Annotated in this window: 104 protein-coding genes and 4 pseudogenes (1 of these 108 running past the window's edge); 50 read left to right on the forward strand and 58 right to left on the reverse strand. The window is 70.5% G+C overall.

Annotation, left to right across the window (positions count from 1 at the left end):
• The first annotated feature begins 175 nt into the window (after nt 1-175).
• Nucleotides 176-727 carry a VanZ family protein gene (locus tag AC3ETA_RS06695; protein ID WP_432191860.1) on the forward strand — a complete coding sequence of 184 codons (552 nt, stop codon included), beginning with the start codon at nt 176-178 and terminating at the stop codon, nt 725-727.
• 109 nt (nt 728-836) lie between these two features.
• Nucleotides 837-1037 (forward strand): PspC domain-containing protein, encoded by a 201-nt coding sequence (locus AC3ETA_RS06700; RefSeq protein ID WP_432191861.1) that lies wholly within the window; start codon nt 837-839, stop codon nt 1035-1037.
• Nucleotides 1038-1165: 128 nt separating this feature from the next.
• Here AC3ETA_RS06700 and AC3ETA_RS06705 read toward each other — a convergent pair whose 3' ends face one another.
• Together AC3ETA_RS06705 and AC3ETA_RS06710 are read right to left on the reverse strand one after the other, a co-directional pair.
• A complete protein-coding gene (locus tag AC3ETA_RS06705) occupies nt 1166-1588 on the reverse strand; it encodes an ATP-binding protein (RefSeq protein ID WP_432191862.1) in 423 nt (140 codons plus the stop codon).
• 138 nt (nt 1589-1726) lie between these two features.
• Nucleotides 1727-2890 (reverse strand): adenosine deaminase, encoded by a 1164-nt coding sequence (locus tag AC3ETA_RS06710; RefSeq protein WP_432191863.1) that lies wholly within the window; start codon nt 2888-2890, stop codon nt 1727-1729.
• Between the two features lie 134 nt (nt 2891-3024).
• On the opposite strand from AC3ETA_RS06710, the gene AC3ETA_RS06715 reads away from it, so the two are divergent.
• Nucleotides 3025-3786, forward strand: coding sequence for an alpha/beta hydrolase (locus AC3ETA_RS06715; RefSeq protein ID WP_432191864.1), 762 nt, complete (start codon nt 3025-3027; stop codon nt 3784-3786).
• 26 nt (nt 3787-3812) lie between these two features.
• Here the strand turns inward: AC3ETA_RS06715 and AC3ETA_RS06720 are convergent, their stop codons facing one another.
• Nucleotides 3813-4766, reverse strand: coding sequence for a LysR family transcriptional regulator (locus tag AC3ETA_RS06720; RefSeq protein ID WP_432191865.1), 954 nt, complete (start codon nt 4764-4766; stop codon nt 3813-3815).
• A 63-nt stretch (nt 4767-4829) separates the two neighbouring features.
• Here AC3ETA_RS06720 and AC3ETA_RS06725 point away from each other — a divergent pair, with 63 nt between their 5' ends.
• Both AC3ETA_RS06725 and AC3ETA_RS06730 read left to right on the forward strand, forming a co-directional pair.
• Nucleotides 4830-6086 (forward strand): MFS transporter, encoded by a 1257-nt coding sequence (locus AC3ETA_RS06725; protein WP_432191866.1) that lies wholly within the window; start codon nt 4830-4832, stop codon nt 6084-6086.
• A gap of 201 nt (nt 6087-6287) precedes the next feature.
• A complete protein-coding gene (locus AC3ETA_RS06730) occupies nt 6288-7307 on the forward strand; it encodes a sigma-70 family RNA polymerase sigma factor (RefSeq protein ID WP_432191867.1) in 1020 nt (339 codons plus the stop codon).
• Here the strand turns inward: AC3ETA_RS06730 and AC3ETA_RS06735 are convergent.
• Nucleotides 7191-7577 carry an STAS domain-containing protein gene (locus AC3ETA_RS06735; RefSeq protein ID WP_432191868.1) on the reverse strand — a complete coding sequence of 129 codons (387 nt, stop codon included), beginning with the start codon at nt 7575-7577 and terminating at the stop codon, nt 7191-7193. The genes AC3ETA_RS06730 and AC3ETA_RS06735 overlap by 117 nt on opposite strands.
• Nucleotides 7578-7762: 185 nt before the next feature.
• On the opposite strand from AC3ETA_RS06735, the gene AC3ETA_RS06740 reads away from it, so the two are divergent.
• The gene (locus AC3ETA_RS06740) at nt 7763-8683 is read left to right on the forward strand and encodes an AEC family transporter (RefSeq protein WP_432191869.1); all 921 of its coding nucleotides are present in this window, start codon (nt 7763-7765) and stop codon (nt 8681-8683) included.
• Nucleotides 8684-8686: 3 nt separating this feature from the next.
• Here AC3ETA_RS06740 and AC3ETA_RS06745 read toward each other — a convergent pair whose 3' ends face one another.
• The 9 genes from AC3ETA_RS06745 to AC3ETA_RS06785 all read right to left on the reverse strand — a co-directional run bounded on the left by AC3ETA_RS06745 (nt 8687) and on the right by AC3ETA_RS06785 (nt 19322).
• Nucleotides 8687-9271, reverse strand: a complete 585-nt coding sequence (locus AC3ETA_RS06745; protein ID WP_432191870.1) for a Uma2 family endonuclease — start codon at nt 9269-9271, stop codon at nt 8687-8689.
• 96 nt (nt 9272-9367) lie between these two features.
• Nucleotides 9368-10645 (reverse strand): thymidine phosphorylase, encoded by a 1278-nt coding sequence (locus tag AC3ETA_RS06750; protein WP_432192078.1) that lies wholly within the window; start codon nt 10643-10645, stop codon nt 9368-9370.
• Nucleotides 10646-10736: 91 nt separating this feature from the next.
• On the reverse strand, nt 10737-11144 hold the full coding sequence (locus AC3ETA_RS06755) for a cytidine deaminase (protein WP_432191871.1): 408 nt from the start codon (nt 11142-11144) through the stop codon (nt 10737-10739).
• Nucleotides 11141-12418, reverse strand: coding sequence for an ABC transporter permease (locus tag AC3ETA_RS06760; RefSeq protein WP_432191872.1), 1278 nt, complete (start codon nt 12416-12418; stop codon nt 11141-11143). The genes AC3ETA_RS06755 and AC3ETA_RS06760 overlap by 4 nt, the downstream gene beginning before the upstream one ends.
• Nucleotides 12415-13536: an ABC transporter permease gene (locus AC3ETA_RS06765; protein ID WP_432191873.1), complete on the reverse strand. Its 1122-nt coding sequence runs from the start codon at nt 13534-13536 to the stop codon at nt 12415-12417. Before AC3ETA_RS06765 ends, AC3ETA_RS06760 begins: the two co-directional genes overlap by 4 nt.
• The gene (locus AC3ETA_RS06770) at nt 13536-15113 is read right to left on the reverse strand and encodes an ABC transporter ATP-binding protein (protein ID WP_432191874.1); all 1578 of its coding nucleotides are present in this window, start codon (nt 15111-15113) and stop codon (nt 13536-13538) included. The genes AC3ETA_RS06765 and AC3ETA_RS06770 overlap by 1 nt, the downstream gene beginning before the upstream one ends.
• Nucleotides 15114-15333: 220 nt before the next feature.
• Nucleotides 15334-16386, reverse strand: coding sequence for a BMP family lipoprotein (locus AC3ETA_RS06775; protein ID WP_432191875.1), 1053 nt, complete (start codon nt 16384-16386; stop codon nt 15334-15336).
• 323 nt (nt 16387-16709) lie between these two features.
• On the reverse strand, nt 16710-17762 hold the full coding sequence (locus AC3ETA_RS06780; RefSeq protein WP_432191876.1) for a BMP family lipoprotein: 1053 nt from the start codon (nt 17760-17762) through the stop codon (nt 16710-16712).
• A 339-nt stretch (nt 17763-18101) separates the two neighbouring features.
• Nucleotides 18102-19322: a M20 family metallopeptidase gene (locus AC3ETA_RS06785; protein ID WP_432191877.1), complete on the reverse strand. Its 1221-nt coding sequence runs from the start codon at nt 19320-19322 to the stop codon at nt 18102-18104.
• Between the two features lie 422 nt (nt 19323-19744).
• Here AC3ETA_RS06785 and AC3ETA_RS06790 point away from each other — a divergent pair, with 422 nt between their 5' ends.
• Nucleotides 19745-20452, forward strand: a complete 708-nt coding sequence (locus AC3ETA_RS06790; RefSeq protein ID WP_432191878.1) for a class I SAM-dependent DNA methyltransferase — start codon at nt 19745-19747, stop codon at nt 20450-20452.
• Between the two features lies 1 nt (nt 20453).
• Here the strand turns inward: AC3ETA_RS06790 and AC3ETA_RS06795 are convergent, their stop codons facing one another.
• Nucleotides 20454-20873, reverse strand: a complete 420-nt coding sequence (locus tag AC3ETA_RS06795) for an ATP-binding protein (RefSeq protein WP_432191879.1) — start codon at nt 20871-20873, stop codon at nt 20454-20456.
• Between the two features lie 225 nt (nt 20874-21098).
• Here AC3ETA_RS06795 and AC3ETA_RS06800 point away from each other — a divergent pair, with 225 nt between their 5' ends.
• Complete coding sequence (locus tag AC3ETA_RS06800; RefSeq protein WP_432191880.1) at nt 21099-21950, forward strand: helix-turn-helix domain-containing protein; 852 nt, start codon at nt 21099-21101, stop codon at nt 21948-21950.
• Nucleotides 21951-21959: 9 nt separating this feature from the next.
• Nucleotides 21960-22154, forward strand: a complete 195-nt coding sequence (locus AC3ETA_RS06805) for a DUF397 domain-containing protein (RefSeq protein WP_432191881.1) — start codon at nt 21960-21962, stop codon at nt 22152-22154.
• Here AC3ETA_RS06805 and AC3ETA_RS06810 read toward each other — a convergent pair whose 3' ends face one another.
• From AC3ETA_RS06810 to AC3ETA_RS06825, 4 genes are all read right to left on the reverse strand, one after another.
• A complete protein-coding gene (locus AC3ETA_RS06810) occupies nt 22155-23225 on the reverse strand; it encodes a hypothetical protein (RefSeq protein ID WP_432192079.1) in 1071 nt (356 codons plus the stop codon).
• A 140-nt stretch (nt 23226-23365) separates the two neighbouring features.
• Nucleotides 23366-24304 (reverse strand): N-acetylneuraminate synthase family protein, encoded by a 939-nt coding sequence (locus tag AC3ETA_RS06815; protein ID WP_432191882.1) that lies wholly within the window; start codon nt 24302-24304, stop codon nt 23366-23368.
• 14 nt (nt 24305-24318) lie between these two features.
• Nucleotides 24319-25572 (reverse strand): cytidylyltransferase domain-containing protein, encoded by a 1254-nt coding sequence (locus AC3ETA_RS06820; protein ID WP_432191883.1) that lies wholly within the window; start codon nt 25570-25572, stop codon nt 24319-24321.
• Nucleotides 25573-25637: 65 nt separating this feature from the next.
• Entirely contained in the window at nt 25638-26984 is a 1347-nt protein-coding gene (locus tag AC3ETA_RS06825; RefSeq protein ID WP_432191884.1) for a DUF6716 putative glycosyltransferase, read from the reverse strand.
• A gap of 198 nt (nt 26985-27182) precedes the next feature.
• Between AC3ETA_RS06825 and AC3ETA_RS06830 the strand changes: the two genes are divergently transcribed.
• The 3 genes from AC3ETA_RS06830 (at nt 27183) to AC3ETA_RS06840 (ending at nt 30622) form a co-directional block, all read left to right on the forward strand.
• Nucleotides 27183-28169 carry a glycosyltransferase family 2 protein gene (locus AC3ETA_RS06830; RefSeq protein ID WP_432191885.1) on the forward strand — a complete coding sequence of 329 codons (987 nt, stop codon included), beginning with the start codon at nt 27183-27185 and terminating at the stop codon, nt 28167-28169.
• Nucleotides 28169-29500: a polysialyltransferase family glycosyltransferase gene (locus AC3ETA_RS06835; protein ID WP_432191886.1), complete on the forward strand. Its 1332-nt coding sequence runs from the start codon at nt 28169-28171 to the stop codon at nt 29498-29500. The genes AC3ETA_RS06830 and AC3ETA_RS06835 overlap by 1 nt, the downstream gene beginning before the upstream one ends.
• Nucleotides 29501-29638: 138 nt before the next feature.
• A complete protein-coding gene (locus AC3ETA_RS06840; RefSeq protein WP_432191887.1) occupies nt 29639-30622 on the forward strand; it encodes a hypothetical protein in 984 nt (327 codons plus the stop codon).
• Nucleotides 30623-30680: 58 nt separating this feature from the next.
• On the opposite strand, the gene AC3ETA_RS06845 is transcribed toward AC3ETA_RS06840, so the two are convergent.
• The 3 genes from AC3ETA_RS06845 to AC3ETA_RS06855 form a co-directional block, all read right to left on the reverse strand.
• Nucleotides 30681-31763, reverse strand: coding sequence for a S1 family peptidase (locus tag AC3ETA_RS06845; protein WP_432191888.1), 1083 nt, complete (start codon nt 31761-31763; stop codon nt 30681-30683).
• Between the two features lie 241 nt (nt 31764-32004).
• Nucleotides 32005-34335 (reverse strand): glycosyltransferase, encoded by a 2331-nt coding sequence (locus tag AC3ETA_RS06850; protein ID WP_432191889.1) that lies wholly within the window; start codon nt 34333-34335, stop codon nt 32005-32007.
• The gene (locus AC3ETA_RS06855) at nt 34332-35792 is read right to left on the reverse strand and encodes a glycosyltransferase family 29 protein (protein WP_432191890.1); all 1461 of its coding nucleotides are present in this window, start codon (nt 35790-35792) and stop codon (nt 34332-34334) included. Before AC3ETA_RS06855 ends, AC3ETA_RS06850 begins: the two co-directional genes overlap by 4 nt.
• A gap of 273 nt (nt 35793-36065) precedes the next feature.
• On the opposite strand from AC3ETA_RS06855, the gene AC3ETA_RS06860 reads away from it, so the two are divergent.
• The 3 genes from AC3ETA_RS06860 to AC3ETA_RS06870 all read left to right on the forward strand — a co-directional run bounded on the left by AC3ETA_RS06860 (nt 36066) and on the right by AC3ETA_RS06870 (nt 39392).
• The gene (locus AC3ETA_RS06860; protein WP_432192080.1) at nt 36066-37178 is read left to right on the forward strand and encodes an acyltransferase family protein; all 1113 of its coding nucleotides are present in this window, start codon (nt 36066-36068) and stop codon (nt 37176-37178) included.
• A 140-nt stretch (nt 37179-37318) separates the two neighbouring features.
• On the forward strand, nt 37319-38290 hold the full coding sequence (locus AC3ETA_RS06865; protein WP_432191891.1) for a class I SAM-dependent methyltransferase: 972 nt from the start codon (nt 37319-37321) through the stop codon (nt 38288-38290).
• Between the two features lie 289 nt (nt 38291-38579).
• Nucleotides 38580-39392, forward strand: coding sequence for a sulfotransferase family protein (locus tag AC3ETA_RS06870; RefSeq protein WP_432191892.1), 813 nt, complete (start codon nt 38580-38582; stop codon nt 39390-39392).
• 195 nt (nt 39393-39587) lie between these two features.
• Here the strand turns inward: AC3ETA_RS06870 and AC3ETA_RS06875 are convergent.
• Together AC3ETA_RS06875 and AC3ETA_RS06880 are read right to left on the reverse strand one after the other, a co-directional pair.
• Nucleotides 39588-39689 (reverse strand): annotated as a pseudogene (locus AC3ETA_RS06875) (AraC family transcriptional regulator); the annotation flags it as partial.
• Nucleotides 39690-39782: 93 nt separating this feature from the next.
• On the reverse strand, nt 39783-41363 hold the full coding sequence (locus tag AC3ETA_RS06880) for an acyl-CoA mutase large subunit family protein (protein ID WP_432191893.1): 1581 nt from the start codon (nt 41361-41363) through the stop codon (nt 39783-39785).
• A gap of 205 nt (nt 41364-41568) precedes the next feature.
• Between AC3ETA_RS06880 and AC3ETA_RS06885 the strand changes: the two genes are divergently transcribed.
• The gene (locus AC3ETA_RS06885; protein ID WP_432191894.1) at nt 41569-42423 is read left to right on the forward strand and encodes a L,D-transpeptidase family protein; all 855 of its coding nucleotides are present in this window, start codon (nt 41569-41571) and stop codon (nt 42421-42423) included.
• Nucleotides 42424-42628: 205 nt separating this feature from the next.
• Here the strand turns inward: AC3ETA_RS06885 and AC3ETA_RS06890 are convergent, their stop codons facing one another.
• Together AC3ETA_RS06890 and AC3ETA_RS06895 are read right to left on the reverse strand one after the other, a co-directional pair.
• Nucleotides 42629-43705 carry a hypothetical protein gene (locus AC3ETA_RS06890; protein WP_432191895.1) on the reverse strand — a complete coding sequence of 359 codons (1077 nt, stop codon included), beginning with the start codon at nt 43703-43705 and terminating at the stop codon, nt 42629-42631.
• Nucleotides 43705-44367, reverse strand: coding sequence for an RNA polymerase sigma factor (locus tag AC3ETA_RS06895; protein ID WP_432191896.1), 663 nt, complete (start codon nt 44365-44367; stop codon nt 43705-43707). Before AC3ETA_RS06895 ends, AC3ETA_RS06890 begins: the two co-directional genes overlap by 1 nt.
• 587 nt (nt 44368-44954) lie before the next feature.
• Here AC3ETA_RS06895 and AC3ETA_RS06900 point away from each other — a divergent pair.
• A complete protein-coding gene (locus tag AC3ETA_RS06900; protein ID WP_432191897.1) occupies nt 44955-45362 on the forward strand; it encodes a GNAT family N-acetyltransferase in 408 nt (135 codons plus the stop codon).
• 53 nt (nt 45363-45415) lie between these two features.
• On the opposite strand, the gene AC3ETA_RS06905 is transcribed toward AC3ETA_RS06900, so the two are convergent.
• From AC3ETA_RS06905 to AC3ETA_RS06915, 3 genes are read right to left on the reverse strand one after another with little or no spacing between them, the layout of a single operon-like run.
• A complete protein-coding gene (locus AC3ETA_RS06905; RefSeq protein ID WP_432191898.1) occupies nt 45416-45946 on the reverse strand; it encodes a cupin domain-containing protein in 531 nt (176 codons plus the stop codon).
• A 35-nt stretch (nt 45947-45981) separates the two neighbouring features.
• The gene (locus AC3ETA_RS06910) at nt 45982-47028 is read right to left on the reverse strand and encodes a phosphotransferase family protein (RefSeq protein WP_432191899.1); all 1047 of its coding nucleotides are present in this window, start codon (nt 47026-47028) and stop codon (nt 45982-45984) included.
• Nucleotides 47025-48029: a C-terminal binding protein gene (locus tag AC3ETA_RS06915; protein WP_432191900.1), complete on the reverse strand. Its 1005-nt coding sequence runs from the start codon at nt 48027-48029 to the stop codon at nt 47025-47027. The genes AC3ETA_RS06910 and AC3ETA_RS06915 overlap by 4 nt, the downstream gene beginning before the upstream one ends.
• An 833-nt stretch (nt 48030-48862) precedes the next feature.
• Between AC3ETA_RS06915 and AC3ETA_RS06920 the strand changes: the two genes are divergently transcribed.
• Nucleotides 48863-50047 (forward strand): MFS transporter, encoded by a 1185-nt coding sequence (locus tag AC3ETA_RS06920; RefSeq protein WP_432191901.1) that lies wholly within the window; start codon nt 48863-48865, stop codon nt 50045-50047.
• A gap of 335 nt (nt 50048-50382) precedes the next feature.
• Here AC3ETA_RS06920 and AC3ETA_RS06925 read toward each other — a convergent pair whose 3' ends face one another.
• Complete coding sequence (locus AC3ETA_RS06925; RefSeq protein ID WP_435218202.1) at nt 50383-51162, reverse strand: fumarylacetoacetate hydrolase family protein; 780 nt, start codon at nt 51160-51162, stop codon at nt 50383-50385.
• Nucleotides 51163-51348: 186 nt separating this feature from the next.
• Between AC3ETA_RS06925 and AC3ETA_RS06930 the strand changes: the two genes are divergently transcribed.
• The gene (locus AC3ETA_RS06930; protein ID WP_432191903.1) at nt 51349-52380 is read left to right on the forward strand and encodes a LacI family DNA-binding transcriptional regulator; all 1032 of its coding nucleotides are present in this window, start codon (nt 51349-51351) and stop codon (nt 52378-52380) included.
• Between the two features lie 62 nt (nt 52381-52442).
• Here AC3ETA_RS06930 and AC3ETA_RS06935 read toward each other — a convergent pair whose 3' ends face one another.
• Nucleotides 52443-53036 carry an NADPH-dependent FMN reductase gene (locus AC3ETA_RS06935; protein WP_432191904.1) on the reverse strand — a complete coding sequence of 198 codons (594 nt, stop codon included), beginning with the start codon at nt 53034-53036 and terminating at the stop codon, nt 52443-52445.
• A gap of 368 nt (nt 53037-53404) precedes the next feature.
• Here AC3ETA_RS06935 and eno point away from each other — a divergent pair, with 368 nt between their 5' ends.
• The 6 genes from eno to AC3ETA_RS06965 all read left to right on the forward strand — a co-directional run bounded on the left by eno (nt 53405) and on the right by AC3ETA_RS06965 (nt 59610).
• A complete protein-coding gene (gene eno / locus AC3ETA_RS06940; RefSeq protein ID WP_432191905.1) occupies nt 53405-54715 on the forward strand; it encodes a phosphopyruvate hydratase in 1311 nt (436 codons plus the stop codon).
• A 76-nt stretch (nt 54716-54791) separates the two neighbouring features.
• Nucleotides 54792-55796, forward strand: a complete 1005-nt coding sequence (locus tag AC3ETA_RS06945) for a VOC family protein (RefSeq protein ID WP_432191906.1) — start codon at nt 54792-54794, stop codon at nt 55794-55796.
• A 33-nt stretch (nt 55797-55829) separates the two neighbouring features.
• Complete coding sequence (locus AC3ETA_RS06950) at nt 55830-56381, forward strand: carboxymuconolactone decarboxylase family protein (RefSeq protein ID WP_432191907.1); 552 nt, start codon at nt 55830-55832, stop codon at nt 56379-56381.
• Nucleotides 56382-56430: 49 nt separating this feature from the next.
• The gene (locus AC3ETA_RS06955; RefSeq protein WP_432191908.1) at nt 56431-57531 is read left to right on the forward strand and encodes an alcohol dehydrogenase catalytic domain-containing protein; all 1101 of its coding nucleotides are present in this window, start codon (nt 56431-56433) and stop codon (nt 57529-57531) included.
• An 85-nt stretch (nt 57532-57616) separates the two neighbouring features.
• Nucleotides 57617-58522, forward strand: a complete 906-nt coding sequence (locus AC3ETA_RS06960) for a LysR substrate-binding domain-containing protein (protein ID WP_432191909.1) — start codon at nt 57617-57619, stop codon at nt 58520-58522.
• 221 nt (nt 58523-58743) lie between these two features.
• The gene (locus AC3ETA_RS06965; RefSeq protein WP_432191910.1) at nt 58744-59610 is read left to right on the forward strand and encodes a 3-hydroxybutyryl-CoA dehydrogenase; all 867 of its coding nucleotides are present in this window, start codon (nt 58744-58746) and stop codon (nt 59608-59610) included.
• A gap of 61 nt (nt 59611-59671) precedes the next feature.
• Here the strand turns inward: AC3ETA_RS06965 and AC3ETA_RS06970 are convergent, their stop codons facing one another.
• Nucleotides 59672-60622 (reverse strand): AraC-like ligand-binding domain-containing protein, encoded by a 951-nt coding sequence (locus AC3ETA_RS06970; protein ID WP_432191911.1) that lies wholly within the window; start codon nt 60620-60622, stop codon nt 59672-59674.
• Between the two features lie 309 nt (nt 60623-60931).
• Here AC3ETA_RS06970 and AC3ETA_RS06975 point away from each other — a divergent pair, with 309 nt between their 5' ends.
• Both AC3ETA_RS06975 and AC3ETA_RS06980 read left to right on the forward strand, forming a co-directional pair.
• A complete protein-coding gene (locus AC3ETA_RS06975; RefSeq protein WP_432191912.1) occupies nt 60932-62113 on the forward strand; it encodes an acyl-CoA dehydrogenase family protein in 1182 nt (393 codons plus the stop codon).
• On the forward strand, nt 62110-62604 hold the full coding sequence (locus tag AC3ETA_RS06980; RefSeq protein ID WP_432191913.1) for a flavin reductase family protein: 495 nt from the start codon (nt 62110-62112) through the stop codon (nt 62602-62604). Before AC3ETA_RS06975 ends, AC3ETA_RS06980 begins: the two co-directional genes overlap by 4 nt.
• A gap of 129 nt (nt 62605-62733) precedes the next feature.
• Here the strand turns inward: AC3ETA_RS06980 and AC3ETA_RS06985 are convergent, their stop codons facing one another.
• The 6 genes from AC3ETA_RS06985 to AC3ETA_RS07010 form a co-directional block, all read right to left on the reverse strand.
• On the reverse strand, nt 62734-63342 hold the full coding sequence (locus AC3ETA_RS06985; protein ID WP_432191914.1) for a hypothetical protein: 609 nt from the start codon (nt 63340-63342) through the stop codon (nt 62734-62736).
• 132 nt (nt 63343-63474) lie between these two features.
• Nucleotides 63475-64437: an electron transfer flavoprotein subunit alpha/FixB family protein gene (locus tag AC3ETA_RS06990; protein ID WP_432191915.1), complete on the reverse strand. Its 963-nt coding sequence runs from the start codon at nt 64435-64437 to the stop codon at nt 63475-63477.
• A 27-nt stretch (nt 64438-64464) separates the two neighbouring features.
• Entirely contained in the window at nt 64465-65256 is a 792-nt protein-coding gene (locus AC3ETA_RS06995; protein ID WP_432191916.1) for an electron transfer flavoprotein subunit beta/FixA family protein, read from the reverse strand.
• Between the two features lie 26 nt (nt 65257-65282).
• A complete protein-coding gene (locus AC3ETA_RS07000) occupies nt 65283-66458 on the reverse strand; it encodes an acyl-CoA dehydrogenase family protein (protein WP_432191917.1) in 1176 nt (391 codons plus the stop codon).
• A gap of 31 nt (nt 66459-66489) precedes the next feature.
• Complete coding sequence (locus AC3ETA_RS07005; RefSeq protein ID WP_432191918.1) at nt 66490-67671, reverse strand: CaiB/BaiF CoA transferase family protein; 1182 nt, start codon at nt 67669-67671, stop codon at nt 66490-66492.
• Nucleotides 67672-67706: 35 nt separating this feature from the next.
• Nucleotides 67707-68054, reverse strand: coding sequence for a Zn-ribbon domain-containing OB-fold protein (locus tag AC3ETA_RS07010; protein ID WP_432191919.1), 348 nt, complete (start codon nt 68052-68054; stop codon nt 67707-67709).
• 334 nt (nt 68055-68388) lie between these two features.
• Between AC3ETA_RS07010 and AC3ETA_RS07015 the strand changes: the two genes are divergently transcribed.
• Nucleotides 68389-70554: an ATP-binding SpoIIE family protein phosphatase gene (locus AC3ETA_RS07015; RefSeq protein ID WP_432191920.1), complete on the forward strand. Its 2166-nt coding sequence runs from the start codon at nt 68389-68391 to the stop codon at nt 70552-70554.
• A gap of 140 nt (nt 70555-70694) precedes the next feature.
• Here the strand turns inward: AC3ETA_RS07015 and AC3ETA_RS07020 are convergent, their stop codons facing one another.
• From AC3ETA_RS07020 to AC3ETA_RS07030, 3 genes are all read right to left on the reverse strand, one after another.
• Nucleotides 70695-72200 (reverse strand): AAA family ATPase, encoded by a 1506-nt coding sequence (locus AC3ETA_RS07020; RefSeq protein ID WP_432191921.1) that lies wholly within the window; start codon nt 72198-72200, stop codon nt 70695-70697.
• Nucleotides 72201-72655: 455 nt separating this feature from the next.
• Complete coding sequence (locus tag AC3ETA_RS07025; protein ID WP_432191922.1) at nt 72656-73558, reverse strand: hypothetical protein; 903 nt, start codon at nt 73556-73558, stop codon at nt 72656-72658.
• A gap of 268 nt (nt 73559-73826) precedes the next feature.
• Nucleotides 73827-74444 (reverse strand): RNA polymerase sigma factor, encoded by a 618-nt coding sequence (locus tag AC3ETA_RS07030; RefSeq protein ID WP_432191923.1) that lies wholly within the window; start codon nt 74442-74444, stop codon nt 73827-73829.
• A gap of 264 nt (nt 74445-74708) precedes the next feature.
• Here AC3ETA_RS07030 and AC3ETA_RS07035 point away from each other — a divergent pair, with 264 nt between their 5' ends.
• Complete coding sequence (locus AC3ETA_RS07035) at nt 74709-75599, forward strand: septum formation family protein (RefSeq protein WP_432191924.1); 891 nt, start codon at nt 74709-74711, stop codon at nt 75597-75599.
• A gap of 261 nt (nt 75600-75860) precedes the next feature.
• On the opposite strand, the gene AC3ETA_RS07040 is transcribed toward AC3ETA_RS07035, so the two are convergent.
• Both AC3ETA_RS07040 and AC3ETA_RS07045 read right to left on the reverse strand, forming a co-directional pair.
• Nucleotides 75861-76955, reverse strand: coding sequence for a DUF4190 domain-containing protein (locus AC3ETA_RS07040; RefSeq protein WP_432191925.1), 1095 nt, complete (start codon nt 76953-76955; stop codon nt 75861-75863).
• 7 nt (nt 76956-76962) lie between these two features.
• Nucleotides 76963-77103 (reverse strand): hypothetical protein, encoded by a 141-nt coding sequence (locus tag AC3ETA_RS07045; protein WP_432191926.1) that lies wholly within the window; start codon nt 77101-77103, stop codon nt 76963-76965.
• A gap of 435 nt (nt 77104-77538) precedes the next feature.
• On the opposite strand from AC3ETA_RS07045, the gene AC3ETA_RS07050 reads away from it, so the two are divergent.
• Nucleotides 77539-80172, forward strand: a complete 2634-nt coding sequence (locus tag AC3ETA_RS07050) for an FG-GAP-like repeat-containing protein (protein ID WP_432191927.1) — start codon at nt 77539-77541, stop codon at nt 80170-80172.
• A gap of 77 nt (nt 80173-80249) precedes the next feature.
• Here AC3ETA_RS07050 and AC3ETA_RS07055 read toward each other — a convergent pair whose 3' ends face one another.
• The gene (locus AC3ETA_RS07055) at nt 80250-80633 is read right to left on the reverse strand and encodes a hypothetical protein (RefSeq protein ID WP_432191928.1); all 384 of its coding nucleotides are present in this window, start codon (nt 80631-80633) and stop codon (nt 80250-80252) included.
• A 167-nt stretch (nt 80634-80800) separates the two neighbouring features.
• Here AC3ETA_RS07055 and AC3ETA_RS07060 point away from each other — a divergent pair, with 167 nt between their 5' ends.
• Nucleotides 80801-81295: a DUF1877 family protein gene (locus AC3ETA_RS07060; protein ID WP_432191929.1), complete on the forward strand. Its 495-nt coding sequence runs from the start codon at nt 80801-80803 to the stop codon at nt 81293-81295.
• A gap of 10 nt (nt 81296-81305) precedes the next feature.
• Here AC3ETA_RS07060 and AC3ETA_RS07065 read toward each other — a convergent pair whose 3' ends face one another.
• The 3 genes from AC3ETA_RS07065 to AC3ETA_RS07075 form a co-directional block, all read right to left on the reverse strand.
• Complete coding sequence (locus AC3ETA_RS07065) at nt 81306-81908, reverse strand: hypothetical protein (protein WP_432191930.1); 603 nt, start codon at nt 81906-81908, stop codon at nt 81306-81308.
• Nucleotides 81909-82025: 117 nt separating this feature from the next.
• Nucleotides 82026-82529, reverse strand: a complete 504-nt coding sequence (locus tag AC3ETA_RS07070) for a hypothetical protein (RefSeq protein ID WP_432191931.1) — start codon at nt 82527-82529, stop codon at nt 82026-82028.
• An 85-nt stretch (nt 82530-82614) separates the two neighbouring features.
• The gene (locus AC3ETA_RS07075) at nt 82615-84279 is read right to left on the reverse strand and encodes a beta-N-acetylhexosaminidase (protein WP_432191932.1); all 1665 of its coding nucleotides are present in this window, start codon (nt 84277-84279) and stop codon (nt 82615-82617) included.
• 155 nt (nt 84280-84434) lie between these two features.
• Here AC3ETA_RS07075 and AC3ETA_RS07080 point away from each other — a divergent pair, with 155 nt between their 5' ends.
• The 5 genes from AC3ETA_RS07080 (at nt 84435) to AC3ETA_RS07100 (ending at nt 88621) form a co-directional block, all read left to right on the forward strand.
• Nucleotides 84435-85031 carry a 2-oxo-4-hydroxy-4-carboxy-5-ureidoimidazoline decarboxylase gene (locus tag AC3ETA_RS07080; RefSeq protein WP_432191933.1) on the forward strand — a complete coding sequence of 199 codons (597 nt, stop codon included), beginning with the start codon at nt 84435-84437 and terminating at the stop codon, nt 85029-85031.
• 167 nt (nt 85032-85198) lie between these two features.
• On the forward strand, nt 85199-85579 hold the full coding sequence (gene sdhC, locus AC3ETA_RS07085; RefSeq protein WP_078504082.1) for a succinate dehydrogenase, cytochrome b556 subunit: 381 nt from the start codon (nt 85199-85201) through the stop codon (nt 85577-85579).
• 9 nt (nt 85580-85588) lie between these two features.
• On the forward strand, nt 85589-86083 hold the full coding sequence (locus AC3ETA_RS07090) for a succinate dehydrogenase hydrophobic membrane anchor subunit (RefSeq protein ID WP_432191934.1): 495 nt from the start codon (nt 85589-85591) through the stop codon (nt 86081-86083).
• 22 nt (nt 86084-86105) lie between these two features.
• Nucleotides 86106-87860, forward strand: coding sequence for a succinate dehydrogenase flavoprotein subunit (gene sdhA, locus AC3ETA_RS07095; protein ID WP_030951273.1), 1755 nt, complete (start codon nt 86106-86108; stop codon nt 87858-87860).
• Nucleotides 87860-88621 (forward strand): succinate dehydrogenase iron-sulfur subunit, encoded by a 762-nt coding sequence (locus tag AC3ETA_RS07100; RefSeq protein WP_030951271.1) that lies wholly within the window; start codon nt 87860-87862, stop codon nt 88619-88621. Before sdhA ends, AC3ETA_RS07100 begins: the two co-directional genes overlap by 1 nt.
• Nucleotides 88622-88801: 180 nt before the next feature.
• On the opposite strand, the gene AC3ETA_RS07105 is transcribed toward AC3ETA_RS07100, so the two are convergent.
• The gene (locus tag AC3ETA_RS07105) at nt 88802-88972 is read right to left on the reverse strand and encodes a hypothetical protein (RefSeq protein ID WP_432191935.1); all 171 of its coding nucleotides are present in this window, start codon (nt 88970-88972) and stop codon (nt 88802-88804) included.
• A 68-nt stretch (nt 88973-89040) separates the two neighbouring features.
• On the opposite strand from AC3ETA_RS07105, the gene AC3ETA_RS07110 reads away from it, so the two are divergent.
• From AC3ETA_RS07110 to AC3ETA_RS07130, 5 genes are all read left to right on the forward strand, one after another.
• Complete coding sequence (locus tag AC3ETA_RS07110; RefSeq protein WP_432191936.1) at nt 89041-89451, forward strand: VOC family protein; 411 nt, start codon at nt 89041-89043, stop codon at nt 89449-89451.
• 118 nt (nt 89452-89569) lie between these two features.
• Nucleotides 89570-89977, forward strand: coding sequence for a hypothetical protein (locus AC3ETA_RS07115; RefSeq protein ID WP_432191937.1), 408 nt, complete (start codon nt 89570-89572; stop codon nt 89975-89977).
• Nucleotides 89978-89989: 12 nt separating this feature from the next.
• Complete coding sequence (locus tag AC3ETA_RS07120) at nt 89990-90511, forward strand: thiol-disulfide oxidoreductase DCC family protein (protein WP_432191938.1); 522 nt, start codon at nt 89990-89992, stop codon at nt 90509-90511.
• Nucleotides 90512-90709: 198 nt separating this feature from the next.
• Nucleotides 90710-91762 carry a trypsin-like serine peptidase gene (locus AC3ETA_RS07125; protein WP_432192081.1) on the forward strand — a complete coding sequence of 351 codons (1053 nt, stop codon included), beginning with the start codon at nt 90710-90712 and terminating at the stop codon, nt 91760-91762.
• 37 nt (nt 91763-91799) lie between these two features.
• On the forward strand, nt 91800-92603 hold the full coding sequence (locus AC3ETA_RS07130) for a TetR/AcrR family transcriptional regulator (RefSeq protein WP_432191939.1): 804 nt from the start codon (nt 91800-91802) through the stop codon (nt 92601-92603).
• Between the two features lie 18 nt (nt 92604-92621).
• On the opposite strand, the gene AC3ETA_RS07135 is transcribed toward AC3ETA_RS07130, so the two are convergent.
• The gene (locus AC3ETA_RS07135) at nt 92622-95033 is read right to left on the reverse strand and encodes an MMPL family transporter (RefSeq protein ID WP_432192082.1); all 2412 of its coding nucleotides are present in this window, start codon (nt 95031-95033) and stop codon (nt 92622-92624) included.
• Nucleotides 95034-95197: 164 nt separating this feature from the next.
• Between AC3ETA_RS07135 and AC3ETA_RS07140 the strand changes: the two are divergent.
• Both AC3ETA_RS07140 and AC3ETA_RS07145 read left to right on the forward strand, forming a co-directional pair.
• Nucleotides 95198-95953: pseudogene (locus AC3ETA_RS07140) on the forward strand (response regulator transcription factor).
• Nucleotides 95950-97422 carry a sensor histidine kinase gene (locus tag AC3ETA_RS07145; protein ID WP_432191940.1) on the forward strand — a complete coding sequence of 491 codons (1473 nt, stop codon included), beginning with the start codon at nt 95950-95952 and terminating at the stop codon, nt 97420-97422. The pseudogene AC3ETA_RS07140 and the gene AC3ETA_RS07145 overlap by 4 nt, the downstream one beginning before the upstream one ends.
• Nucleotides 97423-97437: 15 nt before the next feature.
• Here the strand turns inward: AC3ETA_RS07145 and AC3ETA_RS07150 are convergent, their stop codons facing one another.
• The 4 genes from AC3ETA_RS07150 to AC3ETA_RS07165 form a co-directional block, all read right to left on the reverse strand.
• Nucleotides 97438-97875 (reverse strand): ATP-binding protein, encoded by a 438-nt coding sequence (locus AC3ETA_RS07150; protein WP_432191941.1) that lies wholly within the window; start codon nt 97873-97875, stop codon nt 97438-97440.
• Between the two features lie 96 nt (nt 97876-97971).
• A complete protein-coding gene (locus tag AC3ETA_RS07155) occupies nt 97972-99528 on the reverse strand; it encodes an ABC transporter substrate-binding protein (protein WP_432191942.1) in 1557 nt (518 codons plus the stop codon).
• A 193-nt stretch (nt 99529-99721) separates the two neighbouring features.
• A complete protein-coding gene (locus tag AC3ETA_RS07160; RefSeq protein WP_432191943.1) occupies nt 99722-101014 on the reverse strand; it encodes a metallophosphoesterase in 1293 nt (430 codons plus the stop codon).
• A 57-nt stretch (nt 101015-101071) separates the two neighbouring features.
• Nucleotides 101072-101311, reverse strand: a complete 240-nt coding sequence (locus AC3ETA_RS07165; RefSeq protein WP_030954132.1) for an SCO4848 family membrane protein — start codon at nt 101309-101311, stop codon at nt 101072-101074.
• Nucleotides 101312-101402: 91 nt separating this feature from the next.
• On the opposite strand from AC3ETA_RS07165, the gene AC3ETA_RS07170 reads away from it, so the two are divergent.
• On the forward strand, nt 101403-102686 hold the full coding sequence (locus AC3ETA_RS07170; protein ID WP_432191944.1) for a D-alanyl-D-alanine carboxypeptidase family protein: 1284 nt from the start codon (nt 101403-101405) through the stop codon (nt 102684-102686).
• On the opposite strand, the gene AC3ETA_RS07175 is transcribed toward AC3ETA_RS07170, so the two are convergent.
• The 3 genes and pseudogenes from AC3ETA_RS07175 to AC3ETA_RS07185 form a co-directional block, all read right to left on the reverse strand.
• Nucleotides 102634-103731, reverse strand: coding sequence for a YihY/virulence factor BrkB family protein (locus tag AC3ETA_RS07175; RefSeq protein ID WP_432191945.1), 1098 nt, complete (start codon nt 103729-103731; stop codon nt 102634-102636). The genes AC3ETA_RS07170 and AC3ETA_RS07175 overlap by 53 nt on opposite strands.
• Nucleotides 103719-103974: pseudogene (locus AC3ETA_RS07180) on the reverse strand (GtrA family protein); the annotation flags it as partial. The gene AC3ETA_RS07175 and the pseudogene AC3ETA_RS07180, both read right to left, overlap by 13 nt.
• 7 nt (nt 103975-103981) lie before the next feature.
• Nucleotides 103982-104236, reverse strand: a pseudogene (locus tag AC3ETA_RS07185) (UbiA family prenyltransferase); the annotation flags it as partial.
• A gap of 378 nt (nt 104237-104614) precedes the next feature.
• Here AC3ETA_RS07185 and dprE1 point away from each other — a divergent pair.
• Both dprE1 and dprE2 read left to right on the forward strand, forming a co-directional pair.
• Nucleotides 104615-105970, forward strand: coding sequence for a decaprenylphosphoryl-beta-D-ribose oxidase (gene dprE1, locus AC3ETA_RS07190; RefSeq protein WP_432191946.1), 1356 nt, complete (start codon nt 104615-104617; stop codon nt 105968-105970).
• A 177-nt stretch (nt 105971-106147) separates the two neighbouring features.
• A complete protein-coding gene (gene dprE2 / locus AC3ETA_RS07195; protein ID WP_432191947.1) occupies nt 106148-106903 on the forward strand; it encodes a decaprenylphospho-beta-D-erythro-pentofuranosid-2-ulose 2-reductase in 756 nt (251 codons plus the stop codon).
• A 229-nt stretch (nt 106904-107132) separates the two neighbouring features.
• Here the strand turns inward: dprE2 and AC3ETA_RS07200 are convergent, their stop codons facing one another.
• Nucleotides 107133-107714: a 2'-5' RNA ligase family protein gene (locus tag AC3ETA_RS07200; RefSeq protein WP_432191948.1), complete on the reverse strand. Its 582-nt coding sequence runs from the start codon at nt 107712-107714 to the stop codon at nt 107133-107135.
• A gap of 219 nt (nt 107715-107933) precedes the next feature.
• Entirely contained in the window at nt 107934-108947 is a 1014-nt protein-coding gene (gene trpS, locus AC3ETA_RS07205) for a tryptophan--tRNA ligase (protein WP_432191949.1), read from the reverse strand.
• Nucleotides 108948-109036: 89 nt separating this feature from the next.
• Here trpS and AC3ETA_RS07210 point away from each other — a divergent pair, with 89 nt between their 5' ends.
• The 4 genes from AC3ETA_RS07210 (at nt 109037) to AC3ETA_RS07225 (ending at nt 112848) form a co-directional block, all read left to right on the forward strand.
• A complete protein-coding gene (locus tag AC3ETA_RS07210) occupies nt 109037-109639 on the forward strand; it encodes an RNA polymerase sigma factor (RefSeq protein WP_432191950.1) in 603 nt (200 codons plus the stop codon).
• Between the two features lie 385 nt (nt 109640-110024).
• Nucleotides 110025-110849 (forward strand): hypothetical protein, encoded by an 825-nt coding sequence (locus AC3ETA_RS07215; protein WP_432192083.1) that lies wholly within the window; start codon nt 110025-110027, stop codon nt 110847-110849.
• A gap of 560 nt (nt 110850-111409) precedes the next feature.
• On the forward strand, nt 111410-112126 hold the full coding sequence (locus AC3ETA_RS07220) for a hypothetical protein (protein WP_432191951.1): 717 nt from the start codon (nt 111410-111412) through the stop codon (nt 112124-112126).
• The gene (locus tag AC3ETA_RS07225; protein ID WP_432191952.1) at nt 112123-112848 is read left to right on the forward strand and encodes a hypothetical protein; all 726 of its coding nucleotides are present in this window, start codon (nt 112123-112125) and stop codon (nt 112846-112848) included. Before AC3ETA_RS07220 ends, AC3ETA_RS07225 begins: the two co-directional genes overlap by 4 nt.
• A gap of 20 nt (nt 112849-112868) precedes the next feature.
• Here AC3ETA_RS07225 and AC3ETA_RS07230 read toward each other — a convergent pair whose 3' ends face one another.
• On the reverse strand, nt 112869-112913 hold the 3' end of the coding sequence (locus AC3ETA_RS07230) for a glycine hydroxymethyltransferase (RefSeq protein WP_432191953.1). Its footprint extends 1404 nt past the window's final position; only the last 45 of its 1449 coding nucleotides appear in the window; its start codon lies beyond the right edge, outside the window; it ends in the stop codon at nt 112869-112871.

Consider the following 112913-nt stretch of genomic DNA (forward strand, 5'->3'; position numbering starts at 1 on the left):
CGACCGAGGACGGACACCCCCCGGCACGGCCCCGACCCACCCACCGAACCGCAGGCGCTACCCGCACCCCCACCACCCCGCACAGGCCGCCGCAGGCATCACGGTGTGGCAGACACCTCACCCCACAAACCCACACCCCGGAACCGATCCCGCCGGAGGGCGCGTCTACGGGGGCGTGCAGCGTCAAGGCTCCATCGGCGGCAGCGCCGCGATCCGCATCCGTGTGACGGGAGGCATCCTCCTGCTCGCACACCTCGCGTTCGTCGCCTGGCTCACCCTGCGCCCCCTGGACGTCCCCTGGGTCACCCCCGCCAACCTGCAACCCTTCGCAGGCATCAGAGCCGACCTCGCCCTCGGCTGGCAGGAAGCCGCCCGCCGCATCATCGAGGGCCTCGCCCTCCTCGCCCCCCTCGGCGTCCTCATCCCGACCGCACACGGCAGCCTCACCGCCTCCCCCGTCGGCTCCCTGGTCCGCACGGTGGCCGCGGGCGCCCTCATCTCCCTCGGCATAGAGCTCCTGCAGACCGGCGTCCCCGGCCAGGTCGTGGACGTCGACTCGCTGCTCCTCAACACCCTCGGCGTGGCCCTCGCCCACGCGGCGATCGTCCCGGCCGCCCGCATCCACCTCCGCCGCAGGTCCGAGCGAACCGACCGTCCCGCAACCCCCCAGGATGAGCCCTCTCAGGGTCGGACCCCGACGATTCCCAGGGTCGGCATAGCTCCGTAGAGTGACGCTTTGCCCGGTTCGCCTGCGTAGCGTGGATGTCAGATGAGGCACCCACTCGAAGGCTCCACAAAGGAGGGCCCTCGACCGACGCTCGCGAAGGAGCCGCACCATGACCGCGCTCGCCCGACCCACCAACGGCCGCATGATCGGCGGAGTGTGCGCCGCGCTGGCACGACGCTTCGGCACCTCCGCGACGACCATGCGCGTCATCTTCCTGCTCTCCTGCCTGCTCCCGGGACCGCAGTTCCTGCTGTACATGGCGCTGTGGATCCTGCTCCCGTCCGAGGACAAGACCCGCACGGCCTGGTAACTCAGCCCCCTCCTCCCCCTCCCCTCCTCTCCCCTCCACAAGCACAAAGCCGCCGGGACGCACCCCATGTCCAAAGGGTGCGCCCCAGCGGTGTGTCCCGACCGGGCGAGCACCCGGCCGACCAGAACTCAGCCGAGCGGAAGCCCGTTCACCGGCAGCCCCTGAGTGGGCAGCCCCTGAACCGGCAGACCCTGCACCGGCAGCCCCTCGGTCGCCGCCCCCTGCACCGGCAGCCCGCCGAGCAGCCCGGCGACCACGCCGGTCGGCCCACCGGCCACGGCCTGCTCGGCAGCCGGCTGCGCGGCGGACAGTCCGGCGGCGAGCGCCTCCTGCCCCTGAGCCAGCCCGGCACCCCCCCGAGCCAGCCCCGCACCGGCGCCGGGCGCCGCCTGGGCGAGGTTCTCGGCGGGGAGCGTCCGGGTGACGCTGTCCAGCGCCGAACCGGCGGCGTCGGGCGAGACCGGCGCGGCGTTCGCGGCACCCGCGCCCGCGGCGGCGAAGGCGGCACCGAGAGCGGCGACACCGAGGGTCTTGGCAGCAGACTGCTTCATGAAATGCGTCCTCGAAAATTGGTTGCGGGGATGTAAGCGGTCCTCGACCGTAAACACGCCCCGCACCCGGCCGCAAACAATGAAATGCGGACGGATTGTGAATGCCGCCCGCATTACATGTGCACGAAGGATCCCAGGTCAGCCCTGCTCTTCGACAGAGTCGCTGGTAGACGAGGTCTGCCGGAACAGCCACTCGGACTTGAGTTCGGCATATCCGGGCTTGATGACGTCATTGATCATCGCGAGCCGTTCATCGAAAGGAATGAACGATGATTTCATCGCATTGACGGAGAACCACTGCATGTCATCGAGCGTGTAGCCGAATGCCTCGACAAGATGCTCGAATTCCTGGCTCATGCTGGTGTGGGACATGAGCCGGTTGTCGGTGTTCACCGTCGCGCGGAAGTGCAGCCGGCGCAGCAGCCCGATGGGGTGGTCGGCGTACGAATCGGCAGCCCCCGTCTGGAGGTTGGAGCTCGGGCACAGCTCCAGCGGGATGCGCTTGTCGCGTACGTACGACGCGAGCCGGCCGAGCGTCACGGAGCCGTCGGCATGCACCTGGATGTCGTCGATGATGCGCACCCCGTGCCCCAGCCGGTCGGCGCCGCACCACTGGAGGGCCTGCCAGATGGACGGCAGCCCGAAGGCCTCGCCGGCGTGGATGGTGAAGTGGTTGTTCTCGCGCTTGAGGTACTCGAAGGCGTCGAGGTGCCGGGTCGGCGGATGCCCGGCCTCGGCGCCCGCGATGTCGAATCCGACGACGCCCAGGTCCCGGTAGCGGTTGGCGAGTTCGGCGATCTCCAGCGCGCGGGCGGCGTGCCGCATGGCGGTGAGCAGGGCGCCCACGCGGATGCGGTGGCCGTTCTGCCGCGCGATCCGCTCGCCCTCGCGGAAGCCCTCGTTGACGGCCTCGACGACCTCTTCGAGGCTGAGCCCGCCTTCGAGGTGCTGCTCGGGTGCGTAGCGCACCTCGGCGTAGACGACACCGTCCTCGGCGAGGTCCTCGGCGCACTCGCGCGCGACCCGCACGAGGGCGTCGCGGGTCTGCATCACGCCGACGGTGTGGGAGAAGGTCTCCAGATACCGCTCCAGGGATCCGGAGTCGGCGGCGTCCCGGAACCAGACGCCGAGCTTGTCGGGGTCGGTCTCGGGGAGGTGGGTGTAGCCGGTGTTGCGGGCCAGCTCGACGATCGTGCCGGGGCGGAGCCCGCCGTCGAGGTGATCGTGCAGCAGAACCTTCGGCGCCCGGCGGATCTGGTCCGAGCTCGGGGTGTTCGCCTTCTGGGCAGTCTCGCTCGTCATTTCCGCACCATAACGCCTACGCGCGTAGATCACCCGCTGAACACCCCATTCTCCTGCTTGTACGAATCCGTCGATACGTAACGGTGACCCCGAGGACGGGTCGCGTACACCCATGCTTCTGACACTGTTCTGTCATGGCACAGCAAGCGACGCCGGTGCGCAGGGTCCGGCTGGGCAAGGCGATCGGGCCGGAACCGACGGCGGTGAGCGGGGTCGTACTCCTGCTTCCCGGGGGTGACGAGGTATCACATCGCAAGCCGGCGCCGTTGCTGGCGACCTCCTATGTGCGGACGCTGGGACGCCGGCTGACGCGGGCGGGGCGCGACGACGGCCTGGCCACGCACGTCGTGCGCTACCGCTACCGCGGCTGGAACGGCAGCGCCGCGAACCTCGCGAGCGACGCGCTGTGGGCGGCCGACGAGGCCGTACGGCGCTACGGGGACGTCCCCGTGTGCCTGGTCGGGGTCGACATGGGCGCACGGGCCGCACTGCACGCGGGCGGCCACGAGGCCGTCAACTCCGTGCTCGCGATCGCCCCTTGGCTGCCGGAGGAGGACATGGCGGCGGCACCCGAACCGGTGAAACAGCTCGCGGGACGGCGGGTGCTGTTCGTGCACGGCACGAACGACGAGCGGACCGACCCCGAACTGTCGTTCAGGCTGGCGGAGCGGGCGAAGAAGGCGAACCGGGACGTGTGCCGGTTCGAAGTGCACTCCGACCGGCACACGTTGCATCAGCACCGGGACGAAGTCCTGGCGCTGGCACAGGACTTCGTGATGGGTGTGCTGTTCGGCAGGGCGTTCTCAAGGCCGGTGGCCGACGCGTTCGCGGCTCCACCGCCGCTGGGGCTGCGGATGCCGTTGGCTTCCGGGTTCGGGAAGTCATTGCGGCGGTAGCGGTGTTGGCGTGAGGGCAGTGGACCTCACGTGGGCAGCAAGTTGCCCCTCCTGGACAGCAGGAACCTCTTGAACGCCGCCACCGGCGGTGTGTCCGAGCGGTCGGCCAGCCAGGCGACGCCGATCTCACGGGCCGCCCTCGGGGCCGTGACCGTCAGTTCCACCACTCCCGGGCGGGGTACGGCCGGCGGGGGCAGGAGCGCGACCCCCAGGCCCGCCGCGACCAGGCCCCGCAGGGTCTCCGCCTCCTCCCCCTCGAAGGCGATGCGCGGCTTGAAGCCCGCCTCCTGGCACAGGTCGTCGGTGATCCGGCGCATGCCGTAGCCGGGTTCCAGCGTCACGAACGTCTCGTCGGCGGCCTCCGCGAGCCGGACGCGCTTGCGCGAGGCCAGGCGGTGGTCGGCGGGCACGACCAGATGCAGTTTCTGTTCGTCCAGGCGGCGGGCCACCAGGTCGGGGGCGTCCGGCACCGGCGACGTCAGGCACAGGTCGAGCTCGCCCGACCGCAGCCGCTCGATCATCGCCTCGCCGTAGTTCTGCACGAGGCTGAAGCGGATGCGGGGGTGGTCGGCGCGGAAGGCGTGGATCAGACCGGGCACCGTCTCGGCGCCCATGGTGTGCAGGAAGCCGAAGGCGACCTTGCCGGTGGCGGGGTCGGCGTCGGCGCGGACCTCCTCGGCGGCGCGCCCGATCTCGGCGAGGGCGCGTTCGACGGAGGCGAGGAAGGTGCGGCCGGCCGGGGTCAGCGAGACCGTGCGGCCGTGGCGGGCGAACAGGTCGACGCCGAGGTCCTGTTCGAGGCGGACCATGGCACGCGAGAGCGTGGACTGCGGGACCCGCATCTCCTGCGCGGCGCGGGTGACGTGCTCGGTGCGGGCGACGCCGGCGAAGTGGGCCAGGCGTGGCGCCAGCAACATCGTCATGTCTTCTGTGTCACTGGACGGTGACAGACGAGCTCGTGACCTCTGCTGATGCTCCATGGGAACGATTATGGCGAATCCATGCATTGGACGGATGAACGCGGCCGTACGTAACTTCGAGGCATGTCTCCCGCCAGTACCGGGGCGTCCATCACCGTGGACGCCACACCCGCAGTCCCTGTCGTCGACTCCCGAATGGCCCCGGGCGGCCCCGGCTACCGCCGGATGAGCTTCGCCCTCTTCCTCGCCGGCGTCGCGACCTTCGCTCTGCTGTACTCCACCCAGGCCCTGCTCCCGCTGATCTCGAGCGAGTTCGGGGTGGCGGCGAGCGAGGCGAGCTGGACGGTGGCGGCCGCGACCGGCGGTCTGGCTCTCTTCGTCCTTCCCATGAGCGCGCTGTCGGAGCGGTTCGGACGCCGTACGGTCATGACGGCGTCGCTGGCGGTCGCGGTGACGGTCGGGCTGGTGGTGCCCTTCGCGCCGGACCTGACGGCCCTGGTCGTGCTGCGGGCGGTGCAGGGGGCCGCGCTGGCGGGTCTGCCGGCGTCGGCGACGGCGTATCTGGCCGAGGAGGTCCGGCCGCGGGCGCTGATCACGGCGATCGGCCTGTTCGTCGCCGGCAACAGCGTCGGCGGGATGAGCGGCCGCGTGATCACGGGCTGGGTGGCCCAGGAATGGGGCTGGCGGGTCGCCGTCGGCGTCATCGGCGCCATCGCGGTGGCCTGCGCGATCGCGTTCCGCCTCCTGCTCCCCGCGCCGCGCCACTTCAAGGCGGGCTCGCTGCGCCCGCGCGTCCTGGCCCGCACGGTCCGCGACCACCTCGCGAACCCGCTGCTGTGCCGCCTGTACGCGATCGGCGCGCTGTTCATGACGGTCTTCGGCGGCGTGTACACGGTGATCGGCTACCGCCTGACGGAGGCGCCGTTCTCACTGCCCCAGGGCATCGTCGGCTCGATCTTCCTGGTGTACCTGGTCGGCACGGTGTCGGCGTCGACGGCGGGTCGGCTGGTGGGCCGCCTGGGCCGCCGGGGCGCCCTTTACGCGGCGGGCGGCACGACGGCGGCAGGCCTGCTGCTGTCCCTCGCCGGCTCCCTCCCCCTGGTCCTCCTCGGCCTGGTCCTGATCACCGCCGGCTTCTTCGCGGGCCACGCGGTGGCGTCCTCGGCGGTCAGCAGGACAGCCACGGCGGGCCGCGCCCAGGCCGCCGCGCTGTACCAGTCGGCCTACTACGTCGGCTCCAGCGCGGGCAGCACCATCGGCGCGATCGCCTTCCACGCCGGCGGCTGGGCGGGCACGGTCGGGGTCGGCCTGCTGGCGGTGCTCGGCGTCGTGACGATCACCGTCCTCGGAACGCGTGCGGCCAGGGCCGGCCGGCCCTAGGGCCCAGCAGCGGCTCGCGACGGCCTGAGCCGCACGTCCCCTTTCCCCCCGACCGGGGTCGGCCGGTCGGGGGGAACGGCTTTTGTACGCCTCTCACCTGGGCGTTCGTCCGCTCCGGGGGCCGTTGTCAGTGGGCTGCGGTAGCTTCCAAGTACTGGGCGCAAAGGCGCGACACAGCACGGCCACAGGGGTGGGTGGACGATGAGCGACGGCACGGCGACACAGACGACGGACCTCGATGTCAGGCTGGAGAAACACCGCGTCGAACTGACCGGGTACTGCTACCGCATGCTCGGCTCGTCCTTCGAGGCCGAGGACGCGGTGCAGGACACGATGGTCCGCGCCTGGCGGAGCTACGACAAGTTCGAGGGGCGTTCCAGTCTCCGCTCGTGGCTGTACCGCATCGCGACGAACGTCTGCCTGGACATGCTGACGGCCGGCAACAAGCGGGCCCGCCCGATGGACCTGTCGGAGTCGACGCCGCTGGCCCAGGCGGCGCTCTCGCCCCGTCCGGACAACACCTGGCTGGAGCCGATGCCGGACAGCCGTGTGCTGCCGACGACCGAGGACCCCGCGGAGGCCGCGGTCGCCAAGGAGTCGGTGCGGCTCGCCTTCATGGCCGCCCTCCAGCAGCTGCCGCCCAAGCAGCGGGCCGTGCTCATCCTGCGCGAGGTGCTGGCCTGGCGGGCCAACGAGGTCGCCGAACTGCTCGGCACCACGGTCGCGTCGGTCAACAGCGCCCTCCAGCGGGCCCGCGCAACCCTCGCCGAGCAGCAGCAGCCGGGCGCCGCGGCCACCGTCTCCGACCCGCTGGACGACGAGCAGCAAAAGCTCCTGGACCGCTATGTGGCGGCCTTCGAGGGCTATGACATGACGGCGCTGACGGCCCTGCTGCACGAGGACGCCATCATGACGATGCCGCCGTTCGACCTGTGGCTGACGGGCCACGACGACATCACCGGCTTCATGACGACGCTGGGCTCCGCCTGCGAGGGCTCACGACTGGTGCCGGTCCAGGTGAACGGTCTGCCGGGCTTCGCCCAGTACAAGCCGGACCCCGAGGCGGGCGGCCACACACCGTGGGCGGTGCAGGTCCTGGAGATCTCAGACGGCCGGCTCACCGGGTTCCACTTCTTCCTCGACACCAAGCGCTGGTTCCCGCTCTTCGGTCTGCCCCTCCACCTCGAAGCGGAGACCGACCAGGTCGAGGAGGGCGTGTAGGGCGGGATCGGGGTCGCGGAGCCTGATCCGCCCCCCGGCCCGCCGCGCGGTGAGCTGCAGCCGTGCCAGCAGATCCACGACGCCCAGGCCCGGCGGCCCCAGCCCGCCCACGTCGCACACCACGACTCTCGCCCCACCGGCCTCCAGCCGGGCCCGTACGTCGTCGCACAGCCCCGCCACCTCGTCCCGGGTGACGGGGCCGGCCAGCACGAGTACCGCGGGTGTCATGGCGTCCACGTGCGGTAGACCGGGCGGGAAGCGATAACTCATCGGGCCTGAGTGCCCCCGCTCCCCGCGTCCGATGCCCGCTGCTCTGATTCGGCGCCCCGTGAGGGTGTCCGCCGACCGAGATCACATTGACCCGGTCCCCTCCTTCCCAGGAGGGTTTGCTGTATGCCCCACCTATCACCTCGTCCCCGAACACCGTGCGGCCTGCGGCCCGCCAAGGAGGTTCCGTGCAGGGGGTGTTGACGGGCTTCGCGGTGATCGCGGTCGTGATCGCGGTGGGCTATGTGATCGGACGGCGCGGTTACCTCGGCGACCAGGGCCGGGAGGTCCTCACCAAGCTGGCCTTCCATGTGGCGTCCCCGGCCCTGCTGTTCACCACGCTCGCGCAGACCGACCTCTCGGTGATCTTCTCCAGCCGCCTCCTGGTGACGGCACTGAGCACGGCCGCGGCGGCCGGGGTGTTCGTCGCGGTCGGTGTCGTACGGCGCTGGGGAGTCGGCCGTACGACGATCGGCGCGCTGTGCTCCAGCTACGTCAACTCCGGCAACCTCGGCATCCCGATCGCCGTGTACGTCCTCGGCGACGCCTCGCTCGTGGCGCCGGTCCTGCTGTTCCAGCTCGTCGGTGTCACGCCCGTCGCCCTGACGATCCTGGACCTGTCCGGCAAGGGCGAGAAGGGCCCGCTGTGGAGCCGTCTGCTGACGCCGCTGCGCAACCCGATCGCGGTGGGCTCACTGGCCGGCGTCGCGGTGTCGGCGACGGGACTGCGGATCCCGGCGCCCGTCCTGGACCCCCTGACCCTGATCGGCGGCATGTCGGTTCCGGCGGTCCTGCTGGCGTTCGGCATCTCCCTGTGCGGCAGCACGATGCCCGGCCGGGGCCCCGACCGCCTTCCGGTGTTCCTCTCGGTCGCCCTCAAGTCGTTCGGCCAGCCCGCGGCGGCCTGGGCGCTGGCGGCAGGCGTCTTCGGCCTGCGCGGCGCACCCCTGCTGGACGTGGTGGTCACCTCGGCCCTCCCCGCGGCCCAGAACCTCTACACCTACGCCGCCGGCTACCGCGTCGCCGAACGCCTGGCCCGCGACTCGATCCTGCTGTCGACGGTGATCTCGGTGCCGGTGCTGGTGGTGGTCGCCGCTCTGCTGGGCTGACGGTCAGTCGACCGGGAACTCACCGGTGTCGATCGTCACGCCGAACGGGTCCGGCAGCTTGATGGGGTCACCGAACTTCACGGCGCTCAGGACCCGGTACACATCGCCCTTGGGCTCCCCGAAGAGCGTGGCGGTGGGTCCTCCGGGGGCCCAGCGGTCGATCAGCAGGTAGAGCGGAATCCCGGCGGTGGCATAAGCAGCGGGCTTGCTGACTCGGTCGTGGTGGGCGTTGGACTTGGAGGTCACTTCGACGACGAGTTCCGCCAAGGCCGCCGGGATGTGGGATTCCGTCTCCGCGCATTCCTGTACAGGTGCCACGAGCAGATCCGGGATGAGCATGCCCAGCCGTGACGGCACGGCGATCGCCAGTGTCTGGAAGATCTCCCAGTCCTCGGGGATCACGGAGTAGAGGCGACGCTGGATTCGGGCCGCGATCACGTTGTGGCGGGATGCGGGAGCAGGTGACACGGTGATGATCCCCTCAATGATCTCCACCTTGCTGCCCTCGGGCCATTCCATCTCCTCCCAGTACCGGACGAGGTCGTCCCAGTTCTGGTCGGGGTCCTGGCTCACGGTGAGTGCGCTCATGGCGGTCTCCTATTCGGTGCGTCACCGATCCCAGCATGCCGAACGGGACCGGTGGAGGTCCACCGATCCCGTTCACCCGAAAGGGAAACCGCCTGGTCAGGCGATACGTTCCAGCACCACCGGCGCAGCCGTGAAGTCGGTTCCGGCTGCCGCGATGTCGTACGACCGCCCCAGCGACTGGAGGGCGTACTCGAACCGCTCCGGCGTGTCGGTGTGGAGGGTCAGGAGGGGCTGGCCCTCGGTGACCGTGTCGCCGGGCTTGGCGTGCATCTCGATGCCGGCGCCCGCCTGCACCGGGTCCTCCTTGCGGGCACGCCCCGCGCCGAGGCGCCAGGCGGCGACGCCGATGCCGTAGGCGTCGAGGCGGGTCAGGACACCGGAGGACGGGGCCTTGACGACGTGCTGCTCGCGCGCGACCGGCAGTTCCGCGTCCGGGTCGCCGCCCTGCGCGGCGATCATGCGCCGCCAGACGTCCATCGCCGAGCCGTCGGCCAGGGCCTTCGCCGGGTCGGCGTCCTTCACTCCGGCCGCGTCCAGCATCTCGCGGGCCAGGGCGATCGTCAGCTCGACCACGTCGGCCGGGCCGCCGCCCGCCAGGACCTCGACGGACTCGCGGACCTCCAGCGCGTTGCCCGCCGTGAGGCCGAGCGGGGTCGCCATGTCGGTCAGCAGCGCGACCGTCTTCACGCCGTGGTCGGTGCCCAGGCCCACCATCGTGGAGGCCAGCTCGCGCGCGTCCTCGATGGTCTTCATGAAGGCGCCCGTGCCGACCTTCACGTCCAGGACCAGCGAGCCGGTGCCCTCCGCGATCTTCTTCGACATGATCGAGGAGGCGATCAGCGGGATCGCCTCGACCGTGCCGGTGACGTCACGGAGCGCGTACAGCTTCTTGTCGGCGGGGGCCAGGCCGTCACCGGCCGCGCAGATCACCGCGCCGGTCGTGTCGAGGACGTGCAGCATCTCCTCGTTCGACAGCAGCGCGCGCCAGCCGGGGATCGACTCCAGCTTGTCCAGGGTGCCGCCGGTGTGGCCGAGGCCCCGGCCCGACAGCTGGGGCACGGCCGCACCGCAGGCGGCGACGAGCGGGGCAAGCGGCAGGGTGATCTTGTCGCCGACGCCGCCCGTGGAGTGCTTGTCGGCGGTCGGGCGGGACAGGGACGAGAAGTCCATGCGCTCGCCGGAGGCGATCATCGCGGCCGTCCAGCGGGCGATCTCACGGCGGTTCATGCCGTTGAGCAGGATCGCCATGGCGAGCGCGGACATCTGCTCGTCGGCGACCTCCCCGCGGGTGTACGCGTCGATGACCCAGTCGATCTGCTCGTCGCTGAGCTCACCGCGGTCCCGCTTGGTGCGGATGACGGAGATGGCGTCCATGGCCATGACTTTGCTTCCTTCCGAGGATTCCAGAAGTCGTACGGCCCCTCCGGACCGGCCGCATGGGCGGCTCGGAGGGGCCGTACGGGAATTACTTGCGCAGGTGGCCCGGGCCGAAGGCCTGGGGCAGCATCTCCGACAGCGGCAGGATGCCCGCCGGGGTCTCCAGCAGGAGCTCCGGGCCGCCGAACTCGAAGAGCAGCTGACGGCAGCGGCCGCACGGCACCAGGACGTCGCCCTTGCCGTCCACACATGTGAAGTGCGTCAGCCTGCCGCCCCCCGTGTTCTGCAGCTCCGAGACCAGCCCGCACTCGGCGCACAGCGCGAGCCCGTACGAGGCGTTCTCGACGTTGCAGCCGGTGACGGTGCGGCCGTCGTCGACCAGGGCCGCCACGCCGACCGGGAAGCCGGAGTACGGGGCGTAGGCGCGGGACATGGCGTCCCGGGCCGCCGCGCGCAGCTTGCCCCAGTCGACGTCGTGGGAGGCGGCCGGCGTCACTTGCCCTGGCCCTTCCGGTAGGGCAGGCCGTCCGCCTTCGGCATCCGCAGACGTTGCGCGGACAAGGTGAGGACGACGAGCGTGACGACGTACGGCGTGGCGGAGACGACCTGGTTGGGCACCTCGTTGGTGGTGGCGTACCACGCGTACACCAGGGCGCCGACGACCGCGGTGATCATCGAGGAGGCGTACTTCTTGGTCAGCACCAGCCAGATCGCGCCGATGATCAGCAGGAGCGCGCCGAGCAGCAGCAGGGCGTGGACGTTGGTGGATCCGCCGCGCAGGTTGAGGCTGTCGGTGTAGCCGAACAGGCCGGCGCCCAGGGCGAGGCCGCCCGGCATCCAGTTGCCGAAGATCATCGCGGCGAGACCGATGTAGCCCCGGCCGCTGACCTGGCCCTCCAGGTAGAAGGGGTTGGCCACGATGGAGAGGAAGACGCCACCGAGACCGGCGAGGCCGCCGGAGATGATCACGGCGATGTACTTGTACTTGTAGACGTTCACGCCGAGGGACTCGGCCGCGACCGGGTTCTCACCGCAGGAGCGCAGGCGCAGACCGAAGGCCGTGCGCCACAGGATCCACCAGGTGGCGGGGATCAGCGCGATGGCGATCAGGGTCAGCCAGGAGACGTTGGTGACCAGACCGCCGAGCAGGCCGGCGATGTCGGAGACGAAGAACCAGCCCTGGTTGTTCAGGTCCCGCAGCCCGTCGGACAGGCCCGGCACGGTGAAGTGGCCGAGGGTGTCGACCGCCGGGGACTGCTTGGCGGAGCCGCCCGCGTGGCCCTCGAAGGCGAGGGGCGCGAGGTAGCGGGTGATGCCGAGGGCGAGGATGTTGATCGCCACGCCGGAGACGATGTGGTTGACGCGGAAGGTGACGGTGGCGATGGCGTGCAGGATGCCGCCGATGCAGCCGCCCAGGATGCCGACGACGATGCCGGTCCACGGGCCCCACTGGAAGCCGGCCCAGGCGCCGAACCAGGTGCCCAGGATCATCATGCCCTCGAGGCCGATGTTGACGATGCCCGCCCGCTCGGCCCACAGACCGCCGAGACCGGCGAGGCCGATCGGCACGGCGAGCTGGAGCGCGGTGGACATCTGGCTGACGTTGGTGATGCCGTCGGCGCCGGTGATGATGCGGACGATCGAGGTCAGCGCCAGGGCTCCGGCGATGACCAGCAGCAGTACCTGCCACGACAGGCGGCGGCCGGTCGGCGCCGCGGGCTGCAGCGTGGGCTGGTTGACGTCGACCGCTGAGGTCTGCGGGGTGGTCATCGGCCGGCCACCTCCTTCTTGTTGTTGTCGGCGCCGAGGACGTGACCGGCTGCCAGTTCCGCGCCGACGCGGCGCTGCTGGCGGCGCAGGCCCCATTCGCGTACGGCCTCGTAGGAGACGACGACCGCGAGCACGATCAGGCCCTGCATGATGACCGCGATCTCCTTGTCGTAGCCGTGGAAGTCCAGCTCGGGCGATGCCTTGTCGAGCCAGGCCCACAGCAGGGCGGCGAACGCGATGCCGACGGGGCTGTTGCGGCCGAGCAGGGCGATGCCGATGCCGAGGAAGCCGATGCCGGTGGGGAAGTTCAGGCTGTAGGTGTGGGTGTCGCCGAGCAGGATCGGCAGACCGGCCATGCCCGCGATGCCGCCGGAGAGCAGCATGGCGGTGAGCACCATCCGCTTGGGGTCGACGCCACTGGCCGCGGCGGCGCTCTCGGAGGCGCCGGAGGCGCGCAGGTCGAAGCCGAAGCGGGTGCGGTTGAGGACGACCCAGTAGGCGATGCCGAGGAGCACGGCGAGGAAGACCAGGCCGTAGATCTCACCGGCGTCGCCCACGCTGATGCCGGAGACCCAGCCGGACTCGTGCATCTCGCCGGTGGTGTTGTTGTTGCCGACCTTGACGCCGAAGACGTTCGGCAGCCACAGATAGGCGATGACGGAGGTGGCGATCGCGTTCAGCATGATCGTCGCGACGACCTCGCTGACGCCGCGGGTGACCTTGAGGATGCCGGCGATGCCGGACCAGAAGGCGCCGGTGCAGACGGCGGTGAGGATCAGCAGGGGGACCTGGAGGGCGGCCGGCAGGTTGGCGTGGGCGCCGACGACGGCGGCCATCATGGCGGCGAGCTGGTACTGGCCGTCGACACCGATGTTGAACAGGTTCATCCGGAAGCCGATGGCCACCGCGAGGGCCGCGATGTAGTACAGCGAGGCCTGGTTGATGATCAGCACCTGGATGTCGGAGTAGCCGAGCTGCTCGAACATCAGGACGTACGGCTCGACCGGGCTCTTGCCCGAGGCGAGCAGCACGATCGCGCTGAGCACGAAGGCCACGGCGAGCGCGATGACCGGTCCGGCCACCGCGAGGAGCACGCGCTCCTTGTCGAACTTCTTCATCAGCGGGCCTCGTCTTCGCCGGACTCGGGAGACTTGCTCAGGTCGGGAGTCTCGGGGGTCGTGTCGTCGTGTTCGAGGTGGCCGGTCGCGGCACCCGTCATCGCCGAGCCCAGTTCCTCCGGCGTGACGGTGGCCGGGTCGGCGTCCGCGACCAGCTTGCCGTTGTAGATCACGCGAAGGGTGTCGGACAGGCCGATCAGCTCGTCCAGGTCGGCGGAGATCAGCAGCACGGCCAGGCCCTCGCGGCGGGCCTCGCGGATGTGGTCCCAGATCGCGGCCTGCGCGCCGACGTCGACACCGCGGGTGGGGTGCGCGGCGATCAGGAAGCGCGGCGTGTGGCTCATCTCGCGGCCGACGATCAGCTTCTGCTGGTTGCCGCCGGACAGCGAGGCGGCCGTGACGTCGATGCCGGGCGTGCGGACGTCGTACGCCTCGACGATGCGGCGCGTGTCCTCCTGCGCGGCCTTCGGGTCCAGCCATACGCCCCTGGCGAGCGGCTTCTCGGTGACGTGGCCGAGGATGCGGTTCTCCCAGAGGGGGGCCTCCAGGAGCAGGCCGTGACGGTGGCGGTCCTCGGGGATGTAGCCCATCCCCTGCTCGCGGCGCTTGCGGGTGGACCAGCCGGTGATCTCCTCGTCGATGAGGGCGATCGTGCCGGAGTCGGCGTGCTTGAGGCCGATGAGGGCGTCGACCAGTTCGGTCTGGCCGTTGCCCTCGACGCCGGCGATGCCCAGGACCTCGCCCGCGTGGATGGTGAAGGTGATGTCGTCCAGCAGGGCCTTGCCGCCGGCTGCCTCCAGGCGCAGCTTGTCGACGGTGATGACCGGCCGGTCGGTGACCGTGGACTCGGCGGTCTCCGGTGTCGGCAGCTCGCTGCCGACCATCATCTCGGCGAGCTGACGCGGCGTCGTCTCGGCGGGGACGGCCGTGCCGACCGTGGTGCCGCGGCGGATGACGGTGATCTCGTCGGCGACGGAGAGCACCTCGCCCAGCTTGTGGGAGATGAAGATGACGGACAGGCCCTCGGCCTTGAGCTCGCGCAGGTTGTCGAAGAGCGCGTCGACCTCCTGCGGCACCAGGACGGCCGTCGGCTCGTCGAGGATCAGCGTGGTGGCGCCGCGGTAGAGGACCTTGAGGATCTCCACGCGCTGGCGGGCGGCGACGCCGAGCTCCTCGACCAGGCGGTCGGGCTGCACGCCGAGGCCGTAGCGCTCGGAGATCTCCTTGATCTTGCGGCGGGCCCTGGCGCCGATGCCGTACAGCTTCTCGCTGCCGAGGACGACGTTCTCGAGGACGGTGAGGTTGTCCGCGAGCATGAAGTGCTGGTGGACCATGCCGATGCCGCGGGCGATGGCGTCGGCCGGCGACGAGAAGGTGACCTGCCGGCCGTCGATCGCGATGGTGCCCTCGTCCGGCTTCTGCATGCCGTAGAGGATCTTCATCAGCGTCGACTTGCCGGCGCCGTTCTCGCCGACGAGGGCGTGGACGGTGCCCTTGCGGACGGTGAGGTGGATGTCGTGGTTGGCCACGACGCCCGGGAAACGCTTGGTGATCCCGGCGAGTTCGACGGCGGTCACCGATTCGTTGACCGCCGCGCCGGCCGGAGGGCTGCTGGACGCGTTGATGGCGCACTCTCCTGGAGACGGGGGTCGTCTACGCGCGTAGCGCCCCTATGGCCTGAAAGGGGTCGACGCACCGCGAACAACGGGGTACGGGGAAAGTTCCCAGAAGAGCTTCCCCGTACCCCGTCGAGCGGACGTAACCCCGGGGTTACCGCTGCTCAGGGTGTTACTGCAATCAGCTGGTCTTGACCTTGATCTCGCCGCTGATGATCTTCTCCTTGGCCGTCTTGATGGCTTCCTGGACCTTGGTGTCGTCCGCGAACTTCGGGTTGGAGTTCGACAGGCTCACCTCGCCGGACTGCAGATCGCCACGAACGATACCGGTCTCGGGCTTGCCGTCCTCGACCGACTTCGCCAGGTTGTAGACCGCCTTGGCGACGTCCTTCATCGCCGAGGTCAGAATGGAGTCCTTGTACTTGGCAAGGGCTTCCTGCGTGTACTGGTCGGAGTCGACGCCGATGGCCCACACCTTGTTGGCGGCGGCGGCCTCGATGACGCCCTGGCCGGACAGACCGGCGGCGGCGTAGACGACGTCGGCCTTCTTCTCGATCTGGCCCTCGGCGGCGGACTTGCCCTTGTCGGGGCTGGAGAAGCCACCCTCCTCCGCGGTCTGCGTGAGGTACTGGGTCAGGACCTTGGCCTGCGGGTTGGTGTCCTTGACGCCCTGCTCGAAGCCGGCCTGGAACTTGTGGATCAGCGGGATGTCCACGCCGCCCACGAAGCCGACCGTGTTCGTCTTGGTGCTCTTGGCGGCGGCGACGCCGGCCAGGTACGAGGCCTGCTCCTCGGAGAAGACCAGGTCGGCGACGTTCTTCGACTCGACGGTGGAGTCGTCCACGATGCCGAAGGTGGTGTCCGGGAACTTCTCCGCGGCACCCTTGACGGCGGCGGCGTACGCGTAGCCGACACCGATGACCGGGTTGTAGCCCTGCTTGGCCAGCGACACCAGTCGCTGCTCCTTGTCGGCGTCCGTCTCGCCGTCGGTGGGCTCGACGTCGGCCGTCTTGTAGCCGAACTCCTTCTTCGCCTGCTCCAGGCCCGCGAACGCGGCGTCGTTGAAGGACTGGTCGCCCTTGCCGCCGACGTCGTACGCGATGGCGAGACCCTTGTCGCCGCCCTTCGAGTCCGAGGAGGAGGCCTCGGTCGAAGTGCCGCCGCAGGCGGAGAGCGCGAGGGCCAGAGAGGCGGTCGCTGCGCCTGCGACCGTGATCCGGGAAATCCGGCGCATGTGTGGTGACTCCTGTCGGTACTGGCGGGGCCGGAGAAGTGCTTGCACTTCCCCGGGGTCGCCCAGCGCCGGACGGTACAGCTCGGGACAGCTTCACAGCTACGGCGCTGGCTTTCGCCGCAGAGTAACGCGCGTAGACCTCCCAGGAAACCCCTTCTGTACACCTTGTTATCCCCCCGTGGCCAACTCCACTCGCGGCCTTGACCCAGGGGTTGCCGACAGCAAAGGGCGAAGGGCGGCGGGTGATCCACGCCGACCTGGGAAAAGCCGAGCGGGCGGGCATCCCTCGGATGTCCGCCCGCCCTGTGGTGCCGTGACCGCGACTACTCGGTCTTGACCTTGATGGAACCGTCGATGATGCCTGCCTTGGCCTTCGCCACGGCGTCGGACAGGCCGGCGATCTGAGCGAACTCCGGGTTCGACTCGGACAGGCCCACACCGTTGACCTTCAGGTCGAAGGTCTGGACGCCGGTCAGCGGCTTGTCGTCCTCGACGGACTTGGCCAGCGTGTAGACCGCACCGCCGACGTCCTTGAGGGCGGAGGTCAGGATGGAGTTCTTGTAGTTGGCGAGCGCCGCCTGCTCGTACTGGTCGGAGTCGACACCGATCGCCCAGACCTTGGCCTTCGAGGCGGCCTCGATCACGCCCTGGCCGGACAGACCGGCGGCGGCGTACTCGACGTCGGAGCCCTTCTCGATCTGACCCTCGGCGGCGGCCTTGCCCTTGTCGGGGCTGGAGAAGCCGCCCTCCTCCGCGGTCTGCGTCAGGTACTGCGACAGGACCTTGACCTTGGGGTTGGTGTCCTGGACGCCCTGCTTGTAGCCGGCCTCGAACTTATGGATCAGCGGCACGTCCACGCCACCGACGAAGCCGACGATGTTGCTCTTGGTGGCCTTGGCGGCCGCGACACCGGCGAGGTAGGAGGCCTCCTGCTCGGCGAAGACGAGGGAGGCGACGTTCTCGCCCTCGACGACCGAGTCGACGATGCCGAAGGTGGTGTCCGGGTACTTCTTCGCCACGGCCTCCATCGCGGGGCCGTAAGCGAAGCCGACGCCGATCACCGGGTTGTAGCCCTGCTTGGCGAGGGAGGACAGCCGCTGCTCCTTGTCGGCGTCCGTCTCGCCCTCGGTGGGCTCGATGTCGGCCGTCTTGTAGCCGAACTCCTTCGCGGCCTTCTGGAGGCCGGCGTAGGCGGCGTCGTTGAAGGACTGGTCGCCCTTGCCGCCGATGTCGTACGCGATGGCGAGACCCTTGGTGTCGCCGCTGCCGTCGCTGCCGCTGTCACTGTCGCTGCTGGTGCCACCGCACGCCGTGGCGGCGAGCGCGATCGACGCGACCCCCACCGCGACACGGGTCAGTTTGGATGTCCGACGCATCGTGAAGTCCCCATTCTCCAAGCCCCGCAGTGGGTGCTGAGTTCGGCGCACATTAACGCGCGTAGACACTCCTGGGAACGGGGTTTCGTCCTGCCGTTATCCATTCGTGCCGATGGCCGGTTACGGCCTTGTGAACCACCGGATCGAAAGGCACGCATGGGGCGAACGCACCGGAGGTGTCTCCGCTCCGATGACACACAGGGCCGCCGGCCATGCGGCCAGACTCCCCCCGGTGCGCGCCGCCCGCAACCGGAGCCGCTCCGGGATGCGACGCCGTGCCGGGCCGGTGGCCGGCGGCTGCCGCACCCCTGGGGGCCTGTCGGGTCCGGGCCGCTCCGGCTAGCCGACGGCGTCGAGGAGCGCCGCCGCGGTGAAGAGCTCCACCCCGGCCGTGATGGCCGACTCGTCGACGTCGAAGTCGCCCTGGTGCAGGTCACGCCCGACCCGGTCGCCCGGCACACGGACGCCGAGGCGGGCCATGGCGCCGGGGACGTGCTCCAGGTACCAGGAGAAGTCCTCGCCGCCCAGGCTCTGCTCGGTGCCCTCGACGGAGTCGGCGCCCCGGCGGGCCGTCATGGCCTCGTGCAGCAGTTCGGTCGCGGCCGGGTCGTTGACCACGGGCGGGACACCGCGGATGTAGTTGATCTCCGACTTGGCGCGGTGCAGATTGGCGACCTCGTCGATCGCGGCGACCACGAGGTCCGGCGCCTGCCGCCAGGTGTCGAGGTCCAGGCAGCGCACGGTCCCGGAGAGCTCGGCGTGCTGCGGGATGACGTTGGGCGCGTGGCCGGAGTCGATGCGCCCCCAGGTCACCGCGAGGCCGCTGCGGGCGTCGGTGCGGCGGGCGACCAGCGCGGGCACGTCGGTGACGACCCGGGCGGCGGCGGTGACGAGGTCGGTCGTCAGATGGGGGCGGGCGGTGTGCCCGCCGGGACCGTCGAGCGAGATTTCCAGCCGGTCGCAGGCCGAGGTGATCGCACCCTGCCGCAGGCCGATCTTCCCGGCGTCCACCTTGGGATCGCAGTGCACGGCGAGGATCCGCCCCACCCCTTCCAGCACCCCGCACTCGACGACGTCGGCACCGCCGCCGGGGAGCACCTCCTCGGCGGGCTGGAAGATCAGCCGGACGGGCCGGGGCAGCTCTCCGCGCCTGAGCAGGTCGGCCAGGACCAGCCCGGCACCCAGGACCACGGCCGTGTGGACGTCGTGACCGCAGGCGTGCGCCCGGTCCGGCACCGTCGAGCGGTACGGGCACTCACTCTTCGTGTCCGGGATGGGCAGGGCGTCGATGTCGGCCCGCAGGGCGAGCATGGGGCGCCCTCCGTCCCACTCCCCGATGTCGCAGATGAGCCCGGTACCGATGGCGAGTACGCGGGGCTTCAGGCCTGCCTTCTCCAGGCGGGCCTTGATCGCCGCGGTCGTACGGAACTCCTGGTTGCCGAGCTCGGGGTGCATGTGCAAGTCGCGCCGGAACTCGATGAGTTCGGCACGGAGCGCCTCCGGCAGGGCGCCGGGGAGGAACGCTTCCCCTGGTTGATCGGCCTCGGACTCTGGGGACATCAGTTGGTTCACCCTCTGAAGGGTAGGACGCCGAGGTGGCCAACTGACCCTCGATCAACAAAACTTCAACCCGTTTGGGGAAGAAAATCTGGCCGCCCGACGCATAGGTATCGGTTTGGGTGGGTAAACTCGCCCGGCTTTCCGTCGAGTCGATCATGAAATCGACGGAGAGTGACGATGTCTACCCTCCACACTCCACGGATACCACGCCGCGGACAGAACCGTCGGTTGTGTTCACCTGTCGGGACCGCAGCGCCGGGGTGAACGTCACCACGGGCGTACGACCGTGCGGACCCGGTCGCAGGCCGGCTTTCCGCCCAAAGGCCCGTCACGACCACGTCGGGGCGCAGCCGGATCCCGACCGGGAACTCCCGGCACCACCCTGGTGAACTCGCCGTCACCCGGTCACCCGCCGCACTAGGGTGCGCCCCGTGACCGCCGAGAACACCCGGAACCTCTCGATCCCGCAGTACGCCGACTTCCTGGACTCCACCAGAGCCTCCTACGACGCCATCGCCCGCTCCTACGCGGAGGCCTTCCCCGACCGGCCGGCCGGCAGTGCTCCGCTGGACCACTCCCTGATCACCGCCTTCGCAGAGCTCGCCCGCGACCGGGCCCCGGCGCCGGTCGCCGACCTCGGCAGCGGACCGGGCCACATCACCGCCCGCCTGCACGCCCTCGGCGTGCCGGTCTTCGGCGTCGATCTCTCGCCCCGGATGGTGGATCTGGCCCGCCGTACCCATCCCGGCCTGCGGTTCCACGTGGGTTCGATGACCACTCTGGACCTCCCCGACGAGACGCTGGGCGGGATCGTCGCGCTGTACTCGATCATCCACATCCCGACCGGGCATCTCGCGGCCACGTTCGCCGAGTTCCACCGCGTCCTGGTCCCCGGCGGCCACGTGCTCCTCGGATTCCAGTCCGGCAGCCCCGACGGCGACGAGGAGCACCTCCACCTCGCGGAACGCTTCGGCCACGAGATCTCGCTCGACTACCACTGGCGCACCCCGGACACCTACGCCACCCACCTCGCCACGGCGGACCTTGACGTGACGGCCCGCGTGCTGCGTGAACCGGTGGGCGAGGAGAAGCGCCCCCGCGGGTTCGTCCTGGCCCGCAGGCGGCCGTGACCTATCCCGCCAGTTCGCACCACACGTACTTGCCCGGGTTGCCGTGCCGGGACAGCGGCTGCCACCCCCACAGGTCGGCGCAGGCCCGGACCAACGCCAGTCCGCGCCCGTCCTCCAGTTCGGCCGGCCGGTCCAACGCCGCCCCCGGCGGTTCGGGCGGTTCGGGATCGGCGTCCCAGGCCCCGATCCGCAACACGCCCGCCGCCCAGCGCACCCGGAGAGCGGCGGGGCCTTTGGTGTGGCGTACGGCGTTGGAGACCAGCTCCGTCGCGAGCAGCTCGGCGACGTCGACGAGGTTGATCAGGCCGTGCAGGGTGAGGATCAGGCGGAGCGTGCGGCGGCTCACCGTGACGGCGCGCAGATCGTTCGGGATGTGGAGGGAGTACTCCCAGGGCTCGGACTCGGGAACGGTTTCGGGCATGCGTCGGCTCCGGTTCGGTGGGGTGGGGTTGCGGTCGGCGGGCGGTGGCAGTGCCGCAGCCGTCATGGCAGGACGGAGTGGTGCGCTTCCGGGATTCCGGCGTTCCACAGAGTGTGCGTCGCGTCACCGACGGTAGACCTTAGATTTAAGAAACGGCAAGCCGATCGCGTAACCTGACCCCCGAACGAGTCGCGCTCACCAGCGCGTTGAACCAAGGAGCAGTCGATGGGGACCAAGCGCGAGCCGACAGCGCGACAGATGCGACTGGCGGTCGAATTGCGCAGGCTCCGCGAAGCTGCAGGGCTCAGTGCCCGTGAGGCAGCAGCGCTGCTCGGCGTGAACTCCGTCCAGATCAGCCAGATCGAGTCCGGCACGTCAGGCGTGAGCGAACAACGACTGCGCCGACTTGCGGCGCATTACGCCTGCACGGACGCGGAGTTCGTGGCGGCCCTGGCGGCGATGGCGACCGACCGGACACGCGGCTGGTGGGAGGAGTACCGGGACCATCTGCCCACCTCGTTCCTGGACCTGTCCGAGCTGGAGCACCATGCCACGTACCGACTGGATGTGGACTTTCTGCATGTCCCAGGTCTCTTCCAGACCGACGACTACGCAAGAGCCCTCTTCTCGCGCCGGGTTCCCCAGCTGCCCGAGGACGAGCTTGAGTTGCGCGTCCGCCATCGAATGCAACGGCGCGTCATCATCGAGGGCGGGCAGCCGATCCCGTATGAAGCGTTGATCCACGAGGCGGCGTTGCGCATCAGGGTCGGCGGCCGAGCCGCGTCACGGACTCAGCTCACCCGCATCCTGGAACTTTCCGAAGCGGACCACGTCACAGTCCGTGTCATCCCCTTCGAACTGGATGACTTCGCCGACGTCACAGCCGCCATGGTGTACGCCGGCGGCCCCACGCCAAGGCTGGACACCGTGGTGCGCGACGGTCCTCACGGCACGGTCTTCATCGACTCTCAGCCCCAGCTCGGCGTTTTCCGAACACTCTTCCGTAGAGTGGAGGCGGCAACGCTCGAACCCGAACGGTCACGTGACTTCATCCACATGCTGGCCAAAGAGCTGTGAGGCACCCCCATGGACACCTTCGGCAACTGGCGGAAGTCGTCTTACTCCGGCAGTGGGGACGGCAACGCCTGCCTGGAAATCTCAGACCGCCGCACCCACATAGCCATCCGCGACTCCAAGGCCCCGGCCCACGGGACCCTCACGGTCCCGGCCGAGGCATTCACCCCCTTCATCGAATCCCTGAAGACACCTTCAGCGCAGTGATCACACGGCCCTGACCGCCGACAGCCGGTGCACATCCCGCGCCGTCCCCGTAACCCCCGACAAGAACCCCTGCGCCCGCGGCGAGGCGTTCTCCGTCAGCCACGCGGGATCGATGTCGCAGACGGCGACGCGGACGTCCGTGCCGGACAGGGCCAGCGGCAGGGTGTGCACCACGGTCGACGGGAAGCTCAGGATCGTGCGGCCTATGGGCCCGCGTCGGGCGATCAGCTCCAGCGGGAGGTCCGGGCGCACGATCTCCAGGCCGGTCTCCACCGCCAGCCGGTGCAGCTTCTCCGCGCTCTCGCGGCGGTGGGCGAAGTAGCGGGTGGCGCCGTGTGTCTTGGCCAGGGAGCGGACCGCCTCCAGATAGCGGTCGCCGTCGACCACGCCGGTCTCCACCAGGGACGTGCCGACCATGTCCGAGCCCTTGGTGATGCGGGGCGGCCCGAAGCGGTCGCGGGTCCAGGCGAAGGTGTTGGCGGTGACCGTCACGCCCTCGGGCGTCGTGTCCATCGGCATCGAGGAGAAGATCTCGACGTGGCGGCGCTCGCTCGGCGTGAGGCGCTTGCGGGCGGCGGCGGAGACGGGCGCGAAGACCAGGTCGCGGGGGCCGGGCCGGCCGCCCTTGCGGTGCCAGCGCACCAGCCGCTCACCGCGGGCGAGCTGGGTGACGAACTCCATGGTCGCGGTGCCGTCGTCGACGACGACGAGGTCGCGGGCCTTGGTGATCGTCAGCAGGAGCTGTACGTAGCGGGAGAACGGGTCGCCGAGAACCACCCGGCCGGCCCTGCGGAGCAGGCCCGTGAGGCCGCCGATGGTGTGGAAGGGCGCTGCCGCGCCGCCCCGTGCCTCCTCCCAGCGCACCTCGTGCCCGTCCTCGCGCGCCAGCTCGGCCATCCTGCGCAGCTGGCCGCGGGTCATGGGGTCGATCGGGGACAGGACGACGAGGGTGAGTCCCGCGCCGAGGGCGTGCTCGCGGGCGTGCGCCCACTCCAGCACGTTGAGGAGCTGGACCGGGCTCTCGACGAAGGCGAGAGTGTGGGGGCCGGTGTTCCCGGCGCGGGGGCTCATCGACGTACGACCTACCCGTCGTAAGGCGCTCATGCGGCGCTCGTATTCAGTCGTGTGGACGGAGCACTGTGGGGCGCCGAGTCCGAGCGCCCTTCGGGGCACTCGGACTCGGTGCACTACCGGGCTTCGGCGCGTTCGCGTCAGACCTGAACCGGCTCGCCCGCGGCGGCGGCGATCTCGGCCTCGGCGACCACACCGGCGACGCGGCGCAGCTTCTTCATCGGGCCGAGCTCGGAGTCGTAGACCTTCTTGACGCCGTCGCCGAGGGACTCCTCGATGGTGCGGATGTCGCGGACGAGGCGGGTCAGGCCCTGCGGCTCGACCGAGGCGGCCTGGTCCGAACCCCACATGGCGCGGTCCAGGGTGATGTGACGCTCGACGAAGGTCGCCCCGAGCGCGACCGCGGCGAGGGTGGTCTGCAGACCCGTCTCGTGGCCGGAGTAGCCGATCGGGACGTTCGGGAACTCCTTCTCCAGCGTGTTGATGGCGCGGAGGTTCAGCTCCTCGGCCTTCGCCGGGTAGGTGGAGGTGGCGTGGCACATGAGGATGTTGTCCGAGCCGAGGACCTCGACCGCGTGGCGGATCTGCTTCGGCGTCGACATGCCGGTGGAGAGGATGACCGCGCGACCGGTGGCGCGCAGGGCGCGCAGCAGCTCGTCGTCGGTGAGGGACGCGGAGGCGACCTTGTGGGCGGGGACGTCGAACTTCTCCAGGAAGGCGACGGCCTCGGTGTCCCACGGCGAGGCGAACCAGGCGATGTTCTTGCTCTTGCAGTACTCGTCGATCTGGCGGTACTCGTCCTCGCCGAACTCCACCCGGTGGCGGTAGTCGATGTAGGTCATCCGGCCCCAGGGGGTGTCGCGCTCGATGTCCCACTGGTCGCGCGGGGTGCAGATCTCCGGGGTGCGCTTCTGGAACTTGACGGCGTCGCAGCCGGCCTCGGCGGCCACGTCGATGAGCTTGAAGGCGTTCTCCAGCTCACCGTTGTGGTTGATGCCGATCTCGCCGCAGATGTAGACGGGCTTGCCCGGGCCGACCTCACGCGAGCCGAAGTTGCGCAGACGGGAGTAGGTGCTCATGGCAGAAGATGTCCTTACTTGGTGAGGGAATCGAGAGAGGGGCCGAGGATCCAGCTGGCGATCTCTCGGATGGCGCCGTCACCGCCGGGTGTGGCCGTGACCGCGCGTGCGGCGCCGCGCACGACGTCGTGGGCGCTCGCGACCGCCACGGGCCAGCCCACGAGGGCGAAGCACGGGAGGTCGTTGACGTCGTTGCCGACGTAGAGCACGCGCTCAGGCGCGATGCCCTGCTCCTCGCACCACTGCTTGAGGGCGAGGTCCTTCCGGTCGATGCCGTGCAGCACGGGAATCTGCAGCTTCCGTGCGCGGGCGGCGACGACCGGGTTCTGCTCCGTGGACAGGATCAGCATCTTCAGGCCGCTCTTGCGCAGGGCGGCGATGCCGAGGCCGTCTCCGCGGTGCACGGAGACGAACTCCTTTCCATCGGCGTCGATCAGCACCCTGTCGTCCGTCTGGGTGCCGTCGAAGTCCAGTACGACCGCGTCGATGTCGTCCGTGGTCGGGAGGGCGCCGGGACGGTCCGCGTCGAACAGCGGCGCCAGCGCGCGGGCGCGGGCCAGGTCGTGCGGATCGTCGATCTCCAGCACCCGGGCGGGGTCGGTGCGCACGAGTTCGGTGCGGCCGAAGAAGCGGTGCTTGTGCTCGCGGAAGCCGCCGGCGTTCATCGCGTAGGCGGCGCCGGTCTCCAGGAAGTCCTGGGGGCGGTCCTGGCGGCGGGGGCGGAAGGACTTGTCGTGGTTGACGCCGAAGCCGCCGCCGGCGGCCGCGCGTTCGGTCTCCGCGGGCTCGTCGTCGCCGTGGCGCCACACGAAGCCGTGGAAGGGCGCGACGGTCAGGGAGGTGTCGGCGCCGTTGGCGACGATGGCCTTGACCACGGCGTCGATGTCCTCACGGACGATGAACGGGCTGGTGCACTGCACGAGGAGCACTACGTCCACGGGGGAGCCGTGCAGCGTCTCGTGCGCGTCCATGGCGTGCAGGACGGCGGCCTCGGAGGTGGCGGTGTCGCCGGCGATGGCGGCGGGGCGCAGCACCACCTCGGCGCCGGCCTGCCGGGCGGCGGCGGCGATGCCCTGGTCGTCGGTGGAGACGACGACGTCCGTCACGAGCCGCGAGGCCCGGCACTCGCGCACCGCACGCGCCACCAGCGGCACGCCGCCGACGGGCATCAGGTTCTTCGCGGGCACGCCCTTGGAGCCGCCGCGCGCGGGGATGACGGCGAGCACGCGGGGCACCGAAGTGCCGTGACCTGCTTCCGGGTTGGACATGGGCTCCACTCCTTGGGCTCTTTGCAAAGGCTTCGGGGCGCGTCCCGGCGCCCCGGTCGGATCGCTCACAGCTCCCCCATCCGCCGGATGACGGGCGCCACGCGCTGCACGCCGTGCCGGTAGGCGCCGCGTGCGGCCCGGCGCACTATCTGGCGGACGGGGCCGGGCTCCCGGTCGTGGGCGGGGGCGCCGGGCAGCGGGCTGCCGTCCGGGCCGAGGTGGTGGCGGGCGAGGATGCCGGGCAGATAGCCGGGCGCGGTGGCCGGCGTGTAGTACGGCGTGAGGGCGGGCAGTCCGCCGGGCCGCCCGAGCAGCTTGGCGATGCGCTCGCGGGCCGGGTCGAAGGCGGTGGCGTAGGTGCCGTCGGCGCACACGCCCTGCCGCGACACCCACTCCTCGTCGGGCACCGGCCGGTGTCCCTCGTCCAGCTGGTCCCAGGAGGCGAGGCAGCCGGATCCCACGAAGTGGTGATTTCCGAGCACCTCGCGCACGCCGAGGTCGGTGAGGACGACGGTGGGGATACGGCGGTGCAGCGACTCCAGCGCGGCCGTGGAGCTGATGGTGACCATCAGGTCGGTGCGGTCGAGGACCTCGCCCATGTTGCCGTACACCAGTTTGAAGTTGGCCGGCGGTTCGAGCCGCTGGACCAGCTTCTGGTACGGCAGTTCCTCGATGTGGGTGGTGTGCTCGCCCGGCTTGGAGCGCAGCTTCAGCAGCACCTCGCGCTCGGGGTGCTTGCGGGCGTGCTGGATCAGCCGGTTCAGCAGGTACGTACGGTCCTTGCGGTTGTCCGGCACGGAGGGCTGGGCCGCGAAGACGACCGTGTACGGGTCGTGCCCGCCGGTGTAGGGCTCCCCGCCGAGGAACGGCAGGGCGACCTCGGTCACCGAGGAGGCGTCGGCGCCCACGCCGTCGTACACCGCGCGGAAGCGGTAGGCGTCCTGGCGGGAGTTGGCGAGGACGAGGTCCGCGCCGTGCCGCAGCAGCAGGCCGTCGGCGAGCTTCTCGTAGACGACGCCGACGTAGCCGGTGACGACGACGGGCCGGTCGGAGCGGCCCTCCCACACCCGCTTCAGGCCGTGCAGCATGGCCTGCACGCCGCCGCCGACGAGGGCGAGCACCAGGACGTCGTACTGCTCCTCCGCCATGGTGCGCAGGAACTCGACGGCGGTGACCTCCTTCAGGGAATCGGCGCGCACGCCCACCTCTGCCAGCTGGCGAGCCGTGGGTGTGGCACGGCCGCGCAGCAGGAATCCGTCGAGGGCGGGGCTCACTTGCGCCTCGCCGCGCCGTCCGGCTTCCATGGACGGGCTCGGCGCGATGCGGTCCGCGGTCAGCGCACCCCATTTCCAGCGGGTGTCCGAGTCCGCGAGGACGGCGATTCGCAAGGGCTTCGTAGTACTTGCTGGCACGTCGAAGACGCTAGGAAGTAATTTCAAGGTTCGACCCAACCACGACTCAACGAAAAGTTAACAACACCCCACCGAGAGCCGAACTGGCCCGCCGATTCTATGGAAGCACAAGGGATGCACCGTTCCGACACCATGAGTTCACCCTCCGTACCTTCACCGGAAAGTTCCCGAGCCGTGCGACCTTCTAGCCTTTCGCAGGTGCCAAAGCTTTCCGTCATCGTGCCGTTCTACAACGTGCAGCAATACGCCCCGGACACCCTCAGAAGCCTTCACAGAAACGCTCGGAGCGACTTCGAATTCGTACTGGTAGATGACCATTCAAAGGATGAGACGCCGGTAATTCTCGAACGGGCGGCCGAGGGGCTGTCGGCCATCGCCCAGGTGCAGTACATCCGCCATGAGAAGAACGGCGGGCTCGCCACCGCGCGGAACACCGGCCTGGACGCGGCGCGGGGCGAGTACCTGACCTTCCTGGACGGCGACGACTGGCTCGCTCCGGGCTATCTGGCCGAACTGGTGAGCGCCCTTGAGGGGTTGGGCTGCGACTTCGTCCGCACGGACCATGTGCAGGCCACGGCCCGCGCCCGGTCCGTGCACCGGGCTCCGGTCGGCCTGCGGGGCGAGGTGCTGAACCCGCGGGACGCGATCCTGCCCGCCGACCGGACGACCTCGGTGGACTACGCCTACGCCTGGGCGGGCGCGTATCACCGCCGGCTCCTCGACCGTGGTCTGCTGCACTTCACCCATGGACTGCGGACGGCCGAGGACCGGCCGTGGATCTGGAAGCTGCACCGCGAGGCGGAGTCGTTCGCCGTGGTGAGCCTGATGGGTGTGTTCTACCGCCGCGGCGTCGCCTCCTCCCTCACGCAGATCGGCGACGCGCGCCAGCTCGACTTCATCCGCGCCTTCGACCAGGTCATCGAGGAGACGGCGGCGGACCGAGACGCCGACCGGCTGCTGCCCAAGGCAGTGCGCACCTACTGCGCGATCATCGCTCACCACCTCGCCGACGAGTCCAAGTGGGAGCCGTCCGTGGCCAAGCAGCTGCGAGCGATGAGCGCGGAGGCGATGAAGCGCATGCCGCAGGACGCGCTCAGTGACGTACTGGAGACCATGGACATGCACCGTTCCTCGAAGCTGCGCCGGCTGCGGCGCCGGATCACCACGGCGAAGGCGGCCGCCTGATGTCCCGGACGACCCAGATCTTCTGCGTCTCGACGCTGTACGGCGCCGCCACCCTGGCGGCCGCGATCGAGTCCGACTGCTTCGCCGAGGCGGACCGCCGTCTGCTGCTGGTCTTCAACAACTCGGCGACCCCGGAGACCACTCCGGCCGTCGACGAGATGCAGGGCTTCGCGCCCCTGCGCGACCACTTCGACGGCGTCCTGTCGTGGAACGAGGCCATCCACCCCTTCCACCCGGGTGCCTGGTCGCCGCGCTCCGACGACATTCCGCTCTTGGAGCGCTATCTGCGGCTGCTGTGGGGCCTGGGCGACGACGCCGTGGAGCTGGTCCTGGAGTCCATCCAGGTCACCCCCGCCCTCACCGTGGCCCAGTTGTTCACCGGCGCCCCGCTCCACGTCTACGCCGACGGGCTGATGAGCTACGGCCCCACGCGCAACAAGCTGGACCCGCTGGTCGGCACGCGCGTGCGGCGGCTGCTGCACCTGGACCTGGTGCCGGGGCTGACCCCGATGCTGCTGACCGAGTTCGACGTGCCCGCGCACGTCGTGCCGACGCCGGCGTTCCGGAAGGTGATGAGCGGCCTCACGGACGCCGTGCCGGATCTGCCCGCCCTGCCCGCCGACGCGGCGCTGCTGCTCGGCCAGTACCTGTCCGCGCTGAACATCCTCTCCGCCGCCGAGGAGGAGGACCTGCATGTGCGGATGATGCGCGGGGCCGTCGAGCGCGGGCACCGCACGATCGTCTTCAAGCCGCACCCGACCGCGCCGGCCCGCTTCAGCCGGGCTCTGGAGACCGAGGCCGAGAAACTCGGCGTGGACCTCACCGTCCTGGACACGCCCGTCCTCGCCGAGGTGCTGTTCGAGAAGGCGCCGCCCGCGCTGGTCGTCGGCTGCTTCTCGACCGCGCTGTTCACGGCGTCCGCGTTCTACGACCTGCCGGTCGCCCGCATCGGCACCGAGGCGCTCCTCGATCGCCTGACGCCCCACCAGAACAGCAACCGGATCCCCGCCGTCCTGGTCGACGCGCTGCTGCCGGACCTGGAGGGCAAGAAGGGTGACGACGCCGTCCCCGCCGACACGCTGAACGGTCTCGTCACCGCCGTCGGCTTCACCATGCAGCCGCAGATGCACCCCGGCCTGCGCCCGGCCGCAGAACGCTATCTGTCGCAGCACTTCGGTCCGCGCACCCAGCGCTACTTCAAGCGCAAGCGGCTGACCTCGCTCGGGCTGCCCGGCGGTATCCCGGAGCGGCTGTCCTTCCTGCCCCGCAACGCCACGGCACGCCGGGTGGTGCGGCGGGCGCGGGCTCTGACGAAGTCCGTGCGTCGTTGAGTCAAGCGACGGTGAACACGGCAGAACAACTGAGGAAACAGAGGCGAACTATCGAACTACTGCCTTGATTCCACGGCGAGGTGTGGGGCGGTGCCCCTAGGATCACGGCCACCGCCCACCCGAACCCATGGGGCCATCATGACGAAGCTCGGCCGGCTCTACTCCCTGTTCGACACCGCGGAACTGCCGGACAATCTGCCCTACACCCAGGTGAGCGACTGGGAGTTGCGGTTCCTGTACCTGGTGGGACGTCACCACCTCTCCGGCCGGGACCGCATCGTCGAACTCGGCTCCGGCGGGGGCGGATCCACCTACTCCCTCGCCCTGGGGCTGCGCGAGAGCCCGGTGTTCGACGAGAGGACGGGCCGGCTGCACGCGTACGATTTCTTCCGCGTCGGCAAGGGGACCTTCGCCACGGAGAAGTTCTTCACGGCCGGCGCCAGGCCCGAGGGCGAGAACTCCTTCCTGGAGGACTTCCGCGGGCGGCTGGAGCCGTTCCTGCCGTTCCTGGAGATCCACGCCGGGGACATCTGGCAGACCTCCGACCCGGACGACACGTCCCCCATCGAGTTCCTGCACATCGACATCGCCAAGACGGCCCGGGTCTTCCGCTGTGTGTCCGAGCGCTTCCTGACCCGGCTGCGGCCCGGCTCGGTCGTCCTGCACCAGGACTTCGCGGGGCCCCGGCTGCCCTGGCTGCACTACAGCACGGGCGCCCTGCTGCCGTACATCGAGATCGCCGGGCCACCGATCCGCTCCACGCTCGCCTTCGAGGTGACGCGGCCGATCCCGGAGGACGTGCTGAAGGCCATCTCCGAGGACGCCTTCTCCCTGGAGGAGAAGCTGGCGCTCATCTCGGCGGTCCAGGAGCGCCTCGACCGCGACCACACCGGCGGCATCCCCTTCAAGTCCGTGCTGGAACTGGCCAAGGCCTACGTCGCCCACTACAGCGGCGAGCACCGGCGGGCCTGGTCGATCGCCAAGCCGCTGACCGGCGACGCGTACCTGAGCCGGACCCGGGGCGACCATTTCGAGCAGTTGCGGAAGGCGTTCGAGGCGGACCGGGCGACTCCCGGCGGTTCGCGTCTCGGCCGCCTGGTGCGGAAGGCCGTACGCGGCTGACACACCGCCGAGCGCAGGCCACCGCGGGTGCTCCGGTCCGCGGTGGCCTGCGCTCGGTTCAGAACGCGCTCAGCCCGTGGTGGGCCAGCACCCAGTGCACCGGCTGGGCGTAGGACCGGTACTGGCTCACGGTGCTGTTGCACGTCGCGCCGTCGGGGGTGTTGCTCCCGGAGTGGATGCCGAGCGCGTAGGTCCCCGTCCACACCGGGCCGCCGCTGTCTCCGTCGAGTCCGCAGAGCGAAGTCTTGATCATGTTCTTCAGGACCGTGCCGTCGGTGTAGGTGACGGTCTCGCTCGGCGAGAGCACCTCGCCGACGAGGTCGCTGCTCGTGGCACCGGAGCGCTTGACCGACTCACCGTCGTCGGGGTATCGGGAGTCGGTGATCTCGTAGGAGGTACCGAACGCCTTGACGGACCCGTAGGCGGCAAGGTTTTCGCCGCGGTACTCCATGACGGCGTAGTCCTTGTCCATGCCGCCGTAGTCGTACCACATGCGCTTGCCGAGGTAGATGCCGCCCTCCTGCCTGTGCCACCACAGGTCGCGATCGGTGTCGGCGCAGTGCCCGGCGGTGACGAAGTACTTCTGTCCGGAGGAGTTGCGGGCGTTGAACCCGAGCGTGCAGTTCCAGCCGCCGTCCTTCGAGTAGATGCCGGTGCCGCCGACGGATTCGTAGGCGTTCGGCCTGATCGTGCCGGGGAGCTTCTCGACGTGCACCGCGTCGCCATAGCCGGCGACGACGTTCATGAGCCGCTTCTCGTCGGCGGCGGAGACGCCGTCGAAGATCTCGACGGTCACCTGGTTGGTGCTGGGGTCGACTCCCCAGGACGTGTTGGGAATCGGGTCGGCCTCGGCGATCCGCCGGTCGAGGGCGGCGCGGGCGGAGGACAGAACGGCGGTGCTGTGCTTCACGACCTCGGCGACGCCGCCTTCGGCACGCACGGCCCGCGCGGTGGCCTCGTCGGTGACGGCGACGACGAGTTGTCCGGCCTTGTCGTAGAAGACGCCGCCGGTGCGGTCGTCGCCGAGCTTGGCGGCCAGCGCTCTCGCCTGGGCGGGACGGGTGATCGGGTCCGGGGTCGGGGCGGCGTTCGCGGTCGGCGTGGCCAGTACGGCGAACAGGCCGCAGATCGCCATCGCCATGGACGCACGACGTCTCGGGTGTCTTCGCATGGGTTGCACCTCCGGAAAGCAGGAAGCACGGTGCGCTTGATCACCGTGCTCGAACAACCGTACGGAGGAAGGCGAAGCCCTTGCAGTTATCACGAGATGAACGGTCCACGACAACTCGGCATGGAAGTCGGCCCGCCCATAAGGGAGTTGCTGTCGGACGTGGGCTCCCCCACTCGCCGCTGCGCACGAGTGGGGGACCCATGTCGCGGCCCTAGCCGCGCAGAATGATCCGCAGGTCGGCCGCGTTCGCCTCGGTGACCTTCCACAGCTCCTGCTGCCGGCCGTGCACGTCGGCGACCGTCCGGTCGTGGTCGGCGAGCAGGTCCTTGGCGCGCTCGACGAGGCGGGCGGCGAGGTGGCGGTCGTGTACGGACACGCCCCACTCGGGCCGCTCGATGTCGTTCAGGAAGTACGCCATCTTCGGGTGCGAGATGAGGCTGATGATGGGCGTGCCCACGCCGAACGGGATCATTCCGGCGTGGCCGCGCATGCCGATCACCAGCTTGGCGCGGGCGTACAGGTCGCGGATGCCGTCGTTGTCGAAGTCGTACATCGGGATGACGGGCATGGAGATGCCGTGCTCGCGGCGCAGGTCGAAGGCGATCTTCTCGTCGTCGAGCGAGTGCGCCACGCACCGCACCTCGCCGAGCGCACCGAGGTCCCGGACCGCCTGGGCCATCTGCGCCAGGAAGTAGGCGTAATCGTGGCCGAAGCGCAGGCCGGCCCGGTCGTAGGCGGCATTGATCAGGATGGTGTCGGCGCGCTGTACCGGGTCCTGCCAGTCCGCCACCAGGTGCCGCATGACTGTGGTGGGGCACGGCTGGAACCGCACCTTGTCGTGCAGGTGTGCCGGGAGCATGGCGCGCACCTTGTCGATCGAGCCGTGGTTGCGCAGCCCGAAGAAGGAGGCGCGCTCGACGAGTTGGCGCAGGGAGGAGCGGAAACGCTCGGCGCGGTAGGACTGTCCGTCGAAGGCGTTGAAGCCGACGGCGTAGACCGCGATGGGCACGTCGATGCGGTTCAGAGTCGCGTCGGGGACGTTCCACTGCCAGGCGCTGTTGCCGTTGGGCATGGTGTCCGGGATGAACAGGCCGCCACCGCCGATGACCAGGCCACGGCGGGCGTTGACGCGCTCCAGGGCGGCCTCGTCGAACAGGCGGTGGGCGTGTACGGAGTGCCAGCGGCGGGAGCTGGTGTCGGGGCCGAAGGCGAGACGGACGCTCTCCGGCAGCAGCTTGTCGCCCGCGTTGCCCTGCCGGTCCATGTAGAAGGCGACGTGGGCGAGTTGGTCCTCGGCGCTGCCCTGCTCCTGTGCGGGTACGGCGGACGCGCGCTGCGCCCACAGCCGGCTCGAGCGGTGGGTGGGGTCGACGGTGAGACCGGCCGTGGCGTACCGCAGCGCTTCGGCGTTGTCGCCGTGCACCCAGGCGATCTGGGCGAGGCGGGCATAGGCGGTGGCGGCCCGGTTGGGGGCGGCGGTGGCCAGCAGCAACCGGGCTCTGGCCTCGTCGTAGCGGGAGACACTCATCAGGGCGTGGCCGAGCACCTCGTGCGGCCAGGACTCGTCGAGCGGGATGTGGAGGCTGCCGAGGATGTCGACGGCGGACTGGTAGTCGCCGGTGGCGATGTGGGCGGCGGCGACCTTGCGGGCGACTTCGACGTCCCCGGTGCGCCGCACGTGCGGGGTACCGAAGTGGACGGCCAGGTCATGGTGGAGCCCCCCGGGGGAGGCCAGGTACGCGGCCTGGAAGTCGGCGTCGGAGAGCTCGAACTCACGCCAGCGCTCCTCGGCCAGGCTGTAGCCGGCCTCGCCGCCCTGCCAGGGCTTGTGGCGGCCGGTGAAGTGCAGGATCGCCGTGTCCTCGGGTACCGGCAGATCGCCGGAGAGCCGCCGCTTGACGAAGTTGTAGCGCGCGTCGAGGCGGACGAACTCGCCGTCCAGGACGGCGTTGAGGATGCCCTGGTCGTGCTTGTCGAGTTCGTAGTCACCGCTGCGTCCGCAGGCGTCCAGCTTGGCGCAGAACGCGTCCGACAGGTACTCGCGCTGGATGACCAGCAGGCCCGAGTTGAGCTTGTGCTGCCCGTAGAAGAACTGCGGCACGGCCGCCAGGCCCTCGCGCAGCTGCAGCAGCTCGCCCAGGTCGCCGAGGACGACCATGTCGGTGTCGAGCGTGATGACGGTGTCGTACTCGCGGATCCGGAAGACGTCGAGGATGAAGTACGCCTTGCGGACAAGGTAGTTGTCCTGGTCGCCCTTCTTGTACGAGTCGTAGTGCTCGTCGTTCACGCGGCGCAGCACGATGCGCGGGTGCAGGGCGCGGATGCGGGCGATGGAGGCGGGGCGCAGGTCGTCGTACAGGACGACGAAGTCCTCGCACACTCCCGGGTTGGACAGCGCGAGGCTGCGCAGCAGGGCGAGGAAGCCGGGCAGGTAGTTCTCGTCGACATAGCTCGCGAAGGCGATGCGGCGCTTGCCGGTGAGGTCGTGCGCGGCCGTCGCCGGGGCCCGGCCGTCGGTCCGGGGCGGGAAAGTCGTGGTCATCGCAGGGATATCCTCATGTCGGTCACGCGCTGGGCCCGCTGCATGACCCATTCCTTCTCGCTGGTGTACTCGTGGACGGACGTGATGGCCAGCTTCATCGCTTCCTGGACGCGGTAGGCGCCGCTCTCGTAGAAGTCGAAGCCGATCAGGTCGAGGGTCGGGCTGACGTCGAGGAAGTCCAGCAGCCACAGCATGTTGAAGCCGGTGGTCGGAATCCCCGACCAGACGTCGGTGCCGAGCTTGCCGATGTTGCGCACGGGCCAGCGCAGCGACTCGTCGCCGAGGAAGGTCTGCGCACCGGGCACCAGGCGGTTGCGCAGCGACCACTTCCAGTCGCCGGAGATGCCGCCGAAGACGAGCCGTGTGCTGACCTGCTTGTCCCAGTTGAAGCCGTGCTTGTGGATGGTGGCGTGGATGTCGGTGCGGGTGCCGGTGTGCTTCGGGTCGATCTTGTACGAGTTGAAGCGCACCACCAGGTCGTACGCGTCGATTTCGGCGCCCATCGAACTGCCGCCGATGCGCCCGGAGTTGGCGATCAGGCAGACGGACTTGCCGGCGACCCGGTTGCGGAACTCGCCGAGACTGATCCACTGCACGCCGCCGATGGTCGGATCGGCGACCGGTCCGCGCATCCGGCTGCGGCGCTGCTCGGCGTAGAGCGCGAGGGCCTCGGTGAGCGCGGCGAGGTCGACGCCCGGGACGGCGGTGCGCAGGTCGAGGTACTGGCTGAGCAGTTCCTGCCGGTCGGTGGCCGGGGCGTCCTCCTCGGCCAGCCGAAGGAGCGCTCCCACGAGCCGCGGCTCGGCCTGGGCCCAGTCGCCCAGCGCGTGCGCGGCCAGCCCTTCGGCCCACACCTCGGTGGCGCGGCCGCGGGCGAAGTCCGTGGCGCGCGGACACTGACGCCGCAGCAGGGCGAGCAGTTCCCGCTCCGTCTCGCTCGCCGCGCGCAGGCCGGCGATGCGGGGGCGGACGCCGAAGCCGTCGTCGTCGGTGAGAGCGAGGTAGCGCTCGTACGCCTCCACGGCCCCGTCCTCGCCCAGCACCTCCAGAAGGCGGGCGCGCAGCCGCCAGCCGGCGCGGGAGTTCTTGCGCTGGGCCAGGACGGTGTCGCTGATGACGAGGGCGAGGTTCAGCTCGTCGTCGTAGCCGCACTCCAGTGCCTTGTTGGCGACGGCCAGCAGCGCGTCGAGCAGATCGTTCGAGATGCCCGAGGCGGGCGTCGCCGCGCCCTTGACCGCCCGCTTGAGCAGGGCGCCGGCACCTGCGGCAGCGGGTGCGGGGGCGGCGGGCTGCGTCGCGCTGCACACGACGAGCAACTTGCGCAGCTGTTCGGCGAGTTCGGTGCGGCGGCGGTCGAGGCTGCCGACGAGTTTGCCGCTGTGCACCGCACAGGCGCGCACGCAGTCGTCCAGCTCTCCACCACGTGTACGTGCCCGTCTGTCCTGGACGCGCGTCATGGCACTCCTGTCAAATTTTTGCCAAAGCAATGCCGATTTTGCGGTTGCATTCACCGCGATTACCGGTGCGTGGGGGGATGTCAGGGGAATTTAGGAACCGAATACGACGAACAGGTGAACGTATCGGGACCGGGGGGCGAATGGTTCGCCGGTCAACGAGGTCGTTCCTGTGATTCGGACTAATGTGCTGAGGCGCCCACAGGAATGCGCAGGGGCACCCACAGAAACAGCGGAACCGCAGGACCACCCGTCGAGGGGATTTTCGTGACCAGCATGACCGTCCGCCCGGCCTCCGAGAGCACCCGGCGGCCGGAGCCGGCACGGCCACCCCGTCAGGCCCGGCTGCGGGCCCTGGACGGGCTGCGGCTGATAGCCGCGCTGATGGTGGCGGCGTACCACTACGGTGGCCGCGGCGGCGAGGTCTCCGAGGCCTGGGCCGGCTCGCCCAAGCAGCAGTTCCCCACCCTGCACGAGTACTTCGCCTACGGCTGCCTCGGCGTCCAGGTCTTCTTCGTGATCAGCGGCTTCGTGATCTGCATGAGCGGCTGGGGCCGGCCCCTGAAGTCGTTCTTCGCCTCCCGTGCCTCCCGGCTGCTGCCCGCCTACTGGGTGGCGGTGGTGCTCGTGACGGCCGTGTTCGCGCTGCCGATGGTGGCCTACAAGGCGGTCTCGCCGAGCGACGCGCTGGTGAACCTGACCATGCTGCAGATGCCGCTCGGCGTGGACCGGGTACTCGGGGTGTGCTGGACGCTGTGGGCGGAGATCCGCTTCTACGCGCTGTTCGCGCTGTTCGTCGTACTCCCCGGAGCGAGCCGCCACCGGGTGATCATGTTCTGCGCGGTCTGGACGCTGGCGGCGGTGATCGCGCAGAACGCGGACATGCCGCTGCTCGACATCGTCCTGATGCCCGAGTACGCCCCCTTCTTCATCGGCGGCGTCGGTCTCTACCTCGTGCACCGCGACCGACACGACGTCTACGCGTGGGGCATCGTCGCCGTGAGCTGGCTCATCGGGCAGCACCACGCGGTGCAGAACCTGTGGCACGCCCCCGACGCGGGCGGCTTCTCCTACCGTTCCTCGCTCGGCATCGCCCTCGTGGTGACCTTCGGCTTCGTGGCGGTGGCCGCGATCGCGCTGGGCTGGCTGAACTGGGCGAACTGGCGCTGGCTGACGGTGGCGGGGGCGCTGACGTACCCGTTCTACCTGGTCCACGAGCACCTCGGCTGGGTGGTGATCCACGCCCTGCACCGCGGCCTGGGCCTGGCGTCGGCGGAGACCTTCGCCCTGACGGTCGCGTCGATGCTGCTGCTGGCATGGCTGCTGCACCGGTTCGTCGAGAAGCCGCTGACGCCGCGGCTGCGGGCGATGCTGGCGAAGGCGCGCTGAGCGGTCCTCGTGAAGTCCTGCGCGGGGTCGTCCCTCGTGCGGGGTGCCGGCGGGGCTTGTCACGCCCGTAGGCCAGGGCTGTTCACCCGACGTTCAACCGGTCGTCGGTTTGGACGGCGCCCAGGGAGCAGGCTCGTCTCATGGCCCATGCACAAGCGACCGACATGTACCCCGGCGAGCTGGCGGACGTCCCGGGCTGGTTCCCGCCCCTGGACCAGGTGCTGTTCACCTGGTTCCTCGAACGACAGGAGAGGCAGGGGACAGAGGGCGACCTGCTGGAACTGGGCGCCTACCTGGGCAAGAGCTCGATCCTCCTGGGCCGGCACCTGCGGGACGGCGAGAGGTTCACCGTGTGCGACCTGTTCGAGAGCGGCGCCCCGGACGGACCCAACCAGGCCGAGACCAGCAAGTCGTACGCCTCCCTCACCCGGCAGGCCTTCGAGCGGAACTACCTCTCCTTCCACGACACTCTGCCGACCGTCGTCCAGGCACCCAGCTCCGTCATCGCCGAGGAGGTCGCCCCCGGCACCTGCCGCTTCGTGCACATCGACGCCTCGCACCTGTACGAGCACGTGTACGACGACATCGGCGCGGCCCGGGAGATCCTGCTGCCCGAGGGCGTCGTCGTCCTCGACGACTTCCGCTCCGAGCACACGCCAGGCGTCTCGGTCGCCGCGTGGGAGGCCGTGCTCAACCGGGGGCTGCGCCCGATCTGCCTCAGCACGCAGAAGCTGTACGCCACCTGGGGCGAGACCGAGCCGGTCCAGGAGGCGCTGCTCACCATGCTCCGGCAGCGCACCGACTGCGGACTGAGCGTGCAGGAGGCCGCGGGGCACCGCCTGATCCGTACCCGGTCCAAGGGCATACAGCCGCCGTCGTTCCCGCGCTCACGGCACCATGTGCCGCCGGCACCCGCACCGCAGGATTCCCCGGCACCCCGGCCGCGGACCACCCGCTCCACCCCGTCCCGCTCCCGTGCCCGCCGCATCGCAATCGACCTGCTCCCCCCGGTCCTCACTCGGGCCCTTCGCAGGGCCCGCGCGGACCACACCACGGGCCTGCCCGGCGGTGCCGGCCGAGCTCGCCGAGCGACACCTCGTCGACGCGGGTGAGCAGAGCAGCGCACCCGGCCACCGTCTGGTGTCAGCCGGCCCCCACTGGACGCTCCTGGCGGAAGACGTCACCAAGATTCCCAGAGAGAATTAAGGAAGGGGTAAAGCGGCAGGTCGCGAACAGTTTTCAGCCACTTGCCACGCACGCCCTTCTCCCACCCGACACCTCCAGTTCATCCGCGGCCCCTGAGATACGGATCGCACAGCGCGAAGGCGAGAGAAAGGTGTCACTGTGCAAGACCCTCGGATTGCTGCGATCGGAAAAGGACTGAGGCGCCGGGGGAGGCTGATGAAGGAGGCTGTGAGTCCCCCTCGCCGTGGCCTGAACGCCATCCCCACACCTCGGAGGGCCGAGGACTCCTACACCGCCCCGCCCGCTCCGCGCCTGGTGGAGTCGCCGGTCTTCGTGCTGTCCTCGGTGCGCTCCGGATCGACCCTGCTGCGGATGCTGTTGAACAGCCACAGCCGGATCCGGGCCCCGCACGAGATGCATCTGCGCACGGTGCACGTCCTGCTGTCCCGCGATTTCACCGCGGCCGCCATGCAGGAACTCCAGCTCGACAAGGACGAACTGGAGCACCTGCTGTGGGACCGGGTGCTGCACCTTGAACTCACCCGCAGCGGCAAGGAAGTCATCGTCGACAAGACCCCGCCGAACACCCTCATCTGGCCGCGGCTGCAGCGATGTTGGCCGAAGGCACGCTACCTCGTCCTGCTGCGCCACCCAGCCGCGGTCATCACCTCCCTGACCAACCGCCGAACGGATCCCGACCACGAGACCATCCGCGCCGAAGTGCTCGGCTACTGCGAGAAGCTGGAGGAGGCCAGGCAGAACCTCGATGCGCACGTGATCACGTACGAGGAACTGACCGCGGAACCGGAGCGGGTGACCCGCGACGTCTGCGCGTATCTCGGCGTGTCCTGGGAGCCCGGCATGCTCGACTACGGCGGCAAGGACCACGGCACGCTCCGCCCGCAGCTGGGTGACTGGTCCAGCACCATCAGATCCGGCCGCGTCCAGCCCGGCCGCACGGCCGAGTCGGGCGTCGAACTGCCCCCGCGCCTGAGGGAGCTGGCTCAGGCATGGGGCTACCCGGTCTGAACGGGTGACGCGTTGCGGCGGGGTGGATCAGGGTGCGTCGGAGACGTCGAGCTTGTTCACCTTGATCCGCGAGGTGTCGAACTCCCGGGCGACATAGAACTTCGCGGCGCTGCGGGTGACCCTGACCAGCTCGTTCGGGTCGTCCTGCGAGGCGGCGATCTGGGGTTCGCCGCCGTCGAGGTTGTTCGGGTCCGGTACGACCTCCCCATGCGCCGCTTCCCGGAAGAGGCGGTGCAGGTAACGGAGTGAGATGTGGTGCGCGGCGACGACGGGCGGTTTCAGATCTGGATCGTGCAGAGTTGTCCCGGGCGCGAAGGCCGTACCGCCCGCCTGCCAGGGTCGTGCGCCCGCCCACGGTCGGGACGGCGATGCCGCAGACGTCGTTCGCGCTCAGAAGGCATCACTCGGGACATAGGTCCCCCAAACCTCCCGCAGCGCGTTGCACACCTCGCCCACGGTCGCCCTGGCCCGTAGCGCCTCCTTCATCGGGTACAGGACGTTGTCCTCGCCCTCGGCGGCCTTCTTCAGGGCGGTCAGGGCCGCGTCCACCGCCCGCCGGTCGCGCCCCGCGCGGAGGTCCGCCAGGCGCTCGGCCTGCCGGGCCTCGATGGCGGGGTCGACCCGGAGGGGCTCGTAGGGCTCCTCCGCGTCGATCCGGAAGCGGTTGACGCCGACGACGACCCGCTCGCCGGAGTCCGTCTCCTGGGCGATCCGGTAGGCACTGCGCTCGATCTCGTTCTTCTGGAAGCCCTGTTCGATGGCCGCCACCGCGCCGCCGAGGTCCTCGACCCGCCGCATCAGATCGACGGCCGCCCCCTCCACGTCGTCCGTCATCCGCTCGATGACGTAGGAGCCGGCGAACGGGTCGACCGTCGCCGTCACGTCCGTCTCGTGGGCCAGCACCTGTTGGGTGCGCAGGGCGAGGCGGGCCGACTTGTCCGTGGGCAGCGCCATCGCCTCGTCGAAGGAGTTGGTGTGCAGGGACTGGGTGCCGCCGAGGACCGCCGCGAGGCTCTGCACCGCGACCCGCACGAGGTTCACCTCCGGCTGCTGGGCCGTCAGCTGCACGCCCGCCGTCTGCGTGTGGAAGCGCAGCATGAGGGACTTCGCGTCCCGCGCGCCGAACTCGTCGCGCATCACCCGCGCCCAGATGCGGCGGGCGGCCCGGAACTTGGCGACCTCCTCCAGGATCGTCGTACGGGCCACGAAGAAGAAGGACAGCCGCGGCGCGAAGTCGTCGACGTCCATGCCGGCCGCGACCGCCGTGCGGACGTACTCGACGCCGTCGGCGAGCGTGAAGGCGATCTCCTGCGCCGGGCTCGCCCCGGCCTCGGCCATGTGGTAGCCGGAGATCGAGATCGTGTTCCACTTCGGGATCTCGGTCCGGCAGTACTTGAAGATGTCGGCGATCAGCCTGAGGGACGGCTTCGGCGGGAAGATGTACGTGCCGCGGGCGATGTACTCCTTCAGCACGTCGTTCTGGATCGTGCCGGTGAGCCGGTCGGCCGCGACGCCCTGTTCCTCGGCGACCAGCTGGTACAGCAGGAGCAGCAGCGCGGCCGGCGCGTTGATCGTCATCGACGTCGACACCTTGTCCAGCGGGATCCCGCCGAACAGCACCCGCATGTCGTCGATCGAGTCGATGGCCACGCCCACCTTGCCGACCTCGCCGTGCGCGATCGGGGCGTCGGAGTCGTGGCCCATCTGGGTGGGCAGGTCGAAGGCGACCGACAGGCCCATCGTGCCGTGCGCGATCAGGTCGCGGTAGCGGGCGTTGGACTCCGTCGCCGTGCCGAAGCCGGCGTACTGGCGCATCGTCCAGGGGCGGCCGGTGTACATCGTGGGGTACACGCCGCGGGTGTAGGGGTACGCGCCGGGCTCGCCGAGTTTCTCGGCCGGGTCCCAGCCGGTCAGCGCGTCCGGTCCGTAGACCGGCTCGATGGGCAGTCCCGACTCCGACTCGCGCGCCATGGTGTGCCTCCGCGTTGCAGTGCCTGTTGCCGGCCAGTACACCCCGACAGGGGCGGTCACCTCGGTGTCCCACTCCGTCTCCCACCATGCCGCGTAGTTCGCGACGGGTCACGCGAGGGGAACATCTCAGGGGACGTCGAGCGGCCGGTCGGGGGGTCGCGATGAGACACAGGGGGACGGGATGCGTATCAGGGGCATGGCGAGGATGCGTATCGGGGATACGGGGAAGGTGCGTACCAGAGGTAAGGGCAGATCCACCGCGGTGCTCGCCGCGGGCGCCACGCTCACCGTGCTCTGCGGCTGCACCGTGCAGGCATCCGACGGTGAACGGCACTCGCCCGTGCACATAGAGGTCCCGAGCGGAGCGCCGTCCCCGAAGTCGGCGCCGCCCGACGACAAGCCGCCCTCGGCGCCGGCCGCCCCGGCGCCCGTCGTGCTGTGGCAGCCGGGCGACACCGGCCGGGACGTACGTGAACTCCAGGCGCGGCTGCGGCAGGTCGCCTGGCTCTTCGACGGGCCGACCGGGATCTACGACGACCTCACCGAGCGGGCGGTCAAGGGCTTCCAGGGCAAGCGCGGGCTGCCCGAGACGGGCAGGACCGACCAGGCCACCTGGGACCGGCTGCTGAAGATGACGAGCGAACCCGGCAGGTGGGACCTGTATCTGATGGGCGGTCAGCCGGCCGACGCACCGGACGCGCGGTGTCTGACCGGCCGGGTGCTGTGCATCAGCAAGTCGAGCCGGACCCTGCGCTGGATGGTCGACGGGCGCACGGTCGTGGAGGTGCCGGTGCGGTTCGGCTCGCAGTACACACCGACGCGGGAGGGCGAGTTCACCGTCTACTGGAAGTCACGCAACCATGTCTCGACGCTCTATGACTCCCCCATGCCGTACGCGATGTTCTTCAGCGGCGGCCAGGCGGTGCACTACTCGTCCGACTTCGCGGCCCGGGGTTACGCCGGGGCCTCGCACGGCTGTGTCAACGTGAGCGACGAGCGGGCCATCGCGCAGATGTTCGCCGAGGTGCGCAACGGTGACAAGGTCGTCGTCCACTGGTGAGGTGTGGGGCGCGGAAGGAGGTGTGGGGCGCGGGCGGGACCGGGGGAACGTGTCCCGCCCGCGCCGATGCACGAGCCGCAGGTACGGGGGGAACCCCGGCTCTGTGCTAGGCCGATGACCAGTCGGCTCACTCAGTTCAGCGCCGTGGCGGCCGAAAACGTCACTCTTGCGCCGAAGATTTTTCCGGCAGTCACAAAACCGCAGGTCAGAGGCGTGCCACAGGAAGGGCTGCGGCGTACGCCCTGGTCACGGTCGAGGTGGCACGTGAAGCGCCGTCCGCCAGGCCGCTGTCGCGGTGGCCGAGGGCGCGGTCCTCGTCGTCGCCCCGGTCCCTGTCGTGACCGTTGCCCTTGCCGTGCCCCCTGCCCTTCCCGTGACCCCTGTCTCTGTCCTTGTCCTGGTCGTCGTCGCCCCTGCTGTGGCCCTTGTCGCTGCCCTCGTCCTCGTCGCCGTCGCGCTGGGAGCGGGTGCTCTCGCCGGCATCGGCGAGGACGCTCTGGCAGTACTTCCGGACACGGGCGGAACTGCCCGCCGCGCCCTCCAGGGTGCGGCGGCGGTCCACGGGCAGCGGCCTGCCGTCGCGCAGGTCGCGGCAGTAGGACGTGACGGCCCTCCACCAGCCGCCGCCCTTCGCGTCCTTCCCGTCCTTCGAGGCGGAGTCGTGGTTCCCGGCGGCCGGGCCGCCGGGTTCCACCGTGTCCTCGGCGGAGCCGGAGGCGGACGGGTGCTCGGAGCCGCCGTCGGGCGTGGGCTCGTCCCTGTCACCGGTCCGCGGAGAGGGCGAGATGAGCGGGTCCTCCGTGGGTACGGGCGCGGAGACCGTGGCGGCCGGGCGGGCCGGTTCGTTCCGGTCGAACGGCGTCGGCAGGACTCCGGTTCCGGCCGCGACCCCGATTCCGCCGACCATGCCGACGGCCAGCGCGGCGGCCAGACCGAGCCGTACGGGACGGGCCCAGCGGGGGCGGCGGGCGGCGCGGACCGGGCTGCCGAGCCGGACGAGCCCGACGTCAGCGGCCTCGGGCGCGGTCCTTCCGCGGCCGTCGCCGACGGTGCCGGAGGCGGCGTCCCGGCCCTCGCGCGTGGCGCGGAACGCCGCCAACGCGGCGGCCTCTCCGGGGAGTTCACCGCTGGTCAGCGAGGGTTCGGCGGTCAGGGCCTCAAGCGTCTTGGCGAGGCGTTCGGCCTGGTCGCGGTCGGCCGCGTCGACGGCTTCGAGTGACTCTCCGCGCAGCAATCGCTCCGCAGTTTCGCGGTCCAGCCACCTGTACTGCTCGTCGGCCATCACACATCCTTCTGCGTCCGCGAGCGCGTATGCGTCACACTCGCGGACGTCACCGCACGGCCGCGCGGTTCTCGCTGGGGAGGCAGGGCGTCGAGCACCCCGGTTGATTCCGGATCGTCGCCGAGCAGCTCGGCGAGCCGCTTCAGGCCCCGGTGCGCGGCGGTCCGTACGGCGCCCGGGCGCTTGCCGAGCGTCTCCGCGGCCGTCTTGGCGTCGAGCCCCACGACCACGCGCAGGACGACCGCCTCGGCCTGGTCCTGCGGGAGCCGTGAGATGAGGGAGAGGGTGCCGTCGGTGGCCAAAGCCTCCATGGCCTCGCCCGCGGTGTCGGACTCTGCGGCCTTCCCCGTCAGTTCCGTCTCGTCACCGCCTATCGCGGGGCGGCGGCCGCGCATGCGTATGTGGTCGAGCGCGCGGTTGCGGGCTATCCGGGCCGCCCAGCCGCGGAAGCGGTCCGCGTCCCCGCTGAACCGCTCCAGGTCACGCGCTATCTGCAACCACGCCTCCGAGGCGACGTCCTCGGCGTCCGGGTCGCCGACCAGCGTGCGCACGTATCCGAGCAGCCGCGGGTGCACGGAGCGGTACACAGTACGGAACGCGGTCTCGTCCCCGTCCTGCGCCGCAAGCACCGCGGCGGTCAGCTCCGCGTCGTCCCCCAGCACTGGCTGCACCTCTTCGCGCCTGAACCGGTGCCGCTCTCGCGGACCGGGTTGTCGCCGTCGTGGTTCCTCAATTGATGGTTGCGACTCAAGACCGCTGGTCGTTGCGGTGGCCTGGTCTCCGCCGCCGTCGGCGCGAAAGGCACGTTACGGCGTGAAACCGCTGCCCGTCCATGTCCGTACAACATGCAACTACCCGGGAATCCGTGTTCTGTCCGTCCAGGTGTGACAGAAAACGCAGTCATGACGCTGTAGGAAGTACGGGCCGCCGCGCGGTCCGTACCGCGCGACGGCCGGGGCCTCTCCTGTGGGGGGTGGCGGCCCCGGCCGTTGCCTCGGTTCAGGGCTCTGACCTGGGACTTTGCGCGGATTCCATGGGTGGCGTGACCAGCGGACCCGACGCCGCGTGTGATCTTATCCAGCACGATGCGCTGAGCCGTCCGTCCGGAGGATGGCTCGCGCGGGCACCTTCGACCCGGCGCTTGCCGTACTGGGCCATAGTGCAACCCAACGACTCGCGCCTCACATCGGCCAAGACCTCCGCGGGGTCCTCCATCCGGGGTGCTGGTGACCTCGCTGTGCCGCGAGTGGTGGATGCGGAACTTCTCGGCATCTGGCTCGACGGACTCCTCGTGGGCGGCACGGGGTTCGGCACCTTCGGCACCCGCAACGGGACCTGCTCACCGGGGGCATGGCTCGCACCGGAGGCACGGGGCCGTGGGCCGGTGACGGGTGCGGCCCGCCGTATGGCCGAGTGGGCCTTCCACACCCGGGGCATGTCCCGGGTGGAGTGGTCGGCGGCCACGGCGAACGTACGCAGCATCGCGGTGGCGAAACGGCTCGGCATGCGGCGCAAGGGCGTCTTGCGCTCGGCACTGCCACTGGGCGGAGTCCGCCACGACGTGGAGGTCTGGTCGCGCATCGCCGACGACGGAGACGGCAACGTCCCGGACGCGCGGATCGGTCTCCACCAGGGTCACGTGGGAGAGCCCGCATGATCGCGCCGCACCGCGCGTCCGGCCCCCACGACCATGCCGGTGTCCGGGCCCGGTCAGCCGTCGCGGTGGGTGCCGATGAGGACGAAGGCCATGGTGGCCTGTTTGCCGCTGCGGTTGCGCCACGCGTGCCGGGTGCCGTTCTGGATCACGATGTCCCCGGCCGACAGTTGGGTGCACTGCCCGTCGTCGAGTTCGAGGACGATCTCGCCCTGGAGCACGAGGCCGTAGTCGACGGTCGACGTCGTGTGCATGCCGTCGGGCTCCATGAGGTCCGCGATGCCCGGCGAGTCGGCCCGCTGCTCCTGGCCGAAGGCGACGGGGTCGAACGACGGGTCGGCCATGGCGGTGTCCGGCGGGAAGGTCAGCACGATGAACCGGGTGCCGCCGGGTGCCGGGAGCAGGCTCGTGATCTTCGGCGTGGGGTCCTCGCCCGTCCGGCTGACCGGTTCGCCGGGCTCGGTGGCCCAGGGCAGGCGGGACACCCAGCCCGGGAGGCTGGTGAACTCGCGGCTGCGTGGGATCGGGCCGTCACTGGTGACGACCGACCTGCCGTTCGCGTCATGGCCGGTGACGACTCTGCGCATGTGTCTCTCCTTGGTCGGGTCCGCTGAGCGTTGGGTCAGGCGGGCCGACTGCTGAGGGATCCGGTCGGGGTCTCGAGTGCGGTGGCCCAGGCGTCCAGGACGTCCGACACCTTGTGCGCGGGCGCCCTGAGGAGCGTCGAAGCCACAGTGCGGACGAAGACCCGGTGCCGGTCGTCCGTGAGGTATTCCACCGGGGACTTGCCGTCTACTCGCGCGAGCAGCAGGGCCGGCAGCAGCGAGGCGGACCGGGCTTCCAGGGTGGCCAGGGGCTCCCAGTCGACGCGCCGGCCGTAGTCCTCGGCCAGTACGCGGGCGGACCGCAGCAGCTCGGCGCGCCTCTCGTGTACCACCAGGCTCTTGAGCAGCAGGTGGTTGACGCAGAAGGCGAGGTCGAAGGCCGGGTCTCCGTACCAGGCGCACTCGGCGTCCAGGAGCACGGGCCCCGACGGGCCGACGAGGATGTTCTTGGGGCTGACGTCGCCGTGGACCAGGGCCAGGTGGGTCGTGACCGTGCGGTCGGCGAGTGCCTGGAGGGTGTCGCTCAGTTCGGGGTGTGCCGCGGCGGTCGCGAGCAGATACGGCTCGATGCGCAGCGCGTGGAAGTTGTCGTCGGTGGCGAACTGCGTGGCGAGGCCGGCGTCGCCCGCGCTCTTCGCGTGCAGGGTGCCGAGCAGTTGCCCGACGGCCGCCGCGGTCTCCGGCCGCACTTCTCCGGCCAGTAGTCGCGCCTTCCACATGGGGTAGTGCTCGGGCGGCAGGTACGCCATCGCGAAGAGACCGCCTTCGGGATCGTGAGCCAGCAGTTCAGGCACGCTGTCGGGCCGGTGCCGGGAGGCGAACCGCATCCACGCCCATTCGTAGGCGTTGCGCGAGACCGGTGCCTGCCAGTCGGCCGCGACCTTGAGCCTGGCCAGGGCGCGTTTGACGCAGAGGGAGCGGCCCGGCAGGTCCACCCGCCACAGGTCGGAGGAGACTCCGCCAGCCAGCGGCGTCCAGTCGGCGGTCTCACCGGTGCGGGCGAGCTTGTGCGCGATCAGGAAGTCGGTCAGTGCCGGACTCGGGTGCGGGACGTCGGCGCTCATTCCTGTTCCCCCGACTCGGCCGTCAGACCGCGGGGGCTGTTGCAGGCGTGGGCTGGCGCCTCGCCCGCGAGAACACGTACGACCTCCTCGGCGGCGCGGCGGCGCAGTTCGGTGACCGAGGCGTCGGAGGAGAAGGCGACGTGCGGGGTGAACAGGACTCCCGGCTGCTGGAGCAGTCCGGCGGGGACGTGCGGTTCGCTTTCCAGTACGTCGAAGGCGGCCCCGTCCACGTGTCCGCTGTCCAGCGCCTTGATCACCGCGTCGGTGTCGACGAGACCTCCACGGCTGACGTTGACCAGCAGGCCGCCCGGCTTCATCCCGGCCAACTGCTCGGTGCCGATGATGTGGTGGGTGCCGGGTGTGAGCGGCACATGGAGGATCACGACGTCGCTGCGGCGCAGCAGCTCCTCCAGGCCCACCAGCTCTACTCCGGGGGCGTGCTGCGGCGGGTGCGGGTCGTGCGCGAGGATCTCGCAGCCGAACGCGCCGAGCTTGCGTGCGGTGGCGCGCCCGATGCGTCCGTATCCGACGACACCGCAGGTCAGGGTGGACAGCCGGCGCAGTCTGGCGCTCGCCGGGTGCCAGCGGCCGGCCCGGACGTCCCGGTCGAACACGGCCAGGCCGCGGGTCCAGGCCAGCACCATGCCGACCGCGTGGTCGGAGACCTCCTCGACGCAATAGTCCGGCACGTTGGTGACCCACACGCCTCGCTCGGTGGCGGTGTCCACGGCGATGTTGTCGAGGCCGACGCCGAGTCTGGCGACGATCCTGAGGTCCGGCGGCGTCCGGACCGCGGTGGCGGAGACGGGCGCCCAGCAGGTGAGGATGCCGGCGGGTCGGTGTGCGGCGACCAGGTCGTCGATCGCCTCGGCGGAGGCGGGTTCGGCGGGACCGGTCACGAGGGTGTGGCCGGCCTCCTCGAGGACCGCTCGCTCGACGGAGTCGTCGGGCCAGGCGTGGTCGGTGAGCAGCACGGTGCCGGGGCGGCTCGGTGGTTTCATGGCAGGTCGTCCTCGCGGAATCGTGCGGCCGATGCGGAGGGCCGGGTGTTGCTCCCGGTCGCTTTCGGTCAGCGGGTTGATCGTCGTTGATCGTCACCCGGAGGGCGACCGACGGCATCGTCCGATGAGGCCGAAGGTCGCCACGGGCGAGAGGGAGAGGGTCACTGGGCTCGGGTCGGGCACGGACGCCCGCCGGCTTGTGGTCGGCGAAGGCGGCGCGGTAGGCCCCCGGAACGGGTCACGCATGTGCAGGGGCATGTCGAATCACTCTGTCACAGCCACGTGATGCTAACGATAGCACTCGCCGTCTTCGACACGTCAAGAGCGCGGCGCGCAGACCGATCGTCGGCATCTCCGCAGCAGGCCCGTCCGGAGCCGCAGAACTCCGCCGTCACCAGAAACACGAGGGCAATTGAAGAAATCCGGTGCTCACGTCTTGACGCGCCTCGGACTTCCCCTCATGGTTTCTGCCATCGCCGACCCGGTGTCCGGCATATGTCCGCACCAGGTCGAGCCGTCGAAGACTCCATGGCCACGGACGTCCCCGACAGGCGATCAACGGCTGAATTCCGCATGCGGCGTCCGACCGCGCGGCAGCCCCGTCGCCCATTCCGCCGCCTGCGGCGCATCGACGCCTCCGGCCGAACCGAGTCCGTGTTCAGCTCACCGCTTTTCGTCGCCGTACGACCCCGTACCCCGCGATGAATCCGCCGGGCCCTGCCGTGGCCCTTCCCTCCCCTGGAGCCGCAATGACTCACGCAGCCCAAGTCGACACCAATACCGTGCCCACCGACGGCCCCCGAGAAGCCAGCCGTGCGCCCATTTCACGGGCCATGATCGCAGTGGGCTTCCTGCTGATCGTCCTCTCCTACATGGTCAACGCGATGGACCGTCAGGTCTTTCCCCCGCTGCTGCCCGACATCCGTGCGGACTACGGCTTCTCGCTGGAGCAGGGCGGGCTGCTGGCAACGAACTTCACCCTCGGCATGGCCCTGGCCGGTCTGCCCGCCGGCTATCTCCTGGACCGCTTCCGACGCAAGACCGTGCTGCTGGCCAGCATCGTGATCTACTCCCTGGGCACGATGGCCACGCCGCTGGCGACCGGTCTCGCCGACATGACGGTGTACCGCGTCGTCTCCGGCTTCGGCGAGGGCATGCAGTCCGCTGCCATCTTCGCCGCGATGGGCGCCTTCTTCGCCCACCGGCGGGGCCTCGCCTTCGGCGTCATCGGCGCCGGCTACTCGATCGGCGTCTTCATCGCCCCGCTCATCGGCGTGTGGCTCATGAACCTGCACGGCACCTGGCACTCGCCGTTCTACCTGTTCGGCACGGCCGGGCTGCTGATCGCCGCCGCCTGCCTGTTCCTCGTGAAGACGGGCCTGACCGAGCACTCCGTCGAACAGACCGTCTCGACCAGGTCGTACGCGTACATGCCGGCTTCTGCCTACAACCGCAACAGCATCGCGTTGGCAGTCCACTCGGTCGTCAGCGGCGTGGCCATCTACGGGTTCCTCGGCCTGTACCCGACGTACCTCATCACCTCGCTGCACTACACGACGGAGCAGGCGGCGTTGGCGATGAGCCTGCTCGGTTTCGGCGGCATGACGGCCATCCTCGGCGGCTGGCTCGGCGACCGGGTCAACCAGCGCACTCTGCTGATCGTGAGCCTGCTGGCCGTCTCCGCCCTCGCCGTGTGCATCTACGAGACCCAGGCCGGCGTCGGCGCCCAGTGCGTGTTCGCCTTCCTCATGGGCGCTTTCGGGCTGGGCTTCATCTACCCGAACACCAACAGCGCGATGCAGCGGGCCGTCCGCCCGGACCAGATCGGCCGCGCCTCCGGCCTCTTCGTCACCAGCTACTACGGAACCGCGGCCTTCTCGGGCCTGCTCTTCGCCGCCCTGGTGGACTCCTTCGGCTGGAGCAGCGCCGGGTTGCTGCAGGTGACGGTGCTGCCGCTGGTGGGCGTCGCCGCTCTGACCTTCGTGCGGCCCGCACGGTTCAACAACGCGGTCCGCTAGGGCCTGTCCGGCGGATCAGGCCGGCTGAAAGAAGCAGTTCAGACCGGCCAAGCCGAGCGGGCTCTGGTGCCTGCAGCTGCAAGGCGGAGGAGGGAGTCGACGCGGTGGGGGCACCTCCCGGCCGAAGGCTGGGGGACGTCGGCGACTGACGACAACGCGCTGGGGTCCCCCCGCCACGCCTTTAGGGCAGTGGGGGAGCGCGTGCCAGAGCCCGCGACGCCGGCATGATCCGCCGGACAGGTCCTAGCGAACGGGCCGACCCTCTTCACGCCTTGGGCCCGCCACCGTCGGACGGTGGCGGGCCCAAGGCATGCGGTCTCCGCGGGCGACCGAGGTCAGCGGCTCTCGGCGACAACCGGGTTGCGCAGCACACCGATGCCCTCGATCTCGACCTCGACCTCGTCCCCGGGACGAATCGGCCCCACACCGGAGGGCGTACCGGTCATGATCACGTCTCCGGGCAGCAGGGTCAGATAGCGGCTGAGGTAGCTCACGAGGTCGGGGACCGCGAGCAACAGGCCGGCAGTGCTCGCCGACTGCGCCACGGTGCCGTTCACCCGGGTCGTCAGGGACAGCCCCGAGGGGTCGAGCCCGGTGGCGATCACCGGGCCGAGCGGCGCGAAGGTGTCCTGGCCCTTGCCGATCAGCAGCGTTCCGAATGCGCTCTCCTTGCGCTGGATTATGCGGTCACTGACGTCATTGCCGCATGTATAGCCGAGGATGTATTCATGAGCCTCGGCGGGCTTCACATGGCGTGCTTCCTTTCCGATGACGACGACCAACTCGCCCTCGAAATGGATCAGTTCACCATCCATGGGATAGACGATGGCGCCACCCGGCCCGATGACCGCGGTACTCGGTTTCATGAAGCAGACAGGAACTTCTGGAACCTCACGCCCTGTCTCAGTGATGTGTGAGGTGTAGTTGTAGGCGAATCCGAAGATCCTGGGCCGCTCGACCGGCGGGAGAACGACCACGTCCCCGACATCGTCGACATGGCCGGTGCGGGACAGGCCGGTATAGGGGTCGCCCTCGAATCTCGCGATCCTGGTGTCACCCTCTTCGAATTCTCCGTAGTGACACACGCCGTCGACGGCATATCTGACGATCCGCACGGACACCTCCGCAACTGGGCAGCCACGAGCGGCTGCACGGTCCATCCAGCAATGCTAACGTTAGCACCATGGTAGTGATCGATCCGGAGACGTCGCACCTCCGACCACAGAGCGCGACGGTGAGCGCTATCGTTGGCATGCGGACAGTGACGGCACCGCACGAGTGAGTCGAGGGGGACCCTGCACGTGGTCACGACCAAGGACATCGCCGAACGCCTCGGGGTCTCCGTCTCCACGGTCGGCCGGGCGCTCGCCGACGACGCGCGGATCAGCGAGGAGACCAAGTTCCGGGTCCGGCAGGCCGCTTCGGAGATGGGCTACGTCGGCAACCGCGCGGCGCGGATGATGCGGGGCGCCTCCAGCAATGTGGTGGCGCTGGTGATCCCGGACATCCGCAACAGCTTCTACTCGACCATCGCGCACGAACTGTCCAAGAACATGGAGGCCGAGGGCTACCAACTGATGCTCTCGGAGACCGACGACGACCGGATGGTCGAGCTGCGCCACCTGCGGGAGCTGTCCGCGACCCGGGTGGCCGGCGTCATCATCGTCCCCACCGCACGCCCGCACAACGAGTCCGTCAAGCTCCTGCGCACCCTGCCGCACCTGCAGTTGCTGCGCCGCCATCCCTCCCTGGGCTCCCAGTGGTTCGGCGTGGACGACCACGAGGCCCTGCGTCAGGCCACCGCTCACCTGGTGGCACTGGGCCACACCCGCATCGCCTATCTGGGCGGCCCGGAGGGACTCCCCACCGGCGCCGAGCGACTGCGCGGCTTCCGCACCGCCCTGGCGGAGGGCGGCCTGCCGGACGGCTCCGGGCGTGCGGAGCTGGGACCCCCGTCATCCGTGGACCACGGGCGCCAGGCCGTACGCCGGCTGCTGCGGGGTCCGCAAGCACCCACCGCACTGGTGCTGGGTTCGGTCCAGCTCACCCTGGGCGTGCTGGAGGAGCTGTCCCAGCAGGGCGTGAAGGTGCCCGGCGAACTGTCCGTGGTGGGGTTCGGGGACGAGCCGGGCTTCTCCTGGTGGGGCCCGGGGCTGACCACGATCGGCCTGCCGATCCAGGAGATGGCGACCGGCTGTGCGCTGTGGCTGATGCGCCGGCTCAAGACCAGAACGGGCGGCGACGGCCCGTACACCTCGGTCTCCCCCGGCTCCCTGATCCTGCGCGGCAGCACGGCCGCCCCCGGTGGCGGGACGCCGCCTCGGACCGGCTGAAGCACAGGCGAACGCGCCCGGAGCGCCATGCTCCGGGCGCGTTCGCGTTGATGGACGGCGGCTCAGTACGTTCCGCTGCGCAGCCTGCGCATGACGCGTGCGGTGCGGACGAGTTCGTCGAGCATCTGCTCGGCCGCGGCCTCGTGGATCTTGCCGGGCCGGAAGGCGCCTTCCTCCACGTGCTCGCCGACGAAGGGGACACTCACGGTCGGACCGATCGGCAGCATCCTGAGATTCGCCACGACCTGCTTGCCCATCTGCACCGCCCTCGTCCCCGCCGAGACACCCCCGTAGCCGACGAACGCGGCCGGCTTGTGCTGCCACTCCATGACCAGGTAGTCCCAGGCGTTCTTCAGCGGGGCCGGGAAGCTCCCGTTGTACTCCGGGGTGACGAAGACGAACGCGTCCGACGCGTCGACGATCCGGCTCCAGGCGCGGGTGTGGCTCTTGGTGTACTGCCGCAGCGCGGGAGGATGCGGCTCGTCGAAGAAGGGCAGAGCGAGTTCCCGCAGGTCGACGGTGTGCGACTCGAACTCGGCGCACTCCGCGGCCCGGGCGGCGAACCAGTCCGCCACGGACCTGCCCACACGTCCGGGACGCGTGCTGGCCACAACGGTGGTGAGGGTCATGGGCGCCGAGGTGGGCTCAGGGGCCATGTCGTGCTCGCTTTCCAGTAGACCGGGATCCGGCCCGACGGACCCACGCCCGCCTGCGCTGTCCGTCCGTCCAGGGGACGGGGTCCGTCGGAGCCCTCGCCGGATTGCACCGGCTATGCGAACGATAGCACTAGCCTTGAGATGGACCAAGGGTGCAGGGTGAGCGGCACGCGCCACGCATTTGACCACCACCTGCCTCTTGACATGGCCGCCAGCCCTCCGCACCATTGCGCTATCGTTAGCATTCAGGGAGTGGCGGGCGAAATGACGCCCCGACTGCCGGGACGCCCCTTCCGCGCCGAGCAGGCGCGACGGCGGGACCCCGCCCACCACGTTCGATCCTCCCGACTCCGAAAGGTTGCACCGCCATGACAGACGCGCGGATCGCCCGGCTCCACGGCCGCAGAGTGTGGGACTCACGCGGCCGGCCGACCGTCGAGGTCGAGGCCCGCCTGGACGACGGCGCGATCGGGCGGGCCATCGCACCAGCGGGGGCCTCGACGGGCCAGGGTGAGGTTCTCGACCTGCGCGATGGCGGCCCCCGCTTCGGCGGACTGGACGTCCATCGCGCGGTCGGCTCGGTCAACCACGAGATCGCGCCCGCGCTCCTCGGCCTCGACGCGGCCGACCAGGAAGCCGTCGACCGGCTCCTGGTGGACCTCGACGGAACACCCGACCGCAGCCGTCTGGGCGGCAACGCGATCGTCGCCACCTCCATGGCGGTCCTGCACGCCGCCGCGGCGTCGGCCGGCGTACCCCTGTGGCGGCACCTGTCGGGCGGGCGCCCGGTCCGCATCCCGCTGCCGGAGATCCAGATCTTCGGCGGCGGCGCCCACGCGGACCGCCGCGTGGACGTACAGGACTTCATGGTGGTCTGCCCCGCGGCCGGCAGCTTCTCGGAGGCCCTGGACTGGACGGCCGAGATCTACCGGGCCGCCGGCAGCCTGATGCGCCGGGCCGGCAAGGCGCAGGGCGTGGCGGACGAGGGCGGCTTCTGGCCGGCGTTCGACTCCAACGAGGAGGCCCTGGAGACGCTGACCCGGGCGATCGGGACCGCGGGCTTCACGCCCTCGGCCCAGGTCGGCATCTCGCTGGACGTCGCGGCCTCGCAGTTCGGCGGCGGCGGACGGTACACGCTGGCGCTGGACGACCGCACGCTGGACACAGCGGCGCTGATCGACATGCTGGGCGGCTGGATCGAGCAGTACCCGATCCTGTCCGTCGAGGACCCGGTAGGCGAGGACGACCACGACGGCATGGTGGAGTTCACCCGCCGCTACGGCCACCGATGCCAGGTCATCGGCGACGACTACCTGGTCACCAACGCCAAGCGGGTGGAGGCGGCGGCCACCAACGGCGCGGCGAACGCCGTCCTCGTCAAGCCCAACCAGGCGGGCACGGTGACCGAGGCGTTCCAGGCCCTGCGCACCGGAAAGGAAGCCGGCTTCGGCACCATCGTCTCGGCCCGGTCCGGCGAGAGCGAGGACGTCACCATCGCGCATCTGAGCGTCGGCTGGGACGCCGGCCAGTTGAAGGTCGGCTCGTTCACCCGCTCCGAGCGCATGGCCAAGTGGAACGAGGTGCTGCGCATCGAGGAGTCGCTCGGCGATTCCGCGGAATTCAGCGGCTGGTCCGCCTTCGCATTCCCTGGATCCGAGCCTTCCACTCCTCGTCCGTAAAAGGGATTCGCAGTATTCGCAGGATTCGCAGGATTACAGTCATCGAAATAGAGCCGATCCGAGCACGGAGACCAGCATGCTGCCACCCGTCAATCTGCGCCCGAGTTTCAACATCACCCGCTCCAGCCATGTCCGGCTCTCCGTGGCCGACCTCGCCGAGAGCCGCGACTTCTATGTGCGAGCGCTGGGACTCGTCGTCAGCGACGAGGACGACCGCACCTGCCACCTGCGCGGCCTGGCCGAAGCCTGCCACCACAGCCTCGTCCTGGAACGGGACGAAGAAGGCGCCGGTACCTGCCGGAGGATCGGGTTCCGGGTGTTCTTCGACGAGGACCTCGACCTCGCCCACGCCTGGTTCCGTGAGCGGGGACTGCCCGCCGAGTGGGTCGACGTCCCCCACCAGGGCCGTACCCTGCACGTCAGCGACCCCATCGGCACGCCGCTCGAACTGTGCGCGCACATGGAGACCCGGTCGCGGCTGCACATCGACTTCGCGCAGCACAAGGGCGCCCACGCGCAGCGGCTGGACCACTACCAGATCTTCGCGCCCGACACCTACGAGCTGTGCGCGTTCTACAGCGAACTCGGCTTCCGCAACTCGGAGTACCTGGAGCACGGCGACAAGCTGCTGGGCGCGTTCATGTACCGCAAGGGCACCTGCCTCGACCTCGCGATCGTCGAGAACACCGGCCCCGCCCTGCACCACTTCGCCTACACCGTCTCCGAGAGCCGCGACATCTTCAGCGCCTGCGACTGGGCGGGGATCCTCGGCTACGGCGACGGCGTGGAGCGCGGCCCGGGACGGCACGGTCCGGGCGGGATGCTCTTCGCCTACCTCCGTGACCCCGACGGCCACCGGGTGGAGGTCTTCAACAGCCACTACCAGACCATCGACACCGAGATCGAGCCGGTGCGCTGGGACGCGGCATCGCTGAGCACCAACGCCCGCTGGGGCCTGCCGGCCCTGAAGAAGTGGTACTTCGAGGCGTCGCCCTTCGCCGGCGTGCCGCGGATCACCCCGGCCGAGCCGCCGAAGCCGATGTCACTGGAGCGGTTCTTGCTCGAACAGCCCCTCCCCTGACCTTCCCCGCACCCCCGTCCCCAAGGAGACGTCATGGCACGAGTTCCCTACCTGCGCCGCGAGGACGCGGACGCGTCGAACAAGCCGCTGTACGACCGGCTGGAGACCGAACGCAAAGTACCGACGGCGAACATCTTCCTCGCCCTGACCAACGCGCCGGCCCAACTGGACGCCTTCCTGACCTACGCCAACTCGCTGCGCGCCGCCGACCTCAGCCCCCGTCTGCGTGAACTGGCCATCCTGACCGTGGGCCACGCGACCCGGTCCGCGTACGAGGTCGCACACCACCAGTCCCACGGGCTGGGGGCCGGGCTCACCGAGGAACAGCTCGCCGAGGTGGCCGACTTCGAGTCGTCGGACCTGTTCGACGAGTTGGAGAAGGCGGTCATGCGGCTCGCCCGGGAGTCCACACTCCGGGTCGATGTCTCGGAGGAGACGTGGCGTGCCGCCGCCGAGCACCTCACGGACCGGCAGATGGTCGAGCTGTCGTTGTCCATCGCCTGGTACAACTCCGGCGTCCGCATCATGGGCCTGCTGGACATCGGCCTCGAGGACAATTACCCGAATCCTTTCCCGAATTCGTAGCTGTCGGCACCGTACGGTTTATCCATTCAGGAGTATTTCAATGGCGAAAATGCTCGCAGCACGACTGCACGCGCTCGGTGAGCCGATGTCCGTGGACACCGTCGATGTGCCCACCCCTCGGCCGACCGATGTGCTGGTACGGGTCAAGTCCTGCGGAATCGTGCCGAACATGGCCAATGTGATCAACAACTGGCCCACCTGGTACCCGCACCAGCCCTTGCCCAAGCTGCCCGCGATCTTCGGCCTGGATCCCGCGGGCGTGGTCGAGGCGGTCGGTGAGGCGGTGCTCAACACCAAGCCAGGCGACCGCGTCTATGTGAGCCCGCTGCGGTCCTGCGGAAGCTGCCAGGTCTGCCGCGGCGGTGAGCTCAGCCGGTGCCGCTACTTCACCCTCAACGGCTACTTCAGCACCTCCCGCGACGGCCAGCGGATCTTCGACCTCTATCCCTACGGCGGGTTCTGCGAGTACATGACGGCGCCGCAGCACGCGATCGTCAACATCCCGGACACCATGACGTTCGAGCAGGCCGGCAAGCTCGGCTACATCGGCACCTCCTACGGCGCCCTCAAGCACGCCGCGGCCGGCCCCGGCCAGGTCGCGCTGATCGACGGGATCACCGGCACCCTCGGCGTCGCCTCCACCCTGCTCGCGCTGGCCTCGGGTGTCTCCAGGGTGCTCGGGACCGGCCGCAACGAGGATCTCCTCAAGCGGGTCCAGGAGCTGGCCCCGGACCGGATCGAGGTCATGCGGCTGGGCGAGGGCTCCACCGGCGAGTGGGCCAAGTCCCGTACCGGCGGCGAGGGCGCGGACTTCGTCATCAGCGCACTCGGCGCCCAGGCCCCGGTGGAGACGATGCTCGACTCGATGCAGGGGGTGCGCCGCGGCGGCAGGGTCGTCAATGTCGGCGGCGTCGCGGACCGACTGCCCGTGGACGTGAAGTGGCTCATGGACGAGCAGGTCCAGTTGATCGGCTCCAACTGGTTCACCACCGCCCAGGGCCAGGAGGTCGCCGACATGGTGTCCACCGGAGCCCTCGACCTGTCGTACCTGATCACCAAGCCCTTCCCACTGGCCGAGGTCAACGACGCGATCTCGGGACGCGCCACCGACCTCGACGGCGGTTTCAGCAACTACGTCGTGATCCCCTGACACGCGGATCCCTCATACTCGCCCCGCGGCGGCCCTGTTCTGCCCTGACACCGCCGCGGGGTGTTCCCACAGGACGGAGGAACCGATGGAACTGCGCTGGCTGGAGTCGTTCGTCGTGGTCGCGGAGGAACTGCACTTCGCCCGGGCCTCCGACCGACTGCATCTCGCGCCGTCGGCGCTCAGCGCCCAGATCAGGGCGCTGGAGTCACACCTGGGCGTACGGCTCATCGACCGCGGACGGCGCACCCGCCCGGCCCTGACCGGCGCCGGAGCACTGTTCCTCGAAGAGGCGCGGCTGACCCTCGCGCAGGCCGCCCGGGCCGAGGCGGTGGGCCGGCGGGCCGGGCGCGGGGAGTTGGGGCACGCCCAGATCGCGTACGTCGCCTCGGCCGCGTTCTCCGGCGTACTGACCGACGTCCTCACCCGCTGCGCGGCCGCCGGCACCGAACTGACCGTGCAGGTACGCGAGTTGGAAACACCGGCCCAGTTGGAGGCGCTGGCCTGCGGGGACATCGACGTCGGCTTCCTGCGCTGGCGGCCGGAATACCCACCCGAGGTCACCGCCACCTGCCTGCTCACCGAGCGGGTCGTCCTGGCCCTGCCGGCCGGCGCGCCGCTGGCGGCGTACGAGGCTATACCGGCGGCCATGCTGCGCGACGAGAACTTCGTGGCCCCGCACTTCGACGAGGAGTACGGCTGCCGCGACCAGATCACCGAAGTGGCGGAGCAGGGAGGTTTCAGCCCGCGGTGCGCTCCCGCGGTACGGGACTTCATCGCCGCGCTGACCCTGGTGGGCGGCGGTATGGCGGTGGCCCTGGTCCCGGATTCGCTGCGCCGCGTACAGATCCCGGGGGTGGCCTACCGTCCGCTGGCGGACGTGGCACTGGCCACCCGGCTGGTCGGCGCCTACCGCAGGGGCGAGACCTCACCCGCGGTGCGCGCCGTGATCCGTCGGCTGCGGGAGGCCGCCGCCGCCACGGCCACCGCCTGAGACACCGATCCGCGGCAGGCGTCCGGCACGAGCCCGACGCCCCGTCGTCATGCCTGCTTCCGGGCTCCGGCCGGCATCGTACCGACGCATGTTTGTACGCGGATGACGCACTGTCCAAGCAGGTCAGAGGGGGTGCACCCGGCCTACGCTCGACACGGCAGCACACACCGTGGCGGCGCCGGTCGAACCGCCGCCCGACGGAGGGACAGGCGGAGAAGCGCATGACAATGATCAAGCACGTGGGTGTCGTGGGCGCCGGCCAGATGGGCCGGGGCATCACCGAGGTCTGCGCCAGGGCGGGGCTGCACGTCACGTTGTGCGACGTGACCGAGGACCGGGCACGGGCAGGACTGGCGGGCGTGGCGGACTCCCTGGTGAAGGCGGAGGAGCGCGGTGCCCTCGCGCCCGACGACCGGGCACACGCCCTGGCCGGAATCTCCGTCACGGACGACCTCGCCCGCCTGTCCGGGGCGGACCTGGTCATCGAGGCCGCCGTCGAGGACGAGCGGGCCAAGACGGCGCTGTTCCGGCAACTCGGCGAGGTGGTCACGGATCCGGCGGCCGTACTGGCCAGCAACACCTCCTCGATTCCCATCGCCCGGCTCGCCGCCGCGGCCGGACGTCCGGACACGGTGGTCGGCCTGCACTTCTTCAACCCGGTCCCCGTCATGCCGCTGGTCGAGGTCATCCCCTCGCTGCACACCTCGAAGGCGACGGAGCTGCGGGTGCGTGCCTTCGCGGGCGAGATCCTGGGAAAGAAGACGATCGTCGCGCAGGACCGCGCCGGCTTCGTGGTGAACTCCCTGCTGATTCCCTACCTGTTGGCGGCCGTGCGCATGGTCGGCTCCGGTACGGCGACGGCGGCGGACATCGACACCGGGATGACCGCCGGTTGCGCGCACCCCATGGGGCCGCTGAGCCTCGCCGACCTCATCGGCCTGGACACGGTGGCGGCGATAGGCGAGGCCCTGTACGAGGAGTACCGGGAACCGCTGTACGCCCCTCCCCCGCTGCTGCGCCGCATGGTCGAATCGGGCCTGCTGGGCCGCAAGTCGGGAGAGGGCTTCTTCCGCTATCGGTCCGCCTGACGGCACATCGGAAATCTTACAAAACCGGTTACTTCACTCCTGATGCGCACACCGGCCGACGTCAAGGACGCGCCGTGCGCGCCTCCCGGGGACTCATGCCGTACGCCGCCTTGAAGGCGTGGCTGAAGTGGGCCGGGTCGGCGAAGCCCCAGCGCCCGCCGATGGCACCGACCGGTAGGTGGTCCAGGGCCGGATCGGTGAGCTCGCGCCGACAGCGGGCGAGGCGCTGTTCCCGGATCCAGCCCGAGACCGTGTACCCCTGCGCCGCCAGCAACTTGTACAGGTAGCGGCGGGAGATGCGGTGGGCAGCCGCGATCCCCTCGGGGCTCAGCCCGGGGTCGGCAAGCCGCTGCTCCATGTAGAGGAGGACGCGCTCGGTGAGCGGGCCCGGTCCTGCCTCTTCGGTGGTCCGGTCCGCGTCGGCGTGCTCCGCGAGCAGGGTGCCGATCAGGTCGACCACGTTGTCGGCGAGGCGGGGCGTGCCGCGGGACTCCAGGTGCTCCATCTGCCGCGCCAGCCCGTGCAGAAGAGGCAGTACCACCTGACCGAGGCCGTCGTGGCAGGGCACCGGAGTCGCCGTCACGCGCACCAGATCACGCTCCGCCAACGGCAGCATGGCCCGCGGGAACATCAGCACGAGGCCGGTGTGGGACTGGTGGAGGTCGTAGGTGAACGGGCGGCGCGTGTCGTAGACGACCAGTTCACCCGGCCCCACGTGTGCCTGGCGGTCGCGCTGGGTCAATACGCCCTGCCCGGTGAGCTGCACGGTGAGCTGGAAGAAATCGGGGGCGTCGGAGGCGATATGCCGGCGGGTGCGCGCGATGCTGTGCGGTGCGGCCGAGATGACCGACATCTGGACCTGGCCGACCTGTACGGCATGCAGTGATCCGCTGAAGTCGGCGCTCTCGCGCGGCAGGACCTCCAGGGGTACGAGGTTCCGGCTGACGGCGTCCCGCCAGCACTCCAGTCTGTCGGTGGCCGTGCCGTCGCTCGGCGTCGTGATCCGGGGCATGCGGCCCTCCTCCCGGCGCGTCCGGCCCCCGAGGAACGGGCTCGGACGGCACTCCTGGCGAGGAATGGTAAGTCTCTCCGGGCGATCCGCAACCGGCTCCGGGCACGTGTTCTCAGCCACGCAACTTACCGGTGCTCCCGGACACAAGCAGGACCCTCGCCCCGCCCCACATCATGCGAGCAGTGACCGGGCGTTCCGTCGCCAGCGCACCTCAAGGGCCGTACTCCGCAAGCCGTTTGAGACGCCCTCCTCCATCAGCCATACGCGGTTCCGATGCACAAGGACCGCACGCATGCACAAGGACCGATCATGACGACATTGCTTGAGTCCACCTCGTCCCGCGGCCAGGAATCCGACCACGGCGTGCTCCGCCGCGTCCGGGCGTACCTGCCCGAGATCGCGGCACGTGCCGCCGAGGCCGAGGCAGCCCGGGCCGTTCCGGCGGAGATCATCGCCGCTCTGCGCCAGGCCGGTGCGTTCCGGATGAGCCTGCCCGGGGCCTGGGGCGGTGAGCAGTTGGACCTGGTGGAGAGCGCCCGCGTGGTCCGGGAGCTCTCGCGGGCCGACGGCTCGACCGGCTGGACCGTCCAGGCGGCCTCGATGGCCTGGTTCTTCGTACGGTCGCTGCCCCGGGAGACGCTGGAGAAGGAGGTGTTCGGCGACGGCGCCGACGTGATGCTCCGTGGGGCGATAGCCCCGAAGGGCAGGGCGGCCGCGGTGAAAGGCGGCTACCGCCTGAGCGGGCGCTGGCCGCTGGCCAGTGGCTCGTTCACCCCGGACTGGATGCTCGCGGGCTTCGTGGTCGAGGGCGCGTCCCCGCTGCCGGACGGCCGCCCGGAGATGCGGGTCGCGCTGGTCCGCCCGGAGCAGGCCGCGTTCCTCGACACCTGGGACGCGGTGGGCCTGCGGGCCACGCAGAGCACGGACTTCACGATGGACGACGTCTTCGTGCCCGAGCGCTTCACGGGGCCGCTGGTGGGCGACAACAACATCCCCGCCCCCTTCTACGGCCTGCCGTACACCGCCACCGGCGCCTCCCACGACGCCGTGGTCATCGGCTGCCTGGAGGGCGCGCTCGACGACCTCGCCGAACTGGCCGCGACCAAGCGGCCGGCGTTCAACCCCGGGGTCGTCATCGGTGAGGACCCGGTGTTCCAGGAGAAGTTCGCCGAACTGCACCTGCGCACCGCGGCCCTGAACGCCCTGCTGGAACAGACCGGCCGCGTCGTCATGGACCGGGCGCTCGCGCGTGAGGAGCCCACCCCGGTGGAGTGGTTCGCCTACACCGGCGGCCACCAGCACATCCACCACGAGGGCAGCCGCATCCTCAACGAGATCATGACGCTGTCGGGCAGCTCGGGGCTCTACAGCTCCCATCCGCTGCAGCGCCGCTGGCGCGACGTCCGCTGCGTCGCCCAGCACGTGGCGGGCAACAACGGCTCGCTGCGGAAGCTGGGCGCGATTCTCTCGGGTCAGGAGGACGTCCGATGAGCCCGCTCGCGACGACACCGACCGATCCTGTCGTGCTACGCCAGGCGTTCGGCTGCTTCCCGTCCGGGGTGACGGCTCTGTGCGCGCTGGATTCCGGTACGCCGGTGGGCATGGCCGCGAGCACGTTCACCCCGGTCTCCCTCGAGCCGGCTCTCGTGTCGGTCTGCGTCCAGGACACCTCGTCGACCTGGCCGCGGCTGCGGAATCAGGGCCGCCTGGGCCTGAGCGTCCTGGCCGAGGGACAGGATCTGGTCTGCCGTTCGCTGGCCGCCAGGAACGGCGATCGGTTCGCGGACGTCGGCTGGGAAGCCGGCGACGACGGCAGTGTGTACGTAAACGGTGCGAGCCTCTGGCTGGACTGCTCGGTCCACTCCGAGTTCCAAGGCGGCGACCACACGATCGTCCTGCTGGAGATCCACGGCCTGAAGGCCGAACCCGACCGGGCGCCGTTGGTGTTCCACCGCAGCCGGTTCCGGCGGCTGGCGGCGTGATGAGCCGGTAGCGGCGCGGAGGGCCCAGCCCTGCATGGTCGCCGCACGCCGACATGCCTGGCGTCGAGGACCACAGCATCGGCTTCGTCGAGGCCGCCGAGCGACGGCACGGCCACGTTGAAGACCCGGCTAGAACAGGATGCTCGCGGTCAGGTCGGGCGGGAGAGAAGGCTTCGCGTCCGGCAGGGCCGCAGGCGGAGGTGGCAGGAGCGAGGTCGGGCGTGCGGACGGGCGTAGGCCGAACAGCGAACCGGCGGCCTCCGCGAGCGCCCCCGCGCAACGCGTCGATGCCTCCTCCGGCACAGTCATCCGCCGCAGTGCCCCGGCGAGCGCGTCCTCCACCAGCGCCAGTTGTCTCGACAGCTCGCCCGGCCGGCCCAGGCGGCTGCCGTCGGCCAGGTCGGTCAGCAGCTCTTGGGCCTTCTGCTGTACGACGGCCAACGCCTCCCACCCCCGTGGCTGCCGCCCCGGCCGGAGGCCCTCGGTCCCGGCGCCGGGCAGGCCGAGGGCTTGGCGGATCCGATCGCCGGCACGGGCGTGCCAGAGCGTCAGCTCACCGGGCCGATCGGCCTGGAGGCCGGCAAGGACGACGAGCAGGGCCGATGCGCCCAGCGGCCAGTCACCGATGCCACCCGTCCCTCCCCCGGTCGGATGACCGGGTTGGAGGAAGGGGCGCAGCGATTCGAGGTGCTGTGCGGCGAGTTCGGCCGCGGACTGGCAGGCGTGCTCGGTGGGCACGGGTACATCACCGCTTCGTCGAGGTGTTGTCGGTCCGGAGGGGAAGGGCTCGGGCTGCGACGCCCTTCAGCAGGCTTCCTGGGCGAGCGACTTGATGCCGGGCAAGGTGGCTTCGATGCTCGTTCCACCGTGTCAGCTCTCCGCGCGGCGGGTGGTCACTTCCTCGGTCAGCCGGGGAGCCACGGCGAACAGATCGCCCACCACGCCGTAGTCGGCGAGGGCGAGAATCGGCGCCTCGGGGTCCTTGTTGACCGCGACGATCGTCTTGGAGGTCTGCATCCCGGCGAGGTGCTGGATGGCCCCGGAGATGCCCAGGGCGACGTAGAGCTGAGGAGAGACGGACTTGCCGGTCTGACCGACCTGGTACTGGTGCGGGTAGTAGCCGGCGTCCACCGCGGCGCGCGAGGCGCCCACCGCTCCGCCCAGGGCGTCGGCCAGTTCCTCGACCACCTTGAAGCCGTCCGCTCCTCCGACGCCACGTCCGCCGGAGACGACGACGCTCGCCTCGGTGAGTTCGGGACGGTCACCCGCGAGCGCGGCGCGACGGGCGGTGATGCGGGCGGATGCCGCGGGGTCGACCGGCGGCAGGGCGAGTTCCCGCTCCGCCGCCTCCACAGGATGCTCCTCCGGCTCGACGGAGCCTGGCCGAACGGCGATCACCGGCAGGCCGTGGGTGACCTGTGAGCGCACGGTGCAGGAGCCGCCGAAGACGATTTGGGTGACCTCCCCGGAGGAGTCGAGGTCGACCGCGTCGATCAGCAGACCGGCGTCCAGCCGCGCGGCGAGACGCCCGGCCACCTCCTTGCCGTCCGTCGTCGCGGAGACGAGAACGGCGGCGGAGGCTTCCCGGACCGCCAGTTCCAGGGCATCGACGGCCGGAGTGACGAGGAACTCCTCGGCTTCGGTGGATTCGGCCGAGTAGACGCGGGTGGCGCCGTGGCGTGCGAGGGAGTCCTTGAGGCGGGCCGCCGTACCCGGGCTTCCCACCACCACGGCGGCCGGGTCACCCAACCGCCTTGCGGCAGCGAGGAGTTCGTAGGTGGACTTGTGGACACGTTCCCCGTCGTGGTCGACGAGGACGAGGACGTCGGGCATGGGTGCCTGCTTCCCGGTCTGGGCGGTTCAGACGAGCTTCTGGGCGATCAGGTAGTCGACGAGCTGCCGGCCTGCCGAGCCGTCGTCCGTGACCCGGATTCCGGCTGCCCGCGCCGGACGCGGCACGGCCGCCACGACGCGGGTGCGGGTCACGAGGAACCCGGCGCCGTCCGCGTCGGGGAAGTCGGGGAACAGGTCGTCGAGGTCGACCGTGTCCACCGACTTCTTCTTGGCGGCCATGATCCCCTTGAAGGAGGGGTAGCGCGGTTCGTTGATCTTCTCGGTAACGCTGACCAGCGCGGGAAGCGGTGCGTCGAGCGTCACCTCGCCGTTCTCGGTCTCGCGCTCCGCGCGCACCCGTCCCGCGTCCACGGTCAGCTCCCGGACGTGCGTCAGTTGCGGCACGCCGAGCAGGTCCGCGACGACAGCGGGCACCGCGCTCGCCTGTCCGTCGGTCGTCGCGTCGCCCGCGAGGACCAGGTCGACGTCCGCCACGGTCCGTACGGCGGCTGCCAGCACCTTCGCGGTGGTCACGATGTCGGCGCCCTGGAGCCGGTCGTCGCAGATGTGGATGCCGCGGTCGGCGCCCATCGCGAGGACCTTGCGGATGGCGTCGAGCGCGGATTCGGGCCCCATGGACACTACGGTGACCTCGGCGCCCACCGCCTCCTTGAGGGTCAGGGCCTCCTCTGCGGCGCGCTCGTTGATCTCGTCCAGGACGAGATCGGCGTCCTCGCGGTCAAGGGTGTGATCGGTCTCGGACAGGGTGCGCTCGGCAGCGGTGTCCGGGACCTGCTTGACGAGTACGACGATGTTCACGGTCGCCTTCCTTCGGTCTCGGGTGGTCAGCGGAACGCCGGGTAGCCGGTGATCGCCTGACCGACGACCAGCGTGTGCATCTCGTTGGTGCCTTCGTAAGTGAGCACCGATTCCAGGTTGTTGGCGTGGCGCAGCGGCGAGTACTCCAGGGAGATGCCATTGGCCCCGAGGACGGTGCGGCACTCCCGCGCGATCGCGATCGCCTCACGTACGTTGTTCAGCTTGCCGACGCTGATCTGCTCGGGCCTGATGCGGTGCTGGTCCTTGAGGCGGCCGAGGTGCAGGGCGAGGAGGGCCGCGCCGCCCAGGGACACGGTCATGTCGGCGAGTTTCTTCTGGGTGAGCTGGAAGGCGCTGACCGGCTTGCCGAACTGCACCCGCGAGTCGGCGTAGTCGATGGCCGTCTGCAAGCTGTCGCGGGCCGCGCCGACAACGCCGAACAGGATGCCGAAGCGGGCCTCGTTCAGGCAGGACAGCGGTCCGCGCAGGCCCTCGGCGTGCGGCAGCCGCGCCGAGTCGGGCAGCCGTACGTTGTCGAAGTACAGCTCGGAGGTGATGGACGCGCGCAGCGACATCTTCTGCTTGATGTCCTGGGTGGTGAAGCCCGGTGTGCCGCGCGGCACGAGGAAGCCCCGGATGCCGTCCTCGGTCTGCGCCCAGACGGTGGCCACATCGGCGATGCCGCCGTTGGTGATCCACATCTTGGAGCCGTTCAGGATCCAGTCGCCGCCGTCGCGCACGGCCCGGGTGCGCATGCCGGCCGGGTCGCTGCCGAAGTCGGGCTCGGTCAGGCCGAAGCAACCGATCGCCTCACCGGCGGCAAGCTGGGGCAGCCACTGAAGCTTCTGCTCCTCCGAACCCCACTTCCAGATGGAGAACATCGACAGAGAGCCCTGAACGGAGACGAAGCTGCGGAAACCGGAGTCCGCTGCCTCCAGCTCCAGACAGGCCAGGCCGTAGGACACGGCGTTGGTGCCGGCGCAGCCGTAGCCTTCGAGGTGCATGCCGAGCACCCCCAACTTGCCGAGTTCCAGGGCGAGTTCGCGGGCGAAGTGGGCGTTCTCGAACCACTCACCGACGTGCGGGCGCACCCGGTCGTCGAGGAACTTGGCGACGGTGGCCTGGATCTCGCGTTCCTCGTCGGTGAGGACGGAGGCGATGTCGAGCAGGTCGAGGGGATCCTTCAGCGGCTTGCCGCTCATGTCGGGCTCCTTGATTGTCGGTATGGGGAAATCAGGTGGTCGGATCGGTCTCGGCCGCGGAGAGGATCTGCGTGCTGTGCCGGCCCAGGCCGGGCGGGGGCAGCCGGTACTGCGCGGGTGTGCGGCTCAGCGCGATGGGGTGCGCGACCTGGCGGGAGGGCCGGCCCTCCTCCCCGTCGGCGGGGATGTCGACGGTGCCGGGAAGGCCGAGCCTCTGCGCGTAGGCGAATGCCTCATCGAGCGTGTTGACCGGCCCGGCGGGCACGCCGGCGGCCAGCAGGACGGTCGACCAGCGGTCGGCGCCCTCGGCACTTAGCCGCTTGGTCAGGATGTCCCGCAGTTCGGCACGGTGGGCGACCCGGTCGGCATTGGTGCGGAAGCGGTCGTCGAGCGCGAGGGCGGGATCGCCCACGGCCTCGGCGAGCGCCGCGAACTGCCGGTCGTTGCCCACCGCGAGGGCGAGCGGACGATCGGCGGTGGGGAGTGTCTCGTACGGGGCGATGCTCGGATGCGCGTTGCCCATGCGGCCCGGCACCACACCCGCCACAGCGAACGCGGACGCCTGGTTGACCATCGCGGACAGCAGCGAGCCGAGCAGGTTCACCTCCACCCGCTGCCCCTCTCCGGTGGCATCGCGGTGCCGGAGGGCGGCAAGGATGCCGAGCGAGGCGTGCAGGCCGGTGATCACATCGACCAGGGCCACGCCCGCCTTCACCGGCTCCCCGTCCGCGGTCCCGGTCACGCTCATCAGGCCGCCGACGGCCTGCACCAGCAGGTCGTATCCGGGGATCGCGGCACCCGCCCCGCTGCCGAAGCCGCTGATCGAGCAGTAGATCAACTCCGGGTGCCGGGCGCGGAGCTCCTCATGCCCCAGGCCCAGCCGCTCCATCGTGCCGGGACGGAAGTTCTCCACCACCACGTCGCACTCGGCGACCAGGGCGCGGGCCTGTTCGCGGCAGGCCTCCGTGGTCAGGTCCAGGACGACCGACCTCTTGTTCCGGTTGACGCTCAGGAAATAGGTTGACGCGCCGTCGCTGTCCGCAGGTGGGTGCCAGGCCCGGGTCTCGTCCCCGGTGCCCGGCCGCTCGACCTTGATCACGTCGGCGCCGAGATCGCCGAGGAGCATGGTGGCGTAGGGCCCGGCGAGGACCCGGGAGAAGTCGGCGATGCGCAGGCCGTCCAGCGCGCCTCGCCCTTGGGGTGGGGTGCTCACGCACCCTCCTCTCTGATCGTCCCGCCCGGATCCGGTCACCACCAGCGCTCCAACGCCGGTGCCGGGTGGAGGAGTTCGACGACGGGAAGGCCCTCGCCGTGGGAGTCGACCCCTCGTACGACGGTCACCCGCGCGCCCACCGCCACCACGACCGGCGCCGTCCCTGTGACCTGGCAGAGCAGATTGAAGCCCTCGTCCATCGCGACGAACCACATGTTGTGCTGAGCGTGGCCGTTGCGGCGTACTACGACTCCGGTACCCGCGCCGCGTTCCCGGCTGAAGGCCCTGGAACCGCAGGCACGGCAGCTCGAGCGCCGGTAGGCCGGAGTGCCGCACCAGCGGCAGCGCTGGAAGAAGAGTTCGCGGGTTTCTGTCTGGAGCATCGCGGCCTCCTGCACGCAGTTCGGTGACCGGAAACACGTGATCGGAATCCGATGTCCCCTTCACCCTGGCTCTGCCGAAGAGCGCCGGTCAACGACATGCTGACGCATCTTTGTGCGCGGAAAACGTTCCGTCCGCCGAGGTCGGAACGGGTGTCCCGGCGCTACGCTCGGCGCACCGCCCGGCTCGTCGCGGGCACCGGTCATGGCCGTGGCAGCCGGCACGAACGCCACCGGCGGAAGCACCGGCAGAGCCTCCGTGGACGTACCGGTCGATGCGAAAGCGGTGGCATTGCGGTATAGCCTCGAACAAGGGGATCGGCCCTCTGGAGCGGCGATGAGAGACGAGGGAAATCTCGCGAGAGCGGTCGGCCCCATGACGGCTCTCAGCGCCGAGGACCGGATGCTCGCCGCCACGCTGCAGCACGCAGTGCACGAGCTTCAGGCGACCACCGGCACCGCTATGGTCCCGCTGGAGGACGGGCGGACGCTCGCCAACGTCATCGTGGTGGGTGACCCCATGTCGGTCTTCACCGTGGCGGACCGCCACCCGGTGGACGACGACCGGTACACCGGAGCCGTCGCCTACCGCACCGGCCGCCAGTGCGTCCGCGTCCGCAGTGAGACACCCAGCGGTGTCCGCCCGGTCATGCCGTTCCCGTACGCGATAGTCGCCACCCCGTTGACCGACGACGAGGGGCGGGCCTTCGGGGTCATCGTGCTGGTGTGGGCCGATCCGGTCGGCTGGGCGGCCAAATCGGCCAGGGTGCGGCACCGCTGCCGGAGCCTCACGGCCGAGCTGTCCCGTGCCCTGCTGCGGCGGGGCGGCCTGCCCCCTGGGCGGCACTTCCCCGAGGTACCGAGATTCATCCTGGCTCCCCCCTCGGGAGAGGACGCCGTGCTCGAGTCGGTGAGTCTGTCGCTCGTCCACCAGATCGGCCGGCTCGCCGCCGAACTCAGCCAGGCCCCCGGCCTCCGCGACGTCGTCGAGACGGCGATCGCACGGATCATGGAACCCTTCGGAGCCCGGTGCCTCGCCATCTCGGTCGTGGACGCAGGACGACCACGGCTGCTCGGCTACGCGGGATCCGGCCCCGCCCTCGCGGCGCGGCTCGTGCGCGCCTCGACGGGCACGCTGGAAGAGGAGGCGTCCACCGGCGCGGGACCGCCCCCGGAGCGGCCGCTCTTCTTCGAGGCCGTGGACACGGACGAACCGATCGCGGCCTACTGCCTGCTCCCCCTGGCGACGGACGACCACGGCGCCGGAACGCTCGCCCTGGGCTTCGACCACCGCCGTACCTTCAGGGCGGAGGAACGAGCCGCCCTGGCCACGGTGGCACAGCTCCTCGCCCAGTCCATCGGACGGGCACGGCAGTTCGAGACCGAACGCAGGCTGGCCCAGGAACTGCAACAGGGCCTCCTGCCCGCCGCCCTTCCCCAGCACGGGGAGGTGGACATCGCGGCCCGTTACGTCACGCCGACGACCGGTACCGTCGGCGGCGACTGGTACGACGTGGTCAACCTCCCCGACGGCGGCATCGGCCTGGTCGTCGGGGACGTCGAGGGCCACACCCCCCGTGCGGCCGCGCTCATGGGACAGATCCGCAGCGCCGTCCGCGCCTACGCCACCGAAGGCCATCGCCCGGCGGACGTACTCACCCGCACCAACCGGCTCCTTGTGGGCCTCGGCACCGACCTGCTCGCCACCTGCTGCTGCGTGTGGCTGGACCCGGAAGCCGAATCCGTCGAAGTGTCGTCCGCAGGCCACCCGGCACCGCTGCTCGGCCACCCCGGCCGGCGTTTCACGACCCCCGAACTGCCCGTGGGAACACCGCTGGGCGTCCGCCCCGACACGTGCTACGGCTCGGGACGCGCCCCGCTCCACGAGGGAACCGTCCTGGTCCTCTACACGGACGGACTGGTGCGCTCACGTTCGGTCCCGCTCGATCACGGCGTCGAGGCGCTGCATGCGCACCTCGCGGCCCCCGGCGACCTCAGGCTGGAGGTGCTGGCCGACCGCGTCCTCGACATCACGGGCGCCGGCGACCTACGGGACGACGACGCGGTTCTGCTGATCGCCCAGTTCCTGGGCCTGGGCGCCGACCGGCGCCAGCGGGTGGCCCGGACGTCCGTCGAGCGCCACGACCTCCGTGCGGTCGCCGACGTCCGCGGCTTCCTGCGCACGCAGGCACGGGCGTGGAACTGGGAAGCCGTCTCCTCCGACCTGGAGCTGGCCGTCACCGAACTGGTCACCAACGGCCTGGTGCACGCGGACAGCGAGGTCGAGATCCGGCTCCGTGAATACGCCGACCGGCTACGCGTGGACGTACGCGACTCCGATCCACGGCCACCACTACCGGCACCCGTCCTCGCCTCGGGCGAGCCGGACAGCGAATCGGAACACGGCCGCGGACTCCTCATCGTCGACGCCCTGGCCTCCTCCTGGGGCAACTCCCCCAGCGGCCGCGGCAAATCGGTCTGGTTCGAACTGACCAGACCCTGACCCCTGCCCCGGCAGCGACGGACTCCCCCCGTGCACAAACCCGCAGGCGCGCTCGAACTGAGCCACCAGGGCCTGGTCCCATACCGGCTGCCACATGCCACCCCTTACGCGCCTGGTTCGGAGACTGACCGTTCCTGGATTCAGCCGCTGTAGAGGGTGGACATATCGACCAGGAGGAGGTCGTCACGGCGATCGGTCAAGTCCACCAGGTCCGGGTAGAAGCCGTGCAGGGAGTACAGAGCCAGGGTGGTGGCAGAGGTGTCGTAGCCCTGATCCGCGAGCAGGGCGCGGATATGTTCCAGGCGTTCCAGGTCCCCGGTCCCCCTGCGCGCGGCGGTCGCCTTGGCCTCACCCAGCAGCGCGATCCTCGCCCGGGGAGCCTGCGGACGTTCGCCGGCGGCCAGGGCGATGACATCGACCTCGCGCTTGGTCCGCGCGGCCTGGTCGGCGACCTCGGTGGTACCGACCGGGCCGGGCAGTCCACCGGGCAACAGGGTGTGGGCGTAACGACGGGTGAAGTCGCGGGCCAAGTCCTCGAAGTGCGGCCCCAGAATCTTGGAGTTGAAGGTGGGAGCCGCCTGCTGCCACACCTGCTCGGCGAAACCCTGCTCCACGGCGGCGGCCTGCGGAAGGGTGATGAGCTGGTTGAAGCGGATCACGGGGTCGGCGAGCGTGATGACGGGGTGCTTGGAGCGGAGGATGTCCTGTTCCCGCCGGACGTAGCCGGTGGATTCCAGCACTCCGAGCGGGTGGGCGACGGCGTTGCGCGGGCGCTCCAGGGCAGCACCGATCTTGCTCGGGGTAGTGGCCCCGTTCGCGATCGCGGTGAGGATGTCGTAGTACAGCGTGTGCTGCGTGATCCTAGGGTCCTCGCGCAGCAGGTACTCGGTCTCGGTACGCGAGTACACCGCCCTCCCCGGGTCGAGCAGCGTCCTGGTGAGCCAGGTGTCGAAGCCGTCGTCCGGATGCGGTCGGGCAGCCACCGGCCGGTAGCCAGGGGCTCCGCCCAGGACCGCGTGCACCTTCAGCGCGGTCAGCGGGTCGGCGATCTGCCAGAAGGCCCGGCTGTCCCGGTAGTCGAAGGCGCCCAGCCGTAGATCGACCACGGCGCGTCCCCGCAGCGGCTTGGTCCCCGAGAGCAGTTCGTGCATGACGCTCATCGCGGAGCCGCACAGGATCAGCCGCGGACCCGGTCCGGCGCCAGGTCGGGCACCCCGCTGGCGTTCGTCGTAGAGCTGCTGCAGCAGTCCCGGGATTTCAGGCGAGTGCTGGAGCAGATACGGCAACTCGTCGATCACCAGGAGTGGGTGCGCCGAACGGGCGGTCACGTCAAGGGCGTTGGACAGGACGTCACGCCAGTCGGTCAGGCGCAGGCTCCCCGGCCGCAGGCCGGCGTGGGTGGCGACCGCGTCACTGAACCGCTGGATCGCGGGCAGCCGCCCCTCCTCCCGGACCGCTGTGACGTACAGGCCGCCGACCTGCTCAGACAGGGCCTGGAGAAGGTACGACTTCCCATGCCGCCGCCGCCCGGAGACGATGCCGAGCCGCATCGCCGGGTCCGGATCAATGAGGAATTCCATGAGTAGATCCCACTCCCGGTCCCGGTCGACCACGTCGTCCGGCTTGGCCAGCAGGCTCTTCGTCACTCGCGCTCCTACACCTCGACCACAACGAATTACGTCTAAGTCTACTTCGACATATTCCGTCGTACTAGAATTCACCATGAACCGGCCTCGCGCTACGGGGTCGTCCCCACGGCCCTCAGGGACCGACCCGACAATTGGTCACGTGACCAACGCGTGACCAGTAGCAGTCAGGAACGGCCAGAAACACCTAGATGAGGGCCGATCTAGACAGGAAGCAGGAACTAGCACCTGGACAGCAAAGCGCCTGTTCAGAGGCCCTTCATACTTCTGCCCGGCCAAGGGTGGCGGCCCCGGCCGTTGCCTCGGTACGTGCCCCGGGGGACGTCGAAATCACCCCGAACGGGCGACAGCGCACATATCGGGCGGGAGTCCTGCCGCAGTCGGCAGCCCGGAATCCAGAGCCCGGGGCCCTGAGTGGCTCGCCCAGAGCCCAGGGCCCTGAGTGGCTCGCGGAGTCAGTCCTTCTTCTCGGCGGTCCTGCCGGAGTTCGTGTTCCCGCTCTCACCAGGAGCCTGTCCGTTGCCGGTGACGGGGCCCGGGTCGGCCTTGCCGGTCGGCTCGGCGGTCTTCCCTGCCGGCTCGGTGGGCTTCTCCGCCGGCTCGGTGGGCTTCCCGGTCGGCTCGGTGGGCTTCCCGGTCGGTCCGTTCTTCGCCGCCGCCAGTTGCTCCGCGCAGTAGGCGGCCACCTTGTCCGCGCCGCCCGCCGCCGTGACGAGCCGCTGCCAGGCCGTGGCGTCCAGGGCCTTGCCGTTGTCCTCGACCTGTTCGTAGGCGCGGCACTTGGCCTCGGTGTCCTGGGCGGTGATGGGGTGGTCGGGCTTCGCGGATCCGGCGCCGGACGCCGCGGAGGGCTCGGCGGCCGGCCGGTCGGAGGCGCTGCTGGACCGGGTCGGGGTGCCCTTGCCGTCGGCGGCGTCGTCCGAGAACCCGGCCGTGCCGATCGCGGCGAACGCCGCCCCGCCGAGAGTGAGGCTCGCGACGAGCACGGAGAGCGTGGTCTTCACCGAGAACGCCGGCCACCGCTGCTCGCGGGGCCGCCAGTCGTCGCGGCGCCGGGTGCGGGCCCGGTGCGCGCCCGAGTCCCGGGCCGCCCGGAACGCGGCCACGGCCCGCCGCTCGCCGTCGGCGTCCAGGCGGTGCCCGCGCAGCACGGCGGCCGACAGGAGAGCTTCGAGGGCCGCGTCGTCGAACGCCACGTCCGTGGCGGAGGCGGGTCCGGAGCCATGACGGGGGTCGTGGCCGGAGCCATGGCGGGGGTCGTGGCCGGGGCCATGACCCGAGCCGTGCCCGGAAGTGAGGGCACCAGGGTGCGCACGCCGACGGCCGAGGGCCCCACCGCCGTTCTGCTGTTCACCCATGTCCGTTTTCCGTCCCTGTCCGACTCAACTCGATCGGCCCTCGGAGCGTGCGCGTCGCGCACGTCCCGTCGGGCCCATATGGCTCTTCGGCCCATGTAGTCGCGATGACCCATGCGGCCTACGTAATCAATGTGACAGCTGTGACTTACGAGTCCGTAGAGCCTGTACGTACGTCAGGCCCCGTACGACTCACGCGCCCGTTCGTCGACCGGTCGGCGACGGTTGTCCGGCAGGACAGCGGCCCTGCCGTCGTCGTCGCCCTCACTGTTCATTTCGATTCCCCCAGCGTCCGGGGGCCGTCATCCGTCACACCTTGGACGCCCAGCTGCTTGGCCAGACGCTTCAGTCCCCGGTACGCGGCCGTGCGGACCGCCCCCGGGCGCTTGCCCAGAACGCGTGCCGCGGACGGGGCGTCGAGGCCGACGACCACCCGCAGCAGCACCGCCTCGGCCTGGTCCCGCGGCAGCCCGCCGACCAGCTCCAGGGCGGCTTCGGTCGACATCGACTCCAGCGCCTGGTCGTGCGTGCTGTGCGGACCGGGCAGCTCCAGTACGTCCTGCTCCAGGGCCGACGACCGGGGCCGCACCTTCTGCCGGCGCAGGTGGTCCAGCGCCCGGTGCCGGGCGATGGTCGCGGTCCAGCCCCGGAACCCGGCCCCGTCGCCCTTGAACCGCCCGAGGTCGCGGGCGATCTCCAGCCAGGCGTCGGACGCCACGTCCTCCGCGTCGTCCCCCACCAGCCCGCCCAGATACCCGAGCAGAGCGGGTTGCACGAGCCGGTAGGCGACCGCGAACGCGGCCTCGTCACCCTCCTGGGCCCGTGCGACGGCCGCGCCCAATTCCCCGTCGTGCGCGCGCCCGCGGCGGGGTTCCCCTCCCTGGCCCAAGAACTGTCCTCGTCCGTACCGGTTCGTGGCGGATCCGCACCGCGCGGCGCGGCCACCCTTGCCCACGTCCCTCCACGCACAACAGCGCCCGGCCCCACAGAAGTGTCACAGGGGCCGTCCGGGAGCGGCCGGTCCACAACCCTTGCGAGCCGTCGCGAGTCAGAGACGCCGTGATGAGGCAAGGGCCTTCGCACAGCCATGCCACCGGCATGGCATACGATGCGGCGCGCCCCCATAAAGATCACTTAAGAGGATGTACACGCCATGGCAATCGCTGCCCCTTATCGTTCCCTTCGCGGCATATCTGCCGTGGTTGCCTTGCTCGCGGTCGGTGCGGTGGGGTGCTCGGACGTCTCGGACGCCGTCGACAGCGCCACGGACGGCGCCAAGAAGGTGGCCCGCCAGCGCTCGGTGTACTCGCTGGACGTCGGGGACTGCTACAACCCGAACAGCAAGGGCGAGGGCACCGCCTACACCGTCGAGATCGTGCCGTGCGCCGAGGCCCACGAAGGCCAGGTCGCCGGTGAGTTCTCGGTCACCGGGGAGAAGGCGTACCCCGGCGACGAGGCGATCTCGGCGATCGCCGACAAGCGGTGCCCGGTCGAGGCCGGCAAGTTCGCCCCGGACACCTGGGCACTCCCCAAGGGCGTCGCGATCTTCTACTACACGCCGACCAAGGAGAGCTGGGCGACGGGCGACCGTGCCGTCAGCTGCACCTACACCAAGGAGTCGGGCACCTACACGGGCGAGCTGAACCCCGACGTCAAGTCGCTGAAGCCGGAGCAGAAGACGTACCTCACGGGCTCGAACGGGGTCTACGACGCCCTGTGGGCCACCCAGCCCGAGAAGGACACCGTCGAGGAGGACCTGCCCGGCTACAAGGCGCAGGCCAAGGCCGTCGCCGACGCCCTGGACACGCACCTCAAGGGCCTGAAGGGCATCGACGGCACCGAGGTCGGCAAGCTGCGCGACCAGCTGACGAAGACGGCCGCCTCCTGGCGGAAGGCCGCGAACGCGGGCGACGCCGACGCGTTCTACATCGCCTACGACTCCGCCTTCACCGGCATCGACCCCGGCAAGACGGTCGCCGCCCGCAAGGAGCTGGCCCTGGCCACCACCGTGCCGGCCGACGACGCCGAGGTCTGGGCCGGCTGATGCCCTCCTGACCGCGTGTGGCCACGTCCGCCGAGGACGTGGCCACACCTCCCCTCCGGCCGGCCGGACTCCAGGTGTCCTGCCGGGAACGCGGCGGCCCCTGCCACCTGCGGCCGGTAACGGCCGAGGCCGCCGCGCGGAGCGCGTGCTCCGCCCTCCTGCGGGAAGCGCGGATCCAGCCGTCCTCCGCGGAATCGCACATCGGCACACGACCGCCGCCCCGTTCCCGGCCGGTGGCTCTCGAAGCGGCCGCCGAAGCGCTCAGGCGGGCCGGCCGGCCGTCTCGAGCCCCAGCAGAGCGCGTGCCCGGCCGAGATGCTCGACCCCGTTGTGCTGGTCCACGGACCGCAGGTGCCTGAGGAAGGTGTCGGCGTCCGGCGCCTCGGACGCCTGGCGCCAGAACGGCAGGCCCCTGTCGAGTTCCGCCGCGAGTTGCCCGACCGGCTCCTTCGCCCCGGGCAGTTCGGCGGCCCGGAGCAGCCGTACCGTCTCGGCCTGCGCCTTTGCCATCCGGCCTGCCCAGGCCCTGGCACCGGCGAGGTCCTGTCGCGGGCTGCGCGCCGGGCGCAGGATGGCTTCGGTGTTCAGCGGCTTCATCGCCGACAGGAAGGCCAACTGCTCGGGGTCCAGATCGGACGCGTCCCGCCGGACAGAGGTGTCGAGTTCGGTGCGGTCCGGACGCGCCACCCAGCACAGCACGCCACGCCGGCCGGCGTCCCAGTCGCGCTGCCCGGGATGGAAGTAGTAGCTCTGCAGACGCCCGAAGGCCTGGGGGTCCATCGAGTAGTCGAGGAAGAGCTTTCCGCACCGCGTCCGGGCCGTCGACATGATCGCGTCGCGGCCCGGGAACCCGCTCTCCCCGGAGAGCGTGAAGCCGGCGTACGCCTCACCCCGGTGCGGCTCCTCGCACGGGACCAGTTCCACGCCCGCGTCACCGAGCGGCGGGGATTCCCCGTCCGGCAACCACGACCCCGGGTTGAAGCAGTCCCCGACCTCGATCGAGGAGAACGAGGTCCAGCCCCGCTGCGCGACCTCGCCCGCGTCGCTCCGGGCGGGCGGCGTCCAGACCCGGAAGTCGACCACCGTGAAGGCCAGGCCGGCCAGCAGGAGAACCGCACCGGAGACAGAGATCCCGGCAACCGCGAGGCCCTTCCCCCGCTCCCCCTTCCTGGAAATCTGCACCAATGCGACAACACCGAATATCAGCCCCAGCGGAGCCAGGCAGAGCAGTGCCGTGACCAGCGCGGTGACCGCGAAGGGATTCAGCGCCGGAGGCGGCGGCGGGGGGTTCGGATGCCACTGATTCACCGGATCCGACGGCTGATACGAATACGACGGCGGCGGGGGAACTGACACCGGAGCATCAGCCCTGACGAGCGGTGCTGCCGGGACGAAGCCCGGCGCCCGCGAGGATCGTGGAACCGGCGAGGGCGAAAAGAGCCCGCACCTCGCAGCCCAGCACTACGAACATGACTCCGAACCAGGCACGCGTCATCGCGACCACTTACCTCGGACTCCTTTCGGGGAGGTCGTGGCGGGGGGACCTGCGCGAGGACCCCGCTGCCACTGCTTACGTGCCCAGCCCGTACGCGGCAACGACCCGCCGCGGACACCCGAGGTGTTGTAGCACCCGAGGTCGTCACCGAGGAAGCAGATCGCCATCGGCCGCACCAGAGCGTGATCGGCGTCACTTCACGTTGAGGTGCAGTGACGTTTGCGCGGTGCAAAACGCTTGGTGAAGCAGGCCATCTTCGTGACTGATGCGCCTCGCGTGACTTCTTTCCGGTCTTCCTTCGGCCCTCCAGGGCCTTCTATTGGGGTGGGATTCATCTTGAGTCGTACTCGACGTGCACGTCGTACGTCGCACGCGTACCGACCATTGAGCCTGAAACGCAGAGCTTGGCTGACGCTCGGTGCGGTGGTTCTCGGGGGTGGGGGCGTGGCGACGTACGCCCTGGCCGGGCAGCCCGAGGATCCGGGCGCGGCGGGCCGGGCCAAGCGGCCCGTGAAGGTCTATGACCTCGCGCTGAAGGGAAGCGGCAGCCGGGAGCGGGAGCTGCCGCGCACCAGCACGCAGCAGTTCTCGCTGCTGGGCGTCTCGTGGAGCGGGGCCACGAAGGAGATCGACGGCACCGCGCAGGTGCGCACCCGCAGCCTGGAGACCGGCGAGTGGAGCGCCTGGCAGGACCTGGAGGTGGACGCGGATCCGCCGGAGAGCGTGGAGCCGGGTATGCGCGGCGCCTCGGAGCCGCGGTGGGTGGGCCCGTCCGACGGTGTCGAGGTCCAGGTCGTCCGCGAGGACGGCACGGCGAGTGCGGGGCTGCCGACGGGGCTCCAGGTCAACCTCGTCGACCCCGGCGTGGTGACCACCGCCGAGACCAAGTCCACCGGCACCGAGTTCGAGCCGGCCGCGTTCGCCGCGGAGACCGACCCCGCCGCCACGCCGACCGACCCGGTCACCGTCACTCCCACGGACACCGCGACCGGGACGCCCACGTCGGAGCCGACCACGACGGAGCCGGCCACGACGCCGACGGACACCGCGTCGCCCTCCGACTCGGCCTCCCCGACGGACTCGGCCACCGCGTCCCCGTCGCCGACGGCGACCGTGCCGACCGCCCCGCCGTCCACCGTCACCCAGCCGCCCATCACCACCCGGGCGCAGTGGGGCGCCGACGAGTCGAGGGTGGAGGACCCGCCCACGTACCTGGACAAGGTGCAGGCCGTGTTCGTGCACCACACCGTCGGCTCCAACAGCTACAGCTGCGCCCAGTCGGCGTCGCTGGTGCGCGGCATCATGGCCTACCACACCGATGTCAACGGCTGGAACGACCTCGGCTACAACTTCCTGGTCGACAAGTGCGGCCAGGTCTTCGAGGGCCGCGCCGGCGGCACCGACCTGCCCGTCATGGGCGCGCACACCTACGGCTTCAACAGCTACTCCGCCGGCATCGCCATCCTCGGCGACTTCCAGGGCGATGCCGCCCAGGGCATCGCTCCGGCCCGCCCGACCCGGGCCACACTGGAGTCGGTGGCCCGTGTCGCCGCCTGGAAGCTGGGCCAGTACGGCGTCAGCCCGACCGGCAAGGTCACGCTGACCGCGGCCGGCGACACCGGGGTGTGGAACGAGGGCGAGGAAGCCACCCTCAACACCATCTCCGGCCACCGCGACGGCTACGCCACCGAGTGTCCGGGTGACGCCATGTACGCCAAGCTCGCCGAGATCCGCCGCTACGCCGCGAGCCCCGGCGCCAACTCCGCGATCCCGACCGCGGACTTCAACCGCGACGGCGTGGGCGACCTGGTCGCCGGCACACCCCGGGCGCTGAGCAGCGGCGGCACGGCGACCGTCGTACCGGGCAACACGGAGGGGCCGGACGCCACGCTCAAGCGCTCCCTCACGCAGAGCAGCCCCGGAGTCCCGGGCGGCCACGAGTCCTACGACTACTTCGGCACCGCGACCGCCTGGGGCGACATCAACGGCGACGGCTACGCCGACCTCGCCATCGGGGCGCCCGGCGAGAACTGGGGCAGCACCAAGGACCGCGGCGCGATCACCGTCCTGTACGGCCCCGGCCTGGACTCCGGGTACAACTACACCACCTCGGGCGTGACCCGGACCGGCGCCAAGCTGGGCGCGGCCGTCACGGTCGGCGACTTCGACGCCGACGGCAAGGCCGACGTCTTCGCCGCCGGCACCGGCAACAGCGGCAGCTGGAACGTCCGTCTGACCGGCGGCGCCACCCAGTACGGCAAGCTCACCGGCGCCTCCGGGTCCCTGGCGTACCTCGACGCCGCCACCGGCGACTTCAACCGCGACGGCTACGCCGACGTGGCCCTCAACTACCGCGACCAGTCCGGCACCGGCCGCGTCACCTGGTTCAAGGGCACCGCCTCCGGCCTGGCCAAGGTCAGCGTCCTGTCCGTCAAGGGCGGCCGCTCCATCGCCGTGGGCGACGTCAACGGCAACGGCTACGACGACCTCGCCATCGGCCAGCCGTACACCGCCGAGTCCGGCGCCTTCAAGGGCGGCCAGGTCACCGTGGTCCCCGGCACGTCGACCGGCTTCACCACCACCGGCATGCGCACCGTCCACCAGGACACCAGCGGCGTCCCCGGTACCGCCGAGGCCGGCGACGCCACCGGCGCCTCCGTCTCCGTCGGCGACTACAACGACGACGGCTACGCCGACGTCCTGGCCGGCATGCCGGGCGAGGACATCACCCGCAGCGGCGTCAACCGGTCCAACGCGGGCATGGCCGTGCTGCTCAAGGGCACCTCGTCCGGTCCGACCGGCTCCGGCGCCCAGGGGTACAGCCAGGACCGCAGCGGCATCGCCGGGGTGACCGAGTCGAACGACAGGTTCGGCTCCGCCGTCGTCCTGCAGGACCTCTCCGGCTGGGGCCGCGCGGACCTCGCCATCGGTGTGGAGGGCGAGGACAGCTACAACGGCGTCATCCTCCAGCTGGACAGCGGCAGCTCCGGCATCGACACCGGCAGCGGCGTGTACTACGGCAGAAGCGCCCTGGGCACCCCGACCGGCGCCCGCCTCGGCCAGACGCTCACCCCGTAACCCACGGGCAGCACGAACCCGGCCGGGACCCCGCCCGTTCACGGGGTCCCGGCCGGGTCGTGTCCGGGTGCGGCCGCCTACGGCCGCACGGCGTCCCGGCACAGCAGCCGCAGCGACCCGTCGCCCGCGAAACACCGCCGTGCCTCGTCGATCGGGTCCCACATCCGCCCGTCGGGCGTACGGATCCAGTGGTCGCCGCCGGACGTCCACCACTCGGCACCGGCCTGACGGGCGATCACCTCCCCGGCGTACGCGCCGAATCCGCGCAGCGTGTTCTCCACGGCGGCGTACGGCGTGCCCTCGCAACGCAGGCTCTCGATCATCCGGTCGACCCGCCACAGACTCTGCTGCGAGTAGTCGAGCCGCAGCCGCGCCCCCTCGCGCATCGTCGCCACCGCGTCCGCCGCCCACCGCACCGGCTTGGTGGCGGCTGCGGGCCTGGTCTCCGTTTGAGTCGTCACATCCTGGAGAGCGTGTGCCTCCTGCGATTCGTCACCCGGATCCGCCGGATTCCCCGGACCGGCGCAGGACCGCCCCACCTCGCTCCGAAGACAGTCACAGGACTCCCCCAGGGAATCGGGTTTGCACGGGAGTGACGCTTCGCCGCTCCCGTGCGCTCCAGTCACTGATGAGCATGTACTTCCATCTGCGCGCGGTACCGCCCCCGGCACTGCGCAACAGCGCCCCCTGGTTCCAGCGTCTGTTCGAGGACGACTGGGACATCGTGCGGGAGCGGATCGGCCGCCATCGCGAGGAAGTGCTCGACAAGCTGTACGGCGACGTCGAACTCCTCTACTGCGGCCTCCCCCCGAACCACGCGCCGGAAGGCCCCCGCACCAACGTGGTGCTCGGCGGCCGGCCGGTCTTCCACAACGACCCGGCCCTGCCGCCGTTCCTGCTGCTCACCGCGTCACAGGTGGGCAGGGTCGCCGGATACCTCAAGGGCACCGACTTCGACGGCCTGTGGCGCGACGCCCGCCCGCGACTGCTGCGGCCGTACGGCATGCCGGAGACGGAGCCCGAGGTGCGCGGCATGTTCGCGGCGACGCACCGCGACCTGACCGCCTTCTACGAGCAGACCGCCCAGTACGGGGACGCGGTGGTGAAGTGGCTGGTGGTCTGAGAGCGCCGGGTCAGCCGCGTGTCCGGGCCCGCCGCGACACGACGGCGCGCAGCACCCGCCGCCCCTCCGTCGACACCTCCAGCGCCCGGCGCAGACCGCCGGCGCCATGACCGGCGAGGAGTTCCAGGACGCTGACCTGCCGGCGCAGTTCGGCGGCGACGAGCGGCGACATGCCCTGCGGCCGGCCCGCGCCGGACGCCCGGACCGAGTCGAGGGCCTCGGCCGGCGCCTCGGCGGAGGCGGTGTCGTCCTCGGCGGGGTCGAGCAGCCGGTGTATCTGGAGCGAGGCGACGGAGCACGCGTCGGCCCAGATCCGCGCCTCGGCGGCGGACCGTACCGCGGGAGCTGCGGCCAGCATCCGCCGGGCGAGCAGCGCGGCCTCGTCCTCGATGTCGGTGTCGTCCACGACCTCCGCGGCGCCCAGCTTCCCGCGCACCTGCTCCAGCAGCTCGCCCCACTCGGCGGGGTCCCCGCCGCTCGCGAGATTCGCCCACAGCGGGCGCAGGGCCTCGTCGTCCCCGCCGAGCAACGGCACGCAGCGATCCAAACAAGCCAACCCGGAGGCGGCCAGTCCGCGTTCGTCGGCCTGAGCGATCAGTTCCACCAGGCTCATCCACGCCTCCCATAGCGGGTCGATTAAGAGGGTCGGGGTCCCCGCACAGGCCCCTGGCAGGCACCGTCCTTAACGGAGCCCGCACCTCCCCTTACTGCGTGCGACGACCCGGGAGTGTCACAGCGGCACGACACCGAGCCGGTCGAGCAGCCGAAAGAACAGGTTTTCGGCCAAGGGATCCGCCTCGGCGGTGAGTACGTCGACCACCGACTCGGCGTTCACCTCGTGCCCGGCCTCGGCGGCCCAGGCGACGGCCCGTTCGGCGGCGTCACCGGGTTCGAGGAAGTAGTCCTCCAGCGTCAGTCCCTCGTCCGAGGCGCCGATGTACCCGGCCATGACGGCGCGCGCGAGACAGGTCGTCCACGCCCCGCTCTCCGGCGCCGCCGCCTCCACGACCACCGACGCGCTGTCCATGACGTAACCGAAGAGCGCGGGTGCCCCGGTCTCGCGGGCGAGGTCGTTCATGTTGCCGACCTCGCCGTCCCCGCTCGGGTACTCCCACACCTGCCAGCCGTCCGGCGCCTCGGCGCGTAACGCCATCCCCTCGGCGCCGGCCAGCGCGTCCAGCTCCGCCAGCGGCCGCGCCCCGCGACCCACGACGAAGTACCCCCAGTAGCCCATCCCGTTCCCCCTGGCTGATCGGTTCGGCTCGGGCCGAATACACCACAGTCGTACAGGGATTCGCAGGCATATGGGTCAATCCGGCTCAGTCCAGCCGGTCGGCGAGCGCCCTGAACTCGGCCCAGGTCGATCGGGGCTTGCCCGGGTCCCACAGCTTCTGCACCGTCGCCCGCAGCGGCATCCGGATCCCGGCCGCCACCTGGGCCTCAGTCTGCGAGTTCGCCAGGTCGCACCAGACCGCGAAGGACCCGCCGAGGATCTGCGGGTCGTACTTGGCGGGCACCGCCGTCGTCCCCCGCAGGACCCGCGGCGTCCACTGCTGGTAGATCCGCTCGCCGGTCGGGTAGACGAAGGTCTGCGGCTCCCCGAGCACGTAGTACAGGAACTCGTCGTTGTAGTTGATGACCTTCCGCCCGGTGCTCAGGTACGCGAGCGGCTCCCGGGCCCCGATCTCCTTGCCCGTCCAGTACGCCACCTGGATCTGCTTGTCCGGCTGGACGGAGGTGTCCCGGAAGAACCCGTCGTTCCACGCCCGTGGTGTGCGGCCATCGGCGCGGACGGTGTCGGAGCGGCCGTTGAGCCATCCGGTGGCGAGGTCGGCGACGGTGGCGCCGGAGCCGTAGGCCTTCCGGGCGGCACTGGCGAGCTGCGGATAGGACGCCTGGGGATCGGAGACGACCAGCGCCTGGTACTCGTCCGCGCCGAGGTGCCACTGATTGCCGGGGAAGAGGCCGGCGTACTCGTTCAGCAGGTCGTCGACGATCTTCGCGGACTCGGGCTTGGAGATGTCGATGGCGCCCCGGGTCGCGACCCCGTTGACATTGCGCAGCTGGAGATCGGGGTGCGCGGCGATGACGGCTCCCAGATGCCCCGGTGAGTCGATCTCGGGCACGATCTGGATGTGCCGGCTCTGAGCCAGCTTGACGATCTTCCGCACCTGCGCCTTGGTCAGATGCTGCCGGGACACGATCTCGGGGTGCGACTCGGACTCGATGCGGAAGCCCTGGTCGTCGGAGAAGTGCAGCCCCAGCTGGTTGTACTTCAGGTCGCCGAGCTCGCGCACCCGGTCCTCGATCCAGCCCGCGGTGAAGTACTTGCGGGCGATGTCGAGCATGAACCCGCGCACCGGCTTGGCGGGCGTGTCGCGCACGACGCCCTCCGGCGCCGTACCGCCGTCGTGCACCTCCTGCTTGAGCGTCCGGGTCCCGTAGAAGACCCCGGCCTCGCCGGGCCCGCTGATCGCGACCCGCCCGCCGCGCACGGTCATCGTGTACGACTCCGGGTTCGCCCCCTCGTCGTCGCCGAGCGCGAGCCGTACGTCCCCGGCGCGCACGTCGTTCTTCTGCCCGGCGTACGTCAGCCCCAGCTCACCGGCGATGAGCCGCCCCTCGTCGGCGAGCTCCTTGTCGCTCACCACGACCCGCTTGTTCTCGGCGGGACGCCAGCCGGGCCCACGGGCCGCGGTGTGGGAGCGCACGGCCGGGATCGTCCGTGGCGCTTCCGAGAGCGGATACGACCGGGTGGGCGAGGGCGTCGGAGCGGCGCCGACACCGGAGTCCGCGCCCTCGGAGGTCCCCGGCGCGGACCGTCCCTGTTCGGATCCGGCCGACCCTCCGTCGCCGCCCGAGGCCAGGAGACCGAGGCTCACTCCGGCCGCGACCGTCACGACGACCACCGCGACGATCAGGACCCATGTCTGCTTCAGCGCCTTCTTGGGCCGTGCCCGGCGCCTGTGCCTGTGCTGACTCACGGCGCCAACCTAGGGCCTGTGAAGATCCACAACCGTCCACCACACGTTCCGAAACTCTCCCGTTCGGCTGAAATTCGGGCATCCGTCGGACACCTCATGCCCACACTCGATAGCGTGGCGCCACTCCTCCCCCAAGATCCCCTGCCGAAACCCACGTGACGCCCACACACCTTCCCGGCCGAGTGGCCATACCGGCTCTGCCCGAGCAGACCCGCACTCCACCGTCGCAGAACGCGCTGGAGCGCTTCAACGCCACACCCGCCGACGAGGTCCGGCAGACCCTTCTGACCTGCCTGCACAGCCCTCGCTGGGCCGACCGCATCACGGACCACCGCCCGTACCCCGACGCCGAGTCCCTGCTGGCCGCGTCCGACGAGGCGGCCTACGACCTGACGCCGGCGGATCTGGCACAGGCACTGGCGGGGGAAACGTTGCCCGCCCTGCCGGAGGGCGCCTACTCGGCGGCCCACACGGCACTGAGCGCCGCATACGCCGCGTACGAGGCCAAATTCGGTCATACCTTTATCATCTGCCTGGACGGCCTGTCGCACACGGAGGCCCTGGACCATGTTCTGGCAGGCATCCGGTCACGTTTGGCAAACGATCCGGAGGAAGAGCGGGTGTCGGCGGCAGAGGAACTTCGGCGCCTGGCAAGGGGGCGATTGGCCAACGCCCTGAGGGGCGCGGGGAACGGCGCGACCAGCCACCGCGGCGCCGCACCCGGGATCGACCCGCACATCCCACCCCATTAGCCGCCAATACCCCATCCGCGTGCCAGTTTGATCACACCGCCAGACCCCGGCGCGGCCCAGCGGCAGCGGATGGCTACGATGCTGGGGGCCGGTGGACCGTACCCGGCCGGGCCCGACCGACAGCACAAGCCGGCGCGGCCCCAATCCCCGCTCCCGGAGGAACTTCCGTGCCGGCTGGAACGCTGTACCGCGGCCGGGAAGGAATGTGGTCCTGGGTGGCTCACCGAGTCACCGGCGTCCTCATTTTCTTCTTCCTGTTCGTTCACGTGCTGGACACCGCTCTCGTGCGTGTCTCCCCCGAGGACTACGACAAGGTCGTAGCCACGTACAAGACGCCGATCGTCGCGCTGCTGGAGTACGGCCTCGTCGCCGCCATCCTGTTCCACGCGCTCAACGGCCTGCGTGTCATCGCTGTCGACTTCTGGTCGAAGGGTCCGCGCTACCAGAAGCAGATGCTCTGGTCCGTCGTCGGCCTGTGGCTGGTGCTGATGCTCGGGGCGATCTACCCCGTTCTCGGCCACGCCGCTCGTGAACTGTTCGGGAGCTGACGCGCACTCATGTCAAACAACACAGTCGCCACCGAGAAGACCGCCACCGGTATCGGCCCGGTCGAGGGCGAGTCCCTCTACAACGTCGACAACCCGGCCCCGTACATCGAGGCCCCGCGCAAGCGCACGAAGAAGACCCCGAAGTCCACCCGGGGCAACTTCGAGATGGCCGCGTGGCTGTTCATGCGCCTGTCCGGCGTCGTCCTTGTCGTCCTGGTCATCGGGCACCTGCTGATTCAGCTCGTACTGGACGGCGGCGTCTCCAAGATCGGCTTCGCCTTCGTGGCCGGCCGCTGGGCGTCCCCGTTCTGGCAGGTCTGGGACCTGCTGATGCTGTGGCTCGCCATGCTGCACGGCGCCAACGGCCTGCGCACGGTCATCAACGACTACGCGGAGCGCGCGAACACCCGGCTGTGGCTGAAGGGCCTGCTCTACACCGCCACGGTGTTCACCATCCTGCTGGGCACGCTGGTGATCTTCACCTTCGACCCGAACATCCGCTAGGCACGGGGCTGAGGCAACCACCATGAAGATCCACAAGTACGACACCGTCATCGTCGGCGCCGGTGGCGCGGGCATGCGCGCGGCCATCGAGTCCACGAAGCGCAGCCGCACCGCCGTGCTGACCAAGCTGTACCCCACCCGCTCCCACACGGGCGCCGCGCAGGGCGGCATGGCCGCCGCGCTCGCCAACGTGGAGGAGGACAACTGGGAGTGGCACACCTTCGACACGGTCAAGGGCGGTGACTACCTCGTCGACCAGGACGCCGCCGAGATCCTGGCGAAGGAGGCCATCGACTCGGTCCTCGACCTGGAGAAGATGGGCCTGCCGTTCAACCGCACCCCGAACGGCACGATCGACCAGCGCCGCTTCGGCGGTCACAGCCGTAACCACGGCGAGGCCCCGGTGCGCCGGTCCTGCTACGCGGCGGACCGCACCGGCCACATGATCCTCCAGACGCTGTACCAGAACTGCGTGAAGGAGGGCGTGGAGTTCTTCAACGAGTTCTACGTCCTGGACCAGCTGATCACCGAGGTCGACGGCGTCAAGAAGTCGGCCGGTGTCGTGGCGTACGAGCTGGCCACCGGCGAGATCCACGTCTTCCAGGCGAAGGCGGTCATCTACGCCTCCGGCGGCACCGGCAAGTTCTTCAAGGTGACGTCGAACGCACACACGCTGACCGGTGACGGCCAGGCCGCCGTGTACCGCCGGGGCCTGCCGCTGGAGGACATGGAGTTCTTCCAGTTCCACCCGACCGGCATCTGGCGCATGGGCATCCTGCTGACGGAGGGCGCCCGCGGTGAGGGCGGCATCCTCCGCAACAAGGACGGCGAGCGCTTCATGGAGAAGTACGCGCCGGTCATGAAGGACCTCGCGTCCCGTGACGTCGTCTCGCGCTCCATCTACACGGAGATCCGTGAGGGCCGCGGCTGCGGTCCCGAGGGCGACCACGTCTACCTCGACCTCACGCACCTCCCGCCGGAGCAGCTGGACGCCAAGCTGCCCGACATCACGGAGTTCGCGCGGACGTACCTCGGCATCGAGCCGTACACGGACCCGATCCCGATCCAGCCCACCGCGCACTACGCCATGGGCGGCATCCCGACGAACGTCGAGGGTGAGGTCCTCTCGGACAACACCACGGTGGTCCCGGGCCTGTACGCGGCCGGCGAGGTCGCCTGTGTGTCGGTGCACGGCGCCAACCGGCTCGGCACGAACTCCCTGCTGGACATCAACGTGTTCGGCCGCCGTGCGGGTATCGCCGCCGCCGAGTACAGCCAGAAGGCGGACTTCGTCGAGCTGCCGGAGAACCCGGCGGAGCTCGTGGTCGACCAGGTGGAGCGGCTGCGCTCGTCCACCGGCACCGAGCGGGTGGCCGCCATCCGCAAGGAGCTCCAGGAGACCATGGACGCCAACGTCATGGTGTTCCGTACGGAGCAGACGATCAAGACGGCGGTCGAGAAGATCGCGGAGCTGCGCGAGCGCTACAAGAACGTCGCGATCCAGGACAAGGGCAAGCGGTTCAACACGGACCTGCTGGAGGCCGTCGAGCTGGGCAACCTGCTGGACCTGGCCGAGGTCATGGCCGTGTCCGCCCTGGCCCGCAAGGAATCCCGCGGCGGTCACTACCGCGAGGACTACCCGAACCGCGACGACGTCAACTTCATGCGCCACACCATGGCGTACCGCGAGGTGGGCGACGACGGCACGGAGTCCATTCGTCTCGACTACAAGCCGGTCGTCCAGACCCGCTACCAGCCGATGGAGCGTAAGTACTGATGGCAACCCCCGTCATGGACAAGGTCGAGGCGGAGTCCGCGGCCTCCCCGTACATCACGGTCACCTTCCGGGTCCGCCGCTTCAACCCGGAGGTCTCCGCCGAGGCCGTGTGGGAAGACTTCGAGCTGGAGATCGACCCCAAGGAGCGCGTCCTCGACGGCCTCCACAAGATCAAGTGGGACGTCGACGGCACGCTGACCTTCCGCCGCTCCTGCGCGCACGGCATCTGCGGCTCGGACGCGATGAGGATCAACGGCAAGAACCGTCTTGCCTGCAAGACCCTCATCAAGGACATCAACCCCGAGAAGCCGATCACGGTCGAGCCCATCAAGGGCCTGACGGTCCTGAAGGACCTCGTGGTCGACATGGAGCCGTTCTTCCAGGCGTACCGCGACGTGATGCCCTTCCTCATCACGAAGGACACCAACGAGCCGACGCGCGAGCGTCTCCAGACGGCCGAGGACCGCGAGCGCTTCGACGACACGACGAAGTGCATCCTGTGCGCCGCCTGCACCTCCTCGTGCCCGGTCTTCTGGAACGACGGCCAGTACTTCGGTCCGGCCGCCATCGTCAACGCGCACCGCTTCATCTTCGACTCGCGTGACGAGGCGGGGGAGCAGCGCCTGGAGATCCTCAACGACAAGGACGGCGTCTGGCGCTGCCGCACGACCTTCAACTGCACGGACGCCTGCCCGCGCGGCATCGAGGTCACGAAGGCGATCGCCGAGGTCAAGAAGGCCCTGATCACGCGCCGCTTCTGACCTTCCCGGCCACACCGCCTCGGGGCCCTGTTTCCGTCACGGGAACAGGGCCCCGAGGCGTTCACGGCCGGCGCCCGTGGGTGATCCCCGTAGGTGAGGGCCGCCCGCTGCGGGTGGGTTCCTGGTTCTTCCCCGTGCGATCCCCCGCCAGGACGAGGAAGCCGTTGCCCTCGAAGGCCTTCAGCGGCCCTGGAAGACCTCGTGCGTGCGCGCGTTGTACTCGGCGACCTCCTGGAACACCCGGCGCCGGATCAGCTCACCGGCGGTGAGCCGCTCCTCGGCGATCTCCAGCCCCCAGCCGTCGCCACGGCTCCCGCTTGTCGTCCCGTCGACGAACGTCACCCTTCCCATGCCGCCGACAGTACGAGCCGGCACGGACAATCACCGATTCCGGCCGATCATCGCCTTACCCTGACGGTATGTCAGATGACGAGTCGTACGAACTGCTCGGGTTCGACAACGTGCTGCTGCCGGTCGGCGACCTCGGCGAGGCCGTCGGGTTCTACGAGCGGGCCGGGTTCACGGTCGGGTTCCGGCTCGACGAGGCCGGCATCGCGCAGTTGAAGGTCGGCGGCGAGACGCCGGGCCTGCTGCTGCGTCAGGAGGAGGCCCTGGGGCACCGTCCACCGCCGTGGCCGTCCGCCCGCGTGTGGCTGGAGGTGCCGGACGCGCGGGCGGCGGCGCGGACGCTGCGCGACGCCGGTGTCGAACCGATCGACGCACCCTTCTCCGCGGCGACCGGCTGGACCGTCGAGATCGCCGACCCCTGGGGGAACGTCGTCGGGTTCACGGACTACTGCAAGCGGCCGGAGCTCGGGCGCAGACCCTGACGACGCCCCTGGCGGGGACGTGACGGAGACCTCACCCCTATTGAGTTGAACATGTTCAAAGACAGGGCCTACAGTCATCCCCGTCAGCGTTTTGAACGCGTTCAAGAAGGGGGAGGCCATGGACCGCACGGTCATCGCCTACGTCATCTACCTGGTCGTCAGCATCGCCCTGACCATCTGGGTGGCCCGCACTCTCAGCCGCAACGGGCGGATCTTCCTCGCCGACGTGCTGCGCGGGAACGAAAAGCTCGCCGAGGCCGTGAACCACCTGCTGGTGGTCGGCTTCTATCTCGTCAACCTCGGTTTCGTCGCGCTGTATCTGAGCGACGACGGCACCGTCCTCGACACGCGCGGCATCTTCGAGGCCCTGTCGACCAAGCTCGGCGTGGTGCTTCTGGTGCTCGGCGTGATGCACCTGGGCAACGTCTACGTGCTCAACAAGATCCGGCGGCGCGGGGTGATGGAGCGCGAGCAGGTGCCCCCGGTCGCACCGCAGGACTGGGTCGCCCCGTCGGCCGGGGCCTGAGCGGGGCCCGGCATGACGGCCGACACGACGGGCGGCAGGACGGCGGGGGTCGCGGTCCGCGGCCTCACCGTCCTCTACGACGCCCAGTGCTCGCTGTGCACCTTCCTGCGCGACTGGCTGGTACGGCAGCCGCAGTTGGTGCCGATGGAGATGGTGCCGGCCGGGTCCGACGAGGCCCGGCGGCGCTTCCCCGGCCTGGACCACGCAGCGACGCTCGACGAAATCACTGTCGTCGGCGACGCCGGGCAGGTCTACCGCGGCGGCGCCGCCTGGATCGTCACGCTGTGGGCGCTGCGCGAGCACAGGGGACTCGCGCATCGCCTCGGCACCCCGTCCGGGGCGCTGCTCGCCAAGGGGGCCGTGCTCGCCGCCGCCAAGTGGGGCGGGACGCAGTGGGGCGGTGCGCAGCAGGGCGACGGCAAGTGGGGCGGACGGGCCTACCGACGCGGGGACGGCTGGTCGTACCACCCGAGTCGGGGGTGGACGTACAAACCGCCGGGCTGCGCCGACGGCAGTTGCGCCACCCTGCCGTGAGGTCGGCGGCAAACAGGGCCGAACCGGCCTGAACGGCGCTTCCCAGAACCAGGTTTCTGGCATGCACCCTTCCAAAACCGCGCTCGGGTTGGCACGCTGCCCCCGGTTCTCCACTCCGCACTCGCACCGACTGTCGGTTGCCGGGCGGCCACCTGGTCGCCCGGTCCCCCCATCGCAGAAGGAGTACGCGTGAGAGGCATACCCCGCGTCGTCCGCATACCCCGCCCCGTCCGCATACCCCGCCCCGTCCGCATACCCCGCCCCGTCCTCGGCGCCCTGGTCGGCGTCACCGCGCTGCTCACCGCGGGCGCCCTCGCCACACCGGCGGGCGCCGCGCCGAGGCCCGACACCCCCACCACCGTCAGCCCGGTCTCCGCCGGAGCGCAGCAGCAGGCCCGTGACTTCTGGACACCGGAGCGGATGCGGGCGGCGACCCCACTCGACCTGGTGGGCGTCAACGGCCACATGGACGGCGGCGTGGCGCCCCGCAAGGGCCCGGCGGCCACGGTCGCGCCCACCTCCCCCGCCGCGGCGGTCGGCAGGGCCGTCACCGACATCGGCCTGATGGCCTTCCCGAACACCGGCGGCCAGTGGTCCGGCGGCGGTGCGGTCGTCAACACCGCGGGCCGTGTGTTCTTCAGCTACCAGGGCCGTACGGCGTCCTGCTCCGGCAACGCCGTCACCAGCAACAACAAGAGCACCGTCATCACGGCCGGCCACTGCGTGAAGCTGGAGGGCGCCTGGCACACCAACTGGGTCTTCGTGCCCGGCTACCACGACGGGCAGTCCCCCTACGGCCGCTGGAGCGCGTCGAAGACCCTGTCCACACCCCAGTGGACGGCGAGCGAGGACATTAACTACGACGTCGGCGCCGCCGTCGTCGCCCCGCTGGACGGCAAGCTCCTCACCGACGTCGTCGGCGGGCAGGGGCTGGCCTTCAACACCGGCTACAACCTGCGCATGTACTCGTTCGGCTTCCCGGCCGCCGCCCCGTACGACGGCGAGAAGTTCATCTACTGCAGCGGCAACACCAGTCGCGACTTCCTGCTGTCGAACGACCACGGCATGAACTGCAACATGACCGGCGGCTCCAGCGGCGGCCCCTGGTTCACGCAGTTCAACGAGTCCTCGGGCACCGGTCTGCTGTCCTCGGTGAACAGCTTCAAGTACAACTTCCTGCCGAACCGGATGTACGGCCCGTACTTCGGCGCCGACGCCCAGAACCTGTACCAGACGGCACAGACCTCCTGACGACCGGCCGAAACACCACTCGTTAGGCTCTCGTTCCGTGCCCTCGAAGAACGACAGCCCTGAACAGGGCGACACGCCCAGCAAGTCCGAGCAGACCCGTGCCCTGATCCTGGAGACGGCCATGCGGCTGTTCCAGGAACGCGGCTACGACAAGACGACGATGCGGGCCATCGCCCAGGAGGCCGGAGTCTCCGTCGGCAACGCGTACTACTACTTCGAGGGCAAGGAACACCTGATCCAGGGCTTCTACGACCGGATCGCCGCCGAGCACCGGGCGGCGATCCGGGACGTCCTGGCCCGCGAGACCGACCTGGAGGCACGGCTCGCCGGGGTGCTGAAGGTGTGGCTGGACATCGCCACGCCGTACCACGAGTTCGCGGTGCAGTTCTTCAAGAACGCCGCCGATCCCGACAGCCCGCTCAGCCCCTTCTCCGCGGAGTCGGAGCACGCGCGCGAGGAGGCCATCGCCATCCACCGGGAGGTGCTGGCGGGCGCCACGAAGACCAAGGTTCCCGACGAGCTCAGGGACGTCCTGCCGGAGCTGATGTGGCTCTCCCAGATGGGTCTCGTCCTGTACTGGATCTTCGACCGGACCGAGGGCCGTGAGCGCAGCTACCGGCTCGCCGAACGCGGCGCCAAGCTGACCGCGCGAGGCGTGTCGCTCGCCCGGTTCCGGGTGCTGCGCCCGCTGGTGCGCGAGGTGCACGAGTTGTTCACCGACTTCCTGCCGGGGATGACGAACGCCATCCCGGACCCGGCCCGCAAGAAGGCGGACAAGGCGGATGAGGTGGACCGCAAGGACACCGGCAAGGGGGCGCCCGCCGAGGACGAGCGCCCCTGAAACCGTCTCGGGCAAGCGTCAGTTGACGGCGTCCACGCCGCCCTCGGCGAGCTCGACGTCGTACACGAGCGGCCCTTGCGTCACGACGACCTGCCCGGCCCGGGACCCGTACGACTCGGCGGAGGTCGCCAGCAGGTACGTGCCCGGCCCCGGCACCGACACGATGTACGAGCCGTCGGCCAGGGACATCACCCGGTCCAGCTGACGTCCGCCCTTGGTCAGCAGCGTCACCGCGGCGCCGTCGACGGGCGCGCCGTCGGCGGTGCGGACGAAGCCGTGCACGACCGACGTCCGGCCCGCGACGACCGGCTCGGGCTCCTCGGCCGGCGGCTCCTCCTTGGGCTCGACCGCCAGATGCGGCAGCCGCTTCTCCAGCCAGTCCGGCAGCCACCAGTTCGCCCTGCCCAGCATGTGCATCGCGGCCGGCACCAGGGCCGTGCGCAGGATGAAGGCGTCCAGGGCGACGGCCGCCGCGAGGCCGATACCGGCCATGGCGCCCTCCATGTCGCCGCTCAGCACGAACGCGCTGAACACACAGATCATGATCAGGGCGGCGGAGTTGATGACCCGGCTGGTCTCCGCGAGGCCGACACGGACGGCGCGCGCGTTGTCCTTGGTGTGCACCCACTCCTCGTGCATCCGGCTCACCAGGAACACCTGGTAGTCCATGGAGAGGCCGAACAGCAGGGACAGCATGATGACCGGCAGGAAGGACGTGATCGGGCCCTCCTTGCCGACGCCGATGAGTTCGGTTCCCCAGCCCCACTGGAAGATCGCCACCAGCACGCCGAAGGACGCGGCCGCCGCGATGAGGTTCATCAGCGCGGCCGTCAGCGGCACCACCAGCGAGCGGAAGGCCACCATCAGCAGCAGGAAGCCGAGCGCGATGATCGTCGCGACGAAGTAGGGCAGCCGGTCCGCCGTCACCGACGCGAAGTCCTTGAAGACGGCCGTCACACCGCCGACGTGGGCCGCGGCGCCGGACTGCGGGATCACGTCGTCGCGCAGCCGGTCGATCAGCCGGTCCGTCTGCTGGGACTGCGGTGAGGTGGTCGGCACGACCTGGATCACGGTGACGCCGCCCGCGGGCGGCACGGCGGCCACCTGGGCGACGCCTTCGGTGGCCTTGATGCCGTCGACCAGGCCGGTCGGGGCGTCGCCCTCGACGACCACCTGGAGCGGGCCGTTGAAGCCGGGCCCGAAGCCCTCGGCGAGCAGGTCGTAGGCCTGCCGGGTGGTGGTCGACTCCTGGTGGTTGCCCTGGTCGGTGGCGCCCAGGCGCAGCGACAGCACGGGGATCGCGAGGACCGCCATCACGACGACGGCCATCGCCGCGACCGGCCGCGGCCGCCGTTGGACATACGACGACCAGCGCGCCGCGAGCCCGCTCGCCTCCGCCGGCTCCGGTCCCGCCGCGGCGAGCCGGCGACGCTGCCGGCGGCTGAGCACCCGTGTGCCCAGCAGGCCGAGCAGAGCGGGCAGCAGGGTGATCGCGGCCAGCACGCTGAGGACGACCGTGAGCGAGGTCGCAACGACGACGCCGTCCAGGAACCGCATGTTCATCACCAGCATGCCGGCGAGCGCGATGCACACGGTGCCGCCCGCGAACAGCACCGCGCGCCCGGAGGTGTTGAGGGCGGTCACGGCCGCCTCCTCGGGCTTCATCCCGCGCAGGATGCCGCGCCGGTGCCGGGTGACGATGAACAGGGCGTAGTCGATTCCGACGCCGAGGCCGATCAGCGAGCCGAGCAGCGGGGCCACTTCGGGCACGTCCGTGACGTGGCTCATCAGCATCGTCGCGATCATGCCGGTGCCGACGCCCGCGACCGCCACGACGATCGGCAGCAGCATCGCGAACAGCGAGCCGAACGCGAGGAAGAGCACGACGGCCGCGGCGAGGATGCCGACCGCCTCCGCGGTGCCCTGCGGGGGCTCCTGGGTGCGGGCGATGGCCTGGCCGCCCAGCTCGACCCGGAGCCCGTCGGCCTCGGCGGCCCGCGCCTTGTCGACGACGTCCTCGATCAGTTCCTTGGGGACGGCGTTCGCCTGCTCGGTGAACGTGACCTGGGCGTAGGCGATCCGCCCGTCCTGGCTGATCTGCGCGGCCCCTTGTGCCGCGTAGGGGTCGGTGACCTCACCGACGCCCTTCATCCGCCCGATCTCCTTCAGGGCGGGCTCGATCCGGGAGCGTACGGACTCGTCCCGTACGGATCCCTCGTCCACCTTCCACACCACCGTGTCGGTGTCGCCGGCACGCTCCGGGAAGGCCTTCTCCATCAGGTCGTACGCGGTCGCCGAGTCCGTGTCCGGGAGGGAGAAGACGTTCGCGTAGTTCGTCCCGGCGCCGGCACTCGCCGCGCCCAGTCCGAACAGTGCCCCCAACCAGAGCAACAGGACCACCAGCCGATGCCGATAGCACCACCGTGCCAATGCCGCCACGCTCAACGCTCCTTATTCGGTCCGGTCGGTCCCCCAGGTCCTGGGCAACAGCATTGGCGGCGGAACACACGCGTGGACATGCGTTGGCCGTGACTCTCAAGGAACTCCAAAGCAGAACCGGCCCGGTTGTCAGTGGGCCCGCCGATACTGGGGGCATGACGACGGGATCAGGCACGGTGCTGGTGGTGGAGGACGAGGAGTCCATCGCGGACGTCCTCGCCATCGCCCTGCGCTACCACCGGTTCGAGGTCATGACGGCGGGCACCGTCCGTGACGCGCTCAGCATCTTCGAGCGCACCCACGCTCGAACAGGCCCGCGCGGGGGGACCCCCGTCGACGCGGCCCTGCTCGACGTCATGCTCCCCGACGGCGACGGCCGCGCCCTCGGGCGCGAACTGCGGGCGCGCCACCCCGACCTGGCGCTGGTGTTCCTCACCGCACGCGACGCGCCCGCCGAGATCGTCGGCGCCCTCGGCTTCGGCGACGACTACATCACCAAGCCGTTCGACGTCGACGTGGTCGTCGCCCGGCTGACGGCCGTCCTGCGCCGCACCCTCCCCCACGCTCGGACACACCCGCGCGGGGGCAGGCCCCTCGCCGACGTCCTGCCGCAGCGTCCGCCGCTCAGATACGGCGATCTGGAGCTGGACGAGACGACGTACTCGGTGCGCCGTGCGGGCCGCACCGTCGAGCTGACCCCCACCGAGTACGCCCTGCTGCGCTTCCTGGTGCGCAACGGCGGCCGGATCGTGCCCAAGGACCAGCTCCTGCGCCATGTCTAGCAGTACGAACACACCCCGCCCGAGTCGACCGTCGTGGAGACCTACATCAGCTATCTGCGGCGCAAGCTGGACGCCCTGGGGCCACCGGTGATCACCACGCGACGCGGTGTCGGATACGGGCTGGCATGAGGATCCCCTGGAACCCCCGCGTCGGCCGCCCGCGCGGGATCCACTCCCTGCGCGGCAAGCTGACCCTGGCGAACGTGGCGCTGCTGGCCATCGGCATCGTCGTCGCGACCGCGGTCAGCCTGGTGACCGCGCGGTTCTACCTGCTCGACAAGGTCGACAGCGAGCTGAAGAGCGCGCGCACCACCCTGGGGCACGCCGGGTTCACGCTGCGCCAGATCGAGTCGCTGAGCGAACTGGGCGTCGCGCTGGACAAGTTCACCGACGGCAGCGCCCGCGACACGGATCCGCTGCCGAGCCCGAGCATGGTCTACGTCGCCGTCGACACCGCCGGGCGGCCGGTCGCCCTCGGCCCGCTGACGCCGACACCCCGCCAGCGCGCCCTGGCCGCCGCCGCGAAGGACCCGGTGGCCCTCGCGGCGGACGAGGATCCGCGGGACGTACGGGTCGACGGCGACCGCTACCGCATGGTCGGCACGCAGCTGGCGGACGGCACCATCGTGCTGATCGCCGTCCCGACCGAGGGCCTGCACGAAGGCATGGGCAAGGCCCTGCGGATGGACCTGGCCGTCGGCACGCTGCTGCTGGCGTTGCTCGGCTGCCTGACCATGTTCAGCGTGCGGCGCAGGATGCGGCCGCTGGAGGACATGGTGGAGACCTCGTCGGCGATAGCCGAGGGCGACCTGACCCGGCGCGTCCCCTCCAACAGCGATCCCACGCTGGAGGTCGAGCAGCTGCGGGTGGCCCTGAACTCGATGCTCCACCAGGTGGAGTCGGCGTACCGCACACGCGAGCGCAGCGCGGCCCAGCTGCGCCGGTTCGTCGGCGACGCCTCCCACGAACTGCGCACCCCGCTGGCCGCGATACGCGGCTACCTCCAGCTGTACGACCGGGGGATGCTGCCGGAGCCCGCCGAGCGCAAGCGGGTCTGGGACCGGATGAACGGCGAGGTCGGCCGCATGGGCCGGCTCGTCGACGAGCTGCTCACCCTCGCCCGGCTCGACCAGCGGCCCGAACTGCGCTTCCGCAACGTCGACCTGAGCCGGCTGGTGCGCGAGTCCGCCGAGGACCTGCGGGTGCAGCAGCCCGAGCGGCCGATCACGGTCGACGCCGACGGCGCACTGCTGGTGCACGCCGACGAGTCGGGGCTGCGCCAGGTGCTGGGCAATCTGCTGAGCAACGTCCGCACGCACACGCCCGCCGACGTGCCGGTGCGGCTGGGACTTGAGCGGACCGACGGCGTCGTGCGGCTGTGTGTCGAGGACAAGGGGGCCGGGCTGGGCGAGGAGGACGCGGCGCGGATCTTCGACCGGTTCTTCCGGGCCGGCGGGGGTGCGGGCAGCGGGCTCGGGATGGCGATCGTGCAGGGCGTGGTGGAGGCGCACGGCGGCGAGGTCGTGGTGCGGACGGCGCCGGGTGAGGGGCTGGCCGTCACGGTGATCCTGGCGACGGGGGCGGCTTCACGACCGTAACCGTCACACGGTCTCTCAGGGGCCCACGTCGGCGAGTATCAGCGCCCACACCGTCTTGCCGTGCCGTCCCCGACTCCACACCCCCCACGCGGCGGCCAGGTTCTCCACCAGGTGCAGGCCGCGGCCGGCCTCCTCCCGCTCCCCCACCTCCCGCAGCCGCGGCTCCTGCCGGCTCTCGTCCGACACCTCGATCAGACAGGAGCCGTCGGCGAGGGCGGTGACCGCGACCTCGAACTCACGCTCCGGCTGCGGGTGCTCCCCGCTCCCGAAGCCCTGTGAGGGTCCGTGCCGGACGACGTTGGTGGCCAGCTCGGAGACGAGCAGCACCGCGTCCTCAAGCGCAGGATCGCGCGGTCCGTGCCCCCAGTCGGCCAGGTGGTCCCGGACCCGACGCCGCGCGAGACCGACGGACGCCGGATGCCGGGGCAGCCGGAAGGCGTTGCGTCTCAACACGTTTGCTCCTCACCCCACGCACACCTCCCTCACATGGTGCAGCGCCGGGTGCCGCTTCTGCACCACCGCCTGGAGGGCCGGGGCGACGAGATCGCGTCAGATCCAGGTGAGACGCCAGAGCCGGAAGACGCCGGTGCCGTCGGAGAGGTACTGACCGCCGCCGACCTCCTCGCCGGCGACGACGTACTCCTTGGCCTGCCACAGCGGGATCACCGGCACGTCGCGGGCGACGGCCTCCTGGAGCGAGCGGAAGTCCTTCGTCGCCTCGCCGCGGTCGGCGTACTGCTGGCTGGCCGTGATCAGCCCGTCCACGGCCTTGTCGCTGTACCCCGTGCTCATGGTGCCGTTCGTGCCGACGAGCGGGCCCCCGTAGGTGTCGGGGTCGGGGAAGTCGGCGACCCAGCCGACGGCGTAGGCGTCGAGCTTGCCGCTCGCCCAGCGCTTCTGGAAGTCGGTCCACTCGTAGCCCTTGAGCGTCACCTTGAACAGGCCGGTCGCCTCCAACTGCCGCTTGATCTCCGCGGCTTCCTCGGCCCCGGAACCGCGGCCGGTGGCATAGCCGTAGGTGAAGCGGACCGGCAGGCCGACGCCGGCGTCGGCGAGCAGGGCGCGCGCCCTGGCCTTGCTCAGCTGGGGGTAGGCGTCGAAGAACGACGTGGTGTGGCCGGTGATGCCGGTCGGGATCAGCGAGTACAGCGGATCGACGGTCCCCTCGTACACGGTCGCGGCGAGCTTCTCACGGTCGATCAGCCAGGCCATGGCCTGCCGGACGCGGACGTCGTGCAGGGGCGAGGTCCTGCGGGTGTTGAAGTAGAGGTTGCGGATCTCGGAGCTGTCGGCCTCGGAGACACGCTGACCCGGGTCGGAGGCGTTCAGGCCGGCGAGCACCCCGGGCGGCAGCGTGCGCGTGGCGACGTCGACCTGCTTGTCCTTCCGCGCCTTCTCCAGGGCGTCCCCGTCGCCGTAGTACCGCAGGTCCACCGGGCGGCCGGTGCCGCTGATCGCGCCCTTGTAGTGCGTGTTGGGGGCGAGGGTGGCCTGCTTGTCCTTCGTGTACCCGGTCAGGTTGTACGGGCCGGTGCCGTCGACACCGTTGTCGGTGCGCAGCGCCTTCGCCGGATACTTCTCGCGGTCCACGATCGCGCCCGCGCCGGTGGCCACCTTGAGCGGGAACGTCGCGTCGGGCGACGAAAGACGGAACGTGACGTCACGGCCGCTCGCGCTCACCGACACGAGGGTGTCCAGCAGCGAGGAGGGGCCGACGTCCGACTTGATCCGCTTGACCCGGTCGAAGGAGAACTTCACGTCCTCGCCGGTCATCGCGCGCCCGCTCGGGAAGGTGAGTCCCCGGCGCAACTCGCACCGGTAGGTGCGCAGATCGCTGCCGTCGAAGCCGCAGCTCTCGGCCGCGTCGGGCACGGGCGTCACGCCGCCCGGCTCGAACGTCATCAACGACTGGAAGACGTTGCTGAACAGCGCCCAGGAACCGGCGTCATAGGCGCCTGCCGGGTCCAGCGACGTGACACCGTCCGTCGTGCCGACCGTGATGGTCCTGCTGTCGTCCTGCTGCGCCGGCAACAACTGCCGGCCGCCCACTCCCACGGCCGCCAGCACGAGCAGCGTCGCGAGAATCCGCATGCGAACGGAACGCATGGGTGTGCCCTCTCCCCAGGCCCTCGACGGGCCCCCGCACGAGCTGTTGGAATGCGCCACTCCCCTAAGCGGCGCGCACACCTAATCACACGGATTTCGCCAGGGGGAAGAGGATTCTGACGACATGAGAAAGAACTTACCTACGGGTGTTTCCGGCAGGTTTCACAGGCCGTTCACAGGTTCGGGGTGGCGGTCAGGCCTGACGGGACGCCAGCTCGATGACGGTGATGTCCGACTCGGCGCCCACGCGCGTGGGCGGACCCCAGGCGCCCGCGCCACGGCTGACGTACAGCTGTGTGTCGCCGTACCGCTCCAGACCGGCCAGGGTCGGGTTCGCCAGGCCGGCGACCAGGTTGCCGGGCCAGAGCTGGCCGCCGTGGGTGTGGCCGGAGAGCTGGAGGTCGACGCCGTGGTCGACGGCGTCGTGGATCTGGACGGGCTGGTGGGCGAGCAGCACGCACGCACGGGCCCTGTCCCGGTCGCCGAGGGCCTTGGCGAAGTCGGGGCCCTGGCCCTCGCTCTCGCCCGCGACGTCGTTGACGCCGGCCAGGTCGAAGTGGGGCAGTTCGGCGCGGGCGTTCTCCAGCGGGCGCAGGCCCAGGCGGCGCACCTCCTCGACCCACTGCTCGGCACCCGAGAAGTACTCGTGGTTGCCCGTGACGAAGTACGCGCCGTGCCGTGCCCGGAGCCCGGCGAGCGGGGCCGCCGCCGGGCCGAGGTCCTTCACGCTGCCGTCGACCAGGTCGCCCACGACGGCGATGAGGTCGGGCTGGGTGCCGTTGATGGTGTCGACGACCTTCTGCGCGAAGCCCCGGCCGAGGACGGGGCCCAGATGGACGTCGCTGACGACCGCGATCCGGTAACCGTGCGCCGCGCGCGGGAGCTTGGCCAGCGGGACGGTGACCCGCTTGACCTTCGGGCCCCGCAGAACGCCGTAGGTGCCGTAGCCGACGGTCCCCACGGCGGCCGCGGCGGCGGTACCGGCGATGACCCGGGAGACGAAGAGGCGGCGGGTGGGGGTGGCCAGGGGGCCGCCGGGCGGTGTCGCGGAGTCCGCGGGCGTGTCGGTCGCCGAGGGCGGGGGCGGGTCGGCCGGACCCGCGGCGGCCACGGGCACCGGCTCGGGCTCCGGTGCCGGTGCGGCCTCGGTCTCCGTCTCGCGCGCCCGTCTTTCGAGCCAGCGGCGCAGCAGGGGCCGTACGACCTCGCCGGCCAGGACTCCCAGCATCAGGTACATCGCCAGGGCCAGCCACAGGAAACCCGGCCAGGCCAGGACCTGCTGGAGCCGGAAGGGCGCGCCCGTGCGTTCGGCGACCAGGCCACCGATCGTCAGCGCCCAGCCGCCGGCGATCACCACCACGCCCACCCGGCGCACGAGGCCGGGAGCGCGGGTCGTGTCACGGAACAGGCGACGCCACATCCACCAGTTGCCCACCACCACGACGGACAGCACGAGCAGCGCGACGAGCGCGAAGACGATGACCACGCGGACGTTCCCTTTCCCTTGCGTGACGAGTGAACGTCCCGGGCCTTGGCCGAGTTCCTATGACATCCGGCGCAGTGCGCGCACTCCACGCAACCCAATGACGCCGACGACCGTCCCCAATACGAAGGAGACGACGGCGAGCAGCAAGTGCACCCAGAAGTACGCCGTCGGGTGACCGTCGTCGAACGCCAGCCCGCTGCTGTCCTTGATCAAATTTTTGACGAAAGTGACCCAGATGACCCAGCTCCACACCCCGAAGGCGAGCAGGAACCAGGAGACCGGGCGGCTGAGCTTCATGAGTTCAGTATCAACGCCCCGTGTCGGGTCCTCCGAGCGGGGTGGGGACAGAAGCGGGACATCCATGGCAACGGCATGTACGTTCTCCGTCGTGCCCGCACCCATGAAGACCGCCAGGCGTGCCCTGCTGGTCGCCTCCGCCGTCGTGTCGTCCCTCGCGCTGACCGCGCCCTTCTCCCACGCGGCCCCCAACCCGTCACCGAGCACGAGCCCTTCGGCCACTCCCCCGGCGGGCATGTCGACCGTGGGCGGCGAGCGGCTGGGGCGGGCCGGCACCCAGGTGAACCTCGCGAGCGGCGTCCCGGTGCTGCCCAAGGACCTCACCGCGCGCTCCTGGGTCATCGCCGACGCCGAGTCCGGCGATGTGCTCGCCGCGCACAACGCGCACTGGCGGCTCCCGCCCGCGAGCACCATGAAGATGCTGTTCGCCGACACGGTGCTGCCGAAGTTCCCCAAGAGCGTCGAGCACAAGGTCGTGCTGTCCGACCTCGCGGACGTCGGGGCGGGCTCCAGCATGGTCGGGATAAAGGAGGGCGAGACCTACAGCGTCCACGACCTGTGGCTCGGGGTCTTCCTGCGCTCCGGCAACGACGCCGTGCACGTGCTGTCGAAGATGAACGGCGGAATCGGCAACACCGTCAAGGAGATGAACGAGCACGCCGAGGAGCTCCAGGCCCTCGACACGAACGCGGTGTCCCCCGACGGCTACGACGCTCCGCACCAGGTCTCCTCCGCGTACGACCTGACTCTGATCGCCCGGTCCGGGCTCCAGAAGAAGGACTTCCGCGAGTACTGCTCGACGGTGACGGCGAAGTTCCCGGGCTCGACGTCGAAGAAGAAGGGCAAGTCCGTCCGCGAGTCCTTCGAGATCCAGAACACCAACCGGCTGCTGGCCGGCGACAGCGACATCCCCGTGTACCAGGGCATCGCGGGCGTCAAGAACGGCAACACCACGAACGCGGGAGCCACCTTCACGGGCGTGGCCGAGCGGAACGGCAAGGTACTGCTCGTCACCGTGATGAACCCGGAGAAGAGCGAGCACAACGAGGTCTACAAGGAGACCGCGCGGCTCTTCGACTGGGGCTTCCAGGCGGCCGGGAAGGTGCAGCCGGTGGGTGAGCTGGTGCCGCCGAAGAGCGCGGCGCGGGCCAGCGCGCAGCCGGGTTCGAACAGCTCCGGAGAGGCCGGTGGCACCGGGGACGCCGAGAAGTCCTCGAAGTCGGCGGTCGGCGCGTCGGCCGCGAGCGGTTCGACCGGCATCGGAGTGGCGCTCGGGATCACCGGCGGGGCGCTGGTGCTGCTCGCGGCCGGTGCGTTCCTGATCAACCGCCGCTGGCCGCTGCCCGACCTGGTGCGCCGTCGGGGTCGCTCCTGACGCCGGACTTCACGGATTCGGCAGCGGGGGCCTCGGTAGCGGCCGCCGGGCCCTCGGCAGCAGCCGCCGGGCTCTCGGCAGCAGCCGCCGGGCTCTCGGTAGTGGCCGCCGAGCCCTCGGCAGCGGCTGTCGTGTCTTCGCGCTCTGCCGCGCCCTCGTCCTCGTCCTCGGCGTCGACCTCGGCGTCGACCTCGGTCTCCTTGTTCCCCGTCGCCGTCCAGGCGGCACAGAACACCACCAGCTTCGAGGTGAAGTTGATCCACAGCAGCAGGGCGACCGGAACGCCGAACGCGCCGTACATGCTCTTCGTGGCCACGCCCTGCATATAGCCGCTGAGCAGCAGCTTCAGCAGTTCGAACCCGATCGCGCCGATCAGTGCGGCCACCACCAGCCGGCGCCGTTGCGGCTCGACGCCGGGCAGCAGGGTCAGGACGTAGAGCAGCAGCAGGAAGTTCGCGAGCACGGCGACGAGGAACGCGGCGATCTGCAGCAGGACCCCGCCCCAGCCGCCCTCCTCGATGCCCATCTGCCGGGTGATCCAGCCGACCAGGGCGGAGGCGACGGTGGACGCCGCGATCGTCACGAGCACGGCGCCGCCGAAGCCGACCAGGACGCCCGCGTCCTTGGCCTTGCGCAGGACGGGGTTCTCCTCGGGGTCGGGCAGCTCCCACACCGCGCGCAGGCACTCGCGCATGGAGGTGACCCAGCCGATGCCGGTGAACAGCAGCAGGGCGCCCGCGATGAGTCCGACCGTGCCGGCGTTCTCGACCAGGCCGCTGATGTTCAGCTGGTCGGCGATGCCGGGAACCTGGTCGGCGAGCTTGTCCTCCAGTTTGTCCTGCTGCTCCTGGCTGAGCGTCGCGGCGGCGATCGCCGCGGCCAGGGTGAGCAGCGGGAACAGCGCGATGAAGCTGGTGAAGGTCATCGCGGCGGCCAGCCGGGTCCACTTCACCCGGTCCATGCGCTCGTACGACCGCCACGCGTGCGTGGCCATCAGCCGGGTCACCGCGGACCCGACGACGGGAAGTTTCTTCAGCCAGTCCATGATCCGACTCTGCCCTCCGTAGGAAGACCAATGTCCGTGTGCCCCAAAACCGCAGGACTGTAGCCAGCACCATGCCGATTCCCGCTCCCGAGACCGTGTAGGCGAGCTGGGAGGTGAGCCCGAGGCCGTGGTGACTCACGGTGAGGCACGGCAGCTGTACGGCCGCTCCGGCGGCGTTCACCGCGAAGAGGGCGGCGCAGGGACGCAGGCCCCGCGGCAGGTGTGACGGTAGGTGGCCACCGCCAGGCCGTACATCGCCAACCAGGACGTGCTTGAGGCCGACGCGGTACGCCGGTTGCATGCCGAGGTAGGCGGTGAGCAGGGCCGTGACGAGGGGCGAGGTCAGCCGGGCCGCGGCGGCCGGTGCGAGGACGCCGAGGACGCCGAGGACGCCTCCGACCGCGTGGGCGACCGGTACGGGGACCTGTGCGGAGGCGGCCGGGCGGTGCCGCTTGGTCGGGTGGGCGCGGTCCCCGTCGGCGTCGCGGGCGTCGTTGATCAGGTAATCGCGGTGGCCGGCGGCGCGATCGCGTACGCGCCGAGCGCGCCGAAGGCGACGGCCGCGGCGGTGGCCGTGACGGTGGCGGTGGCGGAGGCCGCGTGGGAGCCGGGGAAGGAGTGCCGTCCGCGGATGCGGACCCGGGGTTCGGCATGCGGCGGGCGCGGGCGGCGCACCACCCTTTCACCCCCATGCTGACGAGGTGCGCGCCCGCGGTGAGGCTCGTGCCGCGCAGTCGTCGAGTCGGTCCATTGGACTCACTGTTCACGCCCGCCGAGCCGGAACTACGACAACATTGGGCGACATCCCACTAATCACCCATTTCGGGGAGGAGAGGAATGTTTCAGAACTGATCGCTCACATATGGACGCTACGGTCGCCGACATGCCTGCCGACACCGTCTCCGTCTCGGGATGGGGCCGCACCGCCCCCACCAACGCCCGCCTGATCCGTCCCAGGACGTACGAGGAGGCCGCGACGGCCGTCCGGGGCTGCGGGGCACGCGGGGGCATCGCGCGGGGCCTGGGACGGGCGTACGGAGACGCGGCGCAGAACGCCGGGGGCATGGTCCTGGACATGACCGGCCTGGACCGGGTGCACGCGATCGACGCCGACAACGGCATCGTGCTGTGCGACGCGGGGGTCTCCCTGCACCGGCTGATGGAGGTGCTGCTCCCGCTCGGCTGGTTCGTGCCGGTGACCCCCGGCACCCGCTACGTGACGGTCGGCGGCGCGATCGGAGCCGACATCCACGGCAAGAACCACCACGTCTCGGGTTCCTTCTCGCGCCACGTGCTGTCGATGGAACTCCTCACCGCCGACGGCGAGGTCCGCGCCGTCGGCCGGGGCACGCCCCTGTTCGACGCGACCACCGGCGGCATGGGCCTGACCGGCGTGATCCTCACCGCGACGATCCAGCTCCAGCCGGTGACCACCTCGCTGATGTCGGTCGCCACCGAGCGCGCACGCAACCTCGACGACCTGCTGGACCGCCTGACCACCGGCGACGACCACCATCGCTACTCGGTCGCCCGGATCGACCTGCTGGCCCGCGGACCGGCGATGGGCCGCGCGGTGCTCACCCGCGGCGACCACGCCCCCCTGGAGGCGCTGCGCAAGGGCACGCGCGCGTACAGGGAGCCGCTCGCCTTCCGCCCGGCCCGCCTGCCGACCCCGCCGGCAGTCCTCCCGGAGGGCCTGCTGAGCCGCCGTGGCGTGAGCTGGTTCAACGAGCTCTGGTATCGCGCGGCGCCACGCGCGCGTACCGGCGAACTCCAGCGGCTCGCCCGGTTCTTCCACCCGCTGGACGGCGTGCCCCACTGGAACCGGATCTACGGCCGGGGCGGCTTCGTGCAGTACCAGTTCGTCGTCGGGCACGGTCAGGAAGAGACCCTGCGCGGCATCGTGCGGCGCGTCTCCGAGCACCGCTGCCCGTCCTTCCTGGCGGCCCTCAAGCGCTTCGGGGACGCCGACCCCGGCTGGCTCTCCTTCCCGGTGCCCGGCTGGACGCTGGCCCTGGACGTCCCGGCCGGCCTGCCCGGGCTCGGCGCCTTCCTGGACACGCTGGACGAGGACGTGGCCGCGGCCGGCGGGCGCGTCTGCCTCGCCAAGGACTCCCGGCTGCGTCCCGAACTGCTCGCCACGATGTACCCGCGCCTGGACGAGTTCCGCGCCCTGCGCGCGGAGGTCGACCCGCGCGGGGTGTTCGTCTCGGACCTGGCCCGCCGCCTCGGCCTGTAGCCCCGGTCACCGGGCCCCTGCCTCGGTCCGCAACCCCGGCCACCGGACCCCCGCCTCGGTCCGCAACCCCGGCCACCGGACCCCCGCCTCAGCCCGCAACCCCGGCCACCGGACCCCCGCCCTCCCCCGGACTCCCGATCTCCAGGAGCTCCGGACTCTAGATCTCTAGGAGCTGTCGTGAAGGACGCCTTCGGCATCCCCCAGTCCCTGCTCGTCCTCGGCGGTACGTCCGAGATCGCGCTGGCCACCGCGCGCCGCCTGATCGCGCGCCGTACCCGCACGGTGTGGCTGGCGGGCCGCCCGTCGCCCGCCCTGGAACAGTCAGCGGCCGATCTGCGCGCCCTGGGGGCCGAGGTGCGCACGGTTGCCTTCGACGCGCTCGACCCCGAGTCCCACGAGGCGGTCCTCGGCAAGGTCTTCGCGGAGGGCGACATCGACATGGTGCTGCTCGCCTTCGGGATCCTCGGCGACCAGGCGCGCGACGAACGCGAGCCGCTGAACGCGGTGCGGGTCGCGCAGACCAACTACACGGGCGCCGTGTCCGCTGCCCTGGTCAGCGCGGGCGCGCTCCAGTCCCAGGGCCACGGCTCGCTGGTCGTCCTGTCGTCCGTCGCCGGCGAGCGGGCCCGCCGCGCCAACTTCATCTACGGCTCCAGCAAGGCCGGCCTCGACACCTTCACCCAGGGCCTGGGCGACGCGCTGCACGGCACCGGCGTCCACGTCATGGTCGTACGCCCCGGATTCGTACGCTCGAAGATGACCGCCGGCCTGGAGGAATCACCCCTCGCGACCACCCCCGAAGCGGTCGCGACGGCGATCGAACTGGGCCTGCGCCGCCGCTCGGAGACCGTCTGGGTGCCGGGCACACTCAGGGTGGTGATGTCGGCGCTGCGGCACGCGCCGAGGGGGCTGCTCCGTCGACTGCCGGTTTAGGCGCCGGAGCAACGGCCGTGGGGGCGCGGGGCTGTGGCGCCCGAGCGGCGCCCGCGCCCGCGTAGGGGTGCGGGGCCGTGTCGATGTGCGGCTCCGCCGCGTGGTCGCGTCAGCCACGACGGCGCCGCGGACGAACAGAGGCCACTTCGTGGCACCCCGTCGCGGCACACCCTGCGGCACCCCGTCGCCGCGCACCCCGCGGCACCCCGTCGCCGCGCACCCCGCGGAGCTAACTCGCCGGGATCGACCCGCGCTCCACATGCCCCGCCTGCGGCGGCACCACCGCGCCGCCGCCGAAGGCGTAGTCCCGCAGCTTGCGCCAGACGCCGTCGGCGCCCTGCTCGTAGAGGGCGAAGCCGGTGCAGGGCCACTGGGCCTCGTAGTCGGAGAGTTCCTCGAAGGCGCGGTCCATCGACTCGTCATCGATGCCGTGGGCGATCGTGACGTGCGGGTGGTACGGGAACAGCAGTTCACGTGCGACCGGGCCGGAGCCGTCGCGGACCTGCTTCTGCAACCAGGTGCAGGCCTCGGCGCCCTCGACGACCTGGACGAAGACGACCGGCGACAGCGGCCGGAAGGTCCCGGTGCCGGACAGCTTCATCGAGAACGGCCGCCCGGATGCCGCGACCTCGACGAGGTGGGCCTCGATCGCGGGCAGCAGCGTGGCGTCGACCTCTGTCGGCGGCAGCAGCGTGACGTGCGTGGGGATGCCGTGCGCCGCGGCGTCGCCGAAGCCCGCGCGCCGCTCCTGGAGCAGGCTGCCGTGAGGCTCCGGGACCGCGATCGACACGCCGATCGTTACGGTCCCCACGTCGTCTCCTGTCGTCTCTCTCGTGAGCTCGTCCCTCGCGAGAAGCTCGTCCTGGGTGAGTGAGCTCGTGCCCTGTCGGTGAGTGTGAGCGGCCGCGTGTGCGACCGCCCGGTTATCGACTGTACGGCCACGACTGTGCTGCGGGCAGGCGCAACCGTGGTGATGTGCAGCGCTGTGCGGTGGTACGGCCGTGTTCCGGCCGCCTGCCGTGGTGCGGGCTCAGTGCTTGGCGGGCAGGAAGCCCACCTTGTCGTACGCCTGGGAGAGGGTCTCCGCGGCGACGGCGCGCGCTTTCTCCGCGCCCTTGGCCAGGATCGAGTCCAGCGTCTCCGGGTCGTCCAGATACTGCTGGGTGCGCTCCCGGAAGGGCGTCACGAACTCGACCATGACCTCGGCGAGGTCCGTCTTGAGCGCACCGTAGCCCTTGCCGTCGTACTTCTGCTCCAGTTCCGCGATTCCCGTCCCCGTGAGGGTCGAGTAGATGGTGAGCAGGTTGCTGACACCGGGCTTGTTCTCGGCGTCGTAGCGGATAACGGTGTCCGTGTCGGTGACCGCGCTCTTGACCTTCTTGGCGGTCGACTTGGGCTCGTCGAGGAGGTTGATGAGGCCCTTCGGCGTGGAGGCCGACTTGCTCATCTTGATCGACGGGTCCTGAAGGTCGTAGATCTTCGCCGTCTCCTTGAGGATGTACGGCTTCGGGACGGTGAAGGTCGCGCCGAAGCGGCCGTTGAAGCGCTCGGCGAGGTCACGGGTGAGCTCGATGTGCTGGCGCTGGTCCTCGCCGACCGGGACCTCGTTGGCCTGGTACAGCAGGATGTCCGCGACCTGCAGGATCGGGTACGTGAACAGGCCGACCGACGCCCGGTCGGCGCCCTGCTTGGCGGACTTGTCCTTGAACTGGGTCATGCGGGAGGCCTCGCCGAAGCCGGTGAGGCAGTTCATGATCCAGGCGAGCTGGGCGTGCTCGGGGACGTGGCTCTGGACGAAGAGCGTGCAGCGCTCGGGGTCGAGACCGGCCGCGAGGAGCTGGGCGGCGGCGAGCCTGGTGTTGGCGCGCAGCTCGGCCGGGTCCTGCGGGATCGTGATCGCGTGCAGGTCGACGACCATGTAGAACGCGTCGTGGGTCTCCTGCAGCGCCACCCACTGGCGGACGGCGCCGAGGTAGTTGCCGAGGTGGAACGAGCCTGCGGTGGGCTGGATTCCGGAGAGCACACGGGGTCGGTCAGAGGCCATGCTCATCATTCTCTCAGGTCTCGGGGGCCGGTTCGGAACTGGTCGGAAACAGATGGGAACCGATCCGTCCCCGGCGGTGTAACAAAGGTGTGAGGACGCGGGAGGGGGGCCGCATCGTCGATGAGGCCGCGGTGATCGCACGCGTACGCGCCGGGGAGCCGGAGGCGTACGCGCAGCTGGTGCGGGCCCATACGGGCATCGCACTCAGGGCGGCCGCCGCGCTCGGGGCGGGGGCGGACGCGGAGGACGTGGTGCAGCAGGCCTTCGTCAAGGCGTACTGCTCGCTGGGCCGGTTCAAGGACGGCTCTGCGTTCAAGCCGTGGCTGCTGGCGATCGTGGCCAATGAGACGAGGAACACAGTGCGTACGGCTGCCCGCCAGCGCACGCTCGCCGGTCGCGAGGCGGCGTTCGTGGAGGCGGAACCCCTGATACCGGAATCGGCGGACCCGGCGGTCGCCGCGCTGGAGATAGAGCGCCGTGCCGCTCTCCGGGCGGCCCTGGAGAAGCTCAGCGAGGAACACCGCCTGGTCGTCACCTACCGCTATCTCCTGGAGATGGACGAGTCCGAGACGGCCCAGGCCCTGGGCTGGCCCAGGGGCACGGTGAAGTCCCGGCTGAACCGCGCACTGCGGAAGCTGGGGCGGTTGCTGCCGGAGATTCAGCCTCGGGAAGGGGGTGATGAGCATGAGTGAGGGACGGACGCCTTACGGCGACGAAGGCCAAGGGGCGCACGAGAGCGACGGGCCGCGTGCGCATGGGCGTGAGGGCGCCGGGCGTGGCGAAGGCGCCGGTGGGACACGGCGGGAAGGCCGGGGTGACGGCTGGAGTGACGGCCGGGGTGACCGCTGGGGTGACGGCTGGCGTGACGCGCGCGCCGACGTGGGCGGCCCGGGGGGCGGTGATCGTGACCGGGATGCCGGTGGCCGGAGTTCCGGTGAGCAGGGTCGGGCTGCTGGTGGCCGGGGGCCAGGAGGGCGCGGTCCGGGTGGTTTCGCGGGATGGAGGCCGGGTGATCACGGTCGCGGCTCCGAGGGACGAGGCCCCGGTGATCGTGATCGGCGTGGGGACCCGGCCCCTCTGCCGGAGGAGCTGCGGGCGCTCGGGCGTTCGCTGGATCCGCCGGGTGGGGCTGACGGCGCCGAAACGATGGTCGAGCGGGTGCTGGGGCAGCTCCTCGCCGAGCAGGTGCCCGCGCCGGTGGCCGAGCCGACCGGTACGGCCGAGCGGCTGCGGGCGGTGCGGCACTGGACGCGGATGCGGTGGCGTTCGCTGACCGCGGCGCTGTGCGGCCTGCTGACGGTGCTCGTGCTCACGCCGCCGGTGCGGGCGGCGGTCCTGGACTGGTTCGACTTCGCGGGCGTCGGGGTGCGGTACGACCCGTCGGCGGCCCCCTCCCCCGGCGCCGAGGTCCCCGGCTGCGACCACCACGTGTCGCTCGCCGAGGCCGAGCGGCGGGCCGGGTTCGCACCGCTGGTGCCGAAGGAACTCGGCGCTCCGGACGCGGTCGCGGTGACCGGCGAGCCACGGGGACGCTTCCTGGTGAGTCTGTGCTGGCACGAGGACGGCAGCACGATACGGCTGGACGAGCGCCGGGCGAGCCTGGACATCGGCTTCGCCAAGACGGTCCGCGAGCCTCCGGAGTGGATCTCGCTGGACTCCGACGCCTCGAACGGCACGGCGGCCGAGCAGGCCCTGTGGTTCGCCCGCCCGCATCTGCTGGCCTTCTGGCTGGTGGACCCGAGCGGGGAACGCTTCACCCGCGAGGAGCGGACAGCCGGTCCGACGCTGCTGTGGAGCCACGGCGCGGGGGGCGAGAGCGTGGCGCTGCGGCTGGAAGGGGTAGCGGCGAAGGAGCGGGCCCTGGCGGTTGCGCGGTCGGTGGAGCAGCCGACGGACTTCTAGTGTTCGGGACGTGCGACGGCCTGCCGCTGGCTGGTGGCGGCGCTGCTCGGCGGAGAAGCCGGGCGACCCGGCGGGCATTCGGGGGCTGTGGACGGCTTGGACGGCTTGGACGGCTTGGCCGCTTAGACGGCTGGCCGGCTTGGACGGCTTCTGAGAGGGGCCTTCAGCTGGGCCTCAGAGGGGCCTCAGAGGGGCCTCAGAGGGGCCTTCGAAGCAACCGGTGCGGGGATTTCCGTCCGGATCGTGGCCCGAGAAGCCTGGTCCGGAAATAGTGGGGCGGGATGGGAACCCAGGCGGGTCGGGCGGTGTACCAGAAGTGACACGCGGCTCGGGGACGGGCCGCACGGGGATCGCTTGGGTTGGGGGTTCGGATGTGCGGACATGGGGTCGGCCGCTGGGGACACCGGCTGTGGGGGCGTGGGATCGAGCGCTCGGGAAAGTGCTCGCGCGGAGGCGGGGGCGGACGTGGCGGCGGGGGCGGACGTGGCGGCGGGGGCGGACGTGGCGGCGGGGTCGGCTGGAGGGGCCGGTGTCGTGAACTCACGGCGCTGACAGGTGCGTTGGGGGCGGCGCTCGCGCTGCTGGTCTGGGGCGCCGCGGCCCCGGCATCGGCCGGCGGGCCGACGAGCGTGCTCCTGGTGTCGCCGGAGAGCACGGAGACGGCGTCGCTGTACTACTCCGACAAGGAGTACGGACAGCTTGAGCGGCTGCTCGGCTCAGCCGGCCCGGGCACCGGGAACAAGCCGCCGGAGGCCGCTCTGGAGGCGGCCCGCCAGATCAACGTCACCTGGATGGTCCATGACGTGTCGCCCTGGCGCCTCGACCGGGTCTATCCGGTCGACGACGGGAAGGACGTCTGGATCCACACGGCGTCCAACCTGGGCAGCACGACGAACGGCACCTGGCACCGAGCCCGCCAACCGTCCGGGCTCCGCGCTCTGCTCTCGAAGCTGGGTCTGATGGGCAAGGACTCCTCCGAGGGCGGCGCGGCGATCTTCCCGCCGGATGAGGAAGAGTCCGGGACGGGCAAGGGCGCGCAGGACTCGTCCTCCGCCGCGGACCCGACGACCTCGGCCGCGTCGGGAGCAGGCTCCGGCTCAGGGGCGGGGTCGGCATCGGCTCCGGGGTCCAGTGACGGCACCGACTGGTGGTGGGCACTCCCGGGCGCGGCGGCCGGAGCCGTGCTGGCACTCGCCCTGCGCTCCCTCACCCTGCGACTCCCCCTGGACCGCCTGCGCGGTGAGCCGGGGCCGAGGCAGGAGCTGCGGGACGTATGAGGGCCGACCTCGGCGGAAAGCTACGGCTCGCGCTGCTCGTGACGGCGTCGGCGGCACTCGCCCTGTGGGGAGCCGGGGCGACCGCCCGGGCCACCCCGGCTCAGGCACGGGACGTCCCCGATGTGGCGATGGTCGTCGCCGGCGGCACGGGCCACACGGTGGCCCTGCACTCCGGCCAGCCGGGTTTCGCCCGTCTCTGGCAGTTGTTGCAGCCGACGTACGTCGGGACGGAGCGGGTGCCGGAGAGCTGGGCGGACGGGCGTCATCCGCCGATAAGGATCACGGTGCTCTGGGGACTTACGGGCGTCGGCGGCTGGCCGCAGACGAGCCGGGCGCCGGGCGGCGACGTGGCCGTGGCGAGGCAGGACCAGCTGTTCGTGGCCGGGGACGGCACTCCCTGGGTGCGGTCGGATCTCGCGCCGGACGTGGAGGACGACGACATCCGCTGGCATCGGGCACCCCGCTCCGTCTTCGAGCGGCTGGACCTGGCGGCTCTGCTGGGCGAAACGGAGGACGAGCTCACCGGGGCTGCCGTGGGCGTGGCGGCCAAGGACCGGCCCGGAGCGGGGTTGGGTGACACCGGGTGGGCTCTGGCGGGGCTGGCCGTCGGGTTCGCGGCGGGTGTCGGCGGCACGCTGCTGATACGCCGCGCGGCGGCCCGGCCGGATGCCGGACCGCCGCGTCGGGGGCCACGCCAGGAGTTGATCGACCTGGATCTCTAGGCCGTCGGTGCTGGTGGGCGTCAGCCCAGGTCGATCTCCGGGTACAGCGGGAAGCCGGTGACGAG

It is taken from the genome of Streptomyces sp. bgisy027 (assembly GCF_057710365.1).

Excerpts from the sequence above, each read along its gene's own strand:
- AC3ETA_RS06700 (WP_432191861.1), top strand. The coding sequence starts at position 837 with ATGACCGCGCTCGCCCGACCCACCAACGGCCGCATGATCGGCGGAGTG.
- AC3ETA_RS06705 (WP_432191862.1), bottom strand. The coding sequence starts at position 1,588 with ATGAAGCAGTCTGCTGCCAAGACCCTCGGTGTCGCCGCTCTCGGTGCC.
- AC3ETA_RS06710 (WP_432191863.1), bottom strand. The coding sequence starts at position 2,890 with ATGACGAGCGAGACTGCCCAGAAGGCGAACACCCCGAGCTCGGACCAG.
- AC3ETA_RS06715 (WP_432191864.1), top strand. The coding sequence starts at position 3,025 with ATGGCACAGCAAGCGACGCCGGTGCGCAGGGTCCGGCTGGGCAAGGCG.
- AC3ETA_RS06720 (WP_432191865.1), bottom strand. The coding sequence starts at position 4,766 with ATGGAGCATCAGCAGAGGTCACGAGCTCGTCTGTCACCGTCCAGTGAC.
- AC3ETA_RS06725 (WP_432191866.1), top strand. The coding sequence starts at position 4,830 with ATGTCTCCCGCCAGTACCGGGGCGTCCATCACCGTGGACGCCACACCC.
- AC3ETA_RS06730 (WP_432191867.1), top strand. The coding sequence starts at position 6,288 with ATGAGCGACGGCACGGCGACACAGACGACGGACCTCGATGTCAGGCTG.
- AC3ETA_RS06735 (WP_432191868.1), bottom strand. The coding sequence starts at position 7,577 with ATGAGTTATCGCTTCCCGCCCGGTCTACCGCACGTGGACGCCATGACA.
- AC3ETA_RS06745 (WP_432191870.1), bottom strand. The coding sequence starts at position 9,271 with ATGAGCGCACTCACCGTGAGCCAGGACCCCGACCAGAACTGGGACGAC.
- AC3ETA_RS06750 (WP_432192078.1), bottom strand. The coding sequence starts at position 10,645 with ATGGACGCCATCTCCGTCATCCGCACCAAGCGGGACCGCGGTGAGCTC.
- AC3ETA_RS06760 (WP_432191872.1), bottom strand. The coding sequence starts at position 12,418 with ATGACCACCCCGCAGACCTCAGCGGTCGACGTCAACCAGCCCACGCTG.
- AC3ETA_RS06765 (WP_432191873.1), bottom strand. The coding sequence starts at position 13,536 with ATGAAGAAGTTCGACAAGGAGCGCGTGCTCCTCGCGGTGGCCGGACCG.
- AC3ETA_RS06775 (WP_432191875.1), bottom strand. The coding sequence starts at position 16,386 with ATGCGCCGGATTTCCCGGATCACGGTCGCAGGCGCAGCGACCGCCTCT.
- AC3ETA_RS06780 (WP_432191876.1), bottom strand. The coding sequence starts at position 17,762 with ATGCGTCGGACATCCAAACTGACCCGTGTCGCGGTGGGGGTCGCGTCG.
- AC3ETA_RS06785 (WP_432191877.1), bottom strand. The coding sequence starts at position 19,322 with ATGTCCCCAGAGTCCGAGGCCGATCAACCAGGGGAAGCGTTCCTCCCC.
- AC3ETA_RS06795 (WP_432191879.1), bottom strand. The coding sequence starts at position 20,873 with ATGCCCGAAACCGTTCCCGAGTCCGAGCCCTGGGAGTACTCCCTCCAC.
- AC3ETA_RS06800 (WP_432191880.1), top strand. The coding sequence starts at position 21,099 with ATGGGGACCAAGCGCGAGCCGACAGCGCGACAGATGCGACTGGCGGTC.
- AC3ETA_RS06805 (WP_432191881.1), top strand. The coding sequence starts at position 21,960 with ATGGACACCTTCGGCAACTGGCGGAAGTCGTCTTACTCCGGCAGTGGG.
- AC3ETA_RS06810 (WP_432192079.1), bottom strand. The coding sequence starts at position 23,225 with ATGAGCCCCCGCGCCGGGAACACCGGCCCCCACACTCTCGCCTTCGTC.
- AC3ETA_RS06815 (WP_432191882.1), bottom strand. The coding sequence starts at position 24,304 with ATGAGCACCTACTCCCGTCTGCGCAACTTCGGCTCGCGTGAGGTCGGC.
- AC3ETA_RS06820 (WP_432191883.1), bottom strand. The coding sequence starts at position 25,572 with ATGTCCAACCCGGAAGCAGGTCACGGCACTTCGGTGCCCCGCGTGCTC.
- AC3ETA_RS06835 (WP_432191886.1), top strand. The coding sequence starts at position 28,169 with ATGTCCCGGACGACCCAGATCTTCTGCGTCTCGACGCTGTACGGCGCC.
- AC3ETA_RS06840 (WP_432191887.1), top strand. The coding sequence starts at position 29,639 with ATGACGAAGCTCGGCCGGCTCTACTCCCTGTTCGACACCGCGGAACTG.
- AC3ETA_RS06845 (WP_432191888.1), bottom strand. The coding sequence starts at position 31,763 with ATGGCGATGGCGATCTGCGGCCTGTTCGCCGTACTGGCCACGCCGACC.
- AC3ETA_RS06850 (WP_432191889.1), bottom strand. The coding sequence starts at position 34,335 with ATGACCACGACTTTCCCGCCCCGGACCGACGGCCGGGCCCCGGCGACG.
- AC3ETA_RS06855 (WP_432191890.1), bottom strand. The coding sequence starts at position 35,792 with ATGACGCGCGTCCAGGACAGACGGGCACGTACACGTGGTGGAGAGCTG.
- AC3ETA_RS06860 (WP_432192080.1), top strand. The coding sequence starts at position 36,066 with ATGACCGTCCGCCCGGCCTCCGAGAGCACCCGGCGGCCGGAGCCGGCA.
- AC3ETA_RS06865 (WP_432191891.1), top strand. The coding sequence starts at position 37,319 with ATGGCCCATGCACAAGCGACCGACATGTACCCCGGCGAGCTGGCGGAC.
- AC3ETA_RS06870 (WP_432191892.1), top strand. The coding sequence starts at position 38,580 with ATGAAGGAGGCTGTGAGTCCCCCTCGCCGTGGCCTGAACGCCATCCCC.
- AC3ETA_RS06880 (WP_432191893.1), bottom strand. The coding sequence starts at position 41,363 with ATGGCGCGCGAGTCGGAGTCGGGACTGCCCATCGAGCCGGTCTACGGA.
- AC3ETA_RS06885 (WP_432191894.1), top strand. The coding sequence starts at position 41,569 with ATGCGTATCGGGGATACGGGGAAGGTGCGTACCAGAGGTAAGGGCAGA.
- AC3ETA_RS06890 (WP_432191895.1), bottom strand. The coding sequence starts at position 43,705 with ATGGCCGACGAGCAGTACAGGTGGCTGGACCGCGAAACTGCGGAGCGA.
- AC3ETA_RS06905 (WP_432191898.1), bottom strand. The coding sequence starts at position 45,946 with ATGCGCAGAGTCGTCACCGGCCATGACGCGAACGGCAGGTCGGTCGTC.
- AC3ETA_RS06910 (WP_432191899.1), bottom strand. The coding sequence starts at position 47,028 with ATGAGCGCCGACGTCCCGCACCCGAGTCCGGCACTGACCGACTTCCTG.
- AC3ETA_RS06915 (WP_432191900.1), bottom strand. The coding sequence starts at position 48,029 with ATGAAACCACCGAGCCGCCCCGGCACCGTGCTGCTCACCGACCACGCC.
- AC3ETA_RS06920 (WP_432191901.1), top strand. The coding sequence starts at position 48,863 with ATGATCGCAGTGGGCTTCCTGCTGATCGTCCTCTCCTACATGGTCAAC.
- AC3ETA_RS06935 (WP_432191904.1), bottom strand. The coding sequence starts at position 53,036 with ATGGCCCCTGAGCCCACCTCGGCGCCCATGACCCTCACCACCGTTGTG.
- eno (WP_432191905.1), top strand. The coding sequence starts at position 53,405 with ATGACAGACGCGCGGATCGCCCGGCTCCACGGCCGCAGAGTGTGGGAC.
- AC3ETA_RS06945 (WP_432191906.1), top strand. The coding sequence starts at position 54,792 with ATGCTGCCACCCGTCAATCTGCGCCCGAGTTTCAACATCACCCGCTCC.
- AC3ETA_RS06950 (WP_432191907.1), top strand. The coding sequence starts at position 55,830 with ATGGCACGAGTTCCCTACCTGCGCCGCGAGGACGCGGACGCGTCGAAC.
- AC3ETA_RS06955 (WP_432191908.1), top strand. The coding sequence starts at position 56,431 with ATGCTCGCAGCACGACTGCACGCGCTCGGTGAGCCGATGTCCGTGGAC.
- AC3ETA_RS06960 (WP_432191909.1), top strand. The coding sequence starts at position 57,617 with ATGGAACTGCGCTGGCTGGAGTCGTTCGTCGTGGTCGCGGAGGAACTG.
- AC3ETA_RS06965 (WP_432191910.1), top strand. The coding sequence starts at position 58,744 with ATGACAATGATCAAGCACGTGGGTGTCGTGGGCGCCGGCCAGATGGGC.
- AC3ETA_RS06970 (WP_432191911.1), bottom strand. The coding sequence starts at position 60,622 with ATGCCCCGGATCACGACGCCGAGCGACGGCACGGCCACCGACAGACTG.
- AC3ETA_RS06975 (WP_432191912.1), top strand. The coding sequence starts at position 60,932 with ATGACGACATTGCTTGAGTCCACCTCGTCCCGCGGCCAGGAATCCGAC.
- AC3ETA_RS06980 (WP_432191913.1), top strand. The coding sequence starts at position 62,110 with ATGAGCCCGCTCGCGACGACACCGACCGATCCTGTCGTGCTACGCCAG.
- AC3ETA_RS06990 (WP_432191915.1), bottom strand. The coding sequence starts at position 64,437 with ATGCCCGACGTCCTCGTCCTCGTCGACCACGACGGGGAACGTGTCCAC.
- AC3ETA_RS07000 (WP_432191917.1), bottom strand. The coding sequence starts at position 66,458 with ATGAGCGGCAAGCCGCTGAAGGATCCCCTCGACCTGCTCGACATCGCC.
- AC3ETA_RS07010 (WP_432191919.1), bottom strand. The coding sequence starts at position 68,054 with ATGCTCCAGACAGAAACCCGCGAACTCTTCTTCCAGCGCTGCCGCTGG.
- AC3ETA_RS07015 (WP_432191920.1), top strand. The coding sequence starts at position 68,389 with ATGAGAGACGAGGGAAATCTCGCGAGAGCGGTCGGCCCCATGACGGCT.
- AC3ETA_RS07025 (WP_432191922.1), bottom strand. The coding sequence starts at position 73,558 with ATGGGTGAACAGCAGAACGGCGGTGGGGCCCTCGGCCGTCGGCGTGCG.
- AC3ETA_RS07035 (WP_432191924.1), top strand. The coding sequence starts at position 74,709 with ATGGCAATCGCTGCCCCTTATCGTTCCCTTCGCGGCATATCTGCCGTG.
- AC3ETA_RS07060 (WP_432191929.1), top strand. The coding sequence starts at position 80,801 with ATGAGCATGTACTTCCATCTGCGCGCGGTACCGCCCCCGGCACTGCGC.
- AC3ETA_RS07065 (WP_432191930.1), bottom strand. The coding sequence starts at position 81,908 with ATGAGCCTGGTGGAACTGATCGCTCAGGCCGACGAACGCGGACTGGCC.
- AC3ETA_RS07070 (WP_432191931.1), bottom strand. The coding sequence starts at position 82,529 with ATGGGCTACTGGGGGTACTTCGTCGTGGGTCGCGGGGCGCGGCCGCTG.
- AC3ETA_RS07090 (WP_432191934.1), top strand. The coding sequence starts at position 85,589 with ATGTCAAACAACACAGTCGCCACCGAGAAGACCGCCACCGGTATCGGC.
- sdhA (WP_030951273.1), top strand. The coding sequence starts at position 86,106 with ATGAAGATCCACAAGTACGACACCGTCATCGTCGGCGCCGGTGGCGCG.
- AC3ETA_RS07100 (WP_030951271.1), top strand. The coding sequence starts at position 87,860 with ATGGCAACCCCCGTCATGGACAAGGTCGAGGCGGAGTCCGCGGCCTCC.
- AC3ETA_RS07105 (WP_432191935.1), bottom strand. The coding sequence starts at position 88,972 with ATGGGAAGGGTGACGTTCGTCGACGGGACGACAAGCGGGAGCCGTGGC.
- AC3ETA_RS07110 (WP_432191936.1), top strand. The coding sequence starts at position 89,041 with ATGTCAGATGACGAGTCGTACGAACTGCTCGGGTTCGACAACGTGCTG.
- AC3ETA_RS07115 (WP_432191937.1), top strand. The coding sequence starts at position 89,570 with ATGGACCGCACGGTCATCGCCTACGTCATCTACCTGGTCGTCAGCATC.
- AC3ETA_RS07120 (WP_432191938.1), top strand. The coding sequence starts at position 89,990 with ATGACGGCCGACACGACGGGCGGCAGGACGGCGGGGGTCGCGGTCCGC.
- AC3ETA_RS07145 (WP_432191940.1), top strand. The coding sequence starts at position 95,950 with ATGAGGATCCCCTGGAACCCCCGCGTCGGCCGCCCGCGCGGGATCCAC.
- AC3ETA_RS07155 (WP_432191942.1), bottom strand. The coding sequence starts at position 99,528 with ATGCGTTCCGTTCGCATGCGGATTCTCGCGACGCTGCTCGTGCTGGCG.
- AC3ETA_RS07165 (WP_030954132.1), bottom strand. The coding sequence starts at position 101,311 with ATGAAGCTCAGCCGCCCGGTCTCCTGGTTCCTGCTCGCCTTCGGGGTG.
- AC3ETA_RS07175 (WP_432191945.1), bottom strand. The coding sequence starts at position 103,731 with ATGGACTGGCTGAAGAAACTTCCCGTCGTCGGGTCCGCGGTGACCCGG.
- dprE1 (WP_432191946.1), top strand. The coding sequence starts at position 104,615 with ATGCCTGCCGACACCGTCTCCGTCTCGGGATGGGGCCGCACCGCCCCC.
- trpS (WP_432191949.1), bottom strand. The coding sequence starts at position 108,947 with ATGGCCTCTGACCGACCCCGTGTGCTCTCCGGAATCCAGCCCACCGCA.
- AC3ETA_RS07225 (WP_432191952.1), top strand. The coding sequence starts at position 112,123 with ATGAGGGCCGACCTCGGCGGAAAGCTACGGCTCGCGCTGCTCGTGACG.